Annotated in this window: 68 protein-coding genes and 2 pseudogenes (1 of these 70 cut by a window edge); 27 read left to right on the forward strand and 43 right to left on the reverse strand. The window is 60.2% G+C overall.

Annotated features, from left to right (window positions below; all coding sequences use genetic code 11):
- Both NKI32_RS24595 and NKI32_RS24600 read right to left on the reverse strand, forming a co-directional pair.
- On the reverse strand, nt 1–385 hold the 5' portion of the coding sequence (locus NKI32_RS24595; RefSeq protein WP_023702861.1) for a hydrolase. The gene continues 113 nt to the left of window position 1, outside the view; only the first 385 of its 498 coding nucleotides appear in the window; its start codon is at nt 383–385; its stop codon lies off the left edge, out of view.
- A 39-nt stretch (nt 386–424) separates the two neighbouring features.
- On the reverse strand, nt 425–595 hold the full coding sequence (locus tag NKI32_RS24600; protein ID WP_023672674.1) for a hypothetical protein: 171 nt from the start codon (nt 593–595) through the stop codon (nt 425–427).
- A 933-nt stretch (nt 596–1,528) separates the two neighbouring features.
- Here NKI32_RS24600 and NKI32_RS24605 point away from each other — a divergent pair.
- Nucleotides 1,529–2,353 (forward strand): SIR2 family NAD-dependent protein deacylase, encoded by an 825-nt coding sequence (locus NKI32_RS24605; RefSeq protein ID WP_352626167.1) that lies wholly within the window; start codon nt 1,529–1,531, stop codon nt 2,351–2,353.
- 129 nt (nt 2,354–2,482) lie between these two features.
- Here NKI32_RS24605 and NKI32_RS24610 read toward each other — a convergent pair whose 3' ends face one another.
- The 3 genes from NKI32_RS24610 to NKI32_RS24620 all read right to left on the reverse strand — a co-directional run bounded on the left by NKI32_RS24610 (nt 2,483) and on the right by NKI32_RS24620 (nt 4,706).
- Entirely contained in the window at nt 2,483–3,550 is a 1,068-nt protein-coding gene (locus NKI32_RS24610) for a M42 family metallopeptidase (RefSeq protein ID WP_353003976.1), read from the reverse strand.
- A gap of 46 nt (nt 3,551–3,596) precedes the next feature.
- Nucleotides 3,597–4,025, reverse strand: coding sequence for a GFA family protein (locus tag NKI32_RS24615; RefSeq protein ID WP_050485925.1), 429 nt, complete (start codon nt 4,023–4,025; stop codon nt 3,597–3,599).
- Nucleotides 4,026–4,094: 69 nt separating this feature from the next.
- Nucleotides 4,095–4,706: an ATP-dependent Clp protease proteolytic subunit gene (locus NKI32_RS24620; RefSeq protein WP_352626169.1), complete on the reverse strand. Its 612-nt coding sequence runs from the start codon at nt 4,704–4,706 to the stop codon at nt 4,095–4,097.
- A gap of 481 nt (nt 4,707–5,187) precedes the next feature.
- Here NKI32_RS24620 and NKI32_RS24625 point away from each other — a divergent pair, with 481 nt between their 5' ends.
- Nucleotides 5,188–6,552, forward strand: a complete 1,365-nt coding sequence (locus NKI32_RS24625) for a Do family serine endopeptidase (protein WP_353003979.1) — start codon at nt 5,188–5,190, stop codon at nt 6,550–6,552.
- A gap of 201 nt (nt 6,553–6,753) precedes the next feature.
- Here the strand turns inward: NKI32_RS24625 and NKI32_RS24630 are convergent, their stop codons facing one another.
- The 6 genes from NKI32_RS24630 to NKI32_RS24655 all read right to left on the reverse strand — a co-directional run bounded on the left by NKI32_RS24630 (nt 6,754) and on the right by NKI32_RS24655 (nt 13,775).
- Nucleotides 6,754–7,719: an ABC transporter permease gene (locus NKI32_RS24630; RefSeq protein ID WP_023672667.1), complete on the reverse strand. Its 966-nt coding sequence runs from the start codon at nt 7,717–7,719 to the stop codon at nt 6,754–6,756.
- Nucleotides 7,720–7,722: 3 nt separating this feature from the next.
- Nucleotides 7,723–8,727 carry an ABC transporter permease gene (locus tag NKI32_RS24635; protein WP_023726632.1) on the reverse strand — a complete coding sequence of 335 codons (1,005 nt, stop codon included), beginning with the start codon at nt 8,725–8,727 and terminating at the stop codon, nt 7,723–7,725.
- On the reverse strand, nt 8,724–10,268 hold the full coding sequence (locus NKI32_RS24640; RefSeq protein WP_353003982.1) for a sugar ABC transporter ATP-binding protein: 1,545 nt from the start codon (nt 10,266–10,268) through the stop codon (nt 8,724–8,726). The genes NKI32_RS24635 and NKI32_RS24640 overlap by 4 nt, the downstream gene beginning before the upstream one ends.
- A gap of 60 nt (nt 10,269–10,328) precedes the next feature.
- The gene (locus NKI32_RS24645) at nt 10,329–11,309 is read right to left on the reverse strand and encodes an ABC transporter substrate-binding protein (protein ID WP_023672664.1); all 981 of its coding nucleotides are present in this window, start codon (nt 11,307–11,309) and stop codon (nt 10,329–10,331) included.
- Nucleotides 11,310–11,412: 103 nt separating this feature from the next.
- Entirely contained in the window at nt 11,413–13,032 is a 1,620-nt protein-coding gene (locus NKI32_RS24650) for a GMC family oxidoreductase (RefSeq protein ID WP_352626171.1), read from the reverse strand.
- Nucleotides 13,029–13,775 (reverse strand): FCD domain-containing protein, encoded by a 747-nt coding sequence (locus NKI32_RS24655; protein ID WP_353003985.1) that lies wholly within the window; start codon nt 13,773–13,775, stop codon nt 13,029–13,031. The genes NKI32_RS24650 and NKI32_RS24655 overlap by 4 nt, the downstream gene beginning before the upstream one ends.
- Nucleotides 13,776–13,965: 190 nt before the next feature.
- On the opposite strand from NKI32_RS24655, the gene NKI32_RS24660 reads away from it, so the two are divergent.
- Complete coding sequence (locus NKI32_RS24660; protein WP_352512101.1) at nt 13,966–15,060, forward strand: mandelate racemase/muconate lactonizing enzyme family protein; 1,095 nt, start codon at nt 13,966–13,968, stop codon at nt 15,058–15,060.
- A gap of 293 nt (nt 15,061–15,353) precedes the next feature.
- Complete coding sequence (locus NKI32_RS24665) at nt 15,354–15,764, forward strand: hypothetical protein (RefSeq protein ID WP_023738748.1); 411 nt, start codon at nt 15,354–15,356, stop codon at nt 15,762–15,764.
- 661 nt (nt 15,765–16,425) lie between these two features.
- Here NKI32_RS24665 and NKI32_RS24670 read toward each other — a convergent pair.
- The 7 genes from NKI32_RS24670 to NKI32_RS24700 all read right to left on the reverse strand — a co-directional run bounded on the left by NKI32_RS24670 (nt 16,426) and on the right by NKI32_RS24700 (nt 21,890).
- Nucleotides 16,426–17,163 carry an SDR family NAD(P)-dependent oxidoreductase gene (locus tag NKI32_RS24670; RefSeq protein WP_352626172.1) on the reverse strand — a complete coding sequence of 246 codons (738 nt, stop codon included), beginning with the start codon at nt 17,161–17,163 and terminating at the stop codon, nt 16,426–16,428.
- Nucleotides 17,164–17,233: 70 nt separating this feature from the next.
- Nucleotides 17,234–17,731, reverse strand: coding sequence for a 2,4'-dihydroxyacetophenone dioxygenase family protein (locus NKI32_RS24675; RefSeq protein WP_023752250.1), 498 nt, complete (start codon nt 17,729–17,731; stop codon nt 17,234–17,236).
- Between the two features lie 205 nt (nt 17,732–17,936).
- The gene (locus NKI32_RS24680) at nt 17,937–18,704 is read right to left on the reverse strand and encodes an NADH dehydrogenase ubiquinone Fe-S protein 4 (protein ID WP_352626173.1); all 768 of its coding nucleotides are present in this window, start codon (nt 18,702–18,704) and stop codon (nt 17,937–17,939) included.
- 70 nt (nt 18,705–18,774) lie between these two features.
- Complete coding sequence (locus tag NKI32_RS24685) at nt 18,775–19,281, reverse strand: Hsp20/alpha crystallin family protein (protein WP_352626174.1); 507 nt, start codon at nt 19,279–19,281, stop codon at nt 18,775–18,777.
- A gap of 74 nt (nt 19,282–19,355) precedes the next feature.
- Entirely contained in the window at nt 19,356–19,832 is a 477-nt protein-coding gene (locus tag NKI32_RS24690) for an Hsp20 family protein (protein WP_352626175.1), read from the reverse strand.
- 239 nt (nt 19,833–20,071) lie between these two features.
- Nucleotides 20,072–20,425, reverse strand: a complete 354-nt coding sequence (locus tag NKI32_RS24695; RefSeq protein ID WP_352626176.1) for a hypothetical protein — start codon at nt 20,423–20,425, stop codon at nt 20,072–20,074.
- Between the two features lie 1,309 nt (nt 20,426–21,734).
- Nucleotides 21,735–21,890 (reverse strand): hypothetical protein, encoded by a 156-nt coding sequence (locus tag NKI32_RS24700; RefSeq protein ID WP_353003993.1) that lies wholly within the window; start codon nt 21,888–21,890, stop codon nt 21,735–21,737.
- A gap of 309 nt (nt 21,891–22,199) precedes the next feature.
- Here NKI32_RS24700 and NKI32_RS24705 point away from each other — a divergent pair, with 309 nt between their 5' ends.
- Nucleotides 22,200–22,943: a hypothetical protein gene (locus tag NKI32_RS24705; RefSeq protein WP_353003995.1), complete on the forward strand. Its 744-nt coding sequence runs from the start codon at nt 22,200–22,202 to the stop codon at nt 22,941–22,943.
- A 359-nt stretch (nt 22,944–23,302) separates the two neighbouring features.
- Here the strand turns inward: NKI32_RS24705 and NKI32_RS24710 are convergent, their stop codons facing one another.
- Nucleotides 23,303–23,701 carry a hypothetical protein gene (locus NKI32_RS24710; protein ID WP_353003997.1) on the reverse strand — a complete coding sequence of 133 codons (399 nt, stop codon included), beginning with the start codon at nt 23,699–23,701 and terminating at the stop codon, nt 23,303–23,305.
- Nucleotides 23,702–24,597: 896 nt separating this feature from the next.
- Here NKI32_RS24710 and NKI32_RS24715 point away from each other — a divergent pair.
- A pseudogene (locus NKI32_RS24715) lies at nt 24,598–24,645 on the forward strand (hypothetical protein); the annotation flags it as partial.
- A gap of 12 nt (nt 24,646–24,657) precedes the next feature.
- Here NKI32_RS24715 and NKI32_RS24720 read toward each other — a convergent pair.
- Complete coding sequence (locus NKI32_RS24720) at nt 24,658–24,873, reverse strand: hypothetical protein (RefSeq protein ID WP_353004071.1); 216 nt, start codon at nt 24,871–24,873, stop codon at nt 24,658–24,660.
- A gap of 434 nt (nt 24,874–25,307) precedes the next feature.
- Between NKI32_RS24720 and NKI32_RS24730 the strand changes: the two are divergent.
- Nucleotides 25,308–25,682: pseudogene (locus NKI32_RS24730) on the forward strand (transposase); the annotation flags it as partial.
- Between the two features lie 1,400 nt (nt 25,683–27,082).
- Here NKI32_RS24730 and NKI32_RS24735 read toward each other — a convergent pair.
- Nucleotides 27,083–27,394 carry a hypothetical protein gene (locus tag NKI32_RS24735; protein ID WP_353004001.1) on the reverse strand — a complete coding sequence of 104 codons (312 nt, stop codon included), beginning with the start codon at nt 27,392–27,394 and terminating at the stop codon, nt 27,083–27,085.
- A 195-nt stretch (nt 27,395–27,589) separates the two neighbouring features.
- Here NKI32_RS24735 and NKI32_RS24740 point away from each other — a divergent pair, with 195 nt between their 5' ends.
- Complete coding sequence (locus NKI32_RS24740) at nt 27,590–27,949, forward strand: ArsR/SmtB family transcription factor (protein WP_023697377.1); 360 nt, start codon at nt 27,590–27,592, stop codon at nt 27,947–27,949.
- Nucleotides 27,950–28,385: 436 nt separating this feature from the next.
- Here the strand turns inward: NKI32_RS24740 and NKI32_RS24745 are convergent, their stop codons facing one another.
- The 3 genes from NKI32_RS24745 to NKI32_RS24755 all read right to left on the reverse strand — a co-directional run bounded on the left by NKI32_RS24745 (nt 28,386) and on the right by NKI32_RS24755 (nt 30,761).
- Nucleotides 28,386–28,583: a hypothetical protein gene (locus NKI32_RS24745; RefSeq protein ID WP_023715452.1), complete on the reverse strand. Its 198-nt coding sequence runs from the start codon at nt 28,581–28,583 to the stop codon at nt 28,386–28,388.
- 266 nt (nt 28,584–28,849) lie between these two features.
- On the reverse strand, nt 28,850–29,149 hold the full coding sequence (locus NKI32_RS24750) for a DUF982 domain-containing protein (RefSeq protein WP_353004004.1): 300 nt from the start codon (nt 29,147–29,149) through the stop codon (nt 28,850–28,852).
- Nucleotides 29,150–30,449: 1,300 nt separating this feature from the next.
- Nucleotides 30,450–30,761, reverse strand: coding sequence for a hypothetical protein (locus tag NKI32_RS24755; RefSeq protein ID WP_353004006.1), 312 nt, complete (start codon nt 30,759–30,761; stop codon nt 30,450–30,452).
- Between the two features lie 63 nt (nt 30,762–30,824).
- Between NKI32_RS24755 and NKI32_RS24760 the strand changes: the two genes are divergently transcribed.
- From NKI32_RS24760 to NKI32_RS24770, 3 genes are all read left to right on the forward strand, one after another.
- Nucleotides 30,825–31,034, forward strand: a complete 210-nt coding sequence (locus tag NKI32_RS24760; protein WP_353004008.1) for a hypothetical protein — start codon at nt 30,825–30,827, stop codon at nt 31,032–31,034.
- 1,748 nt (nt 31,035–32,782) lie between these two features.
- Complete coding sequence (locus tag NKI32_RS24765) at nt 32,783–33,133, forward strand: hypothetical protein (protein WP_353004010.1); 351 nt, start codon at nt 32,783–32,785, stop codon at nt 33,131–33,133.
- Between the two features lie 135 nt (nt 33,134–33,268).
- A complete protein-coding gene (locus tag NKI32_RS24770) occupies nt 33,269–33,463 on the forward strand; it encodes a hypothetical protein (RefSeq protein WP_353004013.1) in 195 nt (64 codons plus the stop codon).
- A 99-nt stretch (nt 33,464–33,562) separates the two neighbouring features.
- On the opposite strand, the gene NKI32_RS24775 is transcribed toward NKI32_RS24770, so the two are convergent.
- From NKI32_RS24775 to NKI32_RS24790, 4 genes are all read right to left on the reverse strand, one after another.
- Nucleotides 33,563–34,534, reverse strand: a complete 972-nt coding sequence (locus tag NKI32_RS24775; RefSeq protein WP_353004015.1) for an NAD-dependent epimerase/dehydratase family protein — start codon at nt 34,532–34,534, stop codon at nt 33,563–33,565.
- Nucleotides 34,535–34,545: 11 nt separating this feature from the next.
- Nucleotides 34,546–35,688, reverse strand: coding sequence for a DegT/DnrJ/EryC1/StrS family aminotransferase (locus NKI32_RS24780; RefSeq protein WP_353004018.1), 1,143 nt, complete (start codon nt 35,686–35,688; stop codon nt 34,546–34,548).
- A 1-nt stretch (nt 35,689) separates the two neighbouring features.
- Nucleotides 35,690–36,715 carry a Gfo/Idh/MocA family protein gene (locus NKI32_RS24785; RefSeq protein WP_353004020.1) on the reverse strand — a complete coding sequence of 342 codons (1,026 nt, stop codon included), beginning with the start codon at nt 36,713–36,715 and terminating at the stop codon, nt 35,690–35,692.
- A gap of 297 nt (nt 36,716–37,012) precedes the next feature.
- Complete coding sequence (locus NKI32_RS24790; RefSeq protein ID WP_023697363.1) at nt 37,013–37,498, reverse strand: acyltransferase; 486 nt, start codon at nt 37,496–37,498, stop codon at nt 37,013–37,015.
- A 194-nt stretch (nt 37,499–37,692) separates the two neighbouring features.
- On the opposite strand from NKI32_RS24790, the gene NKI32_RS24795 reads away from it, so the two are divergent.
- The 4 genes from NKI32_RS24795 to NKI32_RS24810 all read left to right on the forward strand — a co-directional run bounded on the left by NKI32_RS24795 (nt 37,693) and on the right by NKI32_RS24810 (nt 42,486).
- Nucleotides 37,693–39,327, forward strand: coding sequence for a glycosyltransferase family protein (locus NKI32_RS24795; protein WP_353004022.1), 1,635 nt, complete (start codon nt 37,693–37,695; stop codon nt 39,325–39,327).
- A gap of 406 nt (nt 39,328–39,733) precedes the next feature.
- A complete protein-coding gene (locus NKI32_RS24800) occupies nt 39,734–40,546 on the forward strand; it encodes a polysaccharide deacetylase family protein (RefSeq protein WP_353004023.1) in 813 nt (270 codons plus the stop codon).
- Complete coding sequence (locus NKI32_RS24805; RefSeq protein WP_196813648.1) at nt 40,543–41,514, forward strand: glycosyltransferase family 2 protein; 972 nt, start codon at nt 40,543–40,545, stop codon at nt 41,512–41,514. Before NKI32_RS24800 ends, NKI32_RS24805 begins: the two co-directional genes overlap by 4 nt.
- A gap of 30 nt (nt 41,515–41,544) precedes the next feature.
- Nucleotides 41,545–42,486, forward strand: coding sequence for a glycosyltransferase family 2 protein (locus tag NKI32_RS24810; protein ID WP_353004025.1), 942 nt, complete (start codon nt 41,545–41,547; stop codon nt 42,484–42,486).
- 8 nt (nt 42,487–42,494) lie between these two features.
- On the opposite strand, the gene NKI32_RS24815 is transcribed toward NKI32_RS24810, so the two are convergent.
- Together NKI32_RS24815 and NKI32_RS24820 are read right to left on the reverse strand one after the other, a co-directional pair.
- Nucleotides 42,495–43,583: an acyltransferase family protein gene (locus tag NKI32_RS24815; RefSeq protein ID WP_023697358.1), complete on the reverse strand. Its 1,089-nt coding sequence runs from the start codon at nt 43,581–43,583 to the stop codon at nt 42,495–42,497.
- A gap of 21 nt (nt 43,584–43,604) precedes the next feature.
- A complete protein-coding gene (locus NKI32_RS24820) occupies nt 43,605–44,789 on the reverse strand; it encodes an acyltransferase family protein (protein ID WP_023715458.1) in 1,185 nt (394 codons plus the stop codon).
- A gap of 708 nt (nt 44,790–45,497) precedes the next feature.
- On the opposite strand from NKI32_RS24820, the gene NKI32_RS24825 reads away from it, so the two are divergent.
- The 3 genes from NKI32_RS24825 to NKI32_RS24835 are packed head-to-tail and all read left to right on the forward strand — an operon-like array spanning nt 45,498 to nt 49,379.
- On the forward strand, nt 45,498–46,715 hold the full coding sequence (locus tag NKI32_RS24825; RefSeq protein ID WP_023697356.1) for a DegT/DnrJ/EryC1/StrS family aminotransferase: 1,218 nt from the start codon (nt 45,498–45,500) through the stop codon (nt 46,713–46,715).
- A 9-nt stretch (nt 46,716–46,724) separates the two neighbouring features.
- Complete coding sequence (locus tag NKI32_RS24830) at nt 46,725–48,308, forward strand: oligosaccharide flippase family protein (RefSeq protein WP_353004028.1); 1,584 nt, start codon at nt 46,725–46,727, stop codon at nt 48,306–48,308.
- Between the two features lie 18 nt (nt 48,309–48,326).
- Nucleotides 48,327–49,379 carry a GNAT family N-acetyltransferase gene (locus NKI32_RS24835; RefSeq protein ID WP_353004030.1) on the forward strand — a complete coding sequence of 351 codons (1,053 nt, stop codon included), beginning with the start codon at nt 48,327–48,329 and terminating at the stop codon, nt 49,377–49,379.
- A gap of 717 nt (nt 49,380–50,096) precedes the next feature.
- Here NKI32_RS24835 and NKI32_RS24840 read toward each other — a convergent pair.
- From NKI32_RS24840 to NKI32_RS24850, 3 genes are all read right to left on the reverse strand, one after another.
- Entirely contained in the window at nt 50,097–50,816 is a 720-nt protein-coding gene (locus NKI32_RS24840) for a Crp/Fnr family transcriptional regulator (protein ID WP_023697353.1), read from the reverse strand.
- Nucleotides 50,817–51,528: 712 nt separating this feature from the next.
- Nucleotides 51,529–53,829, reverse strand: coding sequence for a mannose-1-phosphate guanylyltransferase/mannose-6-phosphate isomerase (locus tag NKI32_RS24845; RefSeq protein WP_353004033.1), 2,301 nt, complete (start codon nt 53,827–53,829; stop codon nt 51,529–51,531).
- 13 nt (nt 53,830–53,842) lie between these two features.
- The gene (locus NKI32_RS24850) at nt 53,843–55,363 is read right to left on the reverse strand and encodes a phosphomannomutase/phosphoglucomutase (protein ID WP_031199982.1); all 1,521 of its coding nucleotides are present in this window, start codon (nt 55,361–55,363) and stop codon (nt 53,843–53,845) included.
- Between the two features lie 121 nt (nt 55,364–55,484).
- Between NKI32_RS24850 and NKI32_RS24855 the strand changes: the two genes are divergently transcribed.
- The 3 genes from NKI32_RS24855 (at nt 55,485) to NKI32_RS24865 (ending at nt 58,873) form a co-directional block, all read left to right on the forward strand.
- Complete coding sequence (locus NKI32_RS24855) at nt 55,485–55,910, forward strand: hypothetical protein (RefSeq protein WP_155923507.1); 426 nt, start codon at nt 55,485–55,487, stop codon at nt 55,908–55,910.
- A gap of 167 nt (nt 55,911–56,077) precedes the next feature.
- Nucleotides 56,078–57,958: a GumC family protein gene (locus tag NKI32_RS24860; RefSeq protein ID WP_353004036.1), complete on the forward strand. Its 1,881-nt coding sequence runs from the start codon at nt 56,078–56,080 to the stop codon at nt 57,956–57,958.
- 126 nt (nt 57,959–58,084) lie between these two features.
- Complete coding sequence (locus tag NKI32_RS24865) at nt 58,085–58,873, forward strand: sugar transferase (RefSeq protein WP_023697347.1); 789 nt, start codon at nt 58,085–58,087, stop codon at nt 58,871–58,873.
- A gap of 550 nt (nt 58,874–59,423) precedes the next feature.
- On the opposite strand, the gene NKI32_RS24870 is transcribed toward NKI32_RS24865, so the two are convergent.
- Together NKI32_RS24870 and NKI32_RS24875 are read right to left on the reverse strand one after the other, a co-directional pair.
- Entirely contained in the window at nt 59,424–60,737 is a 1,314-nt protein-coding gene (locus NKI32_RS24870) for a polysaccharide biosynthesis/export family protein (protein ID WP_353004038.1), read from the reverse strand.
- A gap of 14 nt (nt 60,738–60,751) precedes the next feature.
- Complete coding sequence (locus tag NKI32_RS24875) at nt 60,752–61,624, reverse strand: glycosyltransferase family 2 protein (RefSeq protein WP_023697344.1); 873 nt, start codon at nt 61,622–61,624, stop codon at nt 60,752–60,754.
- Nucleotides 61,625–61,870: 246 nt separating this feature from the next.
- Between NKI32_RS24875 and NKI32_RS24880 the strand changes: the two genes are divergently transcribed.
- On the forward strand, nt 61,871–63,103 hold the full coding sequence (locus NKI32_RS24880; protein WP_502897992.1) for a glycosyltransferase: 1,233 nt from the start codon (nt 61,871–61,873) through the stop codon (nt 63,101–63,103).
- Here NKI32_RS24880 and NKI32_RS24885 read toward each other — a convergent pair.
- A complete protein-coding gene (locus NKI32_RS24885; protein WP_353004041.1) occupies nt 63,096–64,226 on the reverse strand; it encodes a glycosyltransferase family 4 protein in 1,131 nt (376 codons plus the stop codon). The two genes, NKI32_RS24880 and NKI32_RS24885, sit on opposite strands and share 8 nt — an antisense overlap.
- A gap of 190 nt (nt 64,227–64,416) precedes the next feature.
- Here NKI32_RS24885 and NKI32_RS24890 point away from each other — a divergent pair, with 190 nt between their 5' ends.
- Entirely contained in the window at nt 64,417–65,688 is a 1,272-nt protein-coding gene (locus NKI32_RS24890; RefSeq protein ID WP_353004043.1) for a glycosyltransferase family 4 protein, read from the forward strand.
- A 247-nt stretch (nt 65,689–65,935) separates the two neighbouring features.
- A complete protein-coding gene (locus tag NKI32_RS24895) occupies nt 65,936–67,375 on the forward strand; it encodes a DUF4214 domain-containing protein (RefSeq protein ID WP_502897990.1) in 1,440 nt (479 codons plus the stop codon).
- A gap of 492 nt (nt 67,376–67,867) precedes the next feature.
- Here the strand turns inward: NKI32_RS24895 and NKI32_RS24900 are convergent, their stop codons facing one another.
- The gene (locus NKI32_RS24900; RefSeq protein ID WP_353004045.1) at nt 67,868–68,626 is read right to left on the reverse strand and encodes a LuxR C-terminal-related transcriptional regulator; all 759 of its coding nucleotides are present in this window, start codon (nt 68,624–68,626) and stop codon (nt 67,868–67,870) included.
- A 598-nt stretch (nt 68,627–69,224) separates the two neighbouring features.
- The gene (locus NKI32_RS24905) at nt 69,225–69,443 is read right to left on the reverse strand and encodes a hypothetical protein (protein WP_023833439.1); all 219 of its coding nucleotides are present in this window, start codon (nt 69,441–69,443) and stop codon (nt 69,225–69,227) included.
- A 505-nt stretch (nt 69,444–69,948) separates the two neighbouring features.
- Between NKI32_RS24905 and NKI32_RS24910 the strand changes: the two genes are divergently transcribed.
- Nucleotides 69,949–71,391, forward strand: a complete 1,443-nt coding sequence (locus NKI32_RS24910) for a hypothetical protein (RefSeq protein ID WP_353004048.1) — start codon at nt 69,949–69,951, stop codon at nt 71,389–71,391.
- Between the two features lie 294 nt (nt 71,392–71,685).
- Here the strand turns inward: NKI32_RS24910 and NKI32_RS24915 are convergent, their stop codons facing one another.
- On the reverse strand, nt 71,686–72,588 hold the full coding sequence (locus NKI32_RS24915; RefSeq protein ID WP_245275364.1) for a glycosyltransferase: 903 nt from the start codon (nt 72,586–72,588) through the stop codon (nt 71,686–71,688).
- Between the two features lie 946 nt (nt 72,589–73,534).
- Between NKI32_RS24915 and NKI32_RS24920 the strand changes: the two genes are divergently transcribed.
- Nucleotides 73,535–73,969, forward strand: a complete 435-nt coding sequence (locus NKI32_RS24920) for a hypothetical protein (RefSeq protein WP_245260159.1) — start codon at nt 73,535–73,537, stop codon at nt 73,967–73,969.
- Between the two features lie 519 nt (nt 73,970–74,488).
- Nucleotides 74,489–74,677 (forward strand): hypothetical protein, encoded by a 189-nt coding sequence (locus NKI32_RS24925; protein ID WP_353004051.1) that lies wholly within the window; start codon nt 74,489–74,491, stop codon nt 74,675–74,677.
- Between the two features lie 137 nt (nt 74,678–74,814).
- Here the strand turns inward: NKI32_RS24925 and NKI32_RS24930 are convergent, their stop codons facing one another.
- From NKI32_RS24930 to NKI32_RS24945, 4 genes are all read right to left on the reverse strand, one after another.
- The gene (locus NKI32_RS24930) at nt 74,815–76,521 is read right to left on the reverse strand and encodes a tetratricopeptide repeat protein (protein ID WP_353004054.1); all 1,707 of its coding nucleotides are present in this window, start codon (nt 76,519–76,521) and stop codon (nt 74,815–74,817) included.
- Between the two features lie 55 nt (nt 76,522–76,576).
- Complete coding sequence (locus tag NKI32_RS24935; protein WP_353004058.1) at nt 76,577–77,938, reverse strand: HlyD family type I secretion periplasmic adaptor subunit; 1,362 nt, start codon at nt 77,936–77,938, stop codon at nt 76,577–76,579.
- 84 nt (nt 77,939–78,022) lie between these two features.
- Complete coding sequence (locus NKI32_RS24940; protein ID WP_353004061.1) at nt 78,023–80,326, reverse strand: peptidase domain-containing ABC transporter; 2,304 nt, start codon at nt 80,324–80,326, stop codon at nt 78,023–78,025.
- A 323-nt stretch (nt 80,327–80,649) separates the two neighbouring features.
- Nucleotides 80,650–81,153, reverse strand: a complete 504-nt coding sequence (locus NKI32_RS24945; RefSeq protein WP_353004064.1) for a hypothetical protein — start codon at nt 81,151–81,153, stop codon at nt 80,650–80,652.
- Nucleotides 81,154–81,399 lie beyond the last annotated feature (246 nt).

The raw sequence follows: 81,399 nt of genomic DNA on the forward strand, positions 1-81,399 counted from the left end.
GACCGTGCAGGTTTACCGATCTCTTGCCGATCTGATTCCAGGTGCGAAAAGGATAGTGACACAGAACCAGCAAGCTGCCCTCGACAAGAAGCTCCATATAGTGGTGCACGCTCGCCCAGGCCGGGTCGCCAATGGTGGCAGCGCCATCATTGTTGCCAATTATCAGGTGCTTGGACCCGTTAAGAGACGACAGCAGTGAAGAGACGGTCTCGGCTGGACCCTTGGCGAAATCGCCGAGGTGCCAGACCTCGTCGTTCGGGCCAACCGTTTCGTTCCAAAACGCAACCAGCGCCTGGTCATGCTCGACCAACGAGGCGAAGGGACGCCGGTCGAGGCGCAGAATGCGCGGATCGTTGAAATGCGTATCGGAGGTGAAGAAGATCATGCGCCGCGGCCGGCTGCGACGCGCGAATGGCGGTCGCCTCTAACTGCCGGAGCGCTCTTCGGCTTCATCATCGATCCCGATCGGGGCTTCCCTGAGCATCTTGAGTGCCTCTTCCTTCGTAAGGCCGCACTTGCGCGCGAAGTAGAGCGCCTCGATCGCCTTTTCGCGATCCGCCGTGGATTTTGCGTGCTGTTTGGGCTTTTTGCCCATCGTTCTCTGCCACCTTCCGAGGCCACCAAACCATCACAGTGCCGCGTTGTTACCGTGCATCGGCTGACCTGCCGGACTGCGCGAATGCCGATGTCGCCGACATCCCGCGAGCCCCGGACAGCGCGTATATCAGCCGGCTCGCGACAACGGCGGAGCGACTCCAACCCCGACAGCGTGAATTCAAACGAAAGCCCGCGCCGTGGGAGGGGCCGGCGCGGGCGATCGGGCTACCGATCTTGCAGCGCGGGGGTCGACCGCTGCATGGCTCGAACTGTGCAAGCGAGCATTTGTTCCGGGGCGCATGCAAAGCATCGGCGTTTCATTGCATCCTGGGGGACACAACCAGCATTTCGCTTCAGTCCGCCGCCGATGTGGGAGGATGAATACCGCCTTGCGCTAATTCGTCCGCCCTGGACACGAAACCAACCGCGCATTGAGCGCGTAGCTTCGGCGATTTAAAACACCTGCACTGGAATATTTCCGGGCGCATGGAACATCTCCGGTCGCTGATGTTTAGGCCGGAATGACGATGATCTCTGTTCTTACAATGATTTACTCTCTCGCCATCTTTATCGGCGCGAAGCGGCGCAACCTCTTGGTGAATGCGAAACTCGATAGAGTTTTGCGCAATATGGCTGGCGCAGAACTGAATCAACGTGGCCAGTAAACCGCAACAGCGCCGGTTCCAGTTCACAGCCAGTGTCCTCGCGGCCGCTACCTCGGTTCGGGTGGCAAGCGGCTCGGCAGGACTGCAAGGGCCGCCCCCTCTGGGCTGGCTGGTGCACGGTCGATCCGATTTAGTCGATGACGGCGGGGCACGATGCTCCCGCAGTGCGCCGTGCTGGCTCGAATTGCGGCGCCGCGTCCAAGATCCGCGCACGGGGCACGCACCTTTAGGTCCGGCCCACGCGAGTGGCTTCGGAGGACCTATCCATGAACGATGATGATCCTATAGATTCGCTCGCCAACGCAATTCGTCATCGCAGCGCAATTTTGTTTGTGGGGGCGGGGGTATCGATCAGCGTCGGACTTCCGTCTTGGGAGAAGCTCATCGAGCGAATGGCAAAGGAGCTCGGCGTCGACGATGAATTTTCCACGCGACGCGATCGTTTTCAGACCTTGGCCGAATACTATCGGATCAAGCATGGCAGCATCGGACCACTTCGCAGTTGGATGGACAGAAACTGGTCTGTCGCCAAGGAACGGATCGAGAAATCGGAATTGCACCGTCTCATCGTGACGCTCGATTTTCCCGTCATCTATACGACGAACTATGACCGGAACCTGGAACTCGCTTTTGAAATCCACGGTCGAGAGTACGTGAAAGTGGCCAACGCACGGCACGTTGCGCAGGCCCGTCGAGGCGTAACGCACATCGTGAAATTTCACGGCGACTTTGACGAGGACGCTTCCCTTGTCCTCACCGAAACCGACTATCTTGACCGCCTGTCCTTCAATTCTCCCCTTGATGTCCGCTTTCGCTCCGATGCGCTCGGCAGCACGATCCTGTTCATTGGCTATAGCCTCTCCGATCCAAACATCCGGCTGCTGTTGCACCGGCTTTGGCAAACCTGGCACCGGTCTGGATATGAGAAAGATCGTCCCCCTTCGTTCATCTTCATGCCCAGCCGCAACCCTGTGGAGGAGGCCGTGCTTGGGCGCTGGGGTATTTCGGTGCTCGTTGGCGCAGGTGATGATCCTGAAGCCGGTCTGACGGATTTCCTCAGGCGTTTGGTGGAAGCGGTGACGGTGACCTGAGGCGCGCTCCCTGGTGGACCGCAGTTGGGTTTTCTCAGGTGCGCGGTGACCGACGCACTAGGCGGTGGCCGACAGGCGCCAGATCGGCGACTGTTGGAGCCACGACTTCCACAATCAATCCCGCCGCTCTCATCTTGGCGTGAAGTCGATCTCCGGCGTCAATTGCCGGCAATATGCACAAACCAGGTCAATCGTCGTTTGCACATCATCCAGGCAAACAACTTCGGACGGGGTATGCATGTAACGCAAAGGCACGGAGAGCACCCCACTTGCGACGCCGCCGCGGTTCTGCTGCATGACACGCGCGTCGGTCAGGCTTGAGCTGCCCACCGCCTGAAACTGATAAGGCAGGCCCTCTTTCTCGGCCACCGACTTCAGCAGATTGAACACCACCGGGTTGGTGTTCGCGCCTTGAGTGATTGCCGGCCCTTTCCCAAGGTCCAGTTTGCCCTGATCCTCGGCGCGAGCGCGCGGATAGTCCATCGCCACGCCCATATCGATTGCGAGGCCGGTTCGAGGCGCGATATTGAACGCCGAGGTCATCGCGCCTCGGGAACCGATTTCCTCTTGAACCGTACCCAGGATATAGAGCCCCACGCCGGGGTGAACGCCTCCCTCCTCAGAGAGGCAGCGCAGCACCTCGGCGCCGATGAGGAGGCCGACCTTGTTGTCGAACGCTCGTCCGACAGCAAGGTTGCCCTGGAGCGCTGCAAACTCGCCATGGATAGTCACCGCGCTGCCGACCTCTACGACCTTCAACGCTTCCTCTCGCGAACTCGCGCCGATATCGATCCACAGTTCCATCAGCGAGGGTGTTTGAGACGTGTCAGAGGCTTTGAAGGTCTGGATTGCTTTGCGACCCACGACCCCCAGGATCGGCTCTTTGCCGTGCACCCAGACACGCTGGCCGATTTCAGTGGCAACGTCCGTTCCACCTATGGTGCTGAAGAACAGAAAACCGTCATCGTCGATGTAGTGGACGATGAAGCCGACCTCATCCATGTGCCCGGCATACATGAAGCGCATAGACGCCTCAGGATTGATGATCGCTGTGACATTGCCCATGACGTCCGTCGTCAACCTGTGGGCATACGGACGAACATACTCGCGGAAAAGCTCCGCTACAGGTTGCTCAAAGCCGCTCGGCGACGAGGTCGCCACAATTTTCTTCAAGAACTTGAGTGATTCATCGCGCATGAAGCTGACTTTCACAGTTCATGGGTGGAGGGCCATTCGAGCATGGTCATACTCGTCGGGCTTCGCGCCAATTTTGGCCTTCTTCGGTGCGATCGCCCGCGAATTGGTCAGCCCAAGGCAGGTTGTGGAGCCAGGCTTCGCGCCGGGGGGTCCAAAGCTCGTATGCCGGGAGAAGGTCGTTTGGCGCATCATCGAGAGTGCCGATCATGATCTCGGCTTCGTCGTCGCGGAGGTTCACCACGCGCGACCCGCATGCCGGACAAAAACCTCTGCCGTTGAATGCAACAAGCTCGCCCTTGCACTGGTAAGCCGACCGCGGCCACACGGCAAAGGCACTGTAGGTGCTGCCGCTGGTTCGCTTGCAATCCTGGCAATGACACAAGCCAACGCGCAACGGCGCGCCGGTGACAACATACCTCACAGACCCGCAAAGACAGCCGCCGGTCCGCTCTATCTTTTCAACCTTGCCGTTCATGGTCGCCGGAGCCATGAGTGAGGGAAGCGTGTTGGACTCGGCTCTGCCGTTTGCATCCGAGGCGTCAAGTTAATCGGCGATGTCTTCAACAAGGCCCAACTCCAAAGCTCTGGCTGCCATCAGGTAGCAGTTGGTCAAGGCATGGTCGCGCAGCTCTTCCAGCGATGTTCGAGAACCTTGGACGAGATCGGCGAACCCTTCATTCTCGAGTCGCTCTGCCGTTTCCAACAGCGCAAGTTGTTCGCGAACGATCTGAAGACAGCTTCGAATTGGTCCATTCAGAACCAAGTCTTTCTCAAGCCTTCTTTCATGAATCAGCAGGACTGCTTGCGGGCAAAGGAACCTGCAGGCTTTCGGGAAAGCGGCAAGGACCGTTACCCCGGCAGAGTAAACCGTATTCTTGCCAATGATGTAGCCGTTGCGGCCCGAGTGTTTCAGAAAAAGTTTGAACTCTAGAGCTAGACGTCGCGCGCCGTCGGCGTCGCCTCCGGGCGTGTCGATTTCAACGTAGAGATCGTCTTCCCCGGAACGCACGGTTTTCAAATCGTCCAAGGCTTTGGTGACGACAGTGTCATCAATCAAGCCGTGTATACGCAAGTTTGGATCGAACAAAAGCCGGTGAAGGTCTGGAGCGGGCGGCGGGGAGACGGTGTGTTCGGCTGACCGGGGCAACAGGTCCATATAGGCATCCTCATTATGGGGGCCGAACTTAGTTGGTACCCTTTTGTTCCCTTGAGGGAGTTCGAGCGGTGGTGATCACAGCCGCGTCTCTCGGCGGCTGTTGAGCTCCCTCTTGCATTGCAGATCGTTTTCGCACCAGGCCCGGTAGAGGCACCTCAGCCGCTGGGTTGGCTCCATGGGCATATCGGGCATTTGCCGGAACTGACGCAGTCGCTTTGCTGACTTCTGCCACGTCCGGGACCAGTCCTGTGGACGGTTGAACTCGACGGCCTCAATGGTTCCCGGCTGCTGCCTTCCGGACCCCCGCGGTCGGGCTGTTTTTCCTGGCCGTGCCATTTTTCCGGGGGGCTGAAACAAACAGCTTTGTTGGCAGTTCTAGCGTCCGGAGCACCGGCTCCGCCCGGCGCGGCCGAGCGGCCGGGGCGGTCCGGCAGGAGGTCCAGCAATGTCTCACGATATGCAAAGACGATTTGCAACGCGCTTGATCGCGGTTGCGCTGATGCTCTCGGCCAGTGGCGTGGCGCCTGTCCTGGCCCAGGATACCCCGACCGACTTCACGGCGATCATTCAGCAGAAATTGCCGGCCGTGGTCGCGATCACAACCCGGGAGGTTGTCCAGGACCAGACGACGGCGGGCGACTTTACAAGTCCGTTCGACGGCCAGGGCCTCGGACCCGTTCAGCCACAGGTGAGGGAGGCGCTTGGCTCCGGATTTGTGATCAGTCCCGACGGCTACATCGTCACCAACAACCATGTCGTTGCCGATGCGACAGAGATCCATGTCGTATTTTCAGACAAGGAAACGGCGCCGGCGCAATTGGTCGGCCGTGACCCCGCCACCGATATAGCGGTGCTGAAGGTCGACCCGCGGCCCAACATGACCACGACCAAATGGGGTGACTCGGATGCAATGCAGCCGGGCGCATGGACAATCGCGATCGGCAGTCCCTTCGGGCTCGGAGGGACTGTCACTGTCGGCGTTCTTTCGGCCCGCTCGCGAGACATTCAAGCCGGGCCGTACGACGATTTTCTCCAGACGGACGCGTCGATCAATCGAGGCAACTCGGGCGGTCCGCTGTTCAACGCACGTGGCGAGGTGATCGGCGTCAACACCGCCATCGTCTCACCGTCGGGCGGCAGCATCGGAATCGGGTTTGCGGTGCCATCGCGTACCGCCCAGAGCATCGCCGACCAGTTGATCCGAACCGGCCGGATCGAGCGCGGCTTCATCGGGGTCCGCCTGCAGGACATCACGCCGTCGCTGGCTGAGGCCCTCGGGATGAAGGATGACAAGGGCGCGCTGGTTGCTTCGGTCGAGCCCGGCAGCCCGGCGGAGAAAGCCGGCTTGAAGCCGGGTGACGTGATCACACGGTTCAACGGCAAGGGCATTGAGGGTGTCCATGACCTCACGCTTGCGACGGCTAGCCAGAAGCCTGGCAGCAAGGCCACTCTGACACGGAGTAACGGCGGCAAGGACCAGGAGGTCGCGCTTGTCATCGGTGAGCGCAAGGATGCGGAGGTGAAGACCGGCGCTGTTCCCGACAAGAAGTCGGCGGCCGAAGGCCTCGGCCTATCCCTCAGCCCGATTCCGGATCAGGCGCGTCAGCAGCTAGGCATCAAATCGGGAACGACCGGTGTCTTCGTCGTGGAAGTGGTTCCCGATGGCCTTGCCGCCCGGAGCGGATTGCAGCCGGGCGATGTCATCATATCGGCCAACAATCGCCGCGTGACGGAGCCTTCGGATATCGTCGACGAGTGGGCGAACTCTCGCCGGCAGAGCAAGCCCATCCTGTTTCGGCTGGAAAGGCAGGGGCAGTCCGTGTTCGTGGCGGTCGCCGGGAAATGACCGTCTCCAGGACGACCATGTGACTGCACCACGATCCGCTTGCGGATCCCGCCCCAAAGGCGCCGGACGCCAGGCGCAACGGGGGAGCATCGCCGCAGAAAGTCTGCGGGATGCGCTCATTGGGCCGGGCGCGCAACGCGCACCTATTCTGGAGCGCCAGAGCTCTTTTGAGCTCATCGTGCTCGAAGGCGCTTGCCATCCTCAGGCAGTTTCGCGCCTTGCCGTAAGCCGTGCCTGGAGAAGGACGACGACGAGCAAAAACAGCCCGCGGATCACCGACTGCCAGTAGGCTGACAGCGAAATCCAACCCATGCCGTTTTCGAAGTTCAGGACGTTGAAAAGGATCCCGAGCAACAGCACGCCGGCCAGCGTGGTCAACACCGAGCCCGAGCCGCCGGTCAGCAGCGTCCCGCCCACGACCACGGCTGCGATGGCAAACAGCTCCCAGCCGACGCCCTCGATCGGCTGGCCTGCGCCGAACTGAGAAGCGAGGACGACGCCGGCGAGCCCGGCCAGGCACCCGCTTGCGACATAGACGAGAAATTTGACGCGATCAGTGCGCAGCCCCATCAGCCGCGAGGCATCCTCGCCACCGCCGATGGCCAGCACCGTCCGTCCCGTGCTGGTGTAGTTCAGGACCACTGAGCCGACGGCATAGGCAACCAGGGCGATGACTGCTGGAATCGGGAAAATCCAGAAATTCCCCTGGCCGATGGCGGTGAAACCCGAATCATAAGACACCGAAACGGTCTGGTTGCCGGCCAGAAGCAGCGCCGAGCCGCTTGCGGCCAGCATGGTGGCAAGCGTGGCGATGAATGGCATCAGGTTGCCGCGCGTAACCAGGAGCGCGTTGATCAGCCCGGCTGCCAGGCCGGCGCCAACGCCCGCTGCAAGGCCTGCCACGATGCCGTGCGGGCTCGCCAGGGCCGACGCGACGCTGCCCAAGGCGGCGACGGAGCCGACGGACAGGTCTATGCCGCCGGTCATGATCACGAAGCACATGCCGAGCGCGACGAGCGCGAACATCGAGTTGTAGCGCAGAACGCTCATCACGTTGAAGAGGCCGAGGAAGCGGTCGTAGCGCAGGAATCCGAACAGGACGAGGGCTGCAAGCGCGATGACGACACCGTAAGTGCCGATGATGCGAACCAGTCTGGCACTGTTCATGGATTACACCCGGTGTTGCTGCTGCAGCCAGACGGCGAATGCGATGATGCCGGCCTTGACGACGAGCGCAGCGGCGTCGGGCACGCCATTGGCGAGCAGCGTGTAGCGCACCAACTGGATGGTCAGTGCGCCCAGCAGGGTGCCGATGATTGTGGCCTTTCCGCCACTCAACAGCGTGCCGCCCACCGCGACCGCCGCGATGGCGTCGAGTTCCATGCCCAGCCCCACGAGATTGGCGTCGCTGGAGGAGTTGATCGCAATGACGACGAGACCGGCCAGCCCCGCGCACAGGCCGCTGATCGCATAGACAGCGAGCTTGATCCTCGATACGGCGATGCCGGCCAGTTCAGAGGCCTTTTCATTGCCGCCGACAGCCAGGATGCTTCGCCCGAACACCGTGCGGTGAAGGGCCCAAGCGGCCGCCGCAACCAGCACGGCCATTATGATGACCTGCGCGGGAATGCCGAGCGGGCGGGCAAGTCCGATCCACTGGAATTGCGGCACGCGGAAGGTCTGCAGATTGCCGTTGGTCATGACCTGCGCGATCCCGCGCCCGGCGATGAACAGCACGAGCGTTGCGACGATCGGTTGGATGCGGAAACGCGAGACCAACCAGCCGTTGAACAGCCCGAACAGGCCGGCGACGAGGATCGAGGCAACCATCGCGACGGCTACCGCCAGATAGATGTTTCCGACCGGGAAGATCGTGCCCATGAAGATCATCGGCGCCAATGCGCCGGAGATCGCCATCAGCGAACCAACCGACAGGTCGATGCCGCCGGTGGCGATCACCAGGGTCATCCCCACCGCGACGATCACAATCGTGCAGACCTGGGTCAGGTTGACGTTGAGTGTCTGCAGCGTCGCGAAATTGCGCGTATAGGCAAGGTTGAAGACGACCAGCAGCACAAGCGCGATCACCGTCCCGTAGCGCGCCAGGAAACCGAACACATCAAAGCGGCGGTTTCCAGCGTCGTTGGCTGCGGATGGTGTGGCCAGATCGCTCACGCTGCCTCCTTCGCCGCGCCGCCATGCGCCATCGCCGCGAGCACGTCCTCCTCGTCGGCTGCGTGGCCTTCCAGTTCGGCCACCCTCACTCCTTCGCGCAGCACGAATATGCGGTCGGCTCCTTCCATCACTTCCTCGAGTTCCGAGGAGATCATCAGCACGCCGAGCCCGTCATCGGCAAGCTTGCGGATGAGGCGCTGGATCTCGGCCTTGGCCCCGACATCGATGCCGCGCGTCGGCTCATCGAGAATGAGCAGCTTCGGGTTCATTGCCAGCCAGCGGGCAAGCAGCACCTTTTGCTGGTTGCCGCCCGACAACTCGCGGACCTTCTGGTTAGGCCCCGAGCATTTGATGTCGAGTTCACGAATGAAGCGCTCGACGATCTCCTTCTGCCGGGCCTCGTTCAGGATGCCATTGCGGCTGATTTTCGGCAGCAGTGCCAGTGTTATGTTCTCCGCGACGGTCATTTCCGGCACGATGCCCTCGGCCTTGCGGTCCTCAGTGCAGAAGCCCATCCCTGCGGCGATGGCATCAGCGGCACGTGCGGGATGGTAGGACGCGCCCTCCATCGTCATCTCGCCTGCGCTCCGGCGGTCGGCGCCGAATACGAGGCGGGCTGTTTCGGTGCGGCCGGCGCCGAGCAAGCCGGCAAAGCCGGCGATCTCGCCGCGGCGCAGGTCGAAGCTCACGTCACGCACCAACTGGCCGGCCGCCAGCCCTTGCGCGGTAAACAGCACATCACCGATCCTCGACCGATCGCGTTCGCCGAATGCGGTCGCATGGCCTTCGACGGCTGCGACGTCGCGGCCGAGCATGGCCGCGACCAGCTCCAGCTTGCCGATGTCGCTCATCGCCGCGCTTCGCACCGTGCGGCCGTCACGCATGATCGTGACCCGGTCGCAGACCTCGTACAACTCGTCGAGCTTGTGGCTGACGAACAGAACGGAGACGCCGTCGGCCTTGAGCTGACGGATAACGCTGAACAAGACCGAGACTTCACGCTCGTCTAGCGAGGAGGTCGGCTCATCCATGATCACGAGGCGGGCGGAAAAGCCGATGGCGCGGGCGATCGCCACCATCTGCTGCGTGGCGGTGTTGAAATCGCTGAGCGGGCGGCGCACGTCGATGCCGATCGAGAAGCGGCTGAGCAGGCGCTCGGCTTCCGCATGCATCGCGCTCCAGTCGAGCAGGCCGCGGCGGCGCTTCTCGCGTCCAAGGCAGATGTTCTCGGTCACCGAGCGCAGCGGTACGAGATTGATCTCCTGGTAGATGGTGCTGATGCCGCTGACCTGCGCCTGATGCGGAGACCCAACTTCGAACGGCTTCCGTTCGAACAGCACCTGCCCCGCATCCCGGCGGTAATAGCCGGTGAGCACCTTGATAAGTGTCGATTTGCCCGCACCGTTCTGGCCGATGAGTGCGTGGATCTCGCCCGGAAGAACCTGGAGCGAGGCATCGGCCAGGGCAGGGATGCCGGCAAAACGCTTCTGGATGTCACGCATGTCCAGGAGCAGCGCGGCTTGGTCCGGCTGAGCGGTCATCGTCAAACTCCCAAACCCTACCCGCCGAAGCGGGTAGGGCAACTGGAAAGAAAGTGGATATCAGAACGCAATATCGAAGTCTTTCTTCGCGTTCGTGGCGTCGAAGAAGGCATCCTCGTTCTTGATGAACGGCGGGATCTTCTTGCCGGCCGCATAGTCGGCCATCGTAGCGAAGGCCTTCGGCCCGAACAGCGGGCTGCAAGCGCAGATAGCGCCGATCTTGCCGTCAATGATCGCCTGGACGCCTTCCTTCTCGCCGTCGATCGACAAGATCAGCACATCCTTGCCCGGGGTCTTGCCGGCTGCTTCCAGAGCGGCGATGGCGCCCAGCGCCATCTCATCATTATGCGCGTAGATGATATCCGCATCAGGGTGCGCCTGAAGCAGCGTCTCGGCGACCTGCCGGCCCTTGTCACGGGCGAAGTCGCCGGACTGCGACGCCAGGATGGTGAACTGCGAGTGCTTGGCGATGAAATCGTCGAAGCCTTTCTTGCGGTCGGTAGCGGCCGAGGCTCCGGTCGTGCCTTCCAGCTCGATGATCTTCGACTTGCCATTGGCGTTCTTGACCAGCCATTCGCCGACGCGTGTCGCCTCCTCGATGAAATCCGAACCGATGAAGCAGACATAATCCTCGCCCGGCTTGGCCATGGTGTGATCAACGTCGCGGTCGACCAGAAACACCGGTATGCCGGCATCGCGCGCGGCAAGAATGACCGGCACCAGGGGCTTGTCTTCGCGGGGCGGCAGGAAGATTGCGTCGACGCCCTGCGCGATCATCGAGTTCACGTCGGAGGCCTGCTTGGCCGACGAACCGGCGGCATCCGTGTAGACCAGCTGATGGCCAAGCTTGGCGGCTTCGTCCTGCATGCTCTTGGTCTCGGCAAGACGCCACGGATTGTTGCTTTCCGTCTGGGCGAAACCGACCTTGTACTTGTCCTTCTTGGCGAGCGGCGGGAGCGCCGCGAAGGCGCGTGAGCCGAGTGTCAGCGCGACCGCGCCGGCGGCGGAGCCAACCAGTAGTTTTCGACGGGTAATGATCATGCTCTTTCCTCCTTTATTGTCGCTTCTGCGACTGTGTAATTTCCTCACGATAATCGGCCCAGACGGCTTCGGCGATGACGCAGTCGGCAAGCTGGATCAGGCGCTATGCCGCCTCCAAAATAAAGTCGGCGCAGCGGTCGCCCAGCATCATGGCGGGCGCCGCCGTATTGCCGGCATTGATGTTGGGGCAGGCCGACATGTCGGCAACCCGCAGATTGTCTATTCCGCGCACGCGCAGCGCCGCGTCCAGAACCGCCATCCGGTCGCTGTCCGAGCCCATCCGGCATGTCCCGGCCGGATGGTAGTTGGTCTTCACAAAGCGCTTGCAATGCTTTGTCATGGCTTCGTCGCTGAGATCACCCTGGCTTGGCACGGCAATGGCCTTGACCCGATCGGCGAGCGGCTTGGTCTGAAAAGCCTGCAGGAAATAACGCTGGCCGTAGATCATTTCCCTCATGTCGTCGGGATGTTTAAGGAGGTTCGGCGAAACGATCGGCATGTCCTTCGGATCCGCCGAACGCAGCCTCACGAAACCGCGCGACTTTGGCTTCACCACCACTGTCGTCACGGTAAGCCCATAGGTGTTCTCGACCAAGGTCAGGATATCGCGGTCCAGATAGACGTGCGGCACGCAGAAGGCCTGGATCGTCGGTTCGCCCTCGGGATCGGCCGGATTGACGAAGGCTCCGGCCTCCACCCCCGCTGACAGGATCGTGCCGGTGCCGAAGAGCTTGAAATGCAGGCCGTTCCTGATCATCCGCCAGCCTTGGCTCTGCCTGAAATAGCCGTATGGGCCGTTTGCGGTGGCGATGATCGGCACCTCCGGATGGTCGATCAGGTTTTCGCCGACCCCAGGCAGGTCGGCGACGCAGGAAATGCCGTGCCCGGCAAGCGCCTCGGCGGGGCCGATGCCGGACAGCATGAGCAATTTCGGCGAGACGAGGGCACCGGACGAGACGATCACGTCGGCATCCGCATGGACGGTATGCTCGGCGCCCGACGCATCCGAGTAGATGACGCCGGTGACCCGACCTTTTTCGATCAGCAGCCGGCTGACTGTGCAATTGAGTTTCAGCGTCAGCTTGGGATCATTCGTCAGCGGCTCGATGAAGGCGTAGGCGGCGCTGCTTCGCTTTCCCCGCCGGTTCATGAACTGGTAGAAGCCGACCCCGCGCTGCGACGGTCCGTTGAAGTCATGGTTGTACGGCAATCCAAGGCCTTGGACCGCTTGGACGAACCAACGGGAAACATCATCGATGTGGCCTGGATCCGAGACCAGCAGCGGACCTTCGCTGCCATGCAGTTCGCCGCCGAGGCGGTTGTTTCCCTCCATGCCGGTGAAATGCGGCAGCACCGCCTGCCAGTTCCAGCGCACGCCGGCATTGTTGCCGCGCAGCAGTTCGTCCCACTCCTCATAATCGGCCGAGCGGCCTCGCATGTAGACCTGGGCGTTGACCGAGGTGCCGCCGCCCAGCACGTTGCCTTGCGAGATTTCATGGACGCGCCCGTCGAGATGGGCCTGCGGCTCGGTGCGGTGATAGCGCATGAATTTCGAGCCGTTGATCATCTTGAAGATGCCGGGCGGCATGTCGAGCAAGGGGTGATGATGGGAATGGCCGGCCTCCAGCAGCAGGGTTCGCCGTCCCGCTTTGACAAGCCTTGCCGCCGCGACGCAGCCGGCTGCTCCGCCGCCCACCACGATATGGTCGTAGGACTGCGTCATGCTTCCGGCGCCTCACGGCTTTCGAATGTTCCGCGGACATACTCCCAGGCCGCCGAGAGGTGGTTGAGCAGCGCCCGCTCGGCGCCGTCAGGATCTCGCTCAAGGATGGCCATGCAGATTTCACGATGGCTGAGGAAATTCACGCGGTTGCGCTCGGGCGACCGTGGCATGCGCATCCAATGCGGCGACAGCCATGCGGTAAATGCCTTGTGCACGACAGGCAGCACCGGGTTGCGCGCGATGTCATAGAGCGCTGCGTGGAACGCCACGTCCGTCGCATAGAATTTCTCAGAATCCGGGATGGCCGCCTCGTTCATCGCCAGCGCCGCCCTCAGGGCTGTGACGTCATCCTTGCGGGCATGGATGGCGGCGTTGCGCGCCAGCGACGCCTCGAGGAAGACGCGCATGTCGTAGAGGTTCTTCACGCCCGCCTGGTCGCTCAGCAGATGTCCTACAATGCCGTCGAGGGCGCCGAGCGCGGCATCCAGGCCAGGCCGACGCGCCACGGGCCGGAACCGCGGACGCGCTTCCACCAGGCCGCGGCTGGCCAGGCGCGCAATCGCCTCACGCACAACGCCCCGGCCGACACCATACTCGATCATCAGTTCGCGCTCGGCCGGCAGGTAGCTGCCGTCGCCAAGCCTTCCGGACGTGATGTCGGCCTCTATGCCGGCCACCATCGCGTCGGCCGCGCGGGCGGCGAGAATAGCCGCGGGCATCTCAGGACGCTCTTCCGTATCCACCAAGCCTTTTCCTCCCAGATGGTCCTGTTATTAGAAGGTAAATCGGACCAAAGCACAAGCCGATTGATGCGTTTGTAGGACCAAACATGACGGATTGGCTTCAGAACCGCTGAAAGATCAGCCACATTGTTGCCAGTCAGCGCTGCCGGTGCAATTATGGTCCGATGAAAAAACCTGAATGGAGCGCAGCATGAGCCGCACCGAAATCAAGGAAGCCGAGACCCGGCTGTTCCGGGTCCCACTGCGTGAGGTGATGACCGATGCCAAGCACGGCGCGCACACGCATTTCGAGCTGGTCACCGTCACGCTGAGGCTTGCCGACGGCACCGAGGGCACAGGCTACACCTACACCGGGGGCAGGGGCGGCTATGCGATCAAGGCAATGATCGATCACGACCTCGCGCCGTTCCTCAAGGCACGCGACGCAACGCAAATCGACACGATCTACGACGGCATGCTCTGGCACATCCACTATGTCGGGCGCGGCGGCATCGCTTCTTTCGCGATCTCGGCGATCGACATCGCATTATGGGACCTCAAGGGCCGGCGTAGCGGCCTGCCGCTTTGGCAGATGGCGGGCGGGGCCGGGAAGAGCGCCAAGGCCTATCGCGGCGGCATCGACCTAAACTTTACCCTCGATCAGCTTTTGGCCAGCATCGATTCCTATCTCAATGCCGGCTTCACCGGGGTGAAGATCAAGGTCGGCAAGGACGACCTGGCCGAGGATGTGGCCCGGGTGAAGGCAGTCCGCGAGCGCATCGGCCCTCATGTCACCTTTATGGTTGACGCCAACTACGCGCTCGACGTCCCGCGAGCGATCGAGGCAGCGAGAGCATTCGCCGCCTACGATCTGCTGTGGTTCGAGGAGCCCATCATACCCGACGACTATGAGGGTTACGCCAGCATTGCCAAGGCGACCGGAATGCCCCTGGCAATGGGAGAAAACCTGCATGTCATCGAGGAGTTCGAGCATGCCTTCGCTTGGTCGAATCTCGCCTACATCCAACCCGACGCCTCCAACTGCGGCGGGGTCACCGGCTGGCTGCGCGTGGCAGCGCTCTCACGCAAGGCTGGCATTCCGGTCTGCAGTCACGGGATGCAGGAACTTCATGTCAGTCTCGTTGCAGGTCAGACAAATGCCGGCTGGGTGGAGGCGCATAGTTTCGATATTGACCTTTACACCACCGAGCCGCTTAGGCTTCAGGATGGTTTGGCGATAGCACCCGACGAGCCTGGAGTGGGCGTTGTCTTCGATTGGCGCAAATTGGCGGATTTTCGCCAATAGCGCCCCCTGAACGGCGGCACGGCCGCATGCATTTTGTCCAGATCCTGCTTCCTCGTTCCGGCAACGCGGAGAGCGCTTCGCCGAGGAAGACTTCGACCGTCTGAAGAACGAACTCGCCGCCGCCGCAGCCAGCGGGCATACCACTTATCGGATGCCACACTTACATTTGTAATTGCAGCGACGCTTCACCGGCTTTAACTCACGCGATCATAGCAGCGACACGACAAATGCAGGCGGCCGCCCGAAAACGGGCAGAAGCTGCAAGCATTGGGTGCGCCTGCAGGGAGGCGGCGATGGTTGCAACGCGTACGGACACTGCACATCCGGTTATGGAGGACTTCATTCTATCACGGCACCGCTCACCGGTCCGCGAAGTTGGATTTTACGAGGCTATGAGTCAAACCCGACAAGCGATCGCCACATCGCGCGAGGTGCTGAGGCGCTTTCGCGAACGTCAGGGCGACGACACTCCTCGAGCAAAGAATACAGACCGTGGTCCTGTCGCCGTGTCAGCCTTCGATGCCGACATCATACGCGCTGCATGCCGAGATCTGATCGCGGAGATGAACGTGCCCGAGTGTCAATGGCGCGAGCTGGCGCGAAGTCTGGTGCGCGAATTCGTGGCCTGCGAGCAGACCGAAGCCGGTTTGGTGGATTGGATCGTCCGCCGGCCGGCGATGACGGAGACGGACGAGGCCGGCTGACCGGAGCCAACTGGCGGGGCGGCGAATGAGCCAGGAGTCAGTCGACCGCAATTAACGCGAGCAAACAGGTCTCCCGGCGACTTGTTGCGCGGGAACTGCGGTGATCCGAGGATCGGAAATTTTGGCGAGCGGCTTGGACACATCTGATCCTCCTCGTCTGTAGCGTCGCGCTCGTGTTCGCATTTGAAGCATGTAGCGAGGACTGGCCGATGGCGTGACCTTTGGTTGAGTGGAGACGAATGCGTCCAGCCTACTGTCCAAGGCACGGCGACGGCCATGTCGCGTTGCTCCCGGCCTTCGCACACAAGGAGCCCAGGCCGGATGCCAACCAGGCTGCATTAGGCCAGTGGGAACAATTTGCGCGGGCCGAGCTTGGGCTAGCGTCGTACAGAGGTGCAAGTATGCAAGATAATTTTGACCGAGCTTCATCCGTCGCGGAGGTTGCGGAATCCTTCGTGAGATCCCGGAGGCCGTTCTCTGTCGTATCGACCCGGGATGCGGTCACGATTGTCAGGAAACAGGCAGCTTTTTGCGAGCATACGGATGGCGAGCTTGCGGAGTTGGTGGCGGCAATTGCGGTCAGGCATGGTCGACTGGTCGCGTTCGATCTTGATCTCGACGACACAGGCTTGGAGATCGGTCGCGCAGCATAGCCAACGCCTCACGCAATGAGATAGCCACCGTCAACCGGCAGAATTGCCCCAGTGATGAACCCCGCGAGCGGCGAACACAAGAACAAGGCGGGGCCGGTCAGGTCGCCCGGCGTACCCCAGCGACCCATCGGAGTGCGTTTCATCAATTCCGCGTTGCGAGCTGGATCGGCCCGTGGCGCGGCGGTCATGGCGGTCTCGATCCAACCAGGCGCCAATGCGTTTACGCGAATGCCATCCCCGGCATAGGCGATGGCGAGCGACTTGGTAAGTTGCACGATGGCGCCCTTGGACGCGGCGTAAGCCGGCGCATGAGCCGCGCCGAAAAACGCGAACATCGAGGCGATGTTGACGATGGCGCCCCCGTTCGAGAGTGCCCCTCGGAACGCGCTCGCACTCCGCATGGAGCCGGTGAGATTGATATCGACCACCGTTTCGAAACCCTGGACAGTGAATTCGGCGGCGCGCAGGTTTACCCCTGCGCAATTTACGAGCGCTGCAACGGATGTGAACTGACTGGAATATCCGTCGACCGCAGTCATGTCCCGGACGTCGAGTACTGAATACGAGACGGCGGTGCCGTATGCACGAGCGGCCGCTACCTCGGCGGCCGTGGCCCCCGTCGCATGGACGATTGCCCCGGCCTCGGCGAACGCCATGGCGATGCCGTTTCCGATGCCTGTCGTGCCTCCGGTAATGACGACGGTCTTGCCCGCGAAGAAGGGCATCGCCCACATGGAATCGGTCACCAAGATCTCCTCGTTTCGCCTCTGTGGCGGAGCGCGAACTTACCGCAGCGGAAGACAAACGGGCGGATGTCTACCGCACGAATTGATCGACGAAATCGTCCCCGAGACCCACGCTCGCATAGTGGCTTCTGCACATGTCGATCTTGGTGAAAACGTCCTCGAAACCAATCTGCTTGTTATCCTTGTCCAGGTAAACCATGCAGCCGGAGATGTTGAAGAAGGTGATCATCTCGGGCACGTCGCTTGGGACCGTGAGCGTGTGGATTTCACCGGGCGGCTCGAAAACGTAAGATCCGGTCTCTGCCACCCAGTCGTGTTCAAGGTAGTGCCAACGCCCCTTGATCACATAGCCATGCACGGGGGCCGGATGCAGATGACGGCTTAATATCCCGGCCCGGCGTACGCGGAGCAGATTGCACCACTGGCCTTGCATTGTGTTGAGCATAAGTGGTCGGAACCACACGCCCTTAGCCTGTGGGACCCAGACACGCTCGTCTTCGGGGACGGCAGCGATCGCGATCTCTTTCGGTGCCAGGGGATGGGCGGAGCCGTTGAAGGATTGATACATAGGAACCTCTGTCGCCAATTCATTGGAGCGTCCATATCAGCGCGATCCTAACAACTGTGCCGAGTTCTGCCGAGGCGCAATCGGGCGCCCACGCATTGGGAAAGTTGTCGGCGCGCGCCCGCCCGCTGCCGCGACCGCAAGCGGGAAGGGTTTGGGGATGGTCCGTTGGGCGTCGAAGACGATCAGTGGGTTCCTTCTTGCCTCATCATGCGGCTATCCGGGAGTGCACCGGGCTGGTCCTGGTCTGGAAGCCCCGGTTTCGGACTTCCAAGGCCAGCAAGGCGAGTTCGACCTCGTCCAATCGCGACGGGCGTGCATTTTCCGGCATGCCTTCGGCGGTGGCCAGGTCGATCAGGTACTCGTTCCAGGCCCAGTTCTTGAGCACAGCGCGTTTCTCGTCGGGTGAAAGGACGGGATCATCCACCACCTGCATCGGAGAGGCGTAGAATGTCTCGGGCTCCGAAAGCGCCGTCTGTATGTGCGCTGCCTGTGCACCGGCGCCATAGCCGTGACTTGCCTGGAGCCAAGCCAACTGCAGCCGCTGCCAAACCAGGTCGGAAAAGGCCTGTTTCTCCTCCGATACATGTTGTCTCCTGATCTTGGCCGGGGAAGCAGGAGGTGCCGCCTGCACCACGTAATTGAGGCCTTGACGCTCGGCATAACGGATCGCCGCTTCCAGCGTCGGAAAGTTCAGTTCAACCTGGGTCAGGGTGTCTCGGCCACCGGTATAGCCCATCAGCGGCTCGATGAACGGGGCTGTGCGGCGTTCGAAGACCAATCGCCAGTCCTTGCGGGGCTTTGCCGAGGTCATGGCCGAGCGGCAGGGCTGGTAGATCCGCGCCGTTGCGCCGTCCGGAAACACTGACCGTCCCATTGACAAAGCCGGCCCGTCTAGACGAGGCCGATTGTCATTGTCCGGCCGGACGGACGTCTTGGTTAGGTTTCTGTTGTCGCTGCTTTGAACTGTCTCCATTGCCTGTCCCTCCCGTTATGAAGGGTCGCACGGGCAGCGGCCGTAAGGGCCGCCACCCATACTGCATCCGTCAGTTCTTCCCGTTGATTGCGATCCGCTTGGCCTTCGCCTGCGCCCGCTCGGTCTTGGGCAACGTCACGGTCAGCACCCCGTTCTTGAAGGCGGCGTTGACCTTGTCTTCTTCAACCTCGTAGCCGAGCGGAATAAGGCGCTCGAAGCGACCGTAGAAGCGCTCGGAGAACTGCCGGTCCTTGTCCTCGGTCTCGGAACGCTTCTCGCCTTTAAGCTTGAGCGCCCCATTTTCCAGCAGGACTTCTATGTCGCTCTCGTCCAGGCCAGGTGTTTCCGCCGTGACGCGGACTTCCTTGTCCGTGTCGGAGATTTCGACACTCGGCCAACTGGCGGCGAAAGAGGGACCGAAGGCCGGCAGTCTGGCGCCAAAGCTGCGGAAGGCGTCATCGAACAGCCGGTTTACCTCCCGGTGGAGGGAGACGAAGGGGTCTCGATCATCAGGGAAGAGACTGGGCGCCGAGTTTCCGTTGCCCCGGCCCCATGGGATCAAGTCACGTACGCTCATTGTCTTTCTCCTTTTGTAGGTCTCTGAGTCGGGCGGGACGCCCGGCTCAAGCGAGAGCCTTCATGGTGGATTGCTCAGGCGGCCAGCTTGTCGGTCTCGACCTTGGGAGCCTCGATCTTCGGCATGGGAGCCCCGCTGGAGATTTCGATCTTGCGCGGTCTCATCTCCTCGGGAACCTCGCGCTTGAGATCGATGCTCAGCAGCCCGTTCTCAAGGCTGGCGCCCTCGACTTTGACATGATCGGCCAGTTCGAACCGACGCTCGAAAGCGCGCCCGTTGATGCCGCGGTAGAGATACTGGCCGTTCTCATCGCCGGGTTGCGACCCGCTCACAACCAGCATATTGGGCTGGTAGGTGACGGTCAACTGGTCCTGCGGGAAACCGGCGACCGCCATCGTGATGCGATACTGATCATCATCAACCTTGGCGATATCGTAGGGCGGCCAGTTGTCGAACGAGGCCACACGACTCGCACTTTCAAGCATGTCGACCATGCGGTCGAAGCCGATGCTGGACCGGTATAGAGGGGTAAAATCGAGGTTTGTCTTCATACCCACATCCTCCTTTGAGCAACATGGACAACAGAAGGCGCCAAGAGCCTTGCCGCCTCCTGGTGCTGCCGGCCCATTAGGCTGCCGGCGACCATCAATTTAGAATCGCGACTTACACCTTCAAGAGCAAGAATAGGAAAATTTTCATCGGCAATCTGGGCGAACGCACCAATGCCACCCCTTCCGCCGGCGGGGTCACTCGCCGACGGGTCCATGGTGCAAGAACAACGACGTCGCCCTTAAATCCGATCGACGAATGGTACGAACGCGGCCACTGCCGCGTTGTCACTGCAGTCAGGACCGGCACGCTCATCCGATTGATCCAACTGTTGCAACGCATCCATGATCGTGTCGAAGCTGACCGGTTCACCCGCTCCCGGCAGCATGCGAAGCGCTGGCACGGATTCTACGGCGCAGGCATCCGACGCCCATGACGAAAGAATGGCGCGCTTCTCCTGAGCGTCCAGGGCAACGTCGGCCAAAACGTCGTGGGGCTGTTTGAAATGCCGCGCCGGATGCAGCAAGCGGTCCAGAAAAACGTCGGGGGCCACGGGTTCAATCGATGCAAAATAGGTCGAAATGGGTCCTTCCATGGATGGTCCTCGGCTTCAGACAATCTCATGCGTGTTTGAGTCTGGCGGCTCTCGCCATTCCCGCCGGCGAAATTTTGGAACGTCTCAAGCAAGTTTCAATGGCTCGGCACGGGTCACATTGCCGTCGTCAACGCCTTGGAACCATTTTATCGGGCCGGTCAAACAATCGGCGAGAATCTCAATTCTGACCTCGGGCGAACTCGAAGGCCGAATCCGGCAGGAGAAACAGTCATGTCTTACCCTCTCCAGGACCTTGTGCATTGGCTTGATCATTGAGCCCTGATGCTCTCGACCGGCCGCCTTGTTCCGGCCATCGCACAGGAAATTCCGAACGACTTCAGCGCAATCGTGTGTCAGAGACTGCCAGCGGCTGTCGCGATCACGACCAGGCAGATCATCCAGGATCAAACGACGCTCAAGGACTTCCCCAGGTGATGTCGATACCGAGACTCATCGTCCGGCACCCTGGGCGGCTCGATCACGACCGAAGGGAACGAGCCGTTCGCGATCGAGGGTGGCGATGCTGCACTTCCCCAGATGTCTTCGGAGCATAGCGAGGGCTGCGGCCTTGGAGCGGCGAGGGGACTTGCCTACATCGCACATGTCGTCGATATGGAGGTCGATGAGTTCGCCGAAGCCTTCAGGCGCGCTATGCTTTGTAGGCGTCTCACTGCGATCGACTTGGTGTTGGTGCCCCAGCGCCGCGCAACGTCGCGTTGCAGGAAGGTCTCGCTGACGCAGCGTGTGCGGCAGGTTCTAAGGTTCTGATGTTAAACAGATGCTGAAAAATCAAGATCATAGAGTGGCCGTTGCACCTATGATGGATGGGGCAGATAACTAAATAAAATCAAATAGTTAGTGGAGTTCGTGTGCAAAAATAGCACACGAAAGTTCTGCTTCTCTTCTTTTTTCGTTCCCACGACGGAGCCGCCGACAGCCCCATTCGGACGTTCTTTTGCCGACGATATTGCGTCGCAATGGTCGTTTGAATACAAACAATCCGACAGGTCCATATCGCATGCTTTTACGCTAAGGGATTCTTGGATCAGCCGAAGCCGGCCCATACCCTGGAAGGAGTCGATGCCATCCGATCCGGTCTTGCCTCGGCATTTACCCGGGTTTTCCTGCCAATGTCGGTTTTGCGCTCATCCTTTCCTGCACACGTCGATGCGGCCTTGCCGGCGCCGCGCACCCGCTTCTCTCCAGGCGGCTGGCAGGTCCCCAACATGTCCTCGATGTGCCGCGAACGAGCCGCGGCCGCCAGCAAGGGTCGAAGCGATTCTAAGAGGCATTTTGCGCAGCAGATGTTTCAGGGTAAGGTCTGGAAGGAATACGACTGCACCGAAGCCCTTAGCCGCTCGCGGGCGTTGTAGATGAGTGCGGATCTCGTCGGTGGCGCGTTCGCCACGTTGTCCCAGATGTAGAACACGGCGACAGCGGCAAGGATCAACAGAACCAATCGCATGATCTGCGCCTCGGTAACGTGGTTTGCCCACGGCGCCTTAAGCTAGTTGAAGGTTTCGGCCCGAGTCCGCGCGCATCCTCAACACCAGCAGGCGCGTCGCTGCGAATGGCGTCAAAACAATAAGCGCCATGGTGGTATTGACTAAGAGCGACAGCAAACAGATCGAGCTTTGGGCGTAGCAAACGGATTCCATGACGTTCCCCTTTTCCATCGTTACTGGTGGCCTCCGTGCGGCAAGAATGATCCTGGTTCACGAGAAATACAAGCAGTTGCTAATACGTTGCTATTTCCCCTAGGGTTGGGGCAACGATGCGAAATCGACGCCGGTCAGTTGTCTGGATAGCGATTGCCCTTGTCCTGGCGGCGTTGGCGATCACGGCGGCGATCATTGGCTGTCAGAATTTACGGCGCTCGTCACCGATCATGGTCTCGGCTGTCTCGGCCTTCAATACTGGGGGGCTCGTCCCTGGCCCGACGGTTAAGGCGCCCTCGAAAAACCTTGGTGCTGTTGCTGCCGGTCGGGATATCTGGCTCGAAGTCTCATGGAAATTTTTCGGGGAGTTGCGGACGCTGGATACCGTCACTGTCGGCGACCTTCCGGCAAGGCGCCTGGTGCGCAGTCATGATGTGCCCTCAAGCGCCAATTCCGAGATCTGGTTCATATCAGCCGGCAGCGGCGACATATTGGAAAACACAACGTCGACCGACATCGGGTTCACTTTTGATGGCGGCAACCCGTCTGTCACGGCGCAGATTTACAGAGTGGTTGGAGCTTCTGAGATACCTGCCGCGATAGCTGCAGAAAGCGGCGACAGGATTACCATCACCATTCCAGCCGATGGCATCGCTTTTATCTCGCTCATCGCTTCCGGCACCACCTCCGGGTCCATGAGCAATGTCACCGAAGATTTTAGTGCCCTTTGTGGAAAGGATTTCCTTGGCATCCATGCATCAACAAGTTCGACCTCCGCTGAATCAGAGACTGCTACGTTTTCGGGAAACTCAACGGCAGATTTTGCTGCTGTCGCACTTCAGTCGGCCGCAGCGAGATAGCTAACCAGCCAGCGCCATTCCAAAGCAAACGCCTAGGCCGACAGCGAGGCCAAGGAACAGCTTGGCGGCAAGATCGAGGGCGAAGGCGCGGACTGGGCGCCACACGTCTGAGCGGGGCTCTCTGGGGGCGTTGGCGATATCATCGAACACCGTTTCCATGGAATGATTCTAAATCGGAACTCCGGGAATGTGAATCCTCAGTTTGTTCCACTGTCGCCCCATTGGGCAACCTGCACGGTTCACCCGAAACCGTGCAGGCAGCAAAGGTGGCTTAACGCACCACTCTGAAGCCAGTCGACTCCAGCGACGCTAGTGCCGTCTCTGCAAAGGTCGCGCAATTGTCCAAAGGATCATTGTTTTCATAGAGCGTTGGCTTGATAGGCTGCTGCTATGCCTTCAAAAATGGAGGTTAGAACTTGGTCGCGGCCTCTGGCGCCGTCAGCGGCCGGTTCAACAGTCATCTTTGGTGTTTCTGGGCGTTTGCCTTCCATGAGGAACTCGAGGAGCGCCGACACCAGCCACTCGGCGCTGTCCCTGTCCGGTTCGAGGAAGGTTGTGTCGTCGTCATCGGTCACCAGTTCCAGTGCGCCTCGCAACGGATTCCGCGATACCACCGTCACGTCACTATCCTGATATTCGACAATTTTGGTCATCACTTTGCTCCAGTTTTTTAGTGGCCGCAACGCCGCCATGGGCGCGGAAGCCGGATTGTTGTTGTTTGGAGTTGTGCTTGGGCAGCCGTGCTGCTCGTTGTCCACGACGTAAGGGCTCCCCCATCGTCGGTTATCACGCGGCTTGATTTCCAAAGGTGCCCCGGGCCGCTTCTCTCAAGGCACGCAGTGAAGGTCCCTAACCCGCTCGGGCAGTCAAGAGGGCGGAGGGGGCAAGCCATGCGGCTGGCGCCAACCGCTAGCTAGGCTGCCTCGTTATTCTCACCCTTGGAACATTGTAGCCTCGAACACTTCGGGCGTTGCACTGCCCCATCAGTGCACGTTCCCTTGTTCTGTTGGAACTGGCCGGCTGCCGAAAGAAGGCCGGCTTTTTTTGTATAAGCGGACCTGAAATTTGGGGGCTTTGTTATAGAACGGCAGCGAGTGGGTGTTCGCTGCTGGTCGAGGTCCCGCAAGACTCGGCCGGGCTCGCATCACCTCGCCGGTCGGCGCGAGCCCACAATCGCGGCCATCTGGCCCCCTGTTTGAGCTTGGGCTTCATCAGAATGAAGGGCGACATGGTTCATCCGAATGTAGAAATTTGCGTCGGGGGGAGGTGAGAATGAGGCTACCAGGAAATGTGTTGGCTGGGAGAACGCCGAGGTGAAGTGCGGTCCGCGAAAACGATCAATGAGGTTGAATGCGCAGAACGTGCCGCCAAGACAGCCAGGTTGAAATCGCTACGCTTGGCTCAGATCTTGCCAGAGGCCGACCCGCACTTTTCGTTCAACGAGGAACTCGACTGCTCGGTACTTGTCGCCGTGCTGGCTCGGGAACCGCATAATTATCCAAAGCGGCCCGAATCCCATTCTTTCCGGCGGCTGCCCCTGCGACAAGGCCTTTGATCTCCTCAAGCAGCGCCGTTAGGCTTTGTCAACAATCGGCTTTTTTCGCCGTGCCCGCTGGATGAGCTTTGCGTCGAACTGGAGGTGCGTGGTGTGAGCGTGCACCGCTCCAATGTCGGGCGCCTGCTCCATCGCCTTGGACTCAGTCATAAAAAAACTCTACTGGCCAGCGAGCAGCAGCGGGCCGACGTGCGCCAGGCGCGTGAGCTGTGGACCGGGCGGCGAAAGCGCTTCTTCAACAAGGCTTTGGCGGCTGATCTTCATCGATGAGACGTCGACCAACACCAAACTGACCAAACGCACCGGCTGGGCGCCGAAGGGCGAGCGCTTCAGGACGCATGCGCCCTTCGGCAAATGGCAGACGCAGACCTTCATCGCCGGGCTACGATGCCACGGTCTTGTGGCGCACATGGCTCTCAACAACGGCACGTGCTCGGCGTCGACAGTCACCAGTGGCTGGAGGCTGACGGTTACCTTGTCGCCGTCGATGCGCGTGACCGGGCCGACTAGAGCCTGTCGCGATTTAAAGGATTCAGGATTCCCTTTGGTTTGAGTTCGTGATTCATTGCGGTTGAAAGGAGACCGCGATGGGCAAGCCGCTACCGCTTGAGTTGCGTCAGTTCGCCGGTCTCGGCCAATCGCAAACGCACAAACTCGGCATGCGGCTCAAGCTTGCCGCCGCCCACATGGCCCTGCCGGCGCGCTTCAAGCGAACCGGTCTGCCGCCGCAAGTTGATCAGATTGTTCACAAAGCGAGGCGAAACGCGGAAATGGCGCGCTGCCTCGCGGTGACCATGCCCCTCATCGACATACGCAACAACACGCTGACGCCGTGGATCGTCAACGCGCCGATGAATGGCGCCATTTTCGAACACTATGTCGAAACACAGCTTGCCCCCAACTGTCGCCCGGCGATATCGTCATTCTCGACAATGTCGGCTTCCACAAGAACGAGCGCGCCGCACAACTGGTTCGCCAAAGGGGCGCTTGGCTCCTGTTCCTGCCGCCATACTCACCCGATCTCAACCCGATCGAGATGGCCTACTCAAAACTCAAGGCGCGGCTGCGAAAGAAGGCGGCCAGGACCTTCGACGCGCTCTGCGAGGCTCTCGGCGATGTGCCACCTGTTCGAGCCAGTTGAATGCAGAAACTTCTTCAAGGCTGCAGGATACGAGGCTAATTAATCGCGACACGCTTTAATTCCATATGCTGGCCGATCACGCCCTTAGAAGTCGAATCGACAACCGCATGCGGGAAGTCATAGGAGGGAATCGTCACGCTTATGCGATCGGGTGTCACCCGGCCCGGGGCGGGTGCGGTGTCAAGGATGAGCGTCCGTGGCCTGAAGTTTCTCGATAAGTGGGTAGCCAAACAACTGCCCATTGTGGCGCGGGGAGACCCTATCGCGGTTGGCGACTTGAAAAGACCAGTTGATGACAGCTGCCGAGAAGGCCGGCATTCCTGCCGACGAGATCAACGCGAGCTTGAAAGTGTCTTCAAATTGATTATCGAAGTGGATCGTCGTGGCGCCGAAAGGGCGGACTTAGCCTGAAGGCTTCCCAGACGTGCCGGTCATGTTCTACATGCCGGACTGCCTGACAAGGGGCTCGCTTACCTAACCGGCCACTGGCGATCATCGGAAGCGGCTGACTCAACTAAATTTCGGTCGCGGCTCAAGAGAACGTGCCCGCGACCGTCTCGGCACGGTCACAACCTCTTTCTCACTGGCCTTTGCAAGCCGAACGCCGGCCTTCCGGACCTTTGCCGTCACAACAACTGCCTCGCCTTTGTTCTGTTCGGCAGAGCGACCGCGAACCATTCGGCGATGTCGCGGTCTATAAACAAATACCCCACGCTGCCCCAGCGGCTATCAAGCCGCGAGCCTAAGGGGGCAATCCCAATGTTGAAGAATATCGCCGCTTCGGCGGATGGCGAAGCTTTGCCTACAAACGTGGTCTCAATGCCGTGGCGACCCAATCGGCAAGGGGACCAACTGCGACAAGAGGAAGATTCACTAGCATAGGAAGGTTCACAAGCATCGGACCACTCCCTTTACCGCTGCAGGAAACTGCACGTAGCCTACGCCGATACGTCGATGCGTCTGTGACAAACCTCACAGATCGATCCGAACGGGCAAAAACTGCCCGGATGCCTGACGGTGGCGGGCTTTTTATATATTAGCAATGCATAAAATTCGAGAAGGTTCATGGCATGGTTGTTAGCAAACTCGCGGCTATCGTGCGACGCAGGGCTCGGTGGATGGTGTGCTGGAATGCGCGGGGCTGGATGGATCAAGGGTCTGATGGAAGCTGACGCTCGCGATCTGCGGAGCAAGATCAGTCGGCTCCAAATAGACTTGATCGCTGCCGCCAACTCTCAGGGTAAATCCAGGCTGCATGACGTCGCGCACACACTGCGATGCCAGAAGGCGCGGCTGGAACGTCTGGAGGAGTGCCTCGCTTCAATGACGTCGAATGTCCGGCCAGAGACATCCGCAACCCCGCCCAATGAAGGCCGGCCGTAAAAGGCAGCTCATCATTTCCGAAAGAGAACCCGCTGCCTCACAGTGGCGGGTTTTTATTGCTCAGCCCCTACGTCTCGACGCCGGGCTGCGGAACGCAAACGTCGTGATGTCGTCACGGGAAATCCCGATGTCGCTGAGCACGTCGTCTGGTGACTCGCTCAACTCGTTCGTTGCCTTCAACAGCGCCTTCTGCTCGGCTCGATGCGTGAAGCGGGCAAGCCGGCTTTCGCTCTGATGGCTGAGCGCGGCACCGGGCGCTATGTCGGAAGCGCATTCGTCACCTTGAACCGGGAAATTGCGCGAGAGGCTATGCAAACGCGTCCAGGAGCACTCAGGCACGACGCCCAAGGGCATCGTGAAGCGGCCTGCCACGCAATGGGTCAAGCCGAGGCTGATCGGCCGCGTGAAGCATCTGCGCGGCGGGGATGACCTGCGGCTTGCATGGCTGCAGGGATTCCGCGAGGATGAGGATCAATAGGAATTTGCTTTTTTTGCGGAACTGAGGGTTTGATTCCGCGTTCCTGCAGACTTAAGTTCCTATCTTGGGTAGGACCTTAGTCTGATTCGATGATTTCAAGAAACCTTGCCGCCAGTGCCAAAACCGTCTCCGCCTTTCTCAACTTGATGGGAAATGAGAAGCGGCTTTTGATCATGAACCACCTGGCCGGCGGCGAACTTTCGGCCGGTGTCCTCGCCGAGAAAGTTCAACTCAGCCAGTCGGCTTTGTCGCAGCATCTTGCCAAGCTCCGCGCCTTCGGCCTTGTCGGCACCCGACGCGACGGTCAAGTAATCTACTACTACTGCTCATCCGGCGCAGCGCGCGAATTGCTAGCTATGCTGGACGGCTTCCTGATGACCGGACGACCGCTCGCGGGGCCAGGTCCGCACTACGTCGCCCATAGACTTCGCCGGCTGCGAATGGCCTGAGAAGGCAAATCTAAGACCTAAACGGGGGCGACCCGAACCAGGTGGATCGCTAAGTTCGATGGACCTAACGGGGCACGAGCGGCCCGCGCCAGCCTGTAAAGCACAGCATGGGCCTCAACCGTCGACATCGGTTGGCAGCGGGAGACGCTGCAACCACCCAACTCACCCGCCTGACGCCTGTTCCCCGGACAGACAAAAAGCCCGCCGCCTATGCGTTTTGCGCGCAATTAGTTCGCGCAGTTCACTGGCGCTAGTTGACCATCTCGCGCAGCGGCTTTTTTCGCCTCGGCGGTACAAAGGGCGGCCCAGCAGCTTGTTGCGGGGGGCGCTAACGGGCGGCCACTGGGCCTGACCGGTGATACTTAGCGCCGGCTGGCAAACATATGGGCACTGCTACCAATGCCCACGAAACATACAAACGAAGGGAGGACGCGATCTAACCCACGATCGCCATTCCAAAGCCAACACCAAGGCCGACTGCGAGGCCCAGGAACAGCGTGGCGGCAACATCGAAGGCGAAGGCGCGGACGGGCGCCACAAGTCCGGCGGGGCTCCCTGAGGCCTGGCCGGTATCATCGGAAACCGTGTCCATGCCTTCATAGAAACGCCCGCACTGTGAATCCCCCTGGAACATTGTAGGCTCGAAACACTTGGGGCGGTCGCACTGTTCCCATATCAGTGTCTCCCAAAACTGCCCACTACCTGAACGGTGGTGGGCTTTTTTGTACATTAGCGGAACCTGAAATTTGGGGGCTTGTTGATAGAACGGCAGCGAGTGGGTGTTCGCTGCCGGTCGAGGTCCCGCAAGACTCGGCCGGGCTCGCATCACCTGCCCCGGTCGGTGCGAGCCCACCGTCGCGCGACCAAGCGAGACTCCGCTGTGTCGGCCCCAATTTGATACTAGGGGCCGTCGGCTTCATCATCACGATGGTTTATGTCACGTTGTCGAACATGCCGAGCGCCGGGCTCCGGCTGCAGCAAGTGCTGATCGATAGCGGCAGCCTTGAACGCCGCAAATGCTACAGCCGGACTGCAGCTTCCATCCTTGGCCTCCGCGATCAATCGGCACGCATCCCTATAGGCCGCCGCACCCTTATTTGGCCACTGCCCCTGGAGCGCATCCTCGGCCTCACAAATAGAGGAAACCGTCATTGATTTCCGGTCTACCAGCTTAACGAACAGCGGTAAAAAGGTGCCCATGGGCACAACCTCCCGACCTTTTAGTGCGCCGAACGCAACAAGAGCTTTTTGGTTTCCATGCTTATTTGATTTTTTGACCCATTTCGCGCAAGCCAATTTGAATCGGCGGGTTGGGACGATCCAGGCATAGGGAACGGCTTTCTAAAATTGTATGGAACCGTGGCGAGAACCACACATTTCCTAATCTAAGCAATCGATTCTTCGGATGTAGCCGTGACTATGGAGACCCGCTGTTGCGCGCGGATCGCGGGTTTCCTTGGCGTTGATGCGCTACCGATAAGAGAGGCTGAGTCCCATGAAAGTCCGGTGGGAACCTGACCACCAGTTCATTGAAAGCGCCCGCCGTAGCCAGCTCCGAGCGGAGAGCCAACTGGACTCCCTGCAATCGACGATCACCGAAACGCGACGCGTCCTAGATGCTTCACGGAAGCTCTTGGAAAAGATTGCCGAGCACAAAGACCATCCCCAGCCATAAGGGAATGGCCGGTGCAGTTGGGCAAGCTTGTGGGGGGGCTTAACTGCACCGGCCACTGCGGGAAGACAGGAAGCCCCGCGCTGCCGAAGATATATGCGTATTAGGAACCGAGCAAATTATCTCGCAATGCCATCTTAAAGGCTCAACCGCGAAGCCAACTTAGTTCCGAGAGAATGGGCGGATTGGTGAACGCAATGTCGCACCCGGTAGCAGTGAGCTTCTTTGGGCTTTGGACCTTGCCGACCTGCGCAAGGCGTTTGGAAAGTTCGCTCAAGAGCACGGGACAACGCCTCTTGAGCGGAACGAGCACACCAAGCTGTTCCTTGAAGAACGAAGGGAACGCTGCCAGGAACCGGACCCTACGGGCATTAGGACAATCATTCAGATCGTCAAGAGATGGAAGCCGAGGGCGACGAAGCCGCCGTCGAGCGCTCCTGACAAGTAGCCATTTTGCCGTATGAATCCGTTTTTTTGATTGAAGGAAGGGTTTCGACGCCTATAAAGATTGTGGTTACCATTGCCTTTTGGGAGGATGCGATGATTGCAACGCCCATAGATATCGCTCAAGCGGCCACTGCGACTACCGCCACCTTGCTAAAGTGGCAGAAGTCCATGGAGGAACGCGCCACGTGCCAGAACATGGATCAATCGCGCAGGGCGATCCAGCCTCTCGCGAACTGCTGAAGCGCCTTCGTCAACATCATCGCGATGACATGGCGCAAAGTTGGGAAGATGCCGACCCATCGTCGGCAGCTAGCGCGAGGCGACCAGAGCCGATGTGAAGGGAAAAGTTTCAGTGGCCTGTGCTTTGGGTCGGCTGTGCCGTTAGGCTTTGTCAACAAGCCGCGTTTTCCCCTTCGGCGCCACATAGCTCTCAACCAGCCGCACATACTCGGCGTCCACAGTCACCAATGGCCGGAGGCTCACGGTCACCTTGTCTCCATCGACGCGCGTGACCGTGCCGGTGACCTCCATATTCTGGCCGATCACGGCTTTCAAAGTCGACTCGACAACCGAATGCGGGAAGTTATAGGACGGGATCGTCACGCTTACGCGATCGGGCGTCACCCGGCCGCGCACAACCGCAGTGACGGCGACCTCATCGCCAACTTTGATATTGCCTCGAGCAATGTGCAAGACTCTGGGGCGGGCGGCTGCGGCGTCAAGATGAGAGGTTGCTAATAAATGAGCACACGCGGCATGAAGTTTCTCGACAAGTGGGTGGCCAAGCAGCTGCCCATTGTGGCGCTGGGGGTTCCGATCACCATCGGTGACTTGAAAGATCAGTTGATGACAGCTGCCGAGAAGGCCGGCATCGGCGCCGACGAAATCAACGGCGAGGTTGAAACCGTCTTTGAACTGCTTGTGGAGGTGATGCGGCGGCGAGAGGTGCGCGAGGCTGGGCATTAGCCCGGAGGCTTCTCCCAAGCCTGTGCCGGTCCTGTCCCGTTCCATTTTATGAACTGCGTCTTCCTGCCGGTGATGGTCTCGATCGACTTCAACAAGGGCCGCTGGACCTCACGAAGAGCTTTGTAGTGCTCGCTGTGGTACGCCAGGAGCGGCCGACGATGCTCTTGTGCAGCGCCTCGGCTGCCGCCAGGAAGCGGTCAATTTCCGCCTGTGAAAGCTGTTCGGAAGGTTTGGTTCTGGCCATTGGCGATCTCAGGTCATGGAGCTTCGCCGCAACAAGGACTATAATCCTACATGCCGAGCCGGCTCGCAAGCGCGTCGCTGGCTTACCCGGAAGGAAGAGGTAGGGCCACGGCGCCAAGCGCAGCCATCAGGAGCAACCACCCGAGCAACGGCAGGCCCGGCGACCTCCTTTGGACACACACACAGGGAACGAAAAGAAGGGCGCCGAGCCTTACCGGCGCTGCTTTGTGAGGGAGACGACGCCGGATGAGATGAGAGGATGCGATCATGCCAATCTCCGCGAACCATGCGAATGAACGAAAGCCGTGTGACAGCGCGGTTGAGACCAAGGTAGGCGGTGCGATCAGCTACGGTGCTGAAGGGCGGGTGCGGCTTCAGTCGCAATCTCTGCCGGTGGAGTTATAGCCGGACTTGATGACGCGCTCTGATCTTGTGATTTCATCCCGCAAGTTTGGCAGAGCCGATTTTCTGTTATGACTTCAGACGACAATAGTCGTGCCCAGCGTGTGATCGCGGATTTGGCCAGGGCGCAGACGTCATCAATTCCCGCTTACGGCCGCTACGACCTCGGCGACAATGCCGCCCGGATCAGTGGGGTTCCTCGCCGAACTGCACCACGATGTAGTGGGGCAGGTGGGTGCGGCGCCGGCTGAGTGAAGGGTGATGCCAGGCACCGTTGCGGGCGTTGGCGCCGCTTGCGCTGGCGGTTCTCTAGGTGACGGCGGCGTGCCGCCGGAAGCCGCGTCGGCGCCGCTCTGGCCATAACCCATTCTTCAAACAGTTCCATCTTGCGTGCAGAGTGCGGTGATCTGGCTGACGAGCACCAGGCAGCGGCATCGGGACAGCGAACGGTGCCACCGACGTCCGGTACGGTCCGGTGCACTAGCCTGGCAGCTCGCGCACAAGGGCCAATGATGAATCGGCCGTCGTTGGTGAAAATCCAACAGAAGCATGCTACCAGCCAAATAGAAATAGCTAGAACCGCATGCGCCGGCCGACAGTTCCTTCAGGTCCGGCGAAGCTAAAGCAGCTGATTCGTTGCGTCAGGGGAGCTGGCGCGGCCAAGTATTCTAGTTGGATCTCATTGCCAGACGGCTCGCAAGCACCTCAAGTTCATCAAGCGTCAACTCAATCTGGTACCGGTATTGCGAACCGCTTGCATAAATGCCGCCGGCATCTATCGACATGATGACCGCCCCCGTTTCGGATCTGATATCGGCATCGCCCAACGGTCGATGGAAAATCGTTCGAGAAACACCTTCTCGTTTAGCAGGTCCCACTAGGATGCGCATTGCCTACCTCGCCCTGTTGCTTCGCCAACCAGGAAGCAGCGCCCTCGCGCCACGACAAAGCTTTAGAAGCAATTGCGGTGCCAAACCAAGGGTGTCCCAATATGAGCCAAAGATAGACGGCGCCATTCGGCGTTGGGGGACTGCGGCTTGGCTTCCGCTTTCGCACGCAGCTCAACAAGACCGACGCGTCGGCGTCGCCAAAATCCTGCGCACTTGCTGGTCCCGCTGGGGCTATATCAAGTCGGAAAGGTGCAACCGAACGCACCTGCTGCTAACGCACCGGCGAAGCTGAAAGCCAAGCTGCTCTATCTGGAGAACGCCGTCCGCCACTCGTTAAAGTCGTTCGGCATCCGCATGGGGCAAGGTCGGAGGCGGCGCCTTCGCGCAGGCGGTGCGCAGGCTGCGGCCGAGTTGATAGACGACATGCTCACCGGCCCGCGCGCCATGTGGCGACAGTACTGCCGGCTGCATGATCTGGTCATGAGGACCGTCGCGCGCTGCGAGGCATGCTGGCGCTTTATGGCGATCCGCGGCGTCAGCCCGGTGACGGCAACTTCTTCATGACAGAGATCGAGGACCCGACGCGCATTCGTCCCTCAGGCGACTCGCCGCCTACTTCGGCCTAGTCTCGCGGCCCAGGCACTCGGGCACTTCGATCGATGTTCGAGGTCCCTATCTCAAAAGGCTGGCGACGCCGACGTGCGGCGCGCGCTCTCCGAGGCGGGTGTCGGGACGGATGACGCGCTTCAAGGCAAGGACAAGATCAAGAGCTGGGGCCTGGAGATCGGCAACGCTCTTGCTATCGCTAGGCCTGCGATAGCGCGCAAGCTGGCGGCGTTCATTTACGCCATGTGGAGCGACTGCACATTCTACGTCGCGATGGGCGGCGGGTGAGGGTGACGCCGCGGGGCGCGCGCCCATGTCAAGGATCGCACGCTTCTGCCATGTAGGGGCAAGCCTACCAGGAAAGTTTTCGTCGTCGCGAGCGGTTCGTCAGGTCACCTGCCCGCGTGTGGCTCGCCACCAGTCGACCAGGCGGGTGAGGCCCTCATCGAGGTCGATGCTCGCCTTGAAGCCCAGCATCTTTTCCGCCTTGCACGTGTCGGCAAGGCGCCGCGAGACGGGGTTCACTTTGCGCTCGGGCCCGTACTCCGGCTGAAGGTCGGAGTGCATCACGCGCAGGAGTGAGGCGGCCAGTTCGTTCAGGCTGGTCTCCACGCCGCTGGCGACGTTGAACACATCGTCCTCCACGTCAGAAAGCAGGGACAGGATGTTCGCTCGGGCGATGTCCTCGATATAGACGAAGTCCATGGTGGTGGAACCGTCGCCGAGAATCAGCGGCGGCTGGCCGGCGTCGATGCGGTCCATCCAGCGGATTAGAACCTCGGTATACTTACCATGCAGGTCCATGCGCGGGCCGTACACGTTAAAATAGCGCAAAGCCACGTAGGGAAGGCCGTACATGTCATTGAACGAGCGCAACAGGCCTTCCAGCATGACCTTGCTGGCGCCGTACCAGGTGCGGTTGTTGTACGGGTGGTGGCTCTCTTCTGTCGGGAAGAGGTCGGCCAGGCCGTAGACCGAGGCCGAGGAGGCCGCGCAGATCTTCTTCACGCCCTTAGCCTGGGCGGCCTCAATGACGTTGTAGCTGCCGTCGCACATGACGCCCAGGGCTTCGCGCGGCTCGGCGGCGCAGGCGATGACCCTCAGGGTTGCCATGTGGATGACGGCGTCCATGCCGTCGGTGGCCCTGTGGACAGTTGCCACGTCGCGAATGTCGCCTTCGACGAGTTCGATGCGCGGGTCTTGCAGCGCGTCCTTGACGTTTTGCAGGCTGCCGCGGACCAGGTTGTCGAGGATCACTATCTTTTCCGGCGCGTGCTCCTTCAGCAGCAGGTCGATGGTGGTCGAGCCGACCAGACCGCAGCCGCCGGTCACCAGGATGCGAGAGCCTTCAAGTTTCATCGTATTCCCTGTCATCGGTTCGAGGCGTGTTTCCGGTTGAGTTGGGCCCGCTCAACGCTTGCTTGCAATTCGATGACCGCGGCCACGACCGCGTCCTGCTGCTGCTCCGTCAACTCCGGGAACATAGGTAGGGAGAGAACCTCGGCGGCGGCCTTTTCGGCGTGCGGGAACTGGCCCTGCTTGTAGCCGAGATCGGCGTAGGCGGGCAGCAGGTGAACCGGAATGGGATAGTGGATACCCGACTGGATGCCTTGAGCGTTCAACGCCTCCCCCCAGCGCGCGCGGTCGGGCGTACGCACGGCGTAGATGTGGTAGACGTGGCGCACATCGTCGCGGACGAACGGGGTCGACAGGCCGATGCCGGCGAACATGGCGTCATAGCGGGCGGCCGTGGCGCGTCGCTGCTCGGTCCATCGGTCCAGATGTTTGAGCTTCACACGCAGGACAGCGCCCTGAAGGCCTTCCAGGCGATAATTATAGCCTTTGACTTCGTGATGGTACTTCCGCTCGGCGCCCCAGTCTCGCAGCATGCGAACCGCACGGTTGTGGTCGGCGATGTTGGTCGTCAGCATCCCGCCCTCGCCATAGGCGCCGAGGTTCTTGCCGGGATAGAAGCTGAAAGCTGCCATGTCGCCGATGGCCCCGACGCGCTTGCCCTTGTATTCCGCGCCGTGGGCCTGGCAAGCGTCCTCCAGCACCATCAGGCCGTGCTTCCGGGCGATGGCCATGATCGGATCCATGTCGGCGGGCTGGCCGTAGAGGTGGATCGGGATGATCGCCTTGGTGGCCGGCGTGACCGCGGCTTCGATCTGGGCCGGGTCGATGGTGTAGGTCGCAGGATCGATATCGACGAGCACGGGGGTCGCGCCTGTGTAGTAAATGGCCGCAACCGTCGCCACGAAGGTGAAGGGGGAGGTGATCACCTCGTCGCCCGGTCCAATCCCGGCGGCCAGCAGGCCCAGGTGCAGGGCGCTGGTGCCGGTATTGACGCCGACGCCGAAGGCCGCTTGCGAATAGGCGGCGAATTCCTTTTCGAATTCAGCGACGTCAGCGCCCAGGGTAAACTGACAGCTCTCCAAAGTGCGCTGAATGGCGGCATCTACCTCGAGCTTGATCGTGGTGTACTGGGCTTTCAGATCTACGAACGGGATCATATTAGGCTGCATCTTTGCGTCGCAGGTGCACGGTTTCGCCACGCCCGCGCATGGAACTGGTGGCGGCTTCGATGATCTCCACCACGCGCAGGCCAAGCCGGCCATCTGCGATGGGAACCCTCTTTTCGATGATGCAGTCGATCCACTCCTGGCCGGCGATACGCAGGGCCTCGGTGGAGTCGAGCTTGGGCGCCCACATGTCGCCCGTCCGGTAGCCGACGCGCATCTCGTGGATCTTGGCCGGGTCGTCGGTGAAGGAGACGCCCTTGTCGTAAACCTTGACCTTCTCGGACGGCTCCAGATCGTCGTAGGTGATCATCTTGTTGGAGCCGCCGACCAGTATGTTACGCACCTTCACCGGAGCTAGCCAACTCACGTTGATGTGCGCCATCATGCCAGAGTCGTAAAACAGCGAAATGTAGGCCAAATTTTCCGGGGTGCCGGGGAAGTGGTTGATACCGCTGGCCGAAACGGCGGTCGGATGTTCTTCGAACAGACGGTCGATGATCGCGAAGTCGTGGACCGCCAGGTCGGAAATGACGTTTACGTCCCTCTGAAAGAGGCCCAGGTTCACCCGGGTGGCGTCGTAATAATAGATCTGGCCGAGGTCGCCGGCGGCGACGATGTCGCGCATCTTCCGGACTGCACCGGTATAGATGAAGGTGTGATCGACAATCAGGGTCAACCCGCGCTTGTCCGCTTCATTAACCAGCATCCTGGCCTGTAGCGAGGTTTCGGTCATAGGCTTCTCGAGCCAGAGATGCTTGCCGGCCTTCAGCGCAGACATGCCCAGTTCGAAGTGGCTATTGACCGGCGTCGCCACGGCGATGGCGTCGATCTCGGGATCTTGGAACAGGGCCTGGACGTCCCTGGTGGACTGCACACCCGGATAGCGACGGTTCACCAACTCGCGCTTCTTGGGGTCCAGGTCGGCGACCACGCGGACCCGGGCATCGGGGATCTCCATGAAGTTGCGCAGGAGGTTCGGCCCCCAATAGCCGTAACCGATGATGCCGATATTGATCATATTGACTACCCTTCACTCCGCCCCCGCCCACCGGAGTCTTGGAGGCTTGTTGGAGCCTGTCGTTGGTTGAGAAGGGATGCGCCGATCGCTCAATGCCGTGCCACCTCGACCTCTTCACAATGCAGTTTGAAGCTGCGAAGCGGTGCGGTCACTATGGCCGTTGGGTCATCAAGACCCCCTCAGGATCATCCAGCCAGGCGAGGGCAGGGCGCCGGATCTACCTCAAATGATCTCTCCGAATACACCAAAGGATCGCAATTCGGTGTACGAAGCCGTGCCGAGAGGGGCCGAGGGGGGTCAGCCAGTCTTTGCGGTCCTTACGTCTCCGACCACACGGGCTGGCACGCCGGCAGCGATGGCGAAGTCGGGGATGTCACGGGTGACGACGGCGCCAGCGCCGATCAGGGCCCGTTCTCCGATGGTCACGCCCGGGGTGATGGTGACGTTGGAGCCGATGGAGGCGCCCTTCTTGACCAGGGTCGGCTCAATTTTCCAGTCGGCTTCATTCTGCGCGCTCCCGTCCGGGTTGGTGGCTCGGGGAAGACGGTCGTTGGTGAACATCACCCCATGGCCGATGAAGACCTCGTCCTTGATGGTTACGCCCTCGCAGATGAAGGTGTGCGAGGAGATCTTGCAGCGCTCGCCGACTGAGGAATTCTTCTGGATTTCGACGAAAGCGCCGATGCGCGAGCCGTTACCGACCTCGCAGCCGTAGAGGTTCACCATACTGGGGTGGTGGATGACGACCTCGCCACGCAGCACCACACTGTCCGAAATAGGCATCGCTTCCCCCTGGAACTGTCTGTCACGTGCCATCGCCTGCAAATCGGATATGATCCTTGGTGCGCCGCTGAAGCGATAGCAGCGGTCGGCTACAGTTCTATGTAACCTGCTTTGTCGCTTGGCAAGCCTTCACCACTAGGTATAACAAGTTCTAGGGCAGGCCGCGACCGTGGGGGGGAAGGATGCCGGAGACGATGCGATTTGAAGCCGTGCGCTCCGATTCCGAGGTGGCGCGTATGCGTCACAACTACGAAGAGTTTCAAAGCCTTCGGTGTGAGGCGGAGCGCTGTCTGGAGGCTGACGACCTCAACTCCGCGGCGGCCTATGTAGAGGCGGCGGTCACGCTTGCACGCAAGCGGCATTGCGGCTTTTATCGGTCCGAGCCGCTTGAGCAAATCCTGATCGAGATCGCGCGACGGACACTCGCCCCGAAGGCCGAAACTGCGCGACCGACGCGAACGAAGATCGGCCGCGTGTTGCATGTGGCCACCGCTTTGAGCGAAGTCGGCGGCTTGACGCGGATGATGCGCCGCTGGATCGTCGCCGACGAGAGCCGTCATCACTCCTTGGCCCTGTTGCGCCATCCGGGGAAGCCGCCGGCCTCGGTGCGCCAGGCCGTGGAGGCTCGTGGCGGACATATCCACGTAATCGGCGCAACACGCGGCGGACCGGTGGAATGGGCCAGCGCGCTCCGCAAGTTGTCGCTCAATTTCGACTTGGTCGTCCTGCACGTCAGCAACGAGGACCCGACGCCCAGTATAGCCTTCGCCGACGAGCGCAACCGACCGCCCGTGGTGCTGGTCAACCATGCCGACCATGCCTTCTGGGTCGGGCTCTGTGTGTGCGACCTGATCGCCAGTTCGCGCGTCTCGGGCGAGCGTCTGGTGGTGGAACGGCGTGGGACCCCGGCTAAGCGTCACGCCATCCTGCCGATCCAAATCGATCCGCCGATCCGCAAGCACAGCCGGGCCGAGGCGCGCCAGAAGCTCGGCATCCCGGTCGACGGACCGCTTCTGGTTTCGGTCGCGCGCGGCGTGAAATACCGGACGATGGGCGGGGTGTCGTTCGCCGACATGCATGTCGAGGCACTCCTGGCCCGATCCGATGCGCGGTTGTTGGTCGTCGGGCCGGGCGAGCCGGCCGATTGGCAAGACGCCATAGCGGCGACCGGCGGGCGGATCATGGGGCGGCCGGAGACGCCCGATCCTTCGCTCAGCTTCGAGGCAGCGGACATCTATCTCGACTCTTACCCCTTTGTATCGATTACCTCGATGCTGGAAGCCGGCGGGCTGGGCGCGCCCTGCGCGACGCTGTTTCCCTATCCGTTGGATGCTAACGTCATGAGCACCGATATGCCTGGGCTGGCGCCTACCATTGGCTTCGCCACCTCGATGGCGGAGTATAACCGCATCCTGGCGGACTGGCTCGCCGACCCGCAGGCGCTGCGTCGTCGGGGCGATGAGACGGCGGCCAATGTCAAGCGGCTGCACACCACGCCGAATTGGATCGAAAGCCTGGAGGCTCTCTACGCCAGAGCCGTCGCGATCCCGCCAGTCACACCGCTGCGTGGGAATGGCGCGCCCGCGAACGAGGAATTCTACGAAGGATATCCCGACATCCTGCTCAACGAGGTGTTCGGCGAGTTCGACAGCGCCGAGGCGATCCTGAAGCGTTCCCTGCGCCTGATGGCGCTGCCGGAGCGGCTACGGGTATGGCGGCGCCTGGCGCGGACCAAGAGCTTCGACGGGCCTTGGGACGCAGTCCGCAACCTGCTTCCCGAATGGCTGCCGCGGTCGGCGAGCCGGCTGAGGGGCGACAGCTGGATGTGAGTTTTAACGGCATGGTTTGCCCGGCGTCCCTTCGTCGGGCGCGTCTGCGACGCCTGGAAAAGCGAGATCGATCTTCAGATGCGACCCGCACACCTTATTCCCAGTACCCCTATAGCCTGAAGGGCTGTCAGTCAGGCAGCCATCGCGAATTACACTTTTGATTTAGCAGGCTGACAAAAACGTACCGGGATACCCTTTTTGACTCTGGTCTGTTCAGCACCTCATTCTGATACGTTCGACGGAACAGAGCCTGTTGAGGCCTTGCTTTCCTTCTGGTGAGGATTGCGTTTGACGGGATGGGTATGGGTGCCTCGGGTTTCAACATGTTGGCGTTGGCGTCAGAAGTCATACTTGCCATGGGGCCTGCAATTCGACACCGACAGAAAGAACTGAGGCGAAGGTGAATATGATTGGGCGACCGCCGAAGATTCTGAAGCGGGCTGTCCGCGCCTTCGGTGTCGAAAGGCGTCATCTGGTCGGCGCACGCATGGTCCTCGAACGAGAGGGCATGTCCGTCCTTGGCCGACGCGTAAGCCGTTCGGGCGGCCGTATCCTGGCCTACCACTCGGTCGGCCAGCCGCTGATGGATCACAACGACGTGCCGCCGAAGCTGTTCCGTCGCCAGTTGGAGTGGGCCGCGGCGCGAGGCTACCGGTTCGTCCCGGCCTCGAAGATCGCTCGGACGGGGGGCGACCCGATGGACCTTGCCATCACCTTCGACGACGGTCTGCGCAGCGTGATGACCGAGGCCGCGTCAATCCTGAAAGACTTCGCGGTTCCCTGGACCCTGTTCGTCGTCACCGATTGGAGCGAAGGCGGGTCTCCCTGGCCGACCGACGAGGTTCTAGGCTGGCGCGATCTGGAGCGCCTGGCCGCCGACGGCGCCGAAATCGGCAGCCACTCCGCAAGCCATCCCGATTTTGGACAGCTGGACGGCGCCGCCGCCCGTGAGGAATTGGACCGCTCGCGCACTATGATCGAGGCCCGGCTCGGCTTTGCGCCGACCTCGTTCGCAATTCCGCTCGGCCAATCGACCAACTGGACCCCGATCGCCATGCGGGAGGCCAAGGCAGCAGGTTATGAGCTGGTGTACGCCCAGGCAGAGGAGACGCGTTCGGCTGGCACCATCGCGCGGACCTTCATCACGCGCTTCGACAACATGCGGGTATTTTCGGCGGCCCTGGCGGGCGTCTTTGATCGGTGGGAGGAATGGGGGTGAGTCAGGCGCGCATCGTCTCGGTAGTCGTCCCGACCCGCGACCGTCCGCAGTACCTGGACCAGTCGCTGGCGAGCATTCGCGCGCTCGAAGGCCCGGATCTGACGTTTGAGATCCTTGTTGGCGACAACGGCTCCAACCACGACGCCACCGGCGCAGTGACACAGGCCCATGGCGCGCAGCACCTCATCGTGACGACCGCGGGCGCTGGCGCCGCGCGCAACGCCGCGATGCAAGCGGCCTCGGGGGAGTTCCTGGCGTTCCTGGACGACGACGACGTGTGGACCGAGCAACATGTGCGGCCGCATTTGCAACTCTTCGATCGCCAGCCGGAGGTGGAGGCGGTCTTCGGTCAAGTTGTGATGGCCGATCCTAGTCTGCGGCCGATCGCGCCTCCCATCCCCAATGACGTGCGCCCCGACGGCGATCATCTGAAGATGATGCTGGACGGCTACTTCCCGCAGATCGGCGCCACGATGGCGCGTATCGCGGTACGCGACGCCTACGGTTATTTCGACGAGACCCTGCTGGCCGACCAGGACTGGGACTGGCATATGCGCGTCGCCAGCGGTGGGCATGTGGAGCATGTGGCCGTGCCATGCGTCTTGTTCCGCCAGCGTCCGTCGGGATCCTACGACGCCTTGGTCCTGAGCCGGATTCCCTATACGCGCAGGGTGTTTATGCGGCACGCCATACCCGTCTGGCGCAAGTGGCGCTCACCGAAGGAGTGGCTGCATTCCTATTTCGCCACGCTCTTGGGATTCTACACCTATTTCGCCGATGCGGCGGTGGAGCGGGCGGCCAAGGGGGATGCGAAGGGCGTGCGGTTCGCGGTGCGTCATGCGCTGCTGGTGTTTCCGTTCCGGGCGGTTAGGCAACTCGTGAGGCCGACGCCGTTGCGCGCGGCGTTCTTCTGGTCGATCGGCCTAGGCGCGCGCCCGCCGGCCGTCGAGGACGCGGCGCTGGACTGAACGCGCGTGGAGCTTAAGGATCGGATGGGCATGCACGACGCCAAGGACGCGCCGAAGATCAGCACAGGTGCCCCGGCCATTAGCATCGTCATCGCCACACACAACCGCAGCCACGACGTCCTCGAAAACGTCGACGCCCTGCTGCCGCAATGCGTCGGCCAGGCGGTGGAGGTCATCGTCATCGACAGCGCCTCGGCGCCGGCGCACGCCGATGTGCTGGAGACCCTGAAGGCGCGCCCGGGACTGAGCTTCATACGGCTCGACGAGCCCGGCGTTGCCCGGGCCCGTAACGCGGGTTTCGAGGCAGGCAAAGGCGATTGGATTGCATTGCTGGACGATGACGCGGTGCCGCGGCCCGGCTGGGTACAAGCGGCGATCACCTACGCGGCCCGCTGTGACGCCCAGACCGCCATCCTGGCGGGGCGGGTGGTCGCACACTGGCCCGACGACGCCAGCAGTCTTGAAATACCGCCGAGCCAGCTCGGACCGCGAGCGCTCTTGTTGTTGTCGGTGGTCGATGAGGACGGCTTCCGCGACACGACCGATCATCCCATCGGCGTCGGCGCCAACTTGTTGTTCCGCCGCAGCGCGCTTCAAGCTCATGGTGGGTTCGACGTAAAGACCGGTCGGGTCGGCTCGAACCTAGCCAGCGGGGAAGAGGCCCAGATGATGACCGATCTGATTGGAGCCGGTTATCGCTGTTGGTACGCGGATGCCTTCGTCGTGGACCACAAGGTCGAAGCTGGCCGTCTTACGCGCGCGTGGCTCACAGAGCGCGCGCGCAAGGAAGGCGAGGTGGAACTGAGGGGTTTGAAAACGCCAGGCCAGAAGATCGCGCGAGCAATCAAGATGATCGTCGCCACCCCGGTGCTGGCCGCGTTCCAGATGCTCGACCGGCCCGAACGCGAATATTACCTGCGCCTGAACCACAACATTGGTCTGCTGCGGAAGCTGTTCGGTCTGGCAAGCTGAGGGGGGGCTCAGGCGATGGCCGGCGCGGCTTTCGGTGTCGCCCGATGGGCCCAGGCCATGATTGGTCGTTCAAAGAATCGCCAGGAGACGGTCGCCAAGCCGATGGTCAACACAAGTTCGATGGGGGCCGAGATCCAGTCCGGCGCTTCGAATGCGACGCCGAACTTCCGGGCCGCTGCCTCGACGTTGTAGAAATGAATGAACTCGTGGAAAACGTAACAGCCGTAGCTTATGCGTCCCAGGTTGCGCAGGGGCCTTGTGTCCAGAAGGGCGACGAAACGCGAGGCCTGGTTCCTCGCGATCTGGAAGACCAGAAGCGCGGCTGTAGCCGCGACTGCCGGCGCATAGACGCGCCAGACGATCTCGTCCTTGAGGACTGTCAGGGGCAAGATGAGAAGCGCCAGGGCGGCGATGCTCTGGGCCGCCGTGGAAACCAGCCATGCCGGTACCCGCCGGTCGAGGTTCAGTCCTGCCAGACCACCCAAGGCGAGATAGCCAAAGCCGATCATGGGATTCAAGCCGATGACCTTGGACGATGCTCCGGCCCATTCGAGGCCCGCCTGAGTGATGAGACCCACAACCACGAAAGCAACGCAGATCTGACCGGCGGCCTTGCTGTGGGTGAACAGCAGCAAGGGTGCAAACAGCACATAGAATTGCTCTTCGATCGCCAGCGTCCAGAAGTGGTTGAAATGGCCTACCCAGTGGCCGGTCGTGAACACATAAATGTTCGTGGCGTAGAGCAGCATGGCCTGGGGCGCGCCGCCTTCGAAGCCATCGAAGTGAACGTACAGCGAGGCGATCAGGAAAACGCCGATGGTCGCGTAATAGACGGGGAATATCCTGGCCGTGCGTCGAAGATAGAATCGCCCCAGACCCGCAAGCGTTGTCGTCTCGCCAGCCTCGACTGCCACCCGCGTGCGAGCCAGGATACGGGTGATCAAGAGGCCGCTGAGCCCGAAGAAGAGCATCACCCCGTCGCCGCCAAGGGATCCATACGTCCCTTGATGAAACTTGTGGCTAATGAATACGAAGACGAAGGCGATCGCGCGCAAGCCATCAAAACCCTTGATGCGGCGTTCGTCGTCGAGTCGCATTGGTCGTAGCTCCGCCCGCATCTACGTGGCTCTTTGCCGGCCAGGGGACAAGGCAGCGGTTGCGCTGCTGGCCTCGGTGCCCTCCCGCGCCGTCAATCTGGCGCCCAACCGCAGAAGCGGCCGCTCGAAGAAGTGCCAGGAGAGCGTCGCCAGCGCGATGGTGATGAAAAGCTCCAGGGCCAGTTGAACGTTAGCCGGCGCGTCGATCTCCAGATGCAGCTTATGGAGCACCGCCGTGAGGTCGTAGAAATGGACGAACTGGTGCAGGATATAGAAGGCATAGCTCACCCGGCCGAGCGAGCGCAGCGGCCACAGGTTGAGGAAAGCCACGACCGGGGTCTGTTGGTTGCGGGCGATCTGGAATAGGAACAAACCGGCCACAGTGCAGGTCAGCGGTCCGAAGACGTTCCATGCGTCCCGGAAATATCCGAAGACCAGCGGGATCGCGATCAACGCCAGGCCAGCCGCCGCCTGGGATTGCGCACTCACCAGCCATGCGGGCGGCTTGAAGTTTTTCAATGAGGCGAGAAAGCCGCCGACGCCGAGCATGCCGAAGGCGATCAGCGGATCGACGTGAATGGCGTTCGGGTGGGTGTTCACCGATACGAGCCAAGCCAGCCTTGCCGCGCCGGCGAGCATGAAGCCGATGCAAATCCGAAGCAGGTATTTGCGCGGGGTGAACAGCAGGATCGGCGCCAGGAGCAGGTAGAACTGCTCCTCCGCCGACAGCGACCAGAGGTGACCGAAATGACCGTGGGCCCCGGTCGGCGTCATCTCGATATAGATGTTGGTGCCGTAGAGGGCGTAGATCGTCGCTTCCACGCGCGAGAAGCCGACGAATGAGGTGAACAGCGAACCCAGTGCGAAAACACCGAGACAGGCGTAATAGAGTGGGAAAATGCGCAGGCTGCGGCGCAGATAGAAGTCACCCATCGACCGCCAGGTCGACTGGACCCCCGCTTCGACCTTTGCGCGCATCTCCGACAGTATCGAGGAGATGAGCATGCCGCTTAGCACGAGAAAGAGCCAGACGCCGACGGAACCATAGGAATCGTGGTGCGGCAGGGTCGTTTTGTGGCTGATGAAGACCATCAGGACGGCGATCGCGCGCACGCCGTCGAAGCCGGCGATACGATCTTCCGCCGGCCGGGCGACGGCCTTGGCCGACCGGACGGCGAAAATCGCGCCTTGATCAATGGTTGCCATGGGTCAATACTCGAGCCGATGCTCCGCAACCGAGACATGGTTCGGCCCCGGGGGCCGTCAGACTTTCTTGGTTATAAACGCCTAACTCTTTGTCACATCAATTCGGCCAGAAGGCGTAGGCTCTGAGCGTGACGGTGCAGGCGTACGTCTCGCCAAATTGAGATCCTGAAAAATGTTGTTTGCGCGCCGGTCGGTCTATAGGTGGGTTACTCGTCCCTTCCAGACGATGGATAAATGAAAAGAAGCGTAAATAACATTTTCCTCCCAGGCCAAGCTTATCTCGGAGCACAACATACGCTTCGGCTTGACTGGATGCTAAGCTGCATTGTCACACTGCCACAACTGGTGACTCAAGGTAGATGAATCTGCTGTAGGCCACCGCCGGAAATCCCTATATTGAATTCAATATTTAAGTGTTAGCGTATATTGTCGAATGGCGGGTGCGACACATTTTGGCGTTTCCCCGCCGAAAATGTCGGGCCACACATTGCTTGCCCCATTGCAATGGGGCCGGAAGGTTGTTTCAGAGCCTGTCCGCTGACCGAAAGCGGTATCCATATTTAGGAAACCCAACTGTCCCAATACACCAGGCACGCCGGCCGTCGGTATCTGCATCCCACAATAGGACAAGGTGAGCCACCGGCTTTGTCGTGATACGACCACTGCAACTTCTCGCACCGAGTAGGTCTTTCGTTCTGAGGATCTGACATGATTCCGATCATCAAGCCCACCATGGATAGGGCCGAGGCAGAGGCGGCGCGCCGCGTCATCCTGTCCGGCTGGGTCACGCAAGGCCCCGAGGTGGCGGCCTTCGAGACGGAATTCGCCACCTTCACGGGCGCGCCGCACGCTGCGGCCGTCTCGAACTGCACCACGGCCCTGCACCTAGCCTTGCTGGCGGCGGGGGTGAAGCCCGGCGACGAGGTGGTCACGGTCAGTCACTCCTACATCGCCACAGCCAATTCGGTGGCCTATTGTGGCGCGATCCCCGTCTTCGTCGACATCGATCCGACCACCTACAACATTGATCCAGCTCTGATCCAGCACGCGTTTTCGGCCAAAACCAGCGCGATCCTGGTGGTCCACCAAATGGGCTTGCCCTGCGACATGGCTGCTGTGGTCGACATCGCCAAGGCTAGGGGCTTGCCCCTAATCGAGGACGCGGCCTGCGCCAGCGGCAGCGAGATCTTCTGGAACGGTCGATGGGAGAAGGTCGGCAAGGCGCACGGCGACGTGGCCTGCTTCTCCTTCCACCCACGCAAGATTATGAGCACCGGCGATGGCGGTATGCTGACCACCAAGCACGCTGACTGGGTCGCCAAATTCAAGTCGTTGCGCCAGCACGGCATGAGCGTGCCCGACACGGTCCGCCACGGCTCGACCCAGGTGATCTTCGAGACGCACCCAGTGCTCGGCTACAACTATCGCATGACCGACATCCAGGCCGCTGTCGGCCGCGAGCAGCTCAAGCGCCTGCCCGGCATCGTGGCCCGCCGCCGCGCGCTTGCCGCCCGCTACGCCGAATTGCTCGGCGAGGCGCAATGGCTGGGCCTGGTGCGCGAGCCGGCCTACGCGCGCACCAACTGGCAGAGCTTCTGTGTCCGTCTGCCGGACTCCGCCGACCAGCGCACTGTCATGCAGGCTATGCTGGATGCCGATATCGCCACCCGCCGCGGTATCATGTGCGCTCACCGCGAGGACGTCTATGCCTCCCGGCCCCTGCGCATGTCCTTGCTGGAATCGGAGGCAGCCCAGGATCATACCATCGTCCTTCCCCTCTATCCCCAGATGACCGATGAGGATCAACAGAAGGTCGCCTCGACCCTGATCAAGGCTACCCGGGTTCCAAGGCCCATGACTCCAATTCTGGAATTCAAGCGAGATGTGATGGAGGTCCCACATCGGGGCCGGTCTGTGCGAAAGTGAGAGATAGGAATGGCGAGCATCCGGCGCGCGGTGGTCGCGGTCTATTTCGAGAAGTACGCGACCCTCATCCTGAATTTGGCGACGCTGTATGTTTCGTCGCGGTTTTTGACACCCAACGAAATCGGTGCTGCCTTCCTTGGCGCCAGCCTCGTCGCGCTCGCCGAGGGTATGCGGGACTTCGGCGTCACCAACTACATCGTCAACGCCGAAAAACTCTCGAAGGGGGAAATACGCACTGCCTTCACCTTGATGCTGGCGGTCGCCGTCGTCCTTACGACCGCCTTCGTCGCGACGGCGGGCCTCTATGCCGCCTTCGCCCACGAACCTCGTCTGGAGAATTTTGTCCGCACCGTGGCATTCGGCTATCTGTTCTCCAGCATCGGTTCGCCGATCGTGGCTCTGCTTCGCCGCGACCTGAAGTTCTGGAGCATCGCGGCCATCAACCTGGGCTCCGCTCTCGTCGGCAACATCACCACAACTGGCCTGGTGATGATGGGCTTCGGCTATATGAGCTTCGCCTGGGGCTCGCTTAGCTATCCGCTCTCCACCTTTGTCTTTGCCATCCTCATGCGCCCGGACCTGTCCATCTTCCGGATCGAGCTCACAAAATGGCGCGAGATTCTGGCGTTCGGCGGCTTGAACACCGCGACCGGCCTTCTGACCACCCTCGGGGAGGTCATTCCAACCTTCATGCTGGGGCGGGCCAGCGGCAGCACCGATGTAGGTCTCTACAGCCGAGCCCAACAGGTCACACAGATGCCCAGCCGCCTAGTCATATCGGCTATCTCCGCGGTGGCCCTGCCAGGGTTCGCCGCCCATGCGCGCACGGGGCGTCCCCTCAAGGCCCCCTATCTCAAAGCCGCCGCCAGCCTGACCGCATTCCACTGGCCGGGCCTGGCGATGGTCATCCTCTTCGCCTATCCCCTGGTGCACACCCTACTGGGACCAGGATGGGAGACCTCCATCCCGCTGGTGCAAGTGATGGCGGCCGCCACCATGCTCTGCTTCCCCGTCCCCCTTATGTTTCCGGCCTTGGTAGCCGTCGGCGGCATCCGAGACACGGCCAAGGCCTGGATCATTTCCCTGCCGATCACCAGCCTGATCATGATCCTGGCGGCCCAGCATGGCCCATTTATGCTAGCGCTCTCGATCTTCGCCACCACGCCGATCCAGGTGGGCGTCGGCCTCTGGTTCCTGATGCGGCGGCTGAAATTGAGCGTGGGCGAATATCTGCGCGCCCTACTGCCCAGCGCCGTCGCCACCCTCGCGACGGCGCTGGGCCCGCTCGTCGTCATCGGACTGAACGGCCTCGACATGAACCTGTCGGTCTTACAGACTGTCCTGGGCGGCGGGCTTGGCGCAGTGTTCTGGTTCCTGGCCATGGGCTGGACCCGTCATCCGTTTGCCGCCGAACTGGCTTATCTGCTGGGCAGGATCCAGGCCTTGGCGCCTGTGCGCCTGCGCGCCCCCTTTGCCCACCTCCGGCGCTTCCTGGGTGAGGACACCGAACAGGGGCAGGCGCCTGCGCCGGCCGACGCGAACACCGGCGGACCGCTTCTTCGAAGGATTGCCTGGATGGCAGACAAGCACTGACTGCAGGGGGAACCGGTGATGAATCACTCTGACGCCATGGATTCTGCCGGCGCGAAAGCCGCCGGCTCGGATTTCAAGCGTGCGTTGGGCCATCTCGCCGCGCCCGCCGTGATCTCCGCTGCCCGCGTCGTCACCCCCTTAACCTCGCGGGGCGTTCAAATCGCCTGGTTTGATGTCTGGAACTCGACCCTCGACCAAGCCTTGGACGTCCTGCCGGCCATTCCCGGCTGTGAACATGACCTCTATCGTGAACTCACCCAGCCCACGAGCGTCCGGAAGCGCCACGCCCTGGCGACGGAGAACGGCCAGCCGACCGCGCTCATCTCCCTTCGCCGCCGCCGCCGCTACTGGGAGCCCGTCGCCTATCAATCGCTTTCCGGCGTAATCGCGCCCGCGTCCTCTCCCGCCGCTCTTGGTCGGGCGCTACACGCCCTGGGTGTCGAGGTCCGGGTCGAGGCGGGGCTCGACAAGAGCGTCGTGGATCTAAATCCGCGATCCTACTGGTCCCCCGACAACTACCGCGTCGACCTGCAGGGCGACTATGAGGGACTCTGGAGCCGCAATCACCGCAGCAATGTGCGCAGGGCCCGCAAACGTTGCGACGAGTTCATGCGGCTTCGCATTGACGAGGTGAGCGACCTGGAATGGTGCTGCGCCCAGTGGGGACGCATTTGGGAAGGCGCCCATTCCGAGGAGACCGTCGCCGCGGAGGATCGCCTGCGGTTCTGGCGCGCCTTCCTAAAACAGCAGAGCGCCGACAGTCCGACCCAGTTCCACACCTTGCACCTCCTCGACGGCGATCGGCCCACAGCCGGCTTTGTCATGATGTGCCAGGACGGCGTCGCGCTCGGCCAATGCATCGTCCGCGACCCTGAATACGACCACTTTTGGGTCGGTGTCCGCATGATGGACGCCTCGATCAAATGGGCGGCAAGCGCTGGGCTTCGCCACTTCGATCTCGGCTCCGGGCAAGACTACAAGCAGAGTTGGGGTCAGCCCGTGGCCGGGCGTTATGGTGCGATCTTCCGCCCACTTGCGGTCAGCGCGCTCTATCGGTTCGGACTTCTGTGACGACGCAGCGACATTAGCCGATTGAGCAAACGGATCGAGCTCTGCATTGCTGAGGACGACCGACCCGCCCCCAGTGCTAGCCCAGAAGCCAAGCAGGACTTCACCGGGTGCCACAAAGCCGGGGAAAACGGCTCTGAGAGGTGTTACTTCGAAGGTCCTGATATTACCATCGTTCCAGCCGGCAACGCCACCCAGGGAGCCGGTGAGGCCCGATGGTCAGACAAGTTGCACCCAACAGGCTGTCGGGCCGCTTGCGCGGATTCCGCTCCCGGCCAAATGAGCGCGTCCGGCCCGAAGTCTGCGGGTAGCGGCAACCGCCGCCGGACCTGACCGGCAGGATCCACTTCGCGCCCGGTGACAACGATTATGTGCTATTGATTATATAAGAAGAATTCATCCAAACGAATAATGAAGGAGTAGAGGCGAAGCGTGACTGGTATCAGGCGTACTCCGAATAAACGGCAAATGTGGGACCTGCAGGCCATATTGCCAGCTAATCCAGGCTGACGCAGATTTATGCCCGATCTTACTTGCTAGGCTTAAGAAACACGCAAAAGCTTGCCTAAGCGGAGCGGCAGGTTTGGAGTGGTTTGTAGCTCGGCGCAACTCTCTTTCCATCGCTGCAGCTATTCACCAATGGGAATTCCGTTGCGGCCAGTCCAGCGCTCGAGCGCGCTTTACCAAAGCGAGGGTTCCAAAGGCTAAGGCGCCCGGCGCTCAACTCTTGATGTATTCGCCGTCGAATCCAGCGAACTTCGCCAGACCGCGGTAATCGAGCAGGCGGACATGGCCCTGCCGGAATTCGAGAAACTTCCGCTCGCGAAGTTCCCGCAGCATTCGATTGACGTGGATCGGAGTAAGGCCAAGGGCGTCAGCGAGGTCGTATTGGGTGAGCGGGCAGTCGAAGCCGTTGCGGTCAACTGCGCCTACTCGTTGCAGACGCGCTGTCAGCTCGAGCAGCAAATGTGCTGTCCGCTCTAATGCGTTGCGTCGTCCTGCGCTGGCAAGGTGCTGAGCCATAACCGCCCCATTGCGCAAGAGGGCTCCAACGATGAACGCGAACAGACGAGGCGATTTCATAGCGGCAAGCGTCAATGTCTTGGTGGGTGCCACCAGCAATGAAAGTTCAGTTTGAGCTACGAATGTCCCAATAGAGCCGCTTCCAGGTGATTGAGACAGAACGACATCGCCAGTCAGGGCAAAATCGAGAATTTGTCGCTGCCCGTCCGGAAGCTCATGGGAAATGCACCCCCAACCCGACTCGACGACGTAAATACGATCATTGTCGTCACCTTGGCTGAAGATTACCGCGTCGACTAGATACCGCTTCGCGGCGAAGCCGAGGGTCTTGATCAGAGCGGCGTCGTCATCGTTAAGTCCAACGTATGACAAACTGTGCTCATCTCCTCTCGAAAAAAAACGTGAAGCCTGTGTCATCCGTAACCCTACCCAATTCCTATGTACCCTCCTGAAACTCATCATACATATTAAATTTTAGCTTATGAGCGTTCTTTCAGATCTCGCCAAAGGAAGGTGCCACGACATCAATGTCCTGTCGAAACCTGGATCGGAATAGGCCACGGGTCGATTGATGCCGCCTAGAGCTTGTATTATCTATGACTTACTCCTCTTAAAATTCTCCCTCATTGACTCAACGATCTCACTGGCAACGAGACAGCTCCGATTGTCCGCCTGGTCGGCGGCATTGCGCAACGTCAGGGACGCATCCCGCAGCAGGCCCCTGATCTGCGCCGGAGATAACAACTCCGATGCTTCAAGTTCCAAGAGGACCGATTCACTCACATGCAGCGCTGCAAGCGCAACTACCCGAGGTCTTGTTGCAAGCAGCTTCAAGAGATCACCACTGCGCCTGTCCCGCGATTTCTTTTTTGCCATCGTCGCCCTTCAGCTGCCCGGACAAAAAGCTTCTACTTCCCACACTTTGATAAGTTTACGCCGCCAGAAGCCGGGAGACCCTCGTGTTTGTGGGCGCGGCCTCTGCTTAAGGTACCGCAGTTTGCCATGGTGACACAGAGGCAAGAAGATACCGAATTAGCGGTACCTCCCACCGCATCAGCGCGAACGGTGAGAAGACTCCCTGTTTGGAGTAAGATCTGCCGCGTCGTCACGCGATGAGCAGTCGCTTTCTTCAACCATAATTCTGCTTCGCAACAAGGCTGTCGGCTTTCAGAGAAAGTCCCGGAAACGCCTGAACCTGCCCCTCAGTCTTGTCGAGATATTGCATCAATGCCGTCACCAAATGGTAGAAGATGCTGGCAGGAACCTCCGTCGCCAGCGACCGACCGCGCTCGTCGATCCTGTCCATCCACAGGCCAAGCGGCGCGGGATCGATATGCCATCTGAAAAGGCGCGCGACGCGAGCTTCGATCTCGGGTTTCAGATCAGGCCCACCGATGTTGTCCAACGCGATCGCCGCCTTGATGGCTTCGCATTGAGGCCAGCTGCGCGAGAGCCTGTCGAGAGGCATCCCTTGTCTCGAAACGGCCGCATAAGCCAGCCCTGTGGCTCGATTCAGTCCGCTGGCGACCGCCGACGAATAGAGTTTCCTCGCGTAAGCAGCCAGATCTTTCTGTCCGGTTGCCCGCGCGAAGTCGACGAGCAGGGAGGCCCATTCGAAATGGTGCCCAGGCTCGGTCCACTGTCCCTTGTCTCCGGGCAACGGCAGCCAGTCGGCATCGAAATATTCGCCGAGCGTCCAACTTTCCTGGTCGAAGAAATGGCTGCGGAATAGATCGATGATGCGAGCCGCTCGACGCAGATATGCGCGATCGCCGGTTGCGGCGTACCAGGCAAGGAATGATTCGAGCATGTGCATGTGTGGGTTCGAGGACCGAACCCCGTTCCAGCCTGGTGTCTCGAGGAAGCCATTTAAGCTCCCATCCTCAAGGTGCGAATCGATGAAATGAAATGTCTCCTCTGCAAGCTGAAGGGCAGGTTGGTGGCCGCAGCGATAGGCATGAGCAAGTGCCAGGAGCACGCAGGAATGGTCGTAGGCATCCTCCGCCGGATCGGCCACGCTTCCATTGGAATTGAGGGTGCGTACCCAGCCTCCACGATCTGTGCGGCCGTATTTTGCGATGAAGTCTATACCATGATCGATGAGCTTGTCGGCGGCCCCCGTCCAGCCACGTTCCTTGGCCACAGCGAAAGCATAGATCTGGCGAGCCATCGTGCGCATCCGCTTGGGTTTGCCCAATGGCCTGGCATCGAAACCGAGCGCTTCGTGGAAGCCGCCATGCGCGTTGTCGACGCCTGCGTCTGACCAAAGCGGAAGGGTCTCGTTGAAGAGCCAGTGCTCGACGCGCTTGCGCCATGATCCGCTGACAATGACCCGGTCTTCCGACGCTGTGAATTTCGTCTCGAGGCGCCCGCTCTTCTCAAGTTGCTCGACGACCTTCTTCACATTCTGACTATGGCTGACCGGGGCGATGAATATGGCGTCCGGCGTTGCGACCACCGCCACATCCTTCATTCCTATGACGGTGAGCAGCCGACCTTGGCTTCTGAGGTAGGAGTTGTCGCAGTCCATGGCGACGACATCGCCCATTACGACGTTGCCGTTTCCGTCCACGGGGCTGGCCTCCAGCAAGGATTGCCACGACCCAAGATCGTTCCAGCGGAACGAAGCCGTCACCATCGCGATGCCCCGCGCATGTTCCATGACTGCATAGTCGATCGATGTGGAGGGGACAGCCGAGTAGAAGCCTTGCGGCAGGTAAACGCCCGACACATCCACCTTGGCAGTGCTGAAGGCGCGTTCGGCGGTTTCCCAGATCTCCGGGTGAAACTCGAGCAAAGCCCTCCGCATCGTGTCGGCACGAAACAGAAAGATACCAGCATTCCAGTAAAACCTCCCCGACGACAGATATTTTTGCGCCGTCTCGATGTTCGGCTTTTCGACAAAGCGTGAGACCGCGGCTGCGCCGTCACCATTGGCCGCAACCTCAATGTATCCGTACCCGGTCTCTGGATGAGTGGGCTTGATGCCGAACACGACAATGCTTCCCGAGCCGGCGGCGGGCATACCCGCTTCAACGGTCTCCCAGAACTGCGTCTCGGTCGATATCTCATGGTCGGAGGGAACCACGAGCACAAGCGCTTCGTTGCCGTGCTCCGAAATCGTCTGCAGTGTCGCAATGGCGACCGCTGCGGCCGTATTGCGGCCCAGCGGTTCGAAAATTGGCTTTCCCCCGTTCAGACCGAGCGAACTAATGTCGGAGATGACGCGTTCGGCATGGCGTTCGGATGCTATCAGATAGATCGGCGTTTCGTTGTCCGGCCACGCCTTCAGGCGCCGAACCGTCTTCGCCAGCATAGAGCCATCCCCCGAGAGATCGTGGAATTGCTTAGGATTGTCTTCGCGCGAGAGCGGCCACAGCCGGGACCCGACCCCGCCGCTCATAACAAAACTTACGATCCGGTGTGCCATGCTTCAGTTCCTCTCAGAATGTCTGGTTGTAGGCTCCGACCTCTGGATTGCGGCGCAGGACGGCGTCGATCGCCTCGAACATCTGTCGACGTCGCTCCGACGAGACGGGGCTTTCGACGACGACGACAATTTCGGGCTTGTTCGACGAAGCCCTGACCAGACCCCAGGTGCCGTCTTGAGCCACGACACGCACCCCATTGACGGTAACCAGATCAACAAGCGGCTGCCCCGCAAACTCGGTCCCGTCCCCCTTCATTTTCATGAAGTCGCCCAGGACCTTGTCGACGACGCCATATTTGACTTCGTCGGGACAGTGGGGGGACATTGTTGGGGTGCCGAAGGTCACGGGCAGGGCGCGGTAGAGTTCGGCCAGCGTCCTTCCCGGATTACGGTCGAGCATCTCGCAGACAGCAATCGCCGTGATAAGGCCGTCATCATAGCCACGCCCGATCGGCGGGTTGAAGAAGAAGTGTCCCGATTTCTCGAAGCCGGCGATTGCGTTAAGCTCGGCTACCCGCCGCTTGATGTAGGAATGTCCCGTTTTCCAATAGTCCGTGCGCGCGCCGTTTCGCGCCAGAACTGGATCCGTCATGAAAAGCGCGGTTGATTTCACGTCCACGACAAAGGTGCATTGCGAATGCAGGCTGGAAATGTCTCGCGCCAGCATGACGCCGACCTTGTCAGCGAAGATCTCGGTGCCCTCATTGTCGACGACGCCACAGCGGTCGCCGTCGCCGTCGAAGCCGAGACCTAAATCGGCACCGGTCTCCAGAATCTTGTCCCGGATGGCATGCAGCATCTGCATGTCTTCGGGATTGGGGTTGTAATGCGGGAAGGTGTAATCGAGCTCCACGTCCAGTGGGATCACGTCACAGCCGATGGTCTTCAGCACCTGTGGCGCAAATGCGCCAGCCGTCCCGTTGCCGCAGGCCACGACCACGCGCGGCTTGCGTCGAGCCGTCCTTCCGGCAGTCAAGTCGTCGATGTATCTCTCACGAAATCCGGACACGAATTCGTAGCCGCCGCCACCGACAAGATCGAAGTCGCCGTTCAGTACGAGCGCTTTGAGGGCTGTCATCTGGTCAGGACCGAATGTTAGCGGTCTCTGTGCGCCCATTTTAACTCCGGTCCAGCCGTTCTCATTGTGGGAAGCCGTGACCATCGCAACAGACGGAGCGTTGAGTGCGAACTGGGCGAAATAGGCGGTCGGGGAAAGCGCCAGGCCGATGTCCTTGACATGTGCGCCAGCCGCCATCAGCCCTGAGACCAACGCCATCTTTATGGACATTGAATAACTGCGAAAGTCGTGACCCGTGACGATCTCCGGGCCGACCCCCATTCGGCGGATCAGAGTGGCGAGGCCCATTCCCAGTGCTTGGGCGCCCATCAAATTGAGCTCGGGCTCTTTCTCCGAGCCAGGGTGGCCGAACCACCACCGCGCATCATATTCCCGGAAGCCAGTGGCTTTGATGAGAGCATTGTTCTCGAACGCGAATGTGTTTGGCCTGGCTTGGGCGACTATCGTTAGGGTCACGGCTACCGCTCCGGGATTGCGCCAATATTCCTAGCATGGCCGCGAACCCCGGCCCCTTCATGAATTCGGGTAGCGCTACCCCGCGGCTCGTGCCGCTTCATCCAATAGGTGGTGCCGATCGATGATCGAAAGGATATCTCGTCCAGGCATGGCGGTCGCGTATCGTGGGGGTAGGCCCGCATCGGGCGCCAACATCAATTGTGGCTCTGTAGTGCCGCTGACATCATTCGGATTCTCCTTTCACAAGAACGTCGATGATAGGCGTTTCCAGGCTTTGGCGCGTGCGCTCGACCTCATTCAGCCGGAGATCGAAAGGGAATCGGAACGACTTCGCCAAGCTCGGAAACGAATGACAGATTGTGCCGCATTTTGCCTGGAGGCGACGGAAAACGGGGATAGGGGCGAACGTCTTTCAGCCAAACTGGTTATCCTCTCGCACGATCTTGCGGCAAACCAAGCACGAGAGTTGCTGCTGGAACAGCAGAAGTCATTTCTAGCCAAGATAAGGGCCGGTCTGCCGCGCATTCTTCATTCGCAAAGGATGTAGGTCTACGCCAATTGGCGGCGTTTACCTTCCCCCACGTCGGCGTAGTCTTTCTGCAAAAGCCGGGATCGCGGGCCCCGGCTCTTGTGAGAACATCGGGCGGACGCCATGAAGCTCTGTATCGGGCGGCGTGCACGAAGGACTCTCCCATGCCCGCCGGAGACGTTTGAATGAACCGCTTGTTCGCCAACCAATGGCCTTTGGCAACCAATCAGCAGGCCAATGTCGGACAGGAATTCATCGGCCTCTCGGACATAACCGGGTTTTTGAGACATTATGTCGGAACAATTACGGCCTGCCTTGCCGCGGCACTCTTGGTCGCATGGTTCTACGATTTGACCACCGATCCGGTTTTTACAGCCAGCGCCCAGATATTGATCGAACCGAAGCTACCGCAACATTTGCAGGAGGGCGGTGAAGTAAATCTGTCATTGGACACCGCACAGATTGAAAGTCAGATCGCAGTACTGCAATCTGAAAAGATTGCTTCGATGGTAATTGATCAGTTGAAATTGATTGAGGATACGAGTTTCAATCGCCCCGAGACACCGATGTTGCAGGAAAGATTCAGGAAACTCAAAGATATAATGGTGCAGGCTTTAGGGCTTGAGAAAAGCGCACGGCTGAACTCACTCTGGGGGCATATCGGCTTAGGCGCTCCGGAGTCGACCGCAAAGCTGACCGATTACCAGAAGTCCCGTCTGAGCATGCTGATTTTCCTCAGTGGCCTCGATGTGCGAAGGGTAGGTGTCTCCTACGCGATAGACATATCCTTCACCTCCGCCGATCCGGAGGGCGCCGCCAAGATTGCGAATGCAACGGCTGACGCCTTCGTGCATGAACAGATCGACACCAAGGCCGATTCGGCAAGAGAAGGTGGAGCATGGTTGGAAAAACGCCTTCAGCAGCTGCGCACCCAGATGAACGAGGCCATGGCAAGGGCGCAGGCATTTCGCTCTCGGCACGATTATAGCGTAGGAGGTGGTGCAAGTGCCGGTGGCGGCGTTAATTCTGAACCTACTCTCGAAGAACTCGAGGTAACTGCTGACACCTATCAGAAAATGTATGAGAGCTTTCTGCAGGCTTACACCAATTCGGTAAGCCAGCAATCCTACCCGGTTGCAGATGCAAGAGTGATCACTGCCGCGACGCCGCCGCTTTTTCCAAGCGCTCCAAAACCGAAGCTGGTGTTGGCCTTCGCTGGCGTCGCAGGGCTCGTTCTCGGCATTGGCCTTTCCTTCGCGCGGCATTCGTTCGACTGGACCATACGATTGCCACGTCATGTCCGCGATAATCTGGGAATAGAGTGCGTCGGAGAACTACCGCCCACGAGCAGGCGCAGGGAATTCGGAAACGTCGACGAAGTGACCAAGCATCCGTGGTCGCGATACAGCCAGAGCCTAAGGAAAGCGCGAACCGAAATCAGCTTGGCGGAAACGAACCATCCGGTGAAGTTTCTTGGACTAACCGCTGTTTCGAACAACAGTCAGAAGACTTCCGTAGTCAGCAACCTCGCCACGCTCTATTCGATGTCCGGTCTAAAAACGTTGGTGATTGACGCTGATGTTCGCAGATCGACGATTACCACAAGACTGATTGGCCACTCAAACGTCCAGAGCAACGAGTGCCTGGATCCCGCTCGACACAATATCATACGCGCTCTGGGGCGGCGGTTCGACGTTCTTTCAAGTTCCGTCGTGGATGCAAAGAACCTGCTCGTGCCAAGGAACATGCAGGTTTTCCTTTCTGAAGTTACTGCTGGGGACGCGGCAGGCTACGAGTTGGCCGCTTATGATATCGTCATCGTTGACCTGCCATCGCTTGAATCCGGGGCGGATGACCTGGTCGTTGGATCCGTGCTCGACGGTGTCGTGGTGGTTGCGGAGTGGGGAAAGACGCACGTCGACGCACTGCGGGAACTCGTGAGAACACTTCAGGCCTCCAGGACGCCTATACTTGGCGTGCTTCTCGCGAACGCGAGGGTAATGACGTCCAAGCACCGTCGGGTTGCCGCTAAGCAGAGCGCTTTCGGAAGCCGGCAAAGCGTGTAGAGCAATCATATGTGAGGATAGGGGGTAGCCCCTGGAGTATCGCGCTACCTCCTTTGCATTTCTTGCCGGCACGTTCCGTCCTTGGAAGACTGTCGAAGTTAATCAACGAGAAACAGCGACCGTCACATGACAAACGCCTTCGAAAAGCAGCACCAGGGTGAGGCGCTTTGGAGCCAACCCGTTGTGCCGGCCGCGATCGAAAGCAGGGCGATCCTGCATGTTGTTTCTGCGCGTGACTACGCCAGCACCGGAACGGTGTTGAATGAGCTGCCGGGTGTCCTCACCGGGAAGACGAACCCTCCGATTGGAGGCCTCCTCAAACGGATCATGGATCTGGCCATAGCCGGCGCAGCGCTCGTTTTGGCCGCGCCCGTCATGATTGTCGTCGGTCTGTTGATCAAGGTTACGGCCGGCGGTCCAGCCGTATTCTCGCATAGGCGAGTAGGCTTGGGTGGAAGCTCATTCAATTGCTATAAATTTCGCTCGATGGTCGCCAATTCGGACGAGGTTCTGAAGGCATATCTCGAGTCCAACGCCCACGCACGCAAGGAGTGGGAAGAGACCCACAAGATCAGGAACGATCCCCGCGTTACGCTTTTCGGGCGACTGCTGCGCAAGTCCAGCCTGGATGAGCTTCCCCAACTCATCAACATACTGCGCGGTGACATGAGTTGCGTGGGCCCAAGGCCGATCGTCGAGGACGAACTCAGGCGTTATGGCGAGCATCAGGCAGAGTACCTCGCAGCAAGGCCGGGGCTCACCGGTCTTTGGCAGGTGAGTGGAAGAAGCAGCATGGACTATAATAACCGCGTTGCGCTGGACAGCCACTATGTGCGGAACTGGTCGATCTGGCTTGATATCGTGATCTTGCTCAGGACCATCGTCGCGGTCATGCGGGTCGGCAGGGCCTCCTGAAACGTCGAACGATCACTTCTCGTTTCGATTGCAGTAGTGCGACAGAGACAAGCCTGCGAGGTAGGCGCAAGCCAAAAGAAATATCAAAACCAGAGATTTGCCACCAGTCACATGGCCCCACAGACCTAGGCTATTCCAGGCAAGGATTGCGATCAGAAGCACTGCAGTCGCTGCCAGCAGCGCGGCAGCCTTGAAGCGTAGACCCAGAAGTATCCCTGCCGCCGATACGGCCAGTATGCTTGTGAGCACCGATATCTCCAGTGGCACCCGCAGAAGGAGTTGGCTTTCCGCGGCGGGGAGTTCCGTCAGGGGCCGAGACCCACCGTGCGCCAACTGATAGGCGGCCTAGGAGTGCAAGGCAAGTGCTAGATACGGTGCTTCGGAATGCTGTTTGCGGTATTGCAAAGGGGTACTTGTAGAGCCACATATTTTTGGGTCGCAGCCCCATGCCTAACGCCCCAGCCATCCAACCCCACCTGCAACAGGTGGCGGTCCTGGTGAGCATCGACGGAGCCAGGATGCTGGCCTGGTTCGCGCCAAGCGGATCTGGTCAGTTCGTAGTTCCAACAGCAGTGGTGTCCGCCTGGACGCTTGCATCCGCTGCAGGCAAGCTGTCCAAGCCAGACTGCAGCAGGGGGATTTCGACCTTGATGGTATCGCCCGGCTCGACAAGGGTTGTCTCTTGGGCAGCAAGTTCTTCCGTGCCGGTGTCTTTCGGCCTCACAATGGTGAAGATCGGCTTGGCCCTCGCCGCACTCTGCCTTAGCGCCAGCAGAGCGGGCACAGCGACCTGCGTCTCGCTCAGCAACTGCACTGCGGTGTCGGATTTGCTGGTCACCTCGTTGAGCTGCTGCTGTGTTTCGCGCAAGCCCTCGGCGACCTCGCTGGAACGCTGATTGCTAAGGTTGAGTATTTCGATGTCTGTCTTGCTCATCTCCTGCCTGACACGCAGCATCGAGGTCTCGGCCGCTAATCTGTCGCTCTGCATCTGGGCGACAGTCCCCTCCAGCGCAAGTTCCCGTGGTGCTACCGCAAGGCCCTTCTGCACGAGATTCGAGACACCCGCGAGCTCCTTTTGGATGAGCTCGATCTGTTTGTCATGGAAAGTCAGCTGTTGCTCGAGCGAGGCCAGCTCCTGTTGCAGGAAGTCCTTGAGGTCTCGCAGTGAACGGAGCTGGGTCGCCAGTGCATCCTTTCGGATATCGAAAATCTTGCGTTCCTGGTTCATTGCAAGGGCAACGGTTTCGTTTGAAACCCTGTCCCTCAGTTCAGGGGGGAAAGCGATGTCGTCACTGCCGGTCAGCTCTGACTGCAACCGCGCTTTGCGTGCGAGCAGGCTGACATTGTTCAGAGCCAGCAGCCCGACATCGCCCCGGGCCGTGATGAACTCTCGTCCAAGCCGAGACACATCATCCTCGCGTATCGGCAACCCGCCGGCGACCCCAAGCGCCTGCAGCACTGTCAGGCCGGGCCTGTAGGGAAACTCTCCGGATTGCTTGACGTTGCCGACCACATAGAACGGCCTGTACTGGGCAATCTCCACGGCGACATCCGGCTGGCGGCCGAGTCCCATCTGCTGCATCAGCCGATCGCCTATGGCGCGGGCGAGAGTCCCAGGAGCGGTGCCCTCCGCGCGTATCTGCCCGACAAATGGCAGGAAGAGAGTTCCGTCGGCACCGACAGTGAAACTGTCGTTGAGAGCCGCCCACTCGAAGATCACATCACGCGATGCGCGCCATTCGTAGACTTTGAGCCTGACCTTGTCCTGCGGCCCAAGCAGGTACTCCGCGGCTGATGCCGGATACGGACAGACAGAGGCTGCCGCCAATGAAATCCCTGCCGCTGTTGAAAGCCATTTCCGCATTGTCTTCACCGTCGTCAGATCTTCAGGATGTATTCGGGTTCGATGCGCCCCATGGCGATATGCAGGATCGCGAGCGCGTTGCCGCTGAGACGACCTCTGCGATCGACATATGGCTCGGGCCAAAGGCTCTTTGCGAGGTTGGCCGCAATGTTCCTGAACATAAGGGGCAGTGCGAAAGAGGCTGGAACTGACCCCTTCTTTATCAGGTAGATCGCATTGACGACCTGGGAGTAGCCGAACCGCTTTCCGCTGACGCGGCCCGTTTTGATTCCGAGATGAACGCCCGTGATCGACGTCACGCATACGACGCGGCCTCTGGATCGCATTTGACTTGTGAAGTCGATGTCTTCTTGCCAGCCGTAGAGGACCAGGCGCTCGTCAAAGCGCAAATCGCCAACCAGCGAGGAGCGGAGCGACATATTGCATCCGTAGGCACCGACATGGTCGACCACGGACGCTCCATTCGGTTTTAGGCCCTCGGCTTCCCTCAGCGCAGCCTCTGCATCGTCCCAGGTGAGACCAGCATTGGTGGCGCCGTCTCTGACGACCCTGCCCATCACAACCGCCCATCCGCGATTTCCGGCAAAAGCCTGCTCGATCTGCTCCAGGTACTGGGTGGATGGAACGAAATCGTCGTCGAAGAATGTTATGATGTCGAAGCGCCGCAATGAAGGCACGAGAGCGGCGTTGCGTTGCGCAGCCAATCCTTTTGGACCGAACACATTCGACACAGGGAAGGGGCAGCCGTCCGGCAGGTCGATGTGTGTGGCGTCGGGTGCCGACAATATGACTTCGTCGGGAAGTCTTCTCTGGCTGCCCAAATATCCGAGCAGGCGAGCTACTTGCTCGCTGCGGCCGAGGGTTGGGATAATCACCGCAAGTTTCATGTTTCGTCCAGGCGTCGCTCCCCCTGACCATATTATGACGCGATGGCTCAAACAGCTTGAATAAAAGTGGGCGCGACCAACGCGGCCTACCCCATCGAGTACCAGCTTTTGACGTACTTCCTGCAAGCGGGTCACGACCATAAGCGGTAGGCGCATACGCGCCGGCAGCGGTCGGTGATCGATCGGACAACTTGCGATGGTCCCCGCACAAAACGGAAACTCGGGCTTAAAAGAAAGGGGAGAACCATGCTCCATGAACGTTCTTCCGACCTGGCCATCGCGGCCAAGGTCGAAATGCCGATTGAGGAGTTTCCGGCTGCCCCGGCGCCCGACTTCGACAGATATGCCAGGATAGCGGTCGTTCACGACTGGTGCCCAAATTTCCGGGGCGGCGAGCGAGTTCTGGCGCAAATCTGCAAGCAGCTTCCCAATGCAGAGGTATTCACACTTTTCGATTTCCTCCCGGCCGAGGTGAAGGAGCAATACTTCCGCGACGTGGAATTTCATGCCTCTCCGGCCAACCGGATCCCTCTGGTGCGGAAATTCTACCGGTCTCTCTTCTTCTTTTGCCCGTTTCTGATCGAGCAGTTCGACGTGACCGGCTATGACGCTGTGATCTCGTCGTCGGCCGCATTTTCTCGTGGCGTGATCACAAGGCCTGATCAGCCGCATCTGTGTTATGTGCACAGCCCTGTCCGCTATGCTTGGGACGAGCAATTCTCGTATCTTGAGCAGGGCAAGCTCGGTTTCGGTCCGAAGGGAATACTCTACCGCTATATGCTGCACCGTCTGAGGACCTGGGATACGAGAACCGCGCACGGTCCAGACCTGATGCTGGCGAATTCCAATTATGTCCGTTCTCGGATCCGCCACATCTACGGACGTGACGCAAAGGTTGTTTTCCCGCCGGTCTCGCTGAAGGAACTGCCCTGTGTCGAGGACAAGGACGATTACTACGTCTCGGCGTCCTTCCTGGCCCCCTACAAGCGCACCGACCTCGTGATCAGGGCCTTCAACGAGATGCCGTCGCGACGGCTGGTCATAGTGGGCGAAGGACAGCAATCGGCCAGCCTGCGGGCGCTGGCAGGTCCTAACGTCACATTCTCGGGATTCCTTCCTCGCAGGGACTATATCGATACGCTTGCCCGAGCGAAGGCGATGGTCTTTGCGGGTTGCGAGGACTTCGGCATCGCGCTCGCCGAGGCGCAGGCCTGCGGGACGCCGCTGATCGCTTTCGGGAGAGGCGGCGCGGTCGATATTGCGCGCAGCCTGGGGTCAAATTCCGAGCCGACGGGGGTGCTGTTCAAGGCTCAGACCATCGATCACCTCAAGGAAGCGGTCAAACGGTTCGAGGAAAACAGCCACCTCATCACCCCGCGGGCCTGCGCTCGGAACGCGCAGCGCTTTTCCGAAGAGAATTTCGACCGCGCCATGCTGGACTCGATCGGAGCGGTCCAGGCACTTCACACGATCACGTGAGTTCACGTAACCTGACTATCCTGGTCTCTGGATCGATACCGTCGGCAAGAGCCATCGCCTGCAGGTAGCGCAAGGCGCTCGCTCTCCAGCTATATGCCAAGGCTCTGGCTTTTCCCTTCCCCATGAACTGCACGCGTAGCGCCTTGGAATTGCGCAGCCCCATGAAACGGTCGAACCACGCCTGCGGGTCGTTGGCAGCGGCATAAAGAGCTGCGTTCCTACAGACCTCGGGCAGGCTGGCGCGTTCGGACACGACGACCGGACAGCCCAGCGCCATTGCCTCGACAACCGGAAGACCAAAGCCTTCAGTTAGCGAAGGAAAGGCCAGGCAAAGCGAGTCCATCAGCAAAGCGGCCAACTCGTTGTCGGAAATGCGTCCGAGCCAATGGATATTTTGGGCTTCAGCTCTGGCTGATCCTGTTTTGAAAATGTCCGAATCCGACATGCCGACGACCGCGATCTTCAGTCCGGCCTTGCCAAGGCGCCCGGCCATATCGAGAATGAGCTTCACATTCTTGTGAGGTGCGGCGCCGCCGATCATGACGATTGTTTCACGCGAGGCCGCCAATCGTGTCGCCGCCGAATGTTCAGGCTTCCATCGGAGGACATGTTCATGACCGTTGGGGGCAACGAAGGCCCTCCGCTCCGGAACGATGCCCAGCCGAACCAGCTCGCCTAGCGAAAAATTGGAAACGGTCGAAATGCTGCATGCAGTCTTGCCGAGGCAGGGTAGCAGCGCTTTGTAGGAGGTCCTGAAGCGAAGTGAATAGCTCTGTGGGGCATTCCAGACATTTGCATCATGAATGCAGACAATGTGCTTGCGCGACAGAAGCGGGCCGGTATTGCACAGGCTGAGGAGCCCGCCACCCCGAAGAGAGGCGGCTAGCCGGGTCTGCTCCCATAGGTGCCCACCCCTGCTGCCTATCTCGCAACGTTCGATGGAATTGATCGCGATGTCTGAGCTGCCAGGTGGGCAGTGAAGCCTGAGTTCCAGCCCACGGGTGAGCGGCGCCTGCTCGGCGAACAGGGCATCCAGCGCACGCACGATCTCTCCGGCATAACGCTGGACGCCCGTTGTCGGTTGGGAAAGGAAACGCCCGTTGATCGTCCACTGCCGTGCCATGTCACCCTCTCCATGTCCCTAGTTTGAAACCGTCAGCGCGTGGGGTCACCACAGCCGTTGGGTCGTGCGGACGCGCGCAGCATCATCCAGGCAGGCGAGGGCGAGCGTTGGAGCTACCTCAAACGTTTGAGGGTCGCTGCGGTTCAGAGAGTGTTAGTCTGGATGTTGGGGCGGCAAGGCGGGGGACGTGATGATCGGCAAATCTGAGTTCGATGCGGCGCCGGCGGTGCAATCGGGGAATTTGAACGGACACAGCGTTGCCGCCGTGGTGGCAAGATCGCTTGCCGGAGGCTCGCAGTACCTGATTGGCCATCCGGGCCGGACATTGGCGGACTTAGTGCCGCCAAAGCGGCGGTGGACGATAAACGGTGATTTCACCACGCTTCGACGCAATGGGATAGCGCGTTATGCCCACGAGGTGACGATGGCTCTCGACGCCCTTATTTCCGAAGGGCATCCCTTGGGTCGCGACCTTGAGATCGATCTCGTGGTGCCGCGCCAGCCTGCCGAGCCTCTTCATCTGAAGGCAATCGCGGTGCGGGTCGTCCCCGAATTCAACAGGCCTCGACTTCCCCAGTTCTGGGTACAGGCGCAGTTGCCCTGGCATGTGCCGGGAGGGTTGGTGAGCTTTTGCAACCTCGCACCGGTCGTGCTGAGACGCCAGATCGCATGCATCCACGACATGCATACAAGGTTGATGCCGTCGAGCTACGGGCGAGGGTTCCGTTGGGCTCACCGCCTGATCCTTCCGCTGCTGGGCAGGCGGGCTGCACGGATCACTACGGTTTCGCAACTCTCCCGCAGTCATTTGGTCGCGTTCGGCATAGCGCGCGAGGAGAACATTGTCGTTACCTACAACGGCAGCGACCATGCTAAGAAGTGGGACGCGACGATATCATCCTTGGCTGTCAATCGGGGCAGGCCATATGTCGTTTGCCTCGGCCGGCGGGATCAAGAATACAAGAACATGGGGCTTCTCGCTAAGCTCGCATCGTTTCTAGATGAGATGGGCCTCGATCTGTGGATGCCGGGTGACATCGACGAAACCACGGTCTTGCGGCACGTCCCGAAAATGCCGGCGAACATCATCCTTCTTGGGCGCATAAGCGATCACGACTTCAAAAAGGCGCTTGAAGGCGCCCTCTGCTTCCTGTTTCCATCACGGATCGAAGGCTTTGGGTTGCCCGCTATCGAGGCTATGGCGTCGGGTTGCCCGGTCATAGCCTCGACTTCGCCCTGTTTGCCTGAAATCTGCGGAGATTCCGCACTCTATGCCGATCCGGACGACGTCCAATCATGGATCGAAAACGTTCGCCAGCTAGCGGTCGACCCACATATGCGCAAGCGTATGGTTGGCAAGGGCCATACCAGGGCGAGCAGCTATTCCTGGCGCTGGATCGCCTGGAAATATCTCGAGCTTATGATCCAGGTCGACGCCGATTTCGGGGAAGTCTACGGGTAATTGACCGCGAGCGCAGTTACCCCGTTGGTTAGCGCACATCGCAATCAATTTGAGTCATCCTCGGCAGTCACCCCCCGCTCATCCGGGTGCTGAATCGGGGCAGCGGCACTCCAATGGTCATGCCGCTTGATGGCTAGGTTGTAGCCTCCAAAGGAGGTAACGCGAAGCTTCCCATATCCATTTTGACCAATTGCTCCCGTGTCCCGCAGTTCCGACAATCCCAATATTGATCGTCGTGCAGGGAGGCATGATCGCCATGTCGTTTCGTTTCGCAGCCGCGACTGCTTTGTTGCTGATAGCATCGGCGCCCGCATCCGCCGATTTGCTCTGGGGCGTGAACGGCCATCCGGTGATTTCCTACCCGGATGTTCCGATCGAAAAACAACTCGATTTCGTCAAGAACCTCGGTCTCAAATCATACCGGGTCAACATCACCGCCGCAGATCAAGGAGATACCCTTGCTCGGGTCGTGAAGGCCGGTAAAGAAAGAGGGATCGAAATACTCCCCGTGATCACGCCGGGACTAGACCTGGACAAGCACGATCCGGAAGAACTCTATAGTCAGGCCCGGCAATTGGCGGTCGTCCTTGGGGGCAGGTTCAAGAACGATATCCGCGTTTGGGAACTCGGCAATGAGATGGAAATCTATGCCATCATAAAGCCCTGCGAGAAACGCGATGACGGATCACAATATCCATGCAGCTGGGGGCCTGCAGGTGGAACCGGAGCGCTCGACTACTACGGTCCGCGTTGGGTGAAGGTGAGCGCTGCCCTCAAGGGCCTGTCCGACGGCATGACAGCAGTTGACCCGAGCATCAAAAAGGCAATGGGTACGGCTGGATGGGGCCATACCGGCGCCTTCGCGCGGATGAAACAGGACGGAATCGCCTGGGACATCTCGGTCTGGCACATGTACGGGGAAGATCCGGAATGGGCTTTCCACGAGATTTCCGCCTACGGCAAACCCATCTGGGTCACCGAATTCAACAACCCCTACGGAAGTCAGCACAGCGAGCGGCAGCAGGCCGACGGCGTCAAACAGGCAATGACACGGCTTCGCGAACTCCAGGATACGTACAAAGTCGAAGCGGCGCACATCTACGAGTTGCTGGATGAGACCTACTGGGCGCCGAGCTTCGAAGCCAATATGGGGCTGGTTCGACTTAGCAAGAACAACAACGGCAAATGGATAGCCGGTGAACCAAAGCCTGCCTACATGGCTGTTCGCGACATTACCCGTGGCCCGCAGCCGTTGCCCAAGCCACACCGAGATTGCGCCCCTGAAGCAAAGTTTGCCGGCCGGTTCACCTATGTCCATCAGATAAATTTTGCCTATTGCCTCGTCCTTGGCCATGATGGCGATGCCGCAGGGTTGGATCGGTGGTCGCCAGCCCTCGAGAACGGAGACGCCACGCTCACTGCCGTGATCATGGAAATGTTCCGCTCCCACGAATTCGAGGCCAAATATGCCACGATTGGCCTTACCGACCGAGCCTATATCGGCTTTCTTTACCTGATGCTGCTGGATCGCCCCGCAGACAGTTACGGCATCGAAACCTATTCCCGTCAGTTGCGGGCAGGATCAATGACGCGTGATAGCATTGCCCTTGGCATCGTCAGCTCGAGCGAATTCAAGTCCCGACATGCTGCCCTGCGCAACGCCTCGGATGTGCCCGCGCCCTACTAAGCAGGACAAGACGCTGGTTATGGCGGCGGCATTTGCAAGTCCATTGCTCCGCCTCCGGCCACAAAAAGCGCCGGCAAGTCGATTGCCGCGATCGACATGCCAGGCCGAGATCATCAGACAGATGCATCACGTCGCGGACTTGGACCCGAAATTGCTTGTTGCGGTGGCCGCGACACACGCATTGTTACTATTGGAACCGATGTGTACCGCTCTTTAGACGGTCGGCCAGGCGTGCACGAAGCCCCGAGGGAACGATATTCGTCCATAGGTGCAATCATTGGCAGCCTTTTTGGTAATCGCGGAATCTTGAGTGGACATGGAGGATTTTCGTTGAGGCTGGAGTGTCCTGCACCCAGCAGAGCCTCGTCCTGGCAAAACTATCATTTGCAGCATCGGGCATGACAACTGATTCCAGGTGGTTCCCACCCACCGCCAAGGGGAGGAAGACCATCGGTGCGAGGGTTGACCTCGGCGCACCGCCTGAAACCACTATCACTCTTGCGCGAGAGCGCCTTCCCCGAAAAGATCGTTGACCTTATAGGCGACTTCCGTCCTATTCGTCGCCTTCAGTTTTTTCATGATATTTCGGATGTGCACCTTCACCGTGCTTTCGCGCAGGTTCAATTCGTAGGCTATGATCTTGTTCGCCTTGCCGCGCCGAAGCGCCTGAGCCACTTCAGCTTGCCGATGCGTGAACATAGTCGTCAACGGACGCGTGTCGCGGCTGCCTGAATCGATCAGATGGCGCATGGACAAAACGCTGCTGGCCGGTACAAAGATGCCGCCAGCCGCTGCAAGATTGACGGCTTCGACACAGACATCAATACCAACTGAAGTCGGGATGTACCCACGTGCACCGCATTCAAGCGCTGTTAGTATTTGCCCGAGATCATCTGTGTCAGACAAAATTATTACCGGAACAGAGCTGAACTCTGAAGAGATTAATCTAATCTCATCTGAAATGCCGCGGTCGGCTAATTTACGTCCGCCAAGGTTGAATAGAATGGCAGCCAGAGAAGGGTAAGACTCCTTCTTTATGCGCCATTCTTCGATCGCACCCATGGCGGCAATGGCCATACCGAGATCATGGTCTTTAAGGGCTGATGCCAGACATTCCCGGTCCAGGGCCCTTCCGTCCAGGATAAGTAGGCACTCTTTGTCGCCTTGTTCGTTACCCCTTCCCGTACTGTTCAAAGCAGCTTCTCGTTGACTTGCCGAATCGAAACTATGCAGTCCGATTGCAGAAACCATACTAGTTACCCCAACTTTGCCTATACACAAAGCGACCCTCTGGCGGTCGCCATAACCCCCTCACAATTCCTGGATTTTTTGAAGTGTTCTACCCGTGAAGGCTTAGCCGGATCTCTCCAGCTTAGACGCTCATCATTTCCCCCTATGCCACCTGGAATTGTGTAGATTATGCTATACAAGCGGGTGCTAATCTAAGTTAATTTTCGGTGAACTTTTTTCTCACGTCATAGAACTCGCTGATGCGCGGCCAACAGGGGCTGGTCGACACGCTCACTTCATTGAATAACAGTTCGAGATTGGCAGAGCTGTCATGCTCATCCGATAGGCGGAAGCTGGGCAGACACTCCTCGGTGGCAAACTACCCCAAAGGCTTCGTTGACGAGATACGTTGCCAAGACGAACATGGATTTGCCGGCGTCTGCCCGGGCTTACGCGGTCTGTCTGCGGATATAGCGAAGACAGGATAGGGGAGCCACTCGCCCGCCCCAGTGGCTCCCCTATCGTTTTATGGGAGCGGCGCGCCGGGACAGCAAACAAGAATCCGCCTGCCAGCTTGGCTGGCAGGCGGATAGATGCTCCTGGACTTAACGCTTGGACCTCAGGCGTTTCCCTGGGGATCCGTCTCACTCAGACACCGCCCACCCCTTGCATCGCTGGAGGTCACGGTTTCGAAGGCATCGATCAACTTCTTGGCGGCTTTGTTGGCAACGTGGGATTCGGGATACTGGGCGGTCACAGCCCGCGCCCGTTCGTAAATCTCCCTGAGTTGCATCATCTGCTTAGGGCCAAATGGGCCATGTATAACACGGGCGGTCATACCGCTTATCCTCCTCATGGAACTCTCGAGAACCCACCCCGTCACCAAGAGCACCCAATAATCTCCAACTTAACACGTCATTTCACGATTGTAAGCACAACCTGCCCGCTGGCCTGTGTATAAGAGTGACGTTTCGCGCCGTCGAGGCGTTCTTTAGGGTGCGTTTGCCAATTATCCGTTTGCAGGAAGGGGTAGGCCGGAATCGGAACGGCCGGCGGGTCGAAGGGTCCCGGACGTGTCGGCCTATGCCGCGCTTTGCTTCTCCAGCAGCAAGCAACCAACACGACATTTGGGCACCAGGCTGGCAGCCATTTTATCAGGCTCACCGGCAAAATAACTTTGCGCCGTGGGATCTGCCGCTGCTCGGGGCTACGGCTTCCTGCGGAAAGCAGGACTACGCCGTTTGGCTCTCTTGCCCAAGCTATGCACCTGTCGAATGATGCACTCATCGGATAGCGTCTTTCGAACGCTAGAATGACCAACAGGGAGAGAGGCTCAGTCAGCAATGCAGGTTTCTCTGCCGGGTCTTCTGGTGTGCGCGGCCATTCTGATCATTGCATACTATTCCCGAGGAATGCTGATAGTTGGGCTGATTGCTTCCCAGGCATTCGGCGCTACCGCCGTTATGACCCTGACTTTTTTGGGTGGGTCTTCTCCGCTCATCTACACCATGTTCGAGGCTCTGCTCGTCGCTGCCGTCGCTGCCAGACGACATATATGGATCGACTTAGGAAAGGTGTTTGGGAGCATCCGCGCGGTCTGGGTTCTTGCGGGCGCTATGGTTTACGCAGTTATTGGAGCGTGGCTGTTTCCAAGGTTCTTCGCCGGGCAGACGGCTGTCTTTGTCCAGTCGAAAATCCGCGGCACCGTCGTGGAAGCTTCGCTGGCTCCGGTTTCAGGCAATACCTCTCAGACAGGCTATTTCATTCTCGGTGGGCTCACGACCATCGCGCTTTGCACCCTGTTGCTGCACTCTGACAGGATAGACCAGCTACGCCGTGGGTTCTTTTTGTGGTGCGGCCTGCATGCTGGCATGGGGCTGATTGATTTCGTCAGCAAAAATGCCGGCGTGGGCGACGTACTCGCCCCGATCAGAACCGCCAACTTTGCGATCATAAGTGACGCCTACGAGGCCGGTTTCGCACGCATCACAGGACCTTTTTCCGAGGCCTCTTCGTTTGCCGGCGCCTCCCTGGCCTGCTTGGCATTCTCCTATACATACTGGAGAATGACCAGGTCCCGTCTCGCCCAGTGGCTGTCGGCCATCCTGCTTTTCCTGACCATCCTGTCGACGTCCTCGACCGCCTATGTTGGCCTCACTCTGCTGTGCATTCCGGTCGCCCTCTCAATGTTGGCATCAGTTCTCAGGGGACGAGTCGAGCGGGAGGAGATATTGATCACCGTCCTGATGGTGCTGGGCGTGGCCCTTGTTATGGGCGTGAGCCTCTACCGGGCCGACGCGCTGGATCCCTTCGTCAGGCTCATCAACAGCACCATCATCAACAAGGCAGCTTCCGCCTCGGGCAACGAGCGCACCTATTGGAACCTCAAGAGCCTGCAGTCGTTCGTTGACACCAGTGGCCTTGGCGTGGGCTTCGGCAGTTCCAGGGCATCGAGCTGGCCGATCGCGGTTCTGTCCCAGCTTGGCTTCTTTGGGTCTCTGATGATGGCCATGCTGCTCGGTGTCCTGACCAGGGGATTGGGCGGGGTACAACAATGGGTGACGCCTGAGACGGCTGCAGTCGCAATGAGCATCAGGAACGCCGCCTTCGCCGCCATAATTGCCAACTCGGTGTCAGGCGGCAGCGCTGACCCAGGCCCCATCTTCTGCATCGCAATCGCCGTCGTCTCCGCCACCAGGGTCAGCGCCTTACGCATGGCAGCAGGATTTGAAAGACACAATCGCTATCAGGCGGCACAGCCCATGCCTGCTATCGATGCCGCTTAGGCGACCGGAACACTACGCGACGCCCAGTGCCACTCGAGTTGTTTTGCCAGCGATGCCGGAAAATTGGACTACTGCTTTCGTAGCCATTCACTGCTTCGCCGACTCCTTGTGATATTTGCGCGATCTCAGCAGCCGTATGCAGTGCCATGTGTCTTTGGCTCTAGGACGAGCTGATAAATGTAGGCTTGCGTTGGCAGCGGGCAATTTGCGATTGTGATATCGCGAGGCCTGCCCTTTTGGCAGCTACTCCAGAGGCGAGGTACGCCCACGCCTCAACGAAACGTCCGGCCTGCTTTATCCGCCCAGCAGCAGGCTTCGCCAGCCCTGCAGGAAGCGCTGTTTAGAAGCGCGCGAGGCAACGTCCCGCAGTTCGCGGCTGGCCTGTGCCTTTTCGCTCGAACTGCGTGAAAGCGCTTGCCGCATCGCCTGTCCGATTGCAGTCGTGTCGTGTGGAGGAACTTGCACGCAGACTCCTTCCACCGCTTCCACCAATGCACTTCTCTCGGAGACGATCGGTAAGAGGCCCATATGGGCCGCCTCCAAGGCGGGCATTCCAAACCCTTCCAGAAGGCTCGGCAGAACGAATGCCTCAGCGTTCGCGTAGAGCCATCGCAACTGGCTGTCCGGCACATATCCCGGCAGCACCGTCCCTGGTATCGATTTCGCAAGATCGATGATCTTCTCGCGGCCGTCGCCTCGCGAGCCGCAAAGCACGTATTTGATACCTTGCTTGTAGAACCCGCCGTTTCGATATGCCTCAAGCGCCGTGATCTGGTTCTTGCGTGTTTCAAAGGCGCCGACAGTCAAGAAGAATGGCCCTTTGACAGCAGGAAGGGATTCCAGGGATCCATCAAACAGGCCCGTACGCACGTACAGCGGAATGGTGATCAGGAATCGGAAATTTGACCCATAGATGGAGACGAAATTATCCTTCGACCAATCGCTGACGAAAACAATCCCGGGCCTGTGTCTGCGGATTTTTTCATATGCGACACGGTAATTCTCAACGGTTCCAGGGTCATAGAGGAAGCTGTGGCTCAAAGGGCCGACGTCATGGCAGAGCACGACATCTTTTTCAGCCAGCTCTGACCTCAGCACAAAGAGCGGATCGAGAAAAACCCGGCTGTAGCCATCAGCGGCTTTGCTGCCGATCAAGCAATATCGGCTATCCTTAAGCCAATTGATTTCCAGCATCATCAGCCTTGCCGCGATCTTGCGCGCCAGCCCTCCGGGAGCCACCGCGCCAAGTCTCCAATATCGAACCCGTGCGTGCTGTGGTACGAACTCCTGGCAAAGGTCCTTTGCGATATGCCAAGCACCAGTCCGGTTCAATATCGATAACGAGTTTTCAAAGAGTGGACGACCAACGGCGAGAGCCCCGAAGGGTTCGGAACAAGTCGATCCAACTCTTCCCGCCGCCCTCCGTGGACCTTGCCGCTTTTCAATATCCAACGACCGTTCTCCAGATAGGGGTATCGAACCCATTGACGGCATTCATCCAATGCCACGGAAAAAATCGTCGTAAGTTTCAGTATGGTCGTGAAAAGGTATCGGGTAGTGGCTTTTTGTCAACGGAACCAGAGGACAAGAGGCTCCTTTAAAGGAGCAAGTTGGGTCTAACCTTATTGATAATAGTTGCCGCAGCGGGAATTCAGCCCAGCAGACTCCGAGCGTTCTTGCGCTCGCGATCATCCGCAGGCATCAGGCTGACTGTGCGTCATCGCTGGCGGCGCGCTATCACATCTGTTGCCGTGCTGGCCCATGTGGGTGGTACCGTCTCAGATGTGCTCGCGCGCGCCGATACGGCCACTCGGCGCCAGGGATGAGGGCAGGGATGAGGTGCACTCCTTTCCCTGCCTTCAGCATCGCGAAAATCGTAAGCCCAGCCAGATAAGCATACACTGAAAGGCAGCGGCGCGGACGGCCCCAAAATCGAGACCTTCATCGTGGTCGAACACGGAGGCTGTCGGCCTTCTTCGACATCCTCGATCCGAGCCCGCGTCCATTCAGCTCCGATGCAGACTGCGCCAGGGCTGCCGGCCTCAGCGCGATAAGGCACGATCTGTAAGTCGGCGATAGAGCGCTCTGCCGCCCCCGGCTCCTTCCATCATTCAAAAACAACTTAGATGGATGGGTGTTTGGTGTGGATAAGCCTTCAACGGTCATTGGTCCCGCGAGGCAGGCCGAGCACTCTTGCCGTATGAAGGCGGAGTACGTTGAACTAGTCTTACTGGAGCAATCTCTTGCCAACGCTGGCGGGATGACCCGTCCGTTTTTCGATCGAGTGAGTGATGTCGCCGAGAAAACGGACGGTTCCATCCTGTTCGATGTTCGCGTCGATGGCGACATGCGAATCCAGAGGTTGGCGGCAATTGGGTATGGTGCAAATGGCACGGTCGCAATCATTATGGACAAGCAAGGGCAACTTAGCTCCGCTCCGATAGACGGCGACGAGGACAAAATTGTCGAACTAACCGTGTGGTGTTCTCTGCCGATGGCTGAGCAAGCCCGCGTTAGCTACACGGGCGCCATCGCGCTTTTGCTTACGAAGCTTCGTCAGGCGGGATTCCTTGAATGAAATGGCTGCTTAAAGGGCCGCCGTTCAGCAAATCGAGCAGAGATGGTATGGGGAAGCGACTCGCCTTTTGGGCCACTGTGAAAGGCGCTCATGTCAGCAACGTGGGGTTGCATTTAGTCTCCGCTGGGTTGCGCATGGTGCGGGTAGAAACGGTCCAGGTGGCGTCAGTATGGATGCCTTTGTGGCGGGCGGGCATGACTCCGTATCCGAAGACAAGAGCAATCCGATGTTCTGAGAACCTCTTCGAGCGAACCTTTAATCCAGGCGAGTTGACTGCTTTGCGCCCAATCTCGTTCGTTTCCGCGCAGCTTGGCCGCAAAGCGGACCTTGCTCGAGAAGACCAAGGGCGCGATTTGCGGCAGAAGCAGACATCGCAGGCTGGTGGCGGCGCAAAGACGCGGGCTAGGCGCTGCAATCATGCGCTTGTCACGTAAGAGTGCCTGCTGACAAGCGACGGGCACCTTGGGAAGGATGCCGCTCAAACTCTTAGGGGAATGTTCATTGGGGAAGAAAGCCGACATGCAGAGTTCAGTCGAAATCGACCTCGCTGGATTCGGAACTGACGTCACCGAATCCTGCTGCGTGACGAGAAAGCCTGATCTGATCACCGTACCCTATGCGTTTTACAGGAAGGCCGAGCTTGACGCCGTCAGCACGGTCACCCAGGCGCGCATTGCGGACCAGAACTCGACGGCACGACCCAGTTGATCGGCAACCAGATGAAGGAAAACGGAGCACGGATATATGACCGCCAGGGGGGCAATTGGCTTCCGCACCAAACCTTGAATCCGCTGGATTCTCATTCGTGGCTGACATGCGTTTGGCGCGCTCGCACTATGCGGGTCTCAACCCGGGGCGAGTTCGGCAAGTTCGTCGGCCGCTTCACTAATACCGAGTGCTGCTGCGCGCTCAAGCCATAGGCGACCGGCTGCCGGGTCGCGCTCCCCAGCGATACCCCTTGAGAAATAACGCCCGAGCATGAGTTGGGCTTGGCCGTGCCCACGTCCAGCAGCGGCGGAGTACCATTTCTGCGCCGCCGTTTGGCTGACCCGCACGCCCTGGCCAGTTCCAAACATCGCGCCAAGTGCAAACATCGCTCCGGCGTGACCGTCGAGCGCGGCCCGCTCGAACAGCTGCATAGCAACCTTTGGCTCACGCGCGCCACCGCGGCCATTGAGCAGCATCTCGGCAAGCGCCACCTGGGCGTCGAGCAGGCCGGCATTGGCCGCCCGAGCAAACCAGAGGCGGGCCTGCGATAGGTCGGTCACCACGCCGCGTCCATCTTGCAGGAGACGGGCGTACATATATTGCGCCTCTGCGACACCTTCAGCCGCGCGCCTTAGCCATTGCGCCGCTTGGCCCTCGTCCTGGCGGACGCCAACTCCATTGGCGAAGCAGAGCCCAAGATTGAACGCGGCGATCAGGTCCCCCGATGAAGCGGCTGCTTCGAACCATCCGGCAACGCTTGCACGATCATCCGGCTCGCCGGCTCCTTCGAGAACAAGATTGGCGAGATCGACCTGTGCTGCCTGATTGCCGCCAAGTGCAGCGGCGCGTAGCCAGCGTGCCCCTTCTTGGAGATCCTGAGCCACGCCGTTGCCCGTCAAATAAAGCGAGGCCAAAGCGCGGGCGGCGGCCTGATGGCCCGCTTCGGCCGCCCGCCGATACCAGTTTGCGGATTCTGCAAAATCCGGCCGCTGCGTCTTCACATAGCGGTCGCCAAGGAGATAGGCAGCCTCAATATTGCCCGCCAACGCAGCGCGCCGCATCCACGCCTCTCCAGCAGATATGTCCTGGTCGACAAATGCACCATCAATCAGTGCCAGTCCCAACCGGAACTGGGCGGAGGGAAGGCCTTTTTCTGCAGCAGCCTGATAGAGTTGAACGGCTGCGTCCATGTCGCGTACGACGCCGAGCCCGTGCTCGGTAAGGACCGCGAGAAGGTAGATTGCGGTCGGCAGACCGGCGTCGGCGGCGCGTCTTACCTCGTTTGCAATCCTGACCCTGTTTTCACGTTTGCCACTACGGGCGAGCGACAGGGCAAAGCCGAGACACCCCTCGGCGCAGCCGGCAGAAGCCGACTTCTCGTACCATCGGTGCGCCGCATCTGCATTGCGCATTGCTTTGGGACCGCTGGTAAGTATATAGCCGAGGATCGCCTGTCCGGTGGCCGAGCCCGCCTCAGCCGCCTTGGTGGCAAAATCGAACGCCGCTGTGAAGTCCGGTTTGCCCGAGGAATCCGCCATGAACAATTGGTCGGATTCGGAGCCCTTGCCGTCGCCTTCCTTAGCCACCAGCCCGGTCAGGTAGAGAGCAGCGAGCAGCGCTTGCGCATCGGCGCTCCCGTGGTTGGCTGCCCGCAGCAGCCATCGCGCCCCTTCCATACGGCTTGGCGGCACACCCGAGCCTTCGAGGTAGCAACGCGCGACCCGGTACTCGGCCTCGACGATCCCCGCGCGCGCCGCGGTCGCCATCAGCGGAAAGGCTTCTGCGGGCTTGCCGCTGTCAGAGAGCTGGATCGCTCGGCGCAACGCTGCCGGCGGGGAGGCCAAGACAGTCAGCCGATCCAGGATTGTCATCGATCCGAGCCTCCGAAAACACCCTGCGCTATGGCTCCCGCATGGCTTCCTGGCCGATCGGGAGCATCACACCGATAATATATTTGAGCACTGTGCGGCGGCCGACCTTAACGTCGGCGGTCACCGGCATGCCAGGGCTCACGGTGAAACCGGCAGGCACGCCGTGGAGGGCGACTTGGTCGATGGAAATCCGCGTGCGATAGAACGGTTCGGCGTCCGAAGGCAGCATGGCCAGTGAGCTGTTCGGATCGCGCGCCTGATCCTGCGCAGAGAAGGAATCAGGGCTGAGCGTCCGCACGGTGCCATGAGCAAGGCCGTATTGCGAATAGGGGAAGGTATCGAACTTGATGACCACCGGGTCGCCGATATGCACAAAGCCGCTGCTGCGGCCGACGATGTTTGTCTCGATTTCAAGCTGCGCGTTGGCCGGCACCAGCGTAATCAAGCGCTCGCCGGACTGCAGGACCGAACCGACCGAGACCTTGGCCACGGATTGAACGATCGCGTCTGCTTCGCTCTTCAGCTCGACCAATTGCTTACGCAGCTTTGCCTTGTTGTGAAGTTCACGGGCGTCCGACATGCGCGAACTGGCTTCGGATAGGCTCTGTGAAACATCCGCTCGCCAGCCCTGAATATAGCCGTCGCGCTCGGCGGCCACCGCCGCCTGCTGGAGCTTTGCGGCTTGCGCGGTCTGCTCGGCATTGCCGAGCGCCCGGGACATTTCCGCGCGATTATCTTCGGCGAGCAGCGTGTTGAGGCGGCTGCCCACCTGCCTTGCTTCGAGCTGCTTGCGCATCTCTTCGATCGAGCCCGCGACCGCGAGCCGCTGGCGGTAGCCATCTGCATCCGATAGCGACCGCGAGATTACGGAACTGAGTTCGTCGCGCTGCCGGTCGAAATTCTCGACCTTGGCGTCATAGACCGCCTTGCGGCGCTCAAAAATCGATGCCTGCAAGGTCCAGCTTGGGTCGAGACCGTCATAGTTGAAGGTCTGGCCGTCCGCTTCCGCTTTCAACCGCGCGACTTCAGCTTCAAGTGTCGAAACCTGCATCCCGAGCGCCGCCAGATCGGCAGAAGCAAAAGTCGCATCGAGGCGAGCAAGCACCTGACCGGCCTGCACGTGCTGTCCCTCACGAACGTCGATCGAGCGCACGATCGCCGTCTCCAGCGGCTGCACGACCATATTGGGCGATTTTGACACCACGAGTCCTCTGGCCGTTACAACCTGATCGACCGGTATCAGTCCGGCCACGGCGATCAGCGCGATGACCAGGCTCGCGATGATCCAGACGATGCGCCGCGCCGCCTGCGGAATAGGAGCATTGGCGACAGCCGTCGACGGCCACTGGAATTCGAGTATGGCTGGCGTCGTCAGATCCCTCGTTTCCATCCGATGCCGCCGAGAGGGGAGGGTGATGAGAGAGGTGCTACTCATGGGTTACCGGACCTGAAGCGCATCTGAGTCGTGGCATCGTCAAACAAACCGCGGTGGGATGGCGACCGGGCGGCCATGACGGCCGTCGAGGTGCCGGTTTTGCTGCGACCACAGCTGGCGATACAGCGCGCAGCGCTCGAGCAGTGTCGAGTGCGGCGCGACGTCAAGGACCTTACCTTGATCCATAACCAGGATGTTGTCGCATTCTGTTAGCGAGGACAGCCGGTGCGAAACGATGATCATCGTGCGGCCGCTGGCGATGCGCATAAGATTGGCGCTTACCACTGCCTCGCTCTCCGGGTCGAGCGCGCTGGTCGCTTCGTCGAGGATGAGAATGGTCGGGTCGTGGATGAGGGCGCGTGCGATCGCCAGCCGCTGCTTTTGACCGCCTGACAAATTGGGCGAACCTTCCTCGATATAGGTGTCATAGCCATTGGGCATGCGCTCGATGAATTCCTGGGCGCCGGCGAGGTGCGCGGCGCGCATGGCATCGGAAAGCGTCAAGCCTGGACGCCCGGCGATGATGTTATCGCGGATCGACCCGCGAAAGAGAAAATTGTCCTGCAGGACCACGCCGAGCCCTTGGCGAAGATGGCGTAGGTTGATCTCCTTGAGGTCGACGCCATCAAGTTTGAGGAAGCCACTGTAGTCGCGGTTGATTCCCTGTAGGAGGCGCGCGATCGTTGATTTTCCCGAACCGCTACGCCCAACAATGCCAAACATGCTGCCGGCGGGAATGTGGAAGCTGACCCGGTCAAGCGCCGGTGTCTTTGTAGCGATGTAGCTGAATGTCAGGTCGCTGAAAGTGACCTCGCCCACAAGCCTGGGTCTCAGGCCGGTGGAATTCGAACTGCTCTCCAGCGGCCGGTTGAGAACCGAGGCCGCCTCGCCAATAGCTGCACCGACCTCCTCGTAGTCTTCAACCAGCCGGGCTAGGCCGACCAGCGGCTGCGCTACGCGCTGGGAGATCATCATGAAGGCAAACAGGCTGCCAACCATATAGCCCGAGCGGTCGTTCAATGCGAGATAGGCGCCGATCAGCATGGTGCCGAGCACCATGACGCGTTCGATCGGCGTGACCAGCGTCTGCGGCCAGCTTGCAAGCTGCCCGAAGGCGAGGCGAGCCTTTCCGGCTTCCGCTACGCGCTCATCCCAGAGCGCCTTGCGCTGCGGCTCGAGGCCGAGCGCCTTCACTGTCTTGATGCCGACGACAGTCTCGCCAAGCGCTGCCGACTTCCAGGTCTCGGCTTCGACCACTCGCTGGTATCTGCGGCGCAGCGGTCTGAGAAAGGCAAGGATGATCAGCATGATCACGGCCGCGCACGCCATTACCACCCAGGCGAGCGTGGCGTTGATGTAGAACATGACCGGTATCAGCACGCACAATGTGATCAGATCCAGGAACGTGCTGAGAAGTTTTCCGGTCAGGAACTCTCTAATACGATAGACTTGGGCCAGATGATACATCGTCTCGCCGGCCGGATGACGCTCGAAATAGTCGAGCGGCAGGCGCAAGAGCCGGCTAAAGACGTGCAACTGCAGCTTGGTGTCCAGACGGGCGCCGACGACGTTGATGATCAGTCGCCGCGCATGGCCAAGAAGTGTCTCATAGGCGAAGACCACGGCAATCACCGCAGACAAGAGCAGCAACGTCGAGATGCTGTTGAACTGCAGCACCTTGTTGACCAGCGTCATTGCGATGAGTGGCGGCAGGATGGTCAGAATGCTCAGCGTGAACGAGGCAATGGCTATGTCGCGCAGGGGCTGGCTTTCTAGCCGCACCAGTTGGGTGAGCCAGTGAAGGGTGAAAGGCGCATCCGCCGCCACGTGCGACCGTGTCGCGCGCAGCAGCACCGCCTCGCCCGTCCACACCCGCGACAGCCGAAGCTCGTCGATCGGGGTGGCCTCACCGTCGTCCGGCGCGTCGGCACTTTTGAGGAAGACGACATTGCGCTCCGCACTCGCTCCGGTCAGGAGGGCCGCGCCGCCATCGCTGAACAACAGCACGACCGGTCCGGTATCCTGGAAGCGCAAAAGATGTGACCAGCGGATACGCAGGGCACGCGCCCACATGCCGGCGGTCTGCGCCCATTCGGAGAGATCGGTAGCGGTCGGAACCGCGCTCGCCGTCCCGAGTTCGTTGGGGTCGAGTTCGACGCCATGATAACGCGCGGCCTGCAGTACTGCCTTGATGCGTGGCCCGATCTGGTCGCGCTCGGCGGGACCGCCGGGGGTCCGCGCCGCCGCGTTGTGGCCGCCCGCTTGGCGCGCTGCGACGTCGCCTTCGGCGTCGGCACGGATCGAGGCCGGCTGGTTTTCGGCGTTTACGGGCACGTTTACCATGGACTTCTCATCCGGTACGCAGGGCGAGGGTTCGAAAATGCCCAAGCCGAGGTATTTCTGCCGAGGTTTCCGGCAACGCCGCATTATACTTCGAACCGACCGGCCACGCGACTCTGATGCCAATCCCTGTTTGAAAATGATGAACGCGCGAATTCCGCTCTCCCGCGAAGTCCGCGCGTACGTTTTCATCCTGTGTGGTCATGGTGGCTGACCATGGTCGAGAACCCAATAACCTGGAATGATCAGCGCGCGGGTCCGCTTTCCAGCGAAGCCCGCGCGCCTGGTTTAATCTGGACCATTTCCTGTCCAGGTTCACTCACTGCTCACTCATGCGGCTTCAGAATATCCTTCAGAGCCTTCTTCACTGTGTCGTCGGTGTTGGCGTAGCCGGCGCCCTGCTTGGTCTTGTCCGAGATCAGGTCGGTGCTCGCACCTAACGGCTTGTTCTGGTTCTGACCAAATCCACTGATCGTGTTGAGGACATTCAGGAGGTCGGTCGTCACCGAACTGGCCGCAAGGCCAACAAGCTGCCGGAACGACGCATGGCTGACGGCACCACTGTCGGTCGAGCCGGATTGCAGGAACTGCGTCGAGTCCTTTAGGCCCAGCGTATTGGTCGTGACGTTGGCTTTGTGACCAGGGCCGTTTTCGGCATTGTTATGGTTCCCGGAATTACCAGGTGCATCCTGATCTCCGTTGCCAAAGCCGTTATTGCCATGGTGGTGGTCACCTGTGTCACCGCCCGGGCCGGTCGCTCCGGTCGCTCCCGTCGATCCGGCTGAGCCAGTCGCTCCGGTCGAGCCAGTAGAGCCTGTTGCACCAGTCAAGCCAGTAGCTCCGGTCGAGCCATTAGCTCCGGTCGAACCGGTTGCTCCCGTGGAGCCCGTTGCACCAGTCGAACCTGTGGCTCCCGTGTCGCCAGTTGCACCTGTGGCGCCGGTCGCACCAGTAGAGCCCGTTGCACCAGTCGAGCCTGTCGCCCCGGTATCACCTGTGGCTCCGGTAGCACCAGTCGCGCCGGTCGAGCCCGTTGCACCGGTCGCGCCGGTATCACCGGTTGCTCCGGTCGAGCC

The organism is Mesorhizobium sp. M0761 (assembly GCF_040320205.1).
Classification (GTDB): Bacteria; Pseudomonadota; Alphaproteobacteria; order Rhizobiales; family Rhizobiaceae; genus Mesorhizobium.

What these genes read in the sequence shown, in the direction of transcription:
- NKI32_RS24650 (WP_352626171.1), bottom strand. Translation starts at nt 13,032, where the DNA reads ATGACGCAGTCCTACGACCATATCGTGGTGGGCGGCGGAGCAGCCGGC.
- NKI32_RS24630 (WP_023672667.1), bottom strand. Translation starts at nt 7,719, where the DNA reads ATGAACAGTGCCAGACTGGTTCGCATCATCGGCACTTACGGTGTCGTC.
- NKI32_RS24910 (WP_353004048.1), top strand. Translation starts at nt 69,949, where the DNA reads ATGCAGGTTTCTCTGCCGGGTCTTCTGGTGTGCGCGGCCATTCTGATC.
- NKI32_RS24860 (WP_353004036.1), top strand. Translation starts at nt 56,078, where the DNA reads ATGAACCGCTTGTTCGCCAACCAATGGCCTTTGGCAACCAATCAGCAG.
- NKI32_RS24700 (WP_353003993.1), bottom strand. Translation starts at nt 21,890, where the DNA reads ATGCGATTGGTTCTGTTGATCCTTGCCGCTGTCGCCGTGTTCTACATC.
- NKI32_RS24750 (WP_353004004.1), bottom strand. Translation starts at nt 29,149, where the DNA reads ATGGGCACCTTTTTACCGCTGTTCGTTAAGCTGGTAGACCGGAAATCA.
- NKI32_RS24820 (WP_023715458.1), bottom strand. Translation starts at nt 44,789, where the DNA reads ATGGCAACCATTGATCAAGGCGCGATTTTCGCCGTCCGGTCGGCCAAG.
- NKI32_RS24815 (WP_023697358.1), bottom strand. Translation starts at nt 43,583, where the DNA reads ATGCGACTCGACGACGAACGCCGCATCAAGGGTTTTGATGGCTTGCGC.
- NKI32_RS24620 (WP_352626169.1), bottom strand. Translation starts at nt 4,706, where the DNA reads ATGGACCTGTTGCCCCGGTCAGCCGAACACACCGTCTCCCCGCCGCCC.
- NKI32_RS24890 (WP_353004043.1), top strand. Translation starts at nt 64,417, where the DNA reads ATGATCGGCAAATCTGAGTTCGATGCGGCGCCGGCGGTGCAATCGGGG.
- NKI32_RS24880 (WP_502897992.1), top strand. Translation starts at nt 61,871, where the DNA reads ATGCTCCATGAACGTTCTTCCGACCTGGCCATCGCGGCCAAGGTCGAA.
- NKI32_RS24690 (WP_352626175.1), bottom strand. Translation starts at nt 19,832, where the DNA reads ATGAAGACAAACCTCGATTTTACCCCTCTATACCGGTCCAGCATCGGC.
- NKI32_RS24720 (WP_353004071.1), bottom strand. Translation starts at nt 24,873, where the DNA reads ATGAAGGTCTGCGTCTGCCATTTGCCGAAGGGCGCATGCGTCCTGAAG.
- NKI32_RS24705 (WP_353003995.1), top strand. Translation starts at nt 22,200, where the DNA reads ATGCGAAATCGACGCCGGTCAGTTGTCTGGATAGCGATTGCCCTTGTC.
- NKI32_RS24855 (WP_155923507.1), top strand. Translation starts at nt 55,485, where the DNA reads ATGATCGAAAGGATATCTCGTCCAGGCATGGCGGTCGCGTATCGTGGG.
- NKI32_RS24895 (WP_502897990.1), top strand. Translation starts at nt 65,936, where the DNA reads ATGATCGCCATGTCGTTTCGTTTCGCAGCCGCGACTGCTTTGTTGCTG.
- NKI32_RS24665 (WP_023738748.1), top strand. Translation starts at nt 15,354, where the DNA reads ATGGTTGCAACGCGTACGGACACTGCACATCCGGTTATGGAGGACTTC.
- NKI32_RS24800 (WP_353004023.1), top strand. Translation starts at nt 39,734, where the DNA reads ATGATTGGGCGACCGCCGAAGATTCTGAAGCGGGCTGTCCGCGCCTTC.
- NKI32_RS24870 (WP_353004038.1), bottom strand. Translation starts at nt 60,737, where the DNA reads ATGCGGAAATGGCTTTCAACAGCGGCAGGGATTTCATTGGCGGCAGCC.
- NKI32_RS24775 (WP_353004015.1), bottom strand. Translation starts at nt 34,534, where the DNA reads ATGAAACTTGAAGGCTCTCGCATCCTGGTGACCGGCGGCTGCGGTCTG.
- NKI32_RS24645 (WP_023672664.1), bottom strand. Translation starts at nt 11,309, where the DNA reads ATGATCATTACCCGTCGAAAACTACTGGTTGGCTCCGCCGCCGGCGCG.
- NKI32_RS24695 (WP_352626176.1), bottom strand. Translation starts at nt 20,425, where the DNA reads ATGGAAGGACCCATTTCGACCTATTTTGCATCGATTGAACCCGTGGCC.
- NKI32_RS24795 (WP_353004022.1), top strand. Translation starts at nt 37,693, where the DNA reads ATGCGATTTGAAGCCGTGCGCTCCGATTCCGAGGTGGCGCGTATGCGT.
- NKI32_RS24680 (WP_352626173.1), bottom strand. Translation starts at nt 18,704, where the DNA reads ATGGAGACAGTTCAAAGCAGCGACAACAGAAACCTAACCAAGACGTCC.
- NKI32_RS24840 (WP_023697353.1), bottom strand. Translation starts at nt 50,816, where the DNA reads ATGACACAGGCTTCACGTTTTTTTTCGAGAGGAGATGAGCACAGTTTG.
- NKI32_RS24685 (WP_352626174.1), bottom strand. Translation starts at nt 19,281, where the DNA reads ATGAGCGTACGTGACTTGATCCCATGGGGCCGGGGCAACGGAAACTCG.
- NKI32_RS24845 (WP_353004033.1), bottom strand. Translation starts at nt 53,829, where the DNA reads ATGGCACACCGGATCGTAAGTTTTGTTATGAGCGGCGGGGTCGGGTCC.
- NKI32_RS24830 (WP_353004028.1), top strand. Translation starts at nt 46,725, where the DNA reads ATGGCGAGCATCCGGCGCGCGGTGGTCGCGGTCTATTTCGAGAAGTAC.
- NKI32_RS24925 (WP_353004051.1), top strand. Translation starts at nt 74,489, where the DNA reads ATGCAGAGTTCAGTCGAAATCGACCTCGCTGGATTCGGAACTGACGTC.
- NKI32_RS24875 (WP_023697344.1), bottom strand. Translation starts at nt 61,624, where the DNA reads ATGAAACTTGCGGTGATTATCCCAACCCTCGGCCGCAGCGAGCAAGTA.
- NKI32_RS24615 (WP_050485925.1), bottom strand. Translation starts at nt 4,025, where the DNA reads ATGAACGGCAAGGTTGAAAAGATAGAGCGGACCGGCGGCTGTCTTTGC.
- NKI32_RS24600 (WP_023672674.1), bottom strand. Translation starts at nt 595, where the DNA reads ATGGGCAAAAAGCCCAAACAGCACGCAAAATCCACGGCGGATCGCGAA.
- NKI32_RS24675 (WP_023752250.1), bottom strand. Translation starts at nt 17,731, where the DNA reads ATGTATCAATCCTTCAACGGCTCCGCCCATCCCCTGGCACCGAAAGAG.
- NKI32_RS24900 (WP_353004045.1), bottom strand. Translation starts at nt 68,626, where the DNA reads ATGGTTTCTGCAATCGGACTGCATAGTTTCGATTCGGCAAGTCAACGA.
- NKI32_RS24825 (WP_023697356.1), top strand. Translation starts at nt 45,498, where the DNA reads ATGATTCCGATCATCAAGCCCACCATGGATAGGGCCGAGGCAGAGGCG.
- NKI32_RS24660 (WP_352512101.1), top strand. Translation starts at nt 13,966, where the DNA reads ATGAGCCGCACCGAAATCAAGGAAGCCGAGACCCGGCTGTTCCGGGTC.
- NKI32_RS24740 (WP_023697377.1), top strand. Translation starts at nt 27,590, where the DNA reads ATGATTTCAAGAAACCTTGCCGCCAGTGCCAAAACCGTCTCCGCCTTT.
- NKI32_RS24790 (WP_023697363.1), bottom strand. Translation starts at nt 37,498, where the DNA reads ATGCCTATTTCGGACAGTGTGGTGCTGCGTGGCGAGGTCGTCATCCAC.
- NKI32_RS24885 (WP_353004041.1), bottom strand. Translation starts at nt 64,226, where the DNA reads ATGGCACGGCAGTGGACGATCAACGGGCGTTTCCTTTCCCAACCGACA.
- NKI32_RS24835 (WP_353004030.1), top strand. Translation starts at nt 48,327, where the DNA reads ATGAATCACTCTGACGCCATGGATTCTGCCGGCGCGAAAGCCGCCGGC.
- NKI32_RS24915 (WP_245275364.1), bottom strand. Translation starts at nt 72,588, where the DNA reads ATGATGCTGGAAATCAATTGGCTTAAGGATAGCCGATATTGCTTGATC.
- NKI32_RS24940 (WP_353004061.1), bottom strand. Translation starts at nt 80,326, where the DNA reads ATGGTAAACGTGCCCGTAAACGCCGAAAACCAGCCGGCCTCGATCCGT.
- NKI32_RS24640 (WP_353003982.1), bottom strand. Translation starts at nt 10,268, where the DNA reads ATGACCGCTCAGCCGGACCAAGCCGCGCTGCTCCTGGACATGCGTGAC.
- NKI32_RS24905 (WP_023833439.1), bottom strand. Translation starts at nt 69,443, where the DNA reads ATGACCGCCCGTGTTATACATGGCCCATTTGGCCCTAAGCAGATGATG.
- NKI32_RS24935 (WP_353004058.1), bottom strand. Translation starts at nt 77,938, where the DNA reads ATGGAAACGAGGGATCTGACGACGCCAGCCATACTCGAATTCCAGTGG.
- NKI32_RS24780 (WP_353004018.1), bottom strand. Translation starts at nt 35,688, where the DNA reads ATGATCCCGTTCGTAGATCTGAAAGCCCAGTACACCACGATCAAGCTC.
- NKI32_RS24785 (WP_353004020.1), bottom strand. Translation starts at nt 36,715, where the DNA reads ATGATCAATATCGGCATCATCGGTTACGGCTATTGGGGGCCGAACCTC.
- NKI32_RS24865 (WP_023697347.1), top strand. Translation starts at nt 58,085, where the DNA reads ATGACAAACGCCTTCGAAAAGCAGCACCAGGGTGAGGCGCTTTGGAGC.
- NKI32_RS24605 (WP_352626167.1), top strand. Translation starts at nt 1,529, where the DNA reads ATGAACGATGATGATCCTATAGATTCGCTCGCCAACGCAATTCGTCAT.
- NKI32_RS24610 (WP_353003976.1), bottom strand. Translation starts at nt 3,550, where the DNA reads ATGCGCGATGAATCACTCAAGTTCTTGAAGAAAATTGTGGCGACCTCG.
- NKI32_RS24760 (WP_353004008.1), top strand. Translation starts at nt 30,825, where the DNA reads ATGAAGTTTCTCGACAAGTGGGTGGCCAAGCAGCTGCCCATTGTGGCG.
- NKI32_RS24745 (WP_023715452.1), bottom strand. Translation starts at nt 28,583, where the DNA reads ATGTTCCAGGGGGATTCACAGTGCGGGCGTTTCTATGAAGGCATGGAC.
- NKI32_RS24810 (WP_353004025.1), top strand. Translation starts at nt 41,545, where the DNA reads ATGCACGACGCCAAGGACGCGCCGAAGATCAGCACAGGTGCCCCGGCC.